The organism is Pseudomonas sp. 1 R 17 (genome assembly GCF_900067035.1).
In the GTDB taxonomy this organism is placed as follows: Bacteria; Pseudomonadota; Gammaproteobacteria; order Pseudomonadales; family Pseudomonadaceae; genus Aquipseudomonas; species Aquipseudomonas marginalis.
This window is the reverse complement of sequence record NZ_FKLB01000021.1, coordinates 56793-169921: the sequence shown is the minus strand read 5'-3', so window position 1 is coordinate 169921 and position 113129 is coordinate 56793. Positions and strand designations below refer to the sequence as shown.

Sequence of the window (113129 nt, the reverse complement as noted above, 5' to 3'; positions counted from 1 at the left end):
TCGGCGTGGCCAGGGACAACGCGCAGGGGCAGGTGGCCACCAGCATTGCCAGCACGATCCAGAACGCCCGCGATGAATCCAGCTCCCACCACAACAGGCCGATCACCGCCGCGGCAATCAGCGAACACAACAGGAACCACTGCGCGGCGCGGTCGGCGATCTGCGCCAGGCGCGGCTTCTCGGCCTGGGCCCGCTCCAGCAGGCGTACGATGGCGGACAGGCGGGTCTCGTGGCCCAGGGCGCGGACTTCGACGGTCAACGCGCCTTCGACGTTCAGCGTGCCGGCGGTGACGGCATCACCGGTTTGGCGCGGCAGCGGCAGGTACTCACCGGTGAGCAGCGATTCATCGATGCTGGAGCGGCCGTCGAGGATCACCCCATCTGCCGGCAGAACCGCGCCCGGATGCACCAGCACGCGGTCGCCCAGCGCCAGTTCGCTCAAGAGAGTGCGTTCGCTCTGGCCGTCACCTTTGAGGCGCAGGCATGAGGCGGGCAGCAGGTTGACCAACTGCGCGGTGGCGGCGGCCGTGCGCTCCCGGGCACGGCGCTCCAGGTAGCGACCGGCCAGCAGGAACAGCGCAAACATGCCCACCGCATCGAAATACAACTCGCCCACGCCGGTGATTGCGGTCCAGATCCCGGCCAGGTAAGCCCCGCCAATGGCCAGGGACACCGACACGTCCATGGTCAGGTGACGCGTACGCACGTCGCGCATGGCGCCCTTGAAGAACGGCGCACAGCTGTAGAACACGATGGGGGTGGTCAGAAACATTGCCACCCAGCGCAGGATCACATGCAGCTCGGGGCTCAGGTCGATATTGAATTCCGGCCAGGTGGCCATGGTCGCCATCATCGCCTGGAACCACAGCAGTCCGGCGACCCCCAGCTGGCGCAGGGCCAGGCGGTTTTCGCTGGCCAGTTGCTCGGCCGCGCGGTCGGCTTGATACGGGTGGGCGGCGTAGCCGATATGGCGCAGTTCACTGAGCACCTGGCTCAACGGCAATTGCCCGTCGGCCCAGCGCACCTGCAGGCGATGGTTGGACAGGTTCAGCCGCGCCTCGACCACGGCGGGCAGGCTGCGTAGGTGTTTTTCGATCAACCAGCCACAGGCGGCGCAACTGATGCCTTCCATCAGCAGGGTGGTTTCGGCGAGGTCGCCTTCGTGGTGCACGAAGGGTTTTTGCACGTCGGCGCGGTCATACAGCGCCAGTTCATCCACCAGTTGCACCGGCAGCGTCTCGGGGTTGGCCGAGGCTTCGCTGCGGTGCTGGTAATAGCTTTCCAGCCCACCGGCCACAATCGCTTCGGCCACGGCCTGGCAGCCGGGGCAGCACAGCTCGCGGCGCTCGCCGAGGATCACGGCGGTGAACCGACTGCCGGACGGGACGGGCAGGGCGCAGTGGTAGCAGGGGGTTGGGCTGGTCATGGGCGCTGCTATTTTTTCAGGTCTTCAGCACCCTGCAACGGTTCATCACCCAGCAGCAAGTCCTTGTCGTGGCTGACTTCTTCTTCCTCGAACAGGCGCCAGGTCCTGTCGCCTTCCACGCCCAGCAATTCCACGAAGCGGCGGCCTTCGACCTTGTCGGTGACCTGGCCGATGTAGCGGCCCGGTTCGCTGTCGCTGCGGGTCAGGTTGATCTTGCGATCCTTCTCCGGCTGGGTCGGGGAGATCAGGTTCAGTTCCAGGGTGTTCGGGTTGCTGTAGCCGGTAAGTTGCAGCTCGACTTCGCCGGTCAGCTCATCCAGGTGCAGCTTGGCGCGCAGTTGCAGGGTCTGGGCCAACCGTTCGCGGTCCAGGGAGCGGTTGATGCCTTTGCCGGCCTCGTAGTAGTTGTCGTTGACCAGGTTGTCCGGGTTGTTCACCGCGATGGTCACCATGGACAAGGTCAAGGTCACCGAGCAGGCCAGGATCCCAATGATGATCCAGGGCCAGAGGTGCTTGTACCAGGGGCTTGCGGCAGTGGCTACGGGCATTGTTCAGTTCTCTCGTTATCGAACTTGTGGGCCGATGAATCGGCTCTTGGCTTCAACGTGGACGCTGGCGTCATCGGCATCGGTGAGGATGAATTTCACCTCGTTGGTACTTGACGGCAGTTGCTCCGGTGCACTCGACAGCTCCACCGGCATGCTGACGATATCGCCCGCCGCCACTCTGATTTCACGTCGGCCTTGCAGCTTGAGGTCCGGCAGGCCGGCGGCGTCGAGCACGTAGGTGTGATCGCGCTGGTCCTTGTTCATGATCTTCAGGCTGTAGACGTTTTCGATGCGGCCTTCGGCGTTTTCGCGGTACAGCACGCGGTCCTTGCTCACGTCGAAGCCCACCAGCGAACGCATGAAGAACGCCCCGGCCAACAGGCTGATCATCGCCAGCAACACCAGGGCATAACCGATCAGGCGTGGGCGCAACTTGTGGGTTTTCTGCCCCGACAGGTTGTGCTCGGTGGTGTAGCTGATCAGGCCGCGCGGGTATTCCATCTTGTCCATGATGGTGTCGCAGGCGTCGATACAGGCGGCGCAACCGATGCACTCGATTTGCAGGCCGTCGCGGATGTCGATACCGGTGGGGCATACCTGGACGCACATTGTACAGTCGATGCAGTCACCCAGGCCCTGGGCCTTGTAGTCGGTGCCTTTTTTACGCGGGCCACGCACTTCGCCACGGCGTGGATCGTAGGAAACGATCAGGGTGTCCTTGTCGAACATCACGCTCTGGAAGCGTGCATACGGGCACATGTAGATGCACACCTGCTCGCGCAGCCAGCCGGCGTTGCCATAGGTGGCGAGGGTGAAGAAGCCGACCCAGAAATACGACCAGCCGTCGGCCTGGCCGGTGAAGAAGTCGAACACCAGCTCGCGGATCGGCGAGAAGTAGCCGACAAAGGTCATGCCGGTGACAAAGCCGATCAACAACCACAGGGTATGCTTGCTGAATTTGCGCAGGAACTTGTTGGCCCCCATGGGCGCCTTGTCCAGCTTGATGCGCTGGTTGCGATCGCCTTCGGTGACCTTTTCGCACCACATGAAGATCCATGTCCACACGCTTTGCGGGCAGGTATACCCACACCACACGCGGCCGGCGTACACCGTGATGAAGAACAGGCCAAACGCCGCGACGATCAGGATGCCCGACAGCAGGATGAAGTCCTGGGGCCAGAAGGTCGCGCCGAAAATAAAGAACTTACGTTCCGGCAGGTTCCACCACACCGCCTGGTGGCCACCCCAATTCAGCCACACCGTGCCGAAGTAGAGCAGGAACAGGCCGGCACCGCCGAGCATGCGCAGGTTGCGGAACAGGCCAGTGAAGGCGCGGGTGTAGATTTTTTCGCGCGAGGCGTACAGGTCGACAGTCTTGGTGTCAGCACTGCTGGCGTTTTTGGCAGGCGGGGTAACGTCATGTACCGGTATCTGGTTGCTCATCATTGCATCCCACGGCGGTGGAGATTTGCCTCGGCCAGTACGTGCCAACCGGGGTCAAATTAAGGGTCTTGCAGTGGCGTAATGATACGCCCCCGATGGTGCTCAAAGGGTGCGACCTTTGGTCGCGTTGGGGGAAATCAATTGATGGTGTACGTGACCTGGATCAATTGACTTGGGAAGTATGGACGGTTTTCGTGGGGGAGGCGGTCATTCGTCCCAAGGATTGATCAGTGGAACGCCACTGGATTTGAAGTCGCTGACGTTGCGCGTGACAACCGTGAGCCCATGCACCAGCGCGGTCGCGGCAATCAATGCGTCACTTTCATTGGCGCGGTCCGGCACATGCAAGTGTGCGCAACGCAACGCGACTGCCGCATCGACGGGCAGGATTCTGGCATCAAAGGCCGGCATCACATGACGCTTGAGCCAGGTTCGCAACACTTTCCCCTGAGCCGGGTCGCGCCGCTCAATGCGCAAGACCCCGGTTTCCAATTCTTTCAGGGTGATTGCCGAAATAAACATACGCGGTGCGCTGACACTTTTGGCCCAGGCGACCACGTTTGCATCAGCCTGGGGTTTACGCAGTTCAGAGATTACGTTGGTGTCGAGTAGATACATCAAGAGAGGTCCACGGGTCGATGAGTGACCACGGCACGTTCGGTTTCAAAGTCGATATCGGCCGCTTCCGGCATCACCAGCAGGTCAACGATGTTGGCATTGAGACCTGTCAGCTTCTGGTAGTCCTCAATGCTTAGCAGTACATGGGCAGGCTTGCCGCGATCGGTGATAAAAACCGGGCCTTGGCGAGCGGCTTTTTTGGCACCGCTTGTGTCTTGATTGAATTCGCGACTGGAAATGGTGGTGAAAGTCATGGTGCGCCTCCCCTGGAGCGGGTTGAATGTAGTTACGTTACTACTTGGCCTTGGCGAGCCACAAGCTTAAAGCTACAAGCGGTCAACGTGCTTTTCCCATGGGGGTGTCGATGCGATCTATAAAAAAGCCCCGCCTGATCACTCAGGCGGGGCTTTTGTGTGTCGGTGAGCTTTACTGCTCGTCAGCCTTCTTATCCCCATGGGACAAGCTGTAGACATACGCCGCAAGCAAGTGCACCTTGTCGTTGCCTTGCAGTTGCTCCTGCGCAGGCATCTGGCCCTGGCGGCCCCAACGGATGGTCTGCTGCAGTTGGGCGAAGCTCGAACCGTAGATGAATGCACCCGGGTGGGTCAGGTCCGGCGCGCCCATGGCGGGGGTGCCCTTGCCGGCGGGGCCGTGGCAGGCCACGCAGTTGGCGGCGAAGAGTTTCTCGCCGTTGGCCACATCGGCTTTCACGCCTTCCGGCAGCTTGCGGCCGTCGAGGTTGGTGACGACGAACGCGGCAACGTCGCTGACGCCTTGCTCCTTGAGGATGTCCAGCCAGGCCGGCATGACGGCATGACGGCCCTTCATGATGGTTTCCTTGATGGTGGCCGGTTCGCCACCCCAGCGCCAATCGGCGTCGGTCAGGTTGGGGAAGCCATAGGCGCCCTTGGCGTCGGAGCCGTGGCATACCGAGCAGTTGGAGGCGAACAGGCGACCGCCCATCTTCAAGGCTTGCGGGTCCTTGGCGACATCTTCAATCGGCATCGACGCGAATTTGGCGAAGATCGGCCCGAACTTGGCGTCCGACCTGGCCATTTCCTTTTCCCATTCGTGCACGCCGGTCCAGCCAGTCTGGCCGTTGGCGAACGGGGTTTGCTTGTCGTTGTCGAGGTAGTTGTAGCCCGGCAGCAGGCCTTTCCAATTGCCCAGGCCGGGGTAGAGCACCAGGTAGCCAAGGGCGAAGATGATGGTGCCGACGAACAGCATGAACCACCACTTGGGCAGCGGGTTGTCATACTCCTCGATGCCGTCGAACGAGTGGCCGACGGTCTCGTCGGTCTGCTCGGCGCGCTGGCCCTTGCGGGTCGACAGCAACAGCCAGGTCAAGGCGAAGATGGTACCCAGGCTGAGGACAGTGACGTACAGACTCCAGAACGTAGTCATTCTTTGTTACTCCTAGAAGCTTGCTCGACGTGCTTGATGGCTTCGGGATCATCCGCAAAGGGCAACATGGTCGCGTCGTCAAACTCCGACTTGCGCCGGGGACTGAACACCCACAGCGCCAGGCCGATAAAGGCCACCATCACCACAACGGTGCCCAGGCCTCGAATCATCCCGATATCCATGAAGAATCACCGTTTGCTTTTGATGATGGTGCCCAGGCCTTGCAGGTAGGCCACCAATGCGTCCATTTCGGTCTTGCCCTTCACGGCTGCGGCTGCACCGGCGATGTCTTCGTCGGTGTAGGGCACGCCCAGGGTGCGCAGGACTTCCATCTTCTTCGCGGTGTCCTTGCCGTCGAGCTTGTTTTCCACGAGGAACGGATACGCCGGCATTTTCGACTCAGGCACCACGTTGCGCGGGTTGTACAAGTGCGCACGTTGCCAGTCATCGGAGTAACGCCCGCCGACACGGGCCAGGTCCGGGCCGGTGCGCTTGGAACCCCACAGGAACGGGTGGTCCCACACGCTTTCACCGGCCACCGAGTAGTGGCCGTAGCGTTCGGTTTCGGCGCGGAACGGGCGAATCATCTGCGAGTGGCAGCCGACACAGCCGTTGGCGATGTAGACGTCGCGGCCTTCCAGTTCAAGGGCGGTGCGCGGCTTCATGCCTTCGACCGGCTTGTTGGTCACGTCCTGGAAAAACAGCGGAACGATCTGGGTCAGGCCACCGATGCTCACGGCGATGACCATGAAGAAGGCCAGCAGGCCGATATTCTTCTCGACGACTTCATGCTTCATCAGTGGGCTCCCACAACGGCGATCTTGGCGGCGGCTTCGGCTTCTGCCGGGTCCGAGGCACGCACGGTGCGCCAGACGTTGTAGGCCATTAACAGCATGCCGCTGGCAAAGAACGCACCCCCGAGGGCGCGGACGATGAAACCAGGGTGGCTGGCTTGCAGCGCTTCGACGAAGGAGTAGGTGAGGGTGCCGTCATCGTTGATCGCACGCCACATCAGGCCCTGGGTGATGCCGTTGACCCACATCGAGGCGATGTAGAGCACGGTGCCGATGGTGGCCAGCCAGAAGTGCGCGTTGATCAGCCCGACACTGTGCATCTGCACACGGCCGAACAGCTTGGGGATCATGTGGTACAGGGCGCCGATGGAGATCATCGCTACCCAGCCGAGGGCACCGGCGTGTACGTGGCCGATGGTCCAGTCGGTGTAGTGGGAGAGCGAGTTGACGGTCTTGATCGCCATCATCGGCCCTTCGAAAGTCGACATGCCGTAGAACGCCAGGGACACCACCAAAAAGCGCAGGATCGGGTCGGTGCGCAGCTTATGCCAGGCGCCCGACAGGGTCATCATGCCGTTGATCATGCCGCCCCAGCTCGGGGCCAGCAGGATGATCGACATCGCCATGCCCAGGGACTGGGCCCAGTCCGGCAATGCGGTGTAGTGCAGGTGGTGCGGGCCGGCCCAGATGTACAGGGTGATCAGCGCCCAGAAGTGCACGATGGACAGGCGATACGAGTAAATAGGCCGTTCGGCCTGTTTGGGCACGAAGTAGTACATCATCCCCAGGAAACCGGTGGTGAGGAAGAAACCTACGGCGTTGTGGCCGTACCACCATTGGATCATCGCATCCGTCGCCCCGGCGTAGGCCGAGTAGGACTTGAACAGGCTGACCGGCAACGAGGCGTGGTTGACGATATGCAGCATCGCCGTCACCAGGATGAAGGCCCCGTAGAACCAGTTGCCCACATAGATGTGCTTGGTCTTGCGCTTGACGATGGTGCCGAAGAACACCACTGCGTAGGTCACCCAGACGATGGCCAGCAGAATCGCGATCGGCCATTCCAGCTCGGCGTATTCCTTGGTGGTGGTGTAGCCCAGCGGCAGGGTGACGATGGCGCCGACGATCACCGCTTGCCAACCCCAGAAGGTGAAGGCCGCGAGGCTGTCGGAGATGAGTCGCGTCTGGCAGGTTCGCTGCACGACATAGTAGGAGGTGGCAAACAATGCACATCCGCCGAAGGCGAAAATCACCAGGTTGGTGTGCAGCGGGCGCAGGCGGCCGAAGGTTGTCCATGGCAGACCGAAATTCAATTCCGGCCACACCAGTTGCGAGGCGATGAACACCCCGAGCCCCATGCCAAGGATCCCCCAGACCACCGTCATGATGGCGAACTGGCGGACTACCTTATAGTTATAAGCAGTCGGACTGATTGCTGTGCTCATTCTAAGGTTCCACGGTTTAGGTTTTTTTATAGGTAAAATTCGGCCGCAAGTATGTAGAAAGCAAGGGGCCATTGCAACGCAAGGCTGACCTGTGTCAATGCGTTCCACGCCAGATTCTGCGCCCTTTCCATGTTTGGCGTAAGGATAAAATCCGAAATCGAAAGCTGATCGAGTGGACAGGAAATTTCGGGGGTCGCAACGACTGTCGTCGCGTACGCCAGGATCGGTCCGCTGTGCAAGCAAGCGTAGACCCGAATGGCAGGAGGGGAAAGGTGTGCTTTGGAAGGGTGCGACACTTGGTCGCGTAGCGCGGTAGAGCTGCCGCCCCAGATTGGGGCGGCAGTCAGGTGTTACTGGGCTTGGCTTTCTGGCGTTGCGCCATCAGCGTTATGGGACAGGCTGTAAACGTAGGCGGCGAGCAGATGCACTTTGTCATTGCCCTGCAGCACTTCCTGCGCTGGCATCTGGCCTTGGCGGCCGTGGCGAATCGTCTGCTGCAACTGCGCAAGGCTGGTGCCGTAGATGTAACCGGCGGGCAGGGTCAGGTTCGGCGCGCCCATGGCTTCCATGCCGTGGCCTTGCGGACCGTGGCAGGCCACGCAGGTGGTGTTGAACGCGGCCTGGCCAGCGGCCAGGTCGGCGGTGCTGTCCGCCGGCAATGGCAGCTTGGCCAGGTCGTGGCGCACATAGGCGGCGACGTTTTTTACGCCGTCGTCGCCGAGCATGTCACCCCAGGCCGGCATCGCCGCGTGGCGACCGTTCATGATGGTGGTCTTGATCGCTTCGGCCGAACCGCCCCAACGCCAGATGTTGTCAGCCAGGTTGGGAAAGCCGAATGCGCCCTTGGCATCCGAGCCGTGGCACACCGCGCAGTTGGAGGCGAACAGGCGACCGCCCATTTTCAGCGCTTGCGGGTCTTTGGCGACTTGTTCCACGGGCATGGCCGAGAATTTGGCGAAGATCGGTCCGAACTTGGTGTCGGCCTTGGCCATCTCCTTGTCCCACTCCTTGGCCGAGGTCCAACCGTCTTCATAGCCCGGCAACACGCCTTTCCAGTTGCCCAGGCCCGGGTAGAGAATCAGGTAGCCGACCGCAAACACCAGGGTGCCGGCGAACAGCATGAACCACCACTGGGGCAGGGGGTTGTCGTATTCCTCGATGCCGTCGAAGGCATGGCCCATGGTCTGGTCGACGCTGCCCTTGGTCTCGCCCTTGCGGGTGGCGAACAACAGCCAGGTCAGGCCGATCAGGCTGCCAATGGTCAGTACGCAGATCCATGTACTCCAGAAGGTAGTCATGGCCGGTTGCTCCTTGTTGCAGGCTCTTGGTGAGCGTCGGATGGCGAAGGTTCATCGGCGAAGGGCAGCAGGCGCGCTTCCTCGAATTCCGAATTGCGCCGGTTGTTGAATACCCACAGCGACAGGCCGATAAAGGCGATGGCGACCACCAGCGTGCCGAGGCCGCGGATGGTGCCCGCATCGAATTCAAATCCCATGGCTCACCTCTTGCTCTTGATGGCAGTGCCGAGTACTTGCAGGTACGAAACCAGCGCGTCCATTTCGGTCTTGCCCTTGAGGCTGGCCACGGCGCCACTGATGTCGTCGTCGGTGTACGGCACGCCGAGGGTGCGCATTACTTTCAACTTGGTCTCGGTGTGGCTGCTGTCGACCGCAGCCGTGACCAACCACGGGTAGGCCGGCATCTTCGACTCAGGCACGACGTTGCGAGGGTTGTACAAGTGCGCGCGGTGCCAGTCGTCCGAGTAGCGTGCGCCGACGCGGGCCAGGTCTGGCCCGGTACGCTTGGAGCCCCACAGGAACGGGTGGTCCCACACGCTTTCACCGGCCACCGAGTAGTGGCCGTAGCGCTCGGTCTCGGCGCGGAACGGGCGGATCATCTGCGAGTGGCACTGTACGCAGCCTTCGCGGATGTAGATGTCGCGGCCTTCCAGTTGCAGCGCGGTGTAGGGCTTCATGCCTTCCACCGGCTTGTTGGTCACGTCCTGGAAGAACAGCGGGACGATCTGGGTCAGGCCGCCGATGCTCACGGCGAGCACCATGAGCAGCATCAGCAGGCCGACGTTCTTTTCAATCGTTTCGTGTTTCATCACTGACTCCTCAGGCCATCTGCGCGGCAGGGGCGGCTTCGACAGGTTGTGCCGAGCGCACGGTGCGCCATGTGTTGTAAGCCATCAGGAACATGCCGCTGAGGAATACCGCACCGCCCACCAGCCGCACGATGAAGCCTGGGTGGCTGGCCACCAGGGTTTCGACGAAGGAGTAGGTCAAGGTGCCGTCTTCGTTGATCGCACGCCACATCAGGCCCTGGGCGATGCCGTTGACCCACATCGAGGCGATGTAGAGCACGGTGCCGATGGTGGCCAGCCAGAAGTGCGCGTTGATCAGGCCGAGGCTGTACATCTGCTCGCGACCGAAGACTTTCGGGATCATGTGGTACAGGGCGCCGATGGAGATCATCGCTACCCAGCCGAGGGCGCCGGCGTGTACGTGGCCGATGGTCCAGTCGGTGTAGTGGGACAGCGAGTTGACGGTCTTGATCGCCATCATCGGCCCTTCGAAGGTCGACATGCCGTAGAACGCCAGGGACACCACCAAAAAGCGCAGGATCGGGTCGCTGCGCAACTTATGCCAGGCGCCTGACAGGGTCATCATACCGTTGATCATGCCGCCCCAGCTCGGCGCCAGCAGTACCAGCGACATCACCATGCCCAGGGACTGTGCCCAGTCCGGCAGCGCGGTGTAGTGCAGGTGGTGAGGACCGGCCCAGATGTACAGGGTGATCAGCGCCCAGAAGTGCACGATGGACAGGCGATAGGAATACACCGGACGCTCGGCCTGTTTCGGCACGAAGTAGTACATCATCCCGAGGAAACCGGCGGTGAGGAAAAAGCCTACCGCGTTATGCCCGTACCACCACTGCACCATGGCATCCGTCGCACCGCCATACAGCGAGTAGGACTTGGTCAGGCTGACCGGGATTTCCAGGTTGTTGACGATATGCAGGATCGCCACGGTGATGATGAACGCGCCGAAGAACCAGTTACCGACGTAGATATGCTTGGTGTTGCGCTTCATCACCGTGCCGAAGAACACGATGGCGTAGGCCACCCAGACAATGGTGATCAGGATGTCGATCGGCCATTCCAGTTCGGCGTATTCCTTGGAGCTGGTGTAGCCCAGCGGCAAGCTGATCGCGGCCAGGAGGATGACAAGTTGCCAGCCCCAGAAGCAGAACGCGGCGATTTTCGGCGCGAACAGCTGGGTTTGGCAGGTACGCTGCACCGAGTAGAAGGAGCTGGCGAACAGCGCACAGCCACCGAACGCGAAGATCACGGCATTGGTGTGCAGTGGGCGCAGGCGGCCGAAGCTGGTCCAGGGCAAGTCGAAGTTGAGCGCGGGCCAAACCAATTGGGCGGCGAGAAAAACCCCGAGCCCCATGCCGACGATGCCCCACACCACCGTCATAATGGCGAATTGGCGGACCACCTTGTAGTTATAGGCGGTACTTAAAGTAGTGTTCATGGTTCCCCATCCACGGTTCAACCCAAGCAAATGCGGCACTTGGGCTGGAGTTATAGGCAGACTGAATAGCGAGGCAAGCATGGGCAAAGAGCACAAGGCCAGTATTGACGGGGATCAATGGGCGCAGTGTGTGCGGGAACATGGCTGGCTGTGGGATGCCGCGCCGGGCGTAGCTTCCGGTGATTGCGTGACGTTGATCCTGGCCCATGGCGCCGGCGCACCGATGGACTCATCCTTCATGAACGACATGGCTGCACGCCTTGCCGGACATGGCGTCAACGTGTTGCGCTTCGAGTTTCCCTACATGGCCCAGCGCCGACTGGACGGCGGCAAACGCCCGCCCAACCCGGCGCCAAGACTGCTGGAAGCCTGGCGCGGGGTGTATGCCGAGGTGCGACGTCATGTCGCTGGGAAACTGGTCATTGGCGGCAAGTCGATGGGCGGGCGGATGGCCAGTCTTTTGGCCGATGAATTGGGCGTCGATGGGCTGGTGTGCCTGGGTTATCCGTTTTATGCGGTGGGCAAGCCGGAGAAACCACGTGTAGCGCATTTGGCCGGATTGAAGACGCCGACGTTGATTGTGCAGGGCGAGCGCGATGCACTGGGCAATCGGGCGGCGGTGGAAGGGTATGACTTGTCGCCGAGCATCGAAGTGATGTGGCTGGTGGCGGGGGATCATGATTTGAAGCCGTTGAAGGCTTCGGGGTTTGCGCATGAGCAGCATTTGGAGGCTGCGGCCGTGCAGGTGGCTGAGTTTCTCAGCGCCTGTTAGGGCCAATCGGGAGCAAGCCCCCTCCCACATTCGACCGCATTCCAAGGGATGTACGCGGTTAACTGTGGGAGGGGGCTTGCTCCCGATATCGGTCTACCGGTTGAAACGCTCGACCAACGAATACTGGGTATTCGCCGTATGCGTCAGCTCTTCACTCAACTGCGCCGAGTTCAACGCCTGCTCCGAGGTCTGATCTGCCAACAGCGCAATGGTGCTGATATTGCGGCTGATCTCTTCGGCCACCGAGCTTTGCTCTTCGGTGGCGGCCGCGATCTGGGTGGTCATGTCGGTGATATGCGCCACCGCTTCACTGATGCCCACCAATGCCTGGTCCGCCTCCATTACCCGCGCCACGCCCTCTTCGGCCTGGCGATGCCCGGTGTCCATGGTTTGCACGGCAGCGGCAGCAGTTTGCTGCAGCTTGGCGATCAGGGCATGGATCTGCCCGGTCGACTCAGCCGTGCGCTGCGCCAGTTGGCGCACTTCATCGGCGACCACCGCAAACCCACGGCCCATCTCACCGGCTCGCGCCGCTTCAATGGCGGCGTTGAGCGCCAGCAGGTTGGTCTGGTCGGCAATGCCTTTGATCACGTCGACTACGCCGCCGATCTCGTCGCTGTCCTTGGCCAGTTGGGTGACGGTCACGCCGGTCTCGCCCACGGCCACCGACAGACGCTGAATCGCCTCGCGGGTTTCCCCGGCAATATCGCGACCGCGACCGGTCAGGCGATTGGCTTCCTGGGTCGCATCGGCCGTGCGCTGCACATGGCTGGCCACTTCCTGGGTGGTCGCCGCCATCTGGTTGACCGCCGTGGCCACCTGCTCGGTTTCCACGCGCTGGCGTTCCAGGCCGCTGGAGCTGTTATGCGCCAGGGTATTGGACTGCGCCGCCTGGTCGTTGAGGTGCTCGGCAGTGTCCTGCAAGCGCGTCAGGCAGGTCTTCAGGCGTGCCTCCTGGCTGAGAATGGACATCTCCAGGCGCGCCTGGGCACCACGGCTGTCGGTGTACATCTGCGCGATCAACGGGTCGGAGGTGGTCTGCTCGGCCAGGCGCAGCAGGCGCTTGAGGCCGCGCTGTTGCCAGCTCAGGCCCAGCAGCCCCAATGGCACCGACAAACCCGCCGCCAGGGCAAAGCCCCAGTGGGAGTTGAGCGACGCACCGATCATGAAGCTCAACTGGCTGATCAGGATAAACGGCAGCCAGTCCTGCAACACCGGCAGCCACTTGTCCCGCTGGGGGACGGCCGACTTGCCCTGGTTGATGCGTTGGTAGAGCGCTTCGGCACGGCGGATCTGCTCGGCGGTGGGCTTGATGCGCACCGATTCGTAGCCGACCACCTGGTTGCCTTCGAAGACCGGCGTCACATAGGCGTTGACCCAGTAGTGATCGCCCGTCCTGCAGCGGTTCTTAACGATGCCCATCCATGGCAAGCCTTGTTTGAGCGTGGTCCACATATGCCCGAACACGGCCGCTGGCACGTCCGGGTGACGGACCAGGTTGTGCGGGGCGCGCACCAGTTCGTCGCGAGAGAACCCACTGATTTCGACAAACGCGTCGTTGCAGTAGGTGATCACGCCTTTGGCATCTGTGGTGGAGATCAACCGTTGCTGAGCGGGGAAGGTACGTTCGCGCTGGGTAACGGGCTGGTTATTACGCATGATTGTTCAATCCGCAAGGCTTTCATTGGGTATCGGCGGTAACGGGGGTTTATTTAACTTATTTTTGCAACAATCGGCTTGGCAGTTTCCAGGGTCACGGCTCTTCGGGTGTTGTGGTATCGAGAATGTCCAGAGCCATGCGTTGCTGGATCCTGCTGCGGGAATACTCCCGTAGAAATGCCGCTCGGTCGGTGCTACCCAGATCAAGACGGGCGAGTGCGGCAACGGCAGCGTCCGGGTTTGCGGGGGCAAACACGCAAGCATTGGGAATATGGTTAAGAGTGAACGCTTTTGAATAGCCTTCCAGCCCCGCCAGGATTGGCTTTCCAGTGGCTGCATATTCAAACAGCTTGGAAGGGATGACCTTCAAGAATGCCTTAAAGCTATTAAGGTGCAAAAAAAGCACATCCGCTTGCTGATAGTAGTGAATCAGTCTATGGCGAGGCATGGGAGGAATAAGCTCGACATTCCTTACGTTTCTTTTGATCAGCGCCTCGCTCAGTTTTTTCATCGTGCTGCCATCGCCAATGACGTAGAAACAGGCCCTGTCTGCCAGCCGTTCGGCCAGGGGGGGCAGGATTTTTTCCAGGCCTTGGCCGGCGCCGACATTGCCAGCGTAGACGATCTTCAGCAGGCGTGTCGGGTCGTCAGGCGGTTCGGTATGGAAGGGGGTTTCAAGAAACAGATCATCCACACCGTTGGTGTAGGTTGAGAAGGTCTTGTGTGGATAACGAGGCGCGAAGTAACTCAGGAAGCCGGGGGATACCAGGTTGACCCGCGTCGCATACCCAAGGGTGATTTTTTCCAGGCGGGAAAACAGCCGTGCCAGGAGCTTGCCGACAATACCGGGGAAAAGCTCGGGCAGGACGTCGACAAAGATATCGCGAATATCCAGATAGAGAGGCGCGTGTTTTTTGCGCGCGATGGCGGCGCCCAGTGCGGCCGTCATCAGCCGCGAAGAGGTGGCCACGATCACGTCATACGGCTTACCCTTCACGGCCTGAAGGACGCCGCAGGCATAGTGGGCAAACCCCCAGGCCTGGCCCCATGCGCTGAATCTGTGCGCGGGGAGGCCGATGCGGGTGACGGACAGCTTCGGCTGATGCGCGGTGTGGGCAGGGGCAGCCTCATAGGACGGGTAGCGGTTTGGCTGGGTGGTCAGCACGTCGATCTCTATCTCACCGTTACCGTGGGTGAGCAAGGCCTTGACCAACGCCTCGACGCGAAATGCCGACAGATCGGGCGGAAAGTAATAGCTCAATATGAGAATGCGCTTGGTCATGCGCGCACCTCGGTTTTACGCCGCAGTACACGCTCGTACAGCGCCACCAGCGTGCTTTCCTGCCGCTCCCAATTTAAATGCAAGGCGGCATTTTTCGCGTTTTGCGCCAGTGCCTGACGCAATAACGGCTCATCGATCAGGCGCTGCAGTGCGGTGCGCAGTGATTGCTCCGAGCCTGCCGGTACCAAAAGTCCTACGGAGTAGGCCCGGACAATCTTGCGAATCTCCGGAAAGTCCGTGGCCACCACGGGCAGCCCGGCGATGACATATTCAAATAATTTGTTCGAGTCGGTGGTGAAGTGGTTCAGGCAGGTATTTTCGATCGGCTGCACACCGATATCGGCTGATGCGGTGTAGCTGGGCAAATCCGCCAGTGCAACGGTCGGGATAAAGTGCACTCGGTCTGTCAGGCCAAGTTCCGTGCGCAATGCCATCAAGGCAGGGGTAAGCCTGCCGCTCCCGATCAATACAAGGTAAGCGCCTTGCAACGACGCCGCCACGCGTAGCAAGCGTTCCAGCCCGCGCCCCTGTTGAAGGCCGCCCTGATAGACAACGATGGGCCAGGGGTGTTGCAAGCCCAACTCAAGACGAATCCTCTGGCCGGGCGAGGAGGCGCTCAGACAGGGGCGGTTTTGCAGTACCAGCGGGCGGGCGATTCCATAGGCCCTGGCAAAAAACCTGGCCCGGCTTTGCGTGGTGGTAATGATGCCTTCGGCCCTGGGCATCAAGGTTTTTTCGATACAACCTACCCAGCTGCGAAAGCGCGCATACCCCTCGCGGCTGGTGCTGATTTCGTGGGCGTCATACACCAGCCTGGCGCCGCTGAGCCGGGCCGCCAGCCAGGCGGTGGGCAGGGTATTGACGTCGTGGGCATGCACCACCGCAGCGCGATGCAGGGCGATGCGTAGCAGCAGCCCTGCATGTACCCAAAGCCGCGAAAGAATGCGTCGCAGGGGCATCGATTGTTCGGCTGCGAACGGGCCTGGCGATGGGTGCGATCCGGCGTTGGCCGCACGCCAGCGCACGCTGCGCGCTACGCGTACCACACGGATGCCTTCGGCCAGCACCTCCTTGCGATGCGTCACGCCGGGCGCATGCAGGGCGAACACGGTGACTTGATAACCGGCTGCCTGGAGTGTCCGGGCTTGCTTCAATACGCGGGCGTCGTTGCGAAACTCATTCCAGACGATCATGGCGATGCGGGGCACGGGAGATTCCTGTTGATGTGGACGGGGTTCAGCGAGTCGGGTGGAGGGCGAGAAACATCCGATTGATGCTCGGGGCGTGGGTGTTCAGGTAAAGAATGTCCTGGGTCAGGACCTTCAGTCTGCTGAGGCTTTGACGTATCAGGATCAGCGCTATCAGCGCGATGTACAGGTGGGGAGGCGTCAGGCAGAGAAAGTCGACAATGATGAAGGCGAATGCCGCCAGAAAGCCCATTGAGTAAAACGCATCGGCCACCGTGAGTGGGTGACGGGAGAGTACCGCGTGCACACGTTGGCTACGGTTGTTCAAGCCAATCAGCACAGCTGCAGCGAGCACGGAATAAGTCAGGCCGATCGCCAGGAGAGACGGGTAGAGGTAGAGCAACACGCAGAAGACGATCAGGGTAAACATGGCGTCCGATAAACCCCGCGCAAACCTGGAAAATGTCCTGGCTGCCAGGGCCAATTGGGTTTTTAGCCGCGCAGGTTCGGCACCGCCGTCTATCAGGGCGCGTGCCCCCGCCCTTGAGTAACGGGAGGCCATGAACCCGGCGCCCAGGTAAAAAGCGTAAAGGATCACCGTCAACAGACCGAGCCCGATGATCAGGGCGGTTTGATCGAGGCCTTTCAACGGGGGTGGCAAATAGGCGGGGACCGTCTCTGAACCGAGCAGGATGACAATCTTGATCGGCAGGAAGTACGTCGTTATCAACAACACTTGTGCGCAGAAATGTGCGGCATGGGCCATCAACACCGCACGTGGAGCGATGCTCATGAGGTTCTGGCCCAGGCGTACGCACCAGAGAAGTGCCGACAGGATACGGTATTGCAATGCCTTAACGTCTCGGCTCACCGTGGGGTTCCCGTATCAGGCTTAGTTCGGACGCGGAGATCAAATGCATAGCGCTTTGCGCAAGCACGCGTTGCCTGGCGTTGAATGATTTCGCCCTGAATATTTCCGGGTTGAAAAACAGTGTTTCTATTCCTTCGGCGAGCCCGGTGAAACTCTCGGGGGCCGATAGAAAACCGCAGTCGTCGTCAACAAACTCAGGGATGGCCCCGACCCGATTAGTCAAAGGGACCAGGCCCGAAGCCATGGCTTCGTCACGCGATACCCCTTGTGTGTCCATGCGGCTGGGGCACAGAAACACGCCATAGTGTTTGTGCAGGTCGGCGATCTCGGATTGTTTCAAATAGCGTTTTTCGAGGGTGACGTTCGGGTACTGACGCAGCGGTGCGAGGGTTTCTTCAAACAAAGGTCCGTCACCGACCATCAGGAACTCAAGTTCGTTGAACCATGGCTTGGTCGCCAGCATTTGAATGGTTTTGACGCTCAGGTCGTTGGCGTAGGTGCGTGACACATAGGGGCGGATCGAGAGGATTTTCTTGCGCTGCTCAGGCGGTTTTTCCTGATAGGCAAACAGCCGCGTATTGATGGGGTTGTGGATCACTCGGTATTGACCCCTCGGCAACCTGAACCCCAGGTCTTCCATGACGTCTTCGGCAAACTGTCGGGAGACGAATACCAGTTGCAGATTGGGCGGCATGGGTTGCAAAAGGCTGAGCCAGAACCCCATGCGTCGTTCACTGTCGAGCTTGGCCAGTTGCAACAGTGTTTCGTCGCCATAGTTGTAAGCCCGGCGCCACCAGGGTTGGATCTCCGCGCCGTGTACCCAGGCAATCACCCGGAGGCGGGGCAAGTAGGGGCGCACTATTTCCCACATCTGCGGATCCAGGAAGTGCACCAGCAGTGTCGTGTACTGTCCGCTGTCCAGCATGCTTGCCAGGGCGCTGCCCGGGCCGGTCACCACGTCGACATTTTCAAATTCGTGATAACTGATCGACTCGTCGGGGCGCAGACGAAAGACATCTACCGGCAGGCCCTGTTCCTGATAGGCCATGACACGGGTATGAATAAAGCCATTACGGTACAGGTCGTCATAGGCCGGGTAGTGGTTGGTCAGCAGCAGGTGCGCGGCCTTGGCGAGGAGGTGGAAGGGTTGGATTTCCCGGTGTCCTTGAACCAGTGCCTTGATCGTCGTGCTGCCGCTGCCGTGGGCCCGCAGGCCCAGGCGCAGGTACGCTGTCTCGGGCGGTATATCCCAGGCCTGATTGCGATTGGCCTGCTGCATGACATGGCTGATCCGTTGTTTCTGCGCATCCAGATACAGCACGACCAGTTGCAGGTTCAGGCCCGGCGTGGCATCGAGCAGCAATCTCAAGGTGTCGTCGGCCTGTTTCAGGTGGGCAACGTTCAACTCGTGCCTGGCGTAGTGATATTCATGTTTTCCGTCCGCGAGGGAGGAGTCGATATGCCAGGTGCCGCCTTCGACCTGCGCGCGCAGATACTTGCTGCGCAGCGGGCCGAACAGTTCTGACAGGTCCCGGCCGTTGCTCAGCGGGCCAGTAGTATCTGCACTCAATGGCGGGATCGTTTCACTGCTGCGCTGGAGATGCTGGAGGCTGATTCCGCTGTTCAGCTCGAGGTCATCCACCACCGCAACGACGTGCTGTCGATCAGTGCCCGCGGCGTTTTCGCAGTAGTTGAACGCATCGATCGCGAGGGATCGAGGGTGGGTGTAGGTGAGCGCCGGGAGGCTTTCCAGCCAGGCTCGGGCGGGCTGTTGTGCCAGCACTTCTGTCTTGATCAAGGCCCGACGTGCCGCTATCCCGGTGGCACAGCGGTATTCCTGGCCTGGGTTGATCAGGCGTATATCCCGTTCGTCCGCGGCATGGTGCGCCATCTTGCCGATCACCCGGGCCTTGCTGTAACGCGTGGCCAAGGCCAGGTCGAGCAAGTAGTGAGGGCCGTAGTAGTCCACGGCAAGCATGGCGCCGAACCAGTCGGCGCCGCCTGCCAGCTCGCCGAGGGTGAGTTTGTCCAGCTGTTTGCGCTCAATCAGTTGCAAGCGCGGGTCAACGGTGGCGGGCTGCCTTGCCGGCGCGTCGCTTACCGCGACATACAGCTTGACGCGGGGGTAGCGCTGACGCCGCAGATGCTCAATGAGGGCCTGCAATTGAGCCTCGTCGGCCGCGTCAGCGACCAGGCAAATCGTCGGCAGTGGCAGGTCATGCACGCGATGGGTCACCTTGTTCATCACATACATCAAACGGTGGGCATAGGTGTGTTCCAGCATCACCTTTCGCAGCCCTGCCAACCGCAGCCTGGCGTGTCCAGCGGGCGTGCCGAGGCGACGCAAGACCTCCTGGCCGTTGTCGCTGCAGATGACCAGGTCGCCCATCAGCACACGCAGGCCGCGAGAAAAATTGCTGACGGTCAGGGTGTTGGAACCCAGCAATTCAAAGGCACGACGGGCGAACATGGATTGCGACTGTTTGACCGAATTGAGATTGATCGCATACCGGTAGCCCTTGTAAGCCAGGTCTATCTGCGTCGCGTCAAGCGTACCGGCAATGTAGCCCCGATATCGGGCCGGAAACTGATAGTTGGCTTCTGGCTGGCCGAAGTTGCGATCGTAGATTTCCAGCGGACGAAAGCCCGGCAGGGCATTGACGAAGTGTTCCAGGTCCCGCGCCCGTTCGGGGTATCGGCAGTAGTAGGCACCGGCGAAACAGAACGCATCCTTGCGCTCATACAACTCGATCGGGTTGTGCATCGCCGGTTGGCAGGCAAAGGGCAGCAGGTAGACACGCTCATGCCCCAGCGCGCTTTTATAGCGATGAATACAGTCGATATCCGTGGTGAACACCAGGTCGAACTGTGTGGCGGTACCCAGGAACGTCTCGAAGTGCACCGGGTCTTCCTTGTTCCAGAACACCGTTGGCACCTTGTGTTCCCGGCACCACTGCAAGACCTGGCGCAGCTCTGTGCTGTTCTGGGCGATCTTGTTATGCCAGCGGCCATCCTGGCCGCGCCATGCGGATTCGATAAACAGCAGGTCGGGTTGGAACGATTGCAGTTCGGCCAGGCTCTGGTCCGGTGTCAGTTGCAACAGCTCGCATTCATACCGGTAGGCCTCATGGGTAAAGGTGTCCATCACACAGGCCATTCTGAAGGGCTTGGCCGTGTCGTGGGGGGCGAGCAACAGCTGGCTGCGCACATGCTCTGCATCCGCCAGCGGAGTGGGGGCCGGCGTTACAAGGAAAACGGCGGTGCCAGGCAGCGCCGGTGGGATCGCATCATCGCCAGGGGGGGCCGTAGGTGCGTTGCCTTTGCGACGTGCGCGGGCTTGTTGATACAGCTTGAACAAGGCGCCAGGCAAAAGCAGGCATTCACGTAGCGAGCCCACCCCCATACGCAGTTGATACCCCAACTGATAGGTGGTGCTGGCCCGCGTCTTGATCAAGCGATTTTCCAGCAGGTGGCACCTGGCGTTTGTGCGCTGCAGATTGGCGGTCAGGACCTCTATTTGCGCTTGCTGCCGGGTATTGCACTCGGTTGAGTACGCCAGTTCGTTCTTGAGTTGCTGAATGCGCTCAGTCGCTTCACGGTATTTCTGATTGACCTGTTCCCGCTGTTGGCGACCGCCGGCTACCTGGCCTAGCAGGTTACGCTCGACGGACTCGAACGCCGCTTCCAGTTGACGTAGATGCTCGACACCCAGCGAACAGCCCTCGGGTTCTGTTTTGATGGCGACCATTCCCACCCACTTGCCCAGCATTTCGACCTGGATGACCTGCAGGTACGCACTCAACAGCCGAAAGGGTTCCAGCAGGTAGAACGTGTGCTTGTGGTCAAGGAAGTCATTCACCCCGAACGGCACGGTGATGATCAGCCGGCCACGCGGCTTGAGCATCGATGCGGCTTTTTCGACGAAGGTTGCCGGGTGGATGAGGTGCTCAAGCACTTCACTGATCACGATGCTGTCAGGTTCCAAGCCCTGGGTGTCCAGCGACATAAAGTCTGCATTCAAGTAGCGGACGTTGCGCTGCACGTGATCGGGTTCGGCCCTCAGGTAATCTTTGGCCTGCTCGAACGCCCTGGGGTCGTTATCCACGCCCGTGACCCTGTGGCCTTCACGGGCCAGCAACACGGGGATAATGCCCTGGGAGCAGCCTATGTCGAGTATTGTCCTGCCGGTGACCTGTGCGCAGATCCAATGGATCCGCGCACGGGTTTCCTGCATGAAGTGTTCGCCCAGCTTGCCGTAATAGGCTTCCATGACACGATCATGGGTATCGGCGAGTGGCGGTGGATTATTCATCGTCAGTTCGCCAGTACGCCGGCAGCATCAATCACCACGCCGTTGCTATGTCGCGCTGACATGGATCTGAACTCGCGATGCCCGACCAGCAACACATGGATATGGGCGCTGTCCCAGGCACAGGCCACGTCGGTCAGGGAATGGCCAGTCAGGTCGTCGGGCAGTGCATCGATATTGGGCTCGACCAGCAGCAGCGTTATCCCCAGTTCGTTGGCCAACTGGCGGGCAATGCCAAGTGCCGGGCTTTCGCGCAGGTCGTCGATGTCTGCCTTGAACGCCAGGCCATAGCAGGCAATTCGCACGTTGTGCGCGCACAGCCCGGGGTGCTTGAACAAAAGGTTGGCCACCGCCACCTTGACTTGCTGGATGACCCACTGGGGTTTGCTGTCGTTGACCAGGCGTGCGGTGCGGATCAACAGCGCCAGGTCCGGTGTTTTACTGACGATGAACCACGGGTCCACCGCTATACAGTGCCCACCGACGCCAGGCCCGGGCTGCAGGATATTCACACGCGGATGATGGTTGGCCAGGCGGATCAGCTCCCATGGGTCGATCTTCAACTGTGCGCAGATCATCGAGAGTTCGTTGGCGAAGGCGATATTGACGTCGCGGAAACTGTTTTCGGTCAGCTTGCACATTTCCGCGGTGCGTGTGTCAGTGACAATGCACTGGCCTTCGACAAACTGCTGGTAAAGCCGTACTGCTGCGGCTGAGCAGGCATCGGTCATGCCCCCGATGATGCGGTCATTGCTGACCAATTCCCTCAAGACATGCCCTGGCAGTACCCGTTCGGGGCAGTGGGCGATGCGGATGTCACTGGCTTGCTGATGGGTGGTGGGAAAGGTCAGGTCCGGACGCACACTGGCCAGCCATTTCACCATCAGTTCGGTGGTACCGACCGGAGAAGTCGACTCCAGGATCACGAGGTCGTGCTTTTTCAGCACCGGGGCGATGGCACGGCAGGCTGCTTCTATATAGCTCAGGTCTGGCTCGCGGTTTTCCAGGAATGGGGTGGGCACGGCGATCAGGAAGGCATCCGCCGGCTCCGGCCGGGTTGTCGCCCGCAGGTAGCCGTGGCTGACCGCCGAGCGGACCAACCGGTCCAGATCGGGCTCTATGATATGCACTTGGCCGAGATTGATGAGGTCCACGATATGCGGGTTTATATCGACGCCAATGACTGTTCGTTGCGGCGAGGCAAACAGCGCGGCGGTGGGCAAGCCGATATAACCCAGGCCGAGGACGCAGAGTGTCGGCATGCTCATGCCGCTGCCTCGTTTTTTCGCCAGGTTGCGATCAGAACTTCGCGAATGCGTGTGCACGCTCTGCCGTCACCGTAGGGGTTGTGGGCATTACTCATCTCCCGATAAGCCGCTTCATCGCTGAGCAACTCCCTGAGGTGGTGAGTAATGCTTGCGATCTCCGTGCCCACCAGCCGCGCCGTCCCGGCATCGACTGCCTCGGGGCGTTCAGTCGTGTCACGCATCACCAGCACCGGCTTGCCCAGTGCAGGTGCTTCCTCCTGGATGCCGCCCGAATCCGTGAGGATCAGGTACGCCCGGGTCATCAGGTAGACAAACGGCAGGTAATCCAGCGGCTCGATCAGATGTACATTGCTGATGCTCGCCAGTCGCCGTCGCACGGGTTCCTGCACATTGGGATTCAGGTGCACGGCGTAGACAAAGGTCACCGCCGGGAAATGCGCGGCGGTTTCAGCCAGGGCCTGGCAGATACGTTCAAGACCCTCGCCAAAATTTTCCCGGCGATGGCCTGTCACCAGGACCATCCGCTGGTCTTGGGGCAGAAAGGCAAATTGCCGGTCAAGGCGGCTACGCAGGGGTGATGTCGGGGCGTGGAGTTTCTCTACAACACTGAGCAGTGCATCGATCACCGTATTGCCCGTGACATGAATGCATTCGGCGGCCACCCCCTCATTGATCAGGTTCTGCCGCGAGGTTTGGGTGGGGGCGAAATGCATCGACGCGAGGCTGCCCGTCAGGCGTCGGTTGCCCTCCTCGGGCCAGGGGGAATAAAGGTTGTGGGTACGCAGCCCGGCTTCGATATGGGCAACGGGGATCTGTTGGTAATAGGCCGCCAGACTGGCTGCAAAAGTGGTCGCCGTATCCCCGTGGACGAGGATCACATCGGGTTTGAAGTCTTCCAGGACAGCTTGCAGCCCCTGGATGATTGCCGTCGTCACATCCGTCAGGTTCTGATCCGGCTTCATGATGTTCAAGTCGTAGTCGGGTACCAGTCCAAACAGCTCAAGCACTTGGTCCAGCATCTCCCGGTGCTGCGCCGTGACACACACTCTCGAGTGGAAACGGTCGTCATTTGCGAGATTGATCACCATCGGCGCCATTTTGATGGCTTCCGGGCGGGTGCCGAAGATAGACAGTGTCTTGAGAGGCATGGGGATGGCTTCTTGTATAGCGGGTGAATAAACGCTGGGCCTGAAACGCGGGTGCACAGCTGCCTTCAACGCAGTGCCAGGCGTGTCAGCGCGTGGGGACCGGGTTGTACGGAGTGGGTCGGTAACGAAGGGGGATTCTGCCCAAAGGGCGCGGAGCCGACTACTGACCGTTCGGCTGGTTACGAGGTGTTACCAATGTCGTAAAAGTACCCGCGCCGCGCCGAAGGCAGCCTCAGCCTGCCAGCATTGGATAGGTAAACAACCCGAAGTGAAGCAGATTCAAGCCAAAGTGCGTGGCAATCGCCGCACCCAGCCCGCCAAACCGATACGCCAGGCCATAACCGACCCCGGCGATGCCCGCCAGCAGCGCCCATTGCCACCCTGCACCCACGTGCACCAGGCCGAACAGCAGCGATGCCAGCAGCAGCGCGAGGTTTTCGCCGTAGGGCAACTGTTTGAAGCGTCGGCTCAAGCCGCCTTGAATGTAGCCACGGAACAGGGCTTCTTCCACCAGGGTCACCAGCAACAGGTTGTTGAGTACCCACAGCCAGGCCTGGTCCGGCCATTTCGGCGCCCAACTGATCACGCCCAGCAAGGCTGCGCCACCCAGCGCGACGATGGCGGTAAGGGTCAGTACCAACGCGGTGACGCAGATCGACAGGCGCAACGAACGCCGCGCCACAATCCACGGGCAGGCCAGCAGCAACCAGAAACCAATCAGCGGCTTGTCCTGGTTCAGGTACATCGAGAACGGCACGGCATCAGGCGTAAATCGCTGCGGGTCAATGCCGCGACCGTTATAGAACCCCGGCAGCCAGTGCATCGCCAGGCCTAGCGCCAACACGACAAACAGCCCGTGACCCAGGTAACGCGCCCACGGCGTGCGCTGCTGGCGTACGGCATAGCCGGCGATCAACAGCAAGGCGACGGACACCAGCGCCAGTACGCCCAGTTGCCCGTAGGCCAAGGCCAGCGCATAGCCGATGGAAAGAAGTGCCAGGTACAGCCAGGGCAATGGGAGCATGGGGGAATCCTTGGAAAATACCGGTCGGCATTATAGCGACGGCCCGCGCCCCGAAACGTGAAAACGCCTCCCCGCAAAAGGGCTTGGGCAAGTGATTGCAAAACATGTCATCGGCTGGTTATAGTCCTCGCGTCCTTATCCCTTCAAAAAGATCAGCACATGCCAGCTTCCCTGCGCATAGCGGTAGTCGATTCAGCGGTCAACGCTGTGCGCGTGCCGTGCGCGAACAAGCAGCCTGCGCAGATCAGTCACTACCCCCCACCTGTCAGTAGCACGCCGGTGTACGCAGTCGTATCACCGCCGGGTGTTGGCATTTCGGGCTGATCGGCACGTTGCTGTGCCCGCTCTGCCTGCCTGAAAAAAAACTACTGAATTTCAGCCTCTGCGGTTGAATCGGCTTTTTTGCCTGATTACAGGTGGTAACCATGTCCGTTCTTTCGAAACACTCCGTGGCCGCGGCGGCCTCGACGAGCCTGTTTGTCCTGCTGTGGAGCAGCGGGGCCATCTTCTCCAAGCTGGGCCTGGCCCATGCTTCGCCCTTCGCCTTCCTGCTGATCCGTTTTGCCATCGCCCTGGCGGGGCTGGTGATCCTGGTGCCGGTCCTGCGGTTGAAACTGCCGCGTCCCGGCAAGCCCCTGTTGTACGCGGTGGCAACCGGGTTGGTATTGCTGGGGGCCTATCAGATTTTCTATCTGCTGGCCCTGGACCTCAGCGTCACCCCAGGCGTCATGGCGACCATCATGGGGGTGCAGCCGATCCTCACCGTGGTGCTGATGGAGCGCCAGCGATCCTGGCGCCGGATGTTCGGCCTGAGTCTGGGCCTGGCCGGGCTGATCATGGTGGTCTACCAAGGCATCGGGCTGGCGGGCATGTCCCTGGCCGGGATGCTGTTCGGGCTGCTGGCCCTGGCAAGCATGACCTTCGGCTCGATCATGCAAAAGCGCATCACCGACAACCCCCTTGGCACCCTGCCGGTGCAGTACCTGGCGGGGCTGCTGTTGTGTTCGGTGTTTGTGCCGTTCCAGCCGTTCCACGTTGAACACAACGCCGGCTTTTACCTGCCGGTGCTGTGGATGGGCCTGGTAGTGTCGTTGCTGGCAACGCTGTTGCTGTACCGCCTGATCGCCCGGGGCAACCTGGTGAATGTCACCAGCCTGTTCTACCTGGTGCCGGCGGTGACGGCGGTGATGGATTACCTGATCTTCGGCAATCGGCTCGCGATGCTGAGCCTGTTGGGGATGGGCTTGATCATCATTGGGCTGGTCTTCGTGTTCCGCAAAAACTGATGCCCCCCGTAGGTGCCGGCCAGCCGGCGCCTACGGTTTTCGAGGCCGCAATACCAGCCACAACGCCCCGGCAATCAACACGCCGCCATATAAATGCGCCATCGATAAGGGCTCGTCGAGCAACAACGCCCCCCACAACACGCCGAACGGCGGGATCAGGAAGGTGGTGGTCATCGACCTCACCGGCCCAATCGCGGTGAGCAGCCGGAAGTACAACACGTACGCAAACGCCGTACACACCAGCCCCAACCCCAGCAGCGACGACCAGACCTGCCACCCACCCCAGCTCGCAGGCGGATGGCTGATCGCGCTGTAGGCAAATAACGGCAGCAGAAACAGCGTCGCGCCCAGCATGCTGCCCAGGGCCGCGAGACGACTGTCCAGCCCGCCACGCTGGTCCAGCCAGCGCCTGGCGAGGAACCCGGCAAAGCCATAACAGGTGGTAGCCAACAGGCAAGCCAGTGCGCCCATCAATAATTCCAGGTCAAACGCCACCGGTCCCGCACGGGTCAGCACGCCTACACCGAACAGACCCAGGCACACCCCGGCGATTTTCGACGGGGTGAGGCGTTCGCTGAAAAACAGCCCGCCAATCAACACCCCCATCAACGGCGTGGTGGCATTGAAGATCGCCGAGTAACCCGCCGGCAGCACCTGGGCGGCCACCGAATACATGGTCGCCGGGATCCCCGAGTTGATCACCCCCAGCAACAGGACCGTCTTGAACTTGCCCTGGAAATCCCAGTTCACCCGCGCCATCGCCAGGATCACCAATAGCCCGGCGGCGGCAATCGATACGCGGAAAAATGCGGTCGGCAGCGTGCCGATTTCCGGCGCGATGATGCGCATGAACAGAAAACTCGCGCCCCAGATGGCGGCGAGCCCCAGCAGGTAAAGGGTGTCAACGGGCCTCACGGAACACTCCTACATCAATAAGGCCGCGAGTGTTGCACGCCGCCTTCATTGATTACAGGACAAACCGCGTCACCAGCCCATTCAGGTCCACCGCCAGCCGCGACAGTTCCTGGCTGGCGGCCGAGGTCTGGGTGGCGCCGGCGGCGGTCTGGGTGGACAGGTCGCGGATGTTCACCAGGCTGCGGTCCACATCGCGCGCTACCAGCGCCTGTTGCTCGGCGGCGCTGGCGATCACCAGGTTGCGCTGGCTGATCTGCGAGATGGCGGCGGTGATTTTTTCCAGGGCACTGCCGGCGCTGTTGGCCCGTTGCAAGGTCTGGCCGGCATGCTCGGCGCTGCTGTTCAGCGCCTCGACGGTGGCCTGGGTGCCTTGCTGGATACCGGTGATCATCTGCTCGATTTCTTCGGTGGAGTCCTGGGTGCGCTGTGCCAGCGAACGCACCTCGTCGGCGACGACCGCGAACCCACGCCCGGCTTCACCGGCACGCGCCGCTTCAATCGCGGCGTTGAGCGCCAGCAGGTTGGTTTGCCCGGCAATGCCGCGAATCACTTCCAGCACCTTGCTGATGTCCTGCGCTTGCAGCGCCAGGCCTTCGGCCTTGTTCGAGGCGCCGAGCACTTCGTCCACCAGGTTCTGGATCGAGCTGATGGTTTCGCTGATCTGGTAGTGGCCGTGCTTGCTGTCTTCATCGGAAGCCTGGGACGCCTCGGCGCTGGACACCGCATTACCCGCGACCTCGTCCACTGCCGTGCTCATCTCGGTCACGGCGGTGGCAGCCTGCTCGATTTCATCGTTCTGCGCCTGCAGGCCGCGCGTGCTTTGTTCCATCACCGCGCTCATTTCTTCGGCGGCGGAAGCCAGTTGCTGCGCCGATTCGCTGATGCCTCGGATGGTGGTCTGCAGCTGCGCTTGCATGGTCGCCAGGGCGCTCAGCAATTGCGCGGGTTCGTCATGGCCGTGCACCACGATCGGCTGGCTCAAGTCGCCGGCGGCGATGGTGCGCGCCACGTTCAGGGCCTGGCCGATCGGCGCGGTGATGCTGCGGGTCAGCAGCCAGGCCAGCAGCAAGGTGGCGATCAGTGCGACTGCGATAATCAGGCCGACAATCCACTGTGCGCTCGAATACATCTGTGCGGCCGAATCGGCCGCCGCTTCCACGCCGTTCTGGTTAAAGACGATCAGGTTTTCCAGGCTCTGGCTCAGGATCGTGCCCTGGGGGGCGAGGCGGCTGACGAGCAGGTCGAGGGCGTCTTGCTGTTGATCCTTGTCCACCAACGCAACCATCTGCCCGACGATGGCCAGGTATGTCGCGACATTGGCCTTGAGGGTTTTCAGCAGTTCGCGCTCTTCGTCATTGCTCAGCAAGGTTTCATGGCGCTCGAGCAGGGCTTGCAGTTCGCTGCTGGTGCGGGTGATCAGGCCTCTGCTGGTCTCACGCACGCGAGACTCGTCGGTGCTCACCAGGCGCAGGGACTCCAGGCGGACAGTGGCCACCAAGGCTGCGCTGTCATGGATATTCTCGATGCTCGGCATCCAGGTTTGTTCAATGACCAGCGCGCTTTCCCGCAGCTTGGCCATCTGGCCCAGGCCAAACATTCCCACAATCACCAGCAAGCTGGCCAAAACCCCAAAACTCAGACTGGCACGCAGACCGATCCTCATATTCCTCAATGACATCTCAATGCTCCTTGGGCGATTAGAACCTGCTCCCGGGTCGGTCTTCGGACCTTGTTAGGGTGGGAGAGGGCGCGCTATATATCAAAGTGCCATCAAGGTAGTAATCGGGGTTTCCCTTAGTTGGATCCAAAGCCCTATGGAGGACCCGCGGCCGTTCTGGTTGGCGGTTTTTCGGCTTCTACCTGCCAGGCCACGGCGCTCAAGGCCTGTGGATCAAACGCGGATCGACTGTGAGGTGCGTTTATTGACCGTTCGGTCGAATTAAAAAATTGAAAATAAATGTACGAAATGAACGGAGCTGTACAAGTCAGTGCAAAAAATGACCCTTCTCCTGCCTGCGTACACTGGCTAAGCTCAGGGCATCCCAGATGCCCGCTCGAGGTTTCCCGCATGTCGCCATCCACGCCTGCCCTCGCTATCGCCCGCACTATCCTCGAAGGCTTCGACGATTACCGCGAGCACTTTCGCCAGATCACCGATGGCGCCCGCGAGCGTTTCGAAAAGGCCCAGTGGCAACAGGGGCAGGCGGCATCGGCGGCGCGGATCAACCTGTACGAAGACAAGGTCGGTGAAGTGAGCGCGCGCCTGCGCGCGAACTTCGAGGGCAGCGCATTGCTCGACATTGACCTGTGGCCGCTGGTGAAAAGCGCCTATATCGGCCTGATCGACCTGCGTTTTGACGATGAGCTGTCCGAGACCTGGTACAACTCGATCTTCTGCGGCCTGTTCAGCCATGACCTGATCAGCGACGGCTGCATGTTCATCCACACCACGCGGCCGAGCCTGCGCCGGGCACGGGCGGCACAAACCCATACCTACGCGCCCGCCGGCCAGATTCCCGAGATACTCGCGCAGATTTTTGCCGACTATCGTTTCAGCGAGCCCTACGCCGACCTGGCAACCGACCTGGGTCGCCTCGAAACCCAACTGCGGGAAAACCTGCCGGACTGGGTGTGCAAGGACCCGGACCTCAAGGTCGAGCTGTTTTCCTCGGTGCTCTACCGCAACAAAGGCGCCTACCTCGTCGGGCGCATCTACACCCGCGACGAACAATGGCCCCTGGTGATTCCGCTGCTGCACCGCGAAGGCCAGGGCATCCAGATCGATGCGCTGATCACCGACGAGGCCGAGGTGTCGATCATCTTTTCGTTCACCCGTTCCTACTTCATGGTCGACGTGCCGGTGCCGGCGGAATTTATCGGCTTTCTCAAACGCATCCTGCCGGGCAAGCACATTGCCGAGCTGTACACCTCGATTGGTTTCTACAAACACGGCAAGTCGGAGTTCTACCGCGCGCTGATCAACCACCTGGCCACCACCGACGATCAATTCATCATGGCCCCCGGCGTGCGTGGCATGGTCATGAGCGTGTTCACCCTGCCGGGCTTCAATACCGTGTTCAAGATCATCAAGGACCGTTTTTCACCGTCGAAAAACGTCAACCGCGCCACGGTGATCGAGAAGTACCGCCTGGTCAAAAGCGTCGATCGCGTCGGGCGCATGGCCGATACCCAGGAGTTTGCCGACTTCCGCTTTCCCCTGGGCAAGTTCGAGCCCGAGTGCCTGGCTGAACTGCTGGACGTCGCTGCCGGCACCGTCGAAGTGGAAGGCGATACGGTACTGATCCGCCACTGCTGGACCGAACGGCGCATGACCCCGCTCAACCTCTACCTGGAAAACGCCAACCCCGCCCAGGTGCGCGAAGCCCTGGAAGACTACGGCCTGGCGATCAAGCAACTGGCGGCAGCGAACATCTTCCCCGGCGACATGCTGCTGAAGAACTTCGGCGTCACCCGTCACGGTCGCGTGGTGTTCTACGACTACGACGAAATCTGCTTTCTCACCGAAGCCAACTTCCGCCACATCCCCGCGCCGCGCACGCCCGAGGATGAAATGGCCTCGGAGCCCTGGTACTCCATCGGCCCGCTGGACGTGTTCCCGGAAGAATTCCCGCCGTTCCTGTTCGCCGACGCCGGCCAGCGCAAGCTGTTCGATGAACTGCATGGCGAGCTGTATAACGCTGATTATTGGAAAGGCCTGCAGGATGCGATTCGTGCAGGCAAAGTGATCGATGTCTTCCCTTATAAAAGAAAAGAGCAGCCATAAGCTCAAAGCGGCAAGTAAAAGCAGATCCGCCCTGACTTGCCGCTTGAAGCTTGCCGCTCGCAGCTGCTTTTCTGCGACAATCCGCACCCTGCATAAATAGACGACCTTTGCGTACCCGATGACTGACCAAGCGCCCGCTATCGACCAACTGCTGAAAAACCTCGACCACGCCATGCTCGCCGACCGTCACCGCTTGCGGCGGCAACTGCTTGAGCTGCGCAAGAAGCCCGACGAGGAGAAGCTGGCGCAGTGGGTCACGCGCATGCAGGCGTCCTGCGCCCAGGTCACGGCGCGGCGCGCCAGCCTGCCGGTGATTCGTTACGACGACAGTTTGCCGATCGCGGCCAAGCGCGATGAGATCAAGGACGCGCTGCAAAAGAATCAGGTGCTGATCATTGCCGGCGAAACCGGCTCGGGCAAGACCACCCAGTTGCCGAAGATCTGCCTGGAGATCGGCCGCGGCCAATATGGCCTGATCGGCCATACCCAACCACGCCGGATCGCTGCGCGCAGCGTCGCCAGCCGCGTCGCCGAAGAGTTGGCCACGCCGCTGGGCGCGTTGGTCGGCTATCAGGTGCGCTTCGAAGACCAAAGCGACGCCAACACCCTGATCAAGCTGATGACCGACGGTATCCTGCTGGCGGAAACCCAGAACGACCGTTACCTGGAACGCTACGACACGATCATCGTCGACGAAGCCCACGAACGCAGCCTGAACATCGACTTCCTGCTGGGTTACCTGAAAACCCTGCTGCCGCGTCGTCCGGACCTGAAAGTTATCATCACTTCGGCGACCATCGACCTGGAGCGTTTTTCCAAGCACTTCGACGACGCACCGATTGTCGAGGTCTCGGGCCGCACCTTCCCGGTGGACACCTGGTACCGCCCGCTGACCCTGGAACAGGACGAGGAGGGCAACCGTGTCGAAGACGACCTGACCGTCGATCAGGCGATCCTCGCCACCCTCGACGAAATCGCCGCCTATGAGCGCAGCGAACGCCGCAGCCCTGGTGACGTGCTGGTATTTTTGCCCGGCGAGCGCGAGATTCGCGATGCAGCCGAGATGCTGCGCAAGGCCCAGCTCAAGCACACCGAGATCCTGCCGTTGTACGCACGCCTGTCGCCGGCCGAACAGCAGCGCATTTTCCAGTCCCACCCAGGGCGCCGAGTGGTGCTGGCGACCAACGTCGCGGAAACCTCGCTGACGGTGCCGGGCATTCGTTATGTGATCGACAGCGGCACCGCACGCATCAGCCGCTACAGCTACCGCGCCAAGGTGCAACGCCTGCCGATCGAGGCGATTTCCCAGGCCAGTGCCAACCAGCGTAAAGGCCGTTGCGGCCGGGTGGAGCCGGGGATTTGCATTCGCTTGTACAGCGAAGAGGATTTTATCGGCCGTCCGGAATTTACCGATCCCGAGATCCTGCGCACCAACCTCGCCGCCGTCATCCTGCAAATGCTGCATTTGCGCCTCGGCGAAATCACCGACTTCCCGTTTATCGAACCGCCGGATGGCAAGGCCATCAGCGATGGTTTCAACCTGTTGCAGGAACTCTCGGCGGTCGATCGCAACAGCCAGCTCACGCCATTGGGCCGTCAGTTGGCGCGCCTGCCTGTGGACCCGCGCATGGGCCGCATGCTGCTTGAAGCCGCCAAGCTCGGCAGCTTGCAGGAAGTGCTGATCGTGGCCAGCGCCATGTCGATCCAGGACCCGCGCGAGCGCCCACCGGAGCGCCAGCAGGCCGCCGACCAGGCCCACGCACAGTGGAAGGACCCGGACTCGGATTTCGCCGGCTTGGTCAACCTGTGGCGCGGCTTTGAAGAACAGCGCCAGGAACTGACGGCCAGCCCGCTGCGCAACTGGTGCCGCAAGAACTTCCTCAACTACCTGCGCCTGCGCGAGTGGCGCGACTCCCATCGCCAGTTGAGCCTGATCTGCCGCGACATGCAGTTGACCATCAACAAAGAACCGGCGGACTTCCCCAAGCTGCACAAGGCGGTGCTGTCCGGCCTGCTCAGCCAGATCGGCCAGAAGACCGAGGACGGCGATTATCTCGGCGCCCGTCAGCGACGCTTCTGGATTCACCCGTCCTCGGGTATCGGCAAGAAACGCCCGCAATGGCTGATGACCGCCGAACTGGTGGAAACCACCAAGCTGTATGCGCGCATGGTGGCGAAGATCGATGCCGACTGGATCGAACCGCTGGCCGGGCACTTGATCAAGAAAAACCACTTCGAACCCCACTGGGAGAAGAAGCGCGGCCAGGTGGTGGCGTTCGAGCAGATCACCCTGTTCGGGCTGATCGTGGTCGGGCGTCGGCCGGTGCATTACGGGCCGATTGACCCGGTGGTGTCGCGGGAGTTGTTTATTCGCGAAGGCTTGGTGCGTGGCGAGATCCAGTCCCGCGCCAAATGCCTGACGGCCAACCAGCAACTGCTGGAGCAGCTCGACGAACTGGAAGCCAAGGCGCGCCGCCGCGATATCCTGGCCGACGAAGAGACCTTGTACGCGTTCTATGACGCACGGCTGCCGGCGGAGATCCACCAGACCGCCACCTTTGACAGCTGGTACAAGGTCAACAGCCAGAAAGACCCGCAGTTGCTGATCATGCGCGAGGAAGACGTGCTGGCCCGCGAAGCCAGTGAAGTCACTGCCGCCCATTACCCGGACACCCTGCACCTGGGCGATCTGGAACTGGCCCTGAGTTACCACTTCGAACCCAACCACCCCCGCGACGGCGTGACCCTGCGCGTACCGGCACCGCTGCTGCCGGCCTTGCCGCCGGAGCGCCTGGAGTGGCTGGTGCCGGGGCTGATCGAAGCCAAGTGCATCGCCCTGGTGCGCAACCTGCCCAAGGCCCTGCGCAAGAACTTCGTGCCGGTGCCGGATTTCGTCAAGGCGGCGCTGCAGCGCATCGAGTTTGGCCAGGGTTCGCTGCCCCAGGCATTGGGGCGCGAATTGCTGCGCATGACCGGGGCGCGGGTCAGCGATGAGGCCTGGGCCGAAGCGGCGCAGCAGGTGGAAAACCATCTGAAGATGAACCTGGAAGTGGTCGACGGTCAAGGCAAGTTCCTTGGCGAGGGCCGCGACCTGGCCGAGTTGACCGCGCGTTTTGTCGAAGCCAGCCAGGCCGCGCTGGCCGTGCCGCACACCGCGAAAAGCCAGCAGCCGGTGGAGGCCAAGGTGTTCGCGGCGGTGGCCGAGAAAACCCAGCAGAAGATCGCCGGGCTGTCGATGACGGTCTATCCGGCGCTGGTGGAAGAAAACGGCACCGTGAAAGAGGGCCGTTTTTCCACCGCCGCCGAGGCTGAGTTCCAGCACCGCCGTGCGTTGCAACGCCTGTTGATGCAGCAATTGGCGGAACCGGCCAAATTCCTGCGCGGCAAATTGCCCGGCCTCACTGAACTGGGCCTGATGTACCGCGAACTGGGGCGTATCGACGCCCTGGTGGAAGACATCCTGCTGGCCAGCCTCGACACCTGTGTGCTGGAAGGCGAAGCCAGCCTGCCCCGTGACGGTGCCGGTTTGGCGGCGCTGGCTGAACGCAAGCGTGGCAGTTGGACCGAACACGCCGAACGCCTGGCGCGCCTGACCCTGGACGTGCTGAAGCTCTGGCATGGCCTGCAAAAGCGCTTCAAGGGCAAGATCGACCTGGCCCAGGCCGTGGCCCTGAACGACATCAAGCAGCAATTGAGCAACCTGGTGTATCCCGGCTTTGTGCGCGAAACCCCGGCGCAGTGGTTCAAGGAATTGCCGCGTTTTCTCAAGGCCATCGAATTGCGCCTGGAGAAACTGCCTGGCCAGGTGCAAAAGGATCGTGTGTGGAGCAGCGAACTGGGCGGCCTGTGGGCGCAGTACCAGAACCGCTTGAACAAGCACACCCAGGAAGGCAAGCGCGACCCGCAACTGGAGCTGTATCGCTGGTGGTTGGAGGAATACCGGGTGTCGTTGTTTGCCCAGCAGTTGGGGACCAAGGTGCCGATTTCCGACAAGCGCTTGAGCAAGCAGTGGAGCCTGGTCGAGGCCTGATCCCTTTCTCGGTTATCCAGACCAGAGAGGTCCAAATGTGGGAGGGGGCAATCTCCCACATTGAAACTTGATCGCGCTTTGATCAGGGTGTTTATCCGGCATATGGCGCCAAACCCCAGGGTTTGTGGCAAACTTCGCCGCTATAAATGCCGGGATCGTCGCAAAAGTCTGCGGCGCGAAGGAATAAAGCGATGCCAGTTTGATGTCCGCTGGGCGGAATAGAACTACTTACGGTTTGGTACGTCGGTACCAATATCATCTGCCTGACAGATTTAGAGGAACGATCGTGCATAACGTCGTCATCAGCGGCACTGGCCTGTACACCCCGGCCAACAGCATCTCCAACGAAGAGCTGGTGCAGTCTTTCAATACCTATGTGCAACAGTTCAACAGCGACAACGCCGCTGCCATCGAGCGCGGTGAAGTCCAGGCGCTGACGGAGTCGAGCGCTGCGTTCATCGAAAAAGCCTCGGGCATCAAGAGCCGCTTCGTGATGGACAAGGAGGGCATTCTTGACCCGCAGCGCATGGCGCCGCGCCTGCCCGAGCGCAGCAATGACGAGTGGTCGGTGCTTTGCCAGATGGCCATCGGTGCCGCCGAGCAGGCCCTGCAGCGCGCCGGCAAGACTGCCGCCGACATCGATGGTGTGATCGTCGCCTGTTCCAACCTGCAACGTGCCTACCCGGCCATCGCCATCGAAGTCCAGGAAGCCCTTGGCATCGCAGGCTTCGGTTTCGACATGAACGTGGCGTGTTCCTCGGCGACCTTCGGTATCCAGAACGCCGCCAACAGCATCCAGCTGGGCCAGGCCCGGGCGATCCTGATGGTCAACCCGGAAGTCTGCACCGGCCACTTGAACTTCCGCGATCGCGACAGCCACTTTATCTTCGGCGACGCCGCCACGGCCGTCGTCCTCGAGCGCGCCGACCTGGCGACCTCCGCGCATCAGTTCGACGTGGTGAGCACCAAGCTGCTGACCAAGTTCTCCAATAACATCCGCAACAACTTCGGTTTCCTCAACCGCGCGGCGGAAGAGGGCATCGGTGCGCCCGACAAGCTGTTCGTGCAGGAAGGCCGCAAAGTCTTCCGCGACGTGTGCCCGATGGTCGCCGAACTGATCGGCGTGCACCTGGCCGAGAACCAGTTGAACGTGGCCGATGTGAAGCGCTTCTGGCTGCACCAGGCCAACCTGAGCATGAACCACCTGATTGTGAAGAAACTGCTGGGCCGCGAAGCCACGGTGGAAGAAGCACCGGTGATCCTCGATACTTACGCCAACACCAGCTCGGCGGGTTCGGTGATTGCATTCCACACCTACCAGGACGATCTGCCCAAGGGCGCCGTCGCGGTACTCAGTTCGTTTGGCGCAGGCTATTCGATCGGTAGCGTGATCCTGCGCAAGCGTTAAGACAATCGAGGTCTTGAATGGCAGCAGCGGACGACGCGCACCTGCTTGAACGACTGCTCAAGGGCGAGCAACGGGCCTACAAGGAATTGGTCACCACGTACCAAAGCGCAATGCGGGCGGTGGCGTATGCCATCGCCGGCCAGCGGCATGCCGACGAAGTGGTGCAGGACGCCTGGCTGTCGGTGGTGCGCAACCTGGCCAAATTCGAAGGGCGTTCCAGCCTCAAGACCTGGCTGCTGACCATCACTGCCAACGCCGCCAAGGGGCGCTATAAGCAGAATCGTCGGGAAGTGCTGCTCGACGATTTGCCTTCGCCCCACGGCACCATCGGCGATGATCGATTCTCCCCCGATGATGGCCACTGGGCCGTCGCCCCGTATGCCTGGCACCAGGACACCCCGGAAGCCTTGCTGACCGAGGATGAGCTGCGCAAGTGCCTGGAGCACACGTTGCTGAGTTTGTCCGAACTGCAAAGCAGCGTGCTGGTGCTGCGTGAACGCCAGGGCCTGGAACTGGAGGAGATCTGTAATCTTCTGACGCTCTCACTCTCCAATGTCCGCGTGCTGTTGCATCGAGCACGGCTTAAAGTCTTCGCCACGGTGGAGCATTTTGAGGAAACGGGCGAATGTTGACCTGTAAAGAACAAGTGGCACGTTCCAGTGACTATCTCGATGGGCAATTGACCTTTCGCGAACGTCTGCTGGTGCGTCATCACTTGATGTTCTGCCCCAACTGCCGACGGTTTATCCGCCAGATGCGCCTGCTGCAGGCGACGTTGCGGATGCTGCCGCAGGAACCGGTGAAGGATGTGGATGCCTTGGCGCAGCGGCTGGCTGCCGAGCGGCTCAAGGATCAGAAAGGCGGGGAATAAGCAGGCTCGCGTGGGGCGATCGGACGGATGATGGGGACCGATCCACCCACGCAAGTCTGGTACAGCCACCTCGGGCCGTCCTGGCCCGAGGTCTTGAACACTTATCTTTAGAACTTGGCTTCTGCATCCAGCTGGAAGGTGTTGGCTTTGGCGCTACCGTCAACCAGCGTGCGGCTGTAGGTGTCGGTCTTGGTCAGGAAGTAGGTCGCGCCGACGGCGAAGTTCTTGTCGATGTCATAGCCGACTTTGAACTTGTGACCACGGGAACCGGTGAAGCCGCCGCCGAAGTCCGAATCGGTGAAGGCCCCCACCACGGCGTTTTTCTGCACGTCACGATAGTTGTAGTCCAGGTTGAAACCGAACACCTTGGACTTGGCACCCAGCAACCAGGCCGTGTCCGCATCGTCGATTGCGTCGTTGTTTTTCACGTACTGACCGTAGAACGACAGAGGCACCGCCAGGCCGCCGATATCGACTTGACCGAAGCCTTCATACAGGCGGAACTCGCCGTTGGGGGTGTTACCGTTGGTGGCCAGCACGTTCGGGGTGCTGGTGCCTGAGGCACGGCTGTCTTCATCGTTCTGGTAGGCGTAGACGCTGCCGCCCAGGGTCATTTTCAGGTTGTCGGTCACCGAGAAGCGGGTCCCCAACTGGCCGGTGGTCAGGCGCAGGTCATGGCGGTACTGCACGCCGTCACCGTCCACGTTGTCCTTGAGGTTGTAGTTACCCAGGCTGCCGAACAGCTCGGCGCTGCCGCCCAGTGGGTACTTGTAGGTGAGTGCCAGGCCTTCCGGGTTGATGTCGCTATCCCAGATCACATCGCCCATGTTGACCCAGGGCTGCAGCATTTTGCCGCCAATGATGTGCAGGTTTTTGATCTGGTCGGGGTGGTAGTCGATATAGCCGAGGTCCAGCCAGATCGATTTTTTATCGAAGTAGCCGTCCAGGTCCTGGTTGGTGGAGCGCGCATCGCTGCCGCCGCCGGTGGCGATACGAATACCGGTGTCCACCTGCGGGTTGATTTCGGTGTAGGCGCCGAGGCGTGCGCGGATCCGTTCGCGGTCCTTGTCACGACCGGTGACGCCGGCGCGGGTAACGCCATTTTCGCCTTCGACCTTGATGGTCTCGTGGCGCATGCGCACATCACCCTTGAACTGAGTCTTGGCGGCCCAGGCCAGTTTCTGGTCGAAGCTGCTCAGCTCGTTGGTTTTCTTCGCGGTGGCCGCGATCTGTTCGTTGGTCTCTTGTTGAGCTTGCCGTGCGATCTGCTGTTCTTTCTGGTCTTTGGCCAACTCGTTTTGCAGTTCGGTGTACTGCGAAGCGGTGATTTGGCCGTTGGCCTTGAGCATGTCGAGCAATTTAGCGTCGACTGCAGCGCTGGCCGGAACGCTCAGGGCCAGTAACAGGCCCCCGCACAGGGCCGCTGCAGTTTTAGTGGAAGCAAGACGCATATCAATCTCCGAAAGTGAGGAGGGATGGCAAACCATCCAGGACACAACCGACCGATGACGGACGGAAAAGTAACCACCTGATAGAACCAGGCGCTCTAAAAACAGGCGTCAGTATCACGATCGTTTATGACGGCGCAGTGGCGAAGTGATGTCATGTAGATGACAAATTATTTAAGAATGGAACTATTGATTTAGAGCCTTGTCGGGCGATTCGGGGGTGTGCCCGGACCTGCGATAAGCGATACTCGCGAGGTTTTCATGCCATGACGTAGTGAGGATGCCAATGCCGCTGCAACGCCTGGACAGCCTGTCCGAAATCGCCCCGCAGGCCTGGGACGCACTGGTGCCGGACGCCCAGCCTTTTGTGCGGCACGCCTTCCTCAGCGCGCTGGAAGACAGTGCCAGCCTGGGCCCTCAAGCGGGCTGGCAACCGGAGCATTTGTTACATTGGGAAGGCGACCGACTGGTGGCGGCATTGCCCAGTTATCGCAAATGGCATTCCTACGGCGAGTACGTGTTCGACCATGGTTGGGCCGATGCCTGCGAGCGTGCGGGCATTGATTACTACCCCAAGCTGCTGACGGCCGTACCATTCAGCCCGGTCAGCGGCCCCCGCTTGTTGGCGGCCAGCGTCGACGATGGTTTCGAACTGCTGAAGAGCCTGCCGGGCTACCTGGAAATCGAAGGGCTCTCCAGTGCCCATATCAACTTCACCGACGGCTTGGCCGATGAGGCGTTAGCCCAACAACCGGGTTGGTTGCAGCGCCTGGGTTGTCAGTTTCACTGGCAGAATCGCGGCTACCGTGACTTCCAGGATTTCCTCGACGCCCTCAGTTCCCGCAAACGCAAACAGATGCGCAAGGAGCGCGAACAAGTGGCGGGGCAGGGCATCGACTTCGAATGGTTGCAAGGCCACGAGCTGAACGAGGCGCAGTGGGATTTTGTCTACGCCTGCTACGCCAATACCTACGCAGTACGCCGCCAGGCACCGTACTTGACCCGCGCGTTTTTCAGCCTGCTGGCCGAGCGCATGCCCGAGGCGATCCGTGTGGTGCTGGCCAGGCAAGGCACGCGACCGGTGGCCATGGCCTTCAGCCTGATCGGTGGCGACAGCTTCTACGGCCGCTACTGGGGTTGCCTGGCGGAGTTTGACCGGCTGCATTTTGAAACCTGCTTCTACCAGGGCATGGACTACGCCATCGCTCATGGCCTGCAACGCTTCGACGCCGGCGCCCAGGGCGAGCACAAATTGATTCGCGGGTTCGAGCCGGTGATCACCCGGTCGTGGCACTACCTGCGCCACCCCGGGTTGAAGAATGCCGTGGAGGATTTCCTCGAGCGCGAGCGGGTGGGGATTGTGGCGTATGCCGAAGAGGCGAGGGCGGCGCTGCCTTACCGGCAGGGCTGAACCATTGGTCTGGCAATGCTGGCAGGACGTAATGGAGTCGATATCCTGTATGTACAAAAGTACATACAGGATGTGCCATGCATTTTGAGTGGGATGAGTCCAAGCACGGCATCGATTTCAACGACGTTCCGGATATCTTTCGGCATCCAATGCTGGCCTTGCGCGATGATCGAGCGGATTATGGCGAAGAGCGTTGGATCAGTATTGGCTGGATCAAATTGTTAATGGGTGTGGTCGTATACACCGAGCGGCATGGTGATGTGATCCGTATCATTTCCGCCCGAAAAGCAACCAAGAAGGAGGCCAAATATTATGACGCAAACATCGAAAACTGATTGGGAGCGCCTGGCCAAGATGAATGATGAAGAAGTTGATACCAGCGATATTCCTGAGTTGGACGCGGAATTTTTCCGACGTGCAGAATTACGCGTTCCAATAAAGCAAGCCGTTACTATTCGACTGGACGCCGACGTTTTGGAGTGGTTTAAAGGTCAGGGTACGGGCTACCAGACGCGCATCAATCAATTGTTGCGCCAATATATGCAGGCTCATCAGGGTTGAGTATCTGCCCATTGAAATCAGCCCTGCTCTACCGGCAGGGCTGACCCTTTGTCTCAGCCCGGCTCCTCCTTGCCCAGCCATCGATAGACCACACCGCCCACCACCGCACCGAGGATCGGCGCGAGCCAGAACATCCACAACTGCTGGATCGCCCACCCGCCCACGATCAATGCCGGGCCGGTACTGCGGGCCGGGTTGACCGAGGTGTTGGTCACGGGGATGGAGATCAGGTGGATCAAGGTGAGGGCCAGGCCAATGGCGATGGGCGCGAGGCCCTTCGGGGCACGGTGGTCGGTGGCGCCGAGGATGATCAGCACGAACATGGCTGTCATCACCAGCTCGCAGACAAACCCCGCTGCCATTGAATAGCCGCCCGGCGAATGCTCGCCATAGCCGTTGGAGGCCAGCCCACCGGCCAGTTCAAAGCCCGGCCTGCCGCTGGCGATGAAGTACAACAATGCGGCGGCGACCACCCCGCCGACGACTTGGGCCACGATATACGCCGGTAACTCCCTGGCCGGAAACCTCCCGCCCACTACCAGCCCCACCGATACCGCCGGGTTGAGGTGACAACCGCTGATATGCCCGATGGCCACCGCCATGGTCAGCACCGTGAGCCCGAACGCCAGGGCCACGCCCAGCAATCCGATCCCGACTGCGGGAAACGCGGCGGCCAACACCGCACTCCCGCAACCACCCAACACCAGCCAAAACGTTCCCAACCCCTCTGTGACTGAACGCTTGAACAAAGACATGCAGCACGTCCTTGATAGATCGCTCTACCCAATCAGTAAATCAGTGATGCTCCCTGCAGATTTACTTCAGCGCCCGTCTGGGCACTGCACTGAGTACAGCACGGTTTTTACACAAATCCAGGCCACCAAATGTGAGAGGGGGCTTGCTGCCGATAGCGGAGTGTCAGTCGCAAAATGTGGTGACTGACCCACCGATATCGGGAGCAAGCCCCCTCCCACATTTGCTTCAGTCGATGCCGACAAACCCTCCGGTCTGGTGCTGCCACAAGCGTGCATACAAACCGCCATGGGCCAGCAGTTCGGCATGGCTGCCCGTCTCGGCAATCTGGCCTTTCTCCAGCACCACCAGGCGGTCCATCCGCGCGATGGTCGACAACCGGTGCGCAATCGCAATCACCGTCTTGCCTTGCATCAGGGTCTCCAGGCTTTCCTGGATCGCCGCCTCCACTTCCGAGTCCAGCGCCGAGGTGGCTTCGTCCATGATCAGGATCGGCGCATCCTTGAGCAGTACACGGGCGATAGCGATACGTTGACGCTGCCCACCGGAGAGTTTCACCCCGCGTTCGCCGACGTGGGCATCCAGCCCGGTACGGCCTTCCGAGTCCGACAGCAGCGGGATGAACTCGTCGGCACGCGCCTTATGCACGGCGGCCCAGAGTTGTTCGTCGGTGGCGTCCGGCTTGCCGTACAGCAGGTTGTCGCGGATCGAGCGGTGCAGCAGCGAGGTGTCCTGGGTGATCATGCCGATCTGTTCGCGCAGGGTTTCCTGGGCCACTTCGGCGATGTCCTGGCCGTCGATCAGGATCCGCCCGCCTTGCAGGTCGTAGAGGCGCAGCAGCAGGTTGACCAGGGTCGACTTGCCCGCGCCGGACGGGCCGATCAGGCCGATCTTTTCACCGGCCTGGATGTTCAGGTTCAAGCCGCCAATGATCCCGCTCTGCTTGCCGTAGTGGAAATCCACCTGCTCGAAGCGTACTTCGCCATGGGGCACTGTCAGGCGCGGGGCGTTGTTGCGGTCGACCACGGCCAGGGGTTGGGCAATAGTCTTGAGGCCGTCCTGCACGATGCCGATATTTTCGAAAATGCCGTTGACCACCCACATGATCCAGCCGGACATGTTGACGATACGAATCACCAGGCCGGTAGCCAGGGCAATCGCGCCCACCGAGATCAGCGACTGGGTCCACAACCACAGGGCCAGGCCGGTGGTGGTGACGATCAGCAGGCCGTTGAGGACGGTGATGACCGCATCCATGCTGGTGAGCACGCGTGCCGCCAGCTGGGTTTTTTCGGTTTGCTCAATGATCGCTTCCTTGGCGTATTCCTGCTCATTCTGGGTATGGGCGAACAGCTTCAAGGTGGTGATGTTGGTGTAGCCGTCGACGATGCGCCCCATGAGTTTGGAACGGGCTTCGGAAGAAATCACCGAACGCTCTTTCACCCGCGGTACGAAGTAACGCAATGCCAGGCAGTAACAAATGATCCAGGTGATCAACGGAATCATCAGTCGCCAGTCGGCCTCGGCAAACAGCACCAGGGAGGTGATGGCGTAGATCGACACGTGCCAGATGGCTTCCGCTGTTGCCACCGCAGAGTCACGCAAGGAGTTGCCGGTTTGCATGATGCGCTGGGCAATGCGCCCGGCGAAATCGTTCTGGAAGAAATTCAGGCTCTGCTTGAGCACATAGCTGTGGTTCTGCCAGCGGATCAGGCTGGTCATGCCGGGGTTGATGGTCTGGTGCACCAGCAAGTCGTGCAGGCCATTGAAAATCGGGCGCAGCAGCAGGGCGACCACGGCCATCCAGATCAGCTCGGTGCTGTGGATCTGGAAGAAGTCGGCGGGCGGTGTGCCCTGGGCCAGGTCGATGATACGGCTCAGGTAGCTGAACAGCGCGACTTCGATCAGCGCACCGACCAGGCCCACCACCAGCAGTGCGGCAAAACAGGGCCACACCTGGCGCAGGTAGTAGAGGTAGAAGGGCAGGACTTTGTCGGGAGGGGCGGCGCTGGGAGCGTCGCGGAAAATATCGATCAGTTGTTCAAAACGACGATAGAGCATTAGGGTTGACGCCCGCCTGGCGGGCTCTCCTTTCAAATGCGCGCGCGGCCTTGTGGGCCGTGCGCGGAGTTTCCTGCAGACTTCAGTCGATGCGCTTGGCCGACTTGATCAGGACAGGATCGATTGGCACGTTCTGCATGCCTTGCTTGGTGGTGGTCTGGGAGTTGACGATGATATCGACCACATCCATGCCCTTGACCACTTTGGCGAACACCGCATAACCGGCATCGCGACCCGGGTCGAGGAAGGCGTTGTCAGCCACGTTGATGAAGAACTGGCTGGTGGCCGAATCCGGGTTCGAGGTGCGGGCCATCGACAGCGTGCCACGCACGTTATGCAGGCCATTGCTGGCTTCGTTCTTGATCGGCGCTTCGGTCGGCTTTTGCGACATCTGCTGGGTGAACCCGCCACCCTGGACCATGAAGCCCGGGATCACGCGGTGGAAGATCGTGTTGGTGTAGAAGCCTTTGTCGACATAGGCGAGGAAATTCTTGGTACTGATCGGCGCCTTGACCGGGTCCAGTTCGATTTCAATGTCGCCGTTGGTGGTGGAGATCAATACGTGTGGCGCCTTGGAAGGCTCGGCGGCCATCAGGTTGGCAGCGAACAGAACGGAACCGGCAAAAAAGGCGATTTTTTTCAGCATGGGTCAGTGATCCTGGGTAGTGGTTTCGACTGTCTCTAGAAAATCGAGCAGGGTGGTATTAAAGACTTCGGGTTGGTCCAAGGGCGTGGCATGGCGGGAATCCTCGATCACCACCAGTCGCGCATCGGGCAGCAGTTTTACATAGTTTTCTTTCTGGGCCACGGGGGTGTAGTCGTGGTCGGCGCTGATGACCAGGGTTGGACAGGTAATCCTCGAAAGTCGTTCCTGTACGCCCCAGCCCACAATCGCATCGAAGCTGGCGAGATAAGCACGTTTGTCGTTTTTTGCCCAGCGTTCGGCCATCTTGCGGCGCAGGTCGGCCTGTGCCGGTTTTGGGAACAGCCGGTCGCCGAGTGCCTTGCCGATGGTGGCGAGGCTGAGCACACGGGCGAGCGTCCAGCGCCTGGCCCACCACCAGTACTCCTGGGCACTGCGTACCTTGACCTGTGGCGCGCTGTTGACGATGCATAGGCTCTTGACCCGGCCGGGTTCGTCCACCGCCAGCTGGAACGCGATCATGCCGCCCATGGACAAACCCACCACATGGGCGGGCGGCAGATCCAGGTGCTCGATCAGGGCGACCAGGTCGTAGGTGAACCCTTCGATGCTATAGCGCTCCCGAGGCTTGTCGGAGCGCCCATGACCGCGCACATCCACCACAATCAGGCGGTAGTGGCGGGCCAGCGCTGGCACCTGCAGTTCCCAATCCTGGCTGCTGGAGCCCAGGCCGTGGATCAGGATCAGCGGCGTGCCGTGGCCGTATTCCTCATAGTGCAGGCTGCAGCCTTCATGGTCGAACCAGGCCATGCATGAACTCCGTTTCAGGCTTGCTGGGGGGCGGCGAAAGGCGCGTCCAGGGGGGCGGTGTCAAAGGTGCGCAGCAGCTCCACGAGGATCTGCGTCGCCGGCCCCAAGGGTTTGTCCTTGTTTGAATACAGGTAGAACGTGGGGTGGCGGCTGCCGCCCTGTTCCAAGGGTAGCTGCTTGAGCACGCCTTCGGCGAGTTCACGCTCGATCATGTGCCGTGGCAGCCAGGCAAAACCCAGGCCGCTGCCGACAAACGCGGCGGCGGTGGCCAGGCTGCCGACGGTCCAGCGTTGTTCGGCGCCGAGCCAGCCTACATCCCGGGGTTGCTGGCGGCCGGAGTCGCGGATCACCACCTGCATCTGGCTTTCCAGGTCCTGGAAGCTCAGTTCGCGGTTCATGCGGTGCAAGGCGTGCTCGGGGTGGGCCACGGCGACGAACTCCACGTCGCTCATTTCGGTGCCCAGGTAGCCGGGGATGCTGAAGCCGCAAATCGCCAGGTCGGCCACGCCTTCCATCAACAGCTCTTCGACGCCGGACAGCACCTCTTCACGCAAACGCACCCGGCAACCACGGCTCTGCGGCATGAACGCGGTGAGTGCGCGTACCAGGCGCGCGTTGGGGTAGGCCGCATCGACGACCAGCCGCACTTCGGCTTCCCAGCCCTGTTCCATATGGTGGGCGAGGTCTTCCAGCTGGCTGGCGTTTTTCACCAGTTGCCGGGAGCGGCGCAGCAGCACTTCACCGGCGTCGGTGAGTACCGCCTTGCGCCCGTCGATGCGCAGCAGCGGCACGCCGAGTTGGTCTTGCATACGGGCCACGGTGTAGCTCACCGAGGACTGCGAACGGTGCAGCGCTTCCGCTGCCTGGGCGAAGCCGCCGTGGTCGACGACGGCTTGCAGCGTGCGCCATTGATCGAGGGTAACGCGGGGCGCTTTCAAGATGTGTTCCTCTTGTCCTAAGCTGGCGGTCCCTATTGGAGACTGCCGAATGAGAAAATTCTGTTGTGTGTTGCTGACGCTGCTGCCGATGAGCGCGTTTGCCTACCCCATCGACGTGACGAAAAAGATCGACGGCGTGAGCATCGATTACACCGCCTCCGACGTGGACGGCGATATCAGCTCGATCCAGCTGAATAACTACGGCACCCAGGACGCCGTGTGTTCGGTAACGTTCACCAACGGCCCGGAATCGCCGCGTCGTCGCACGGTTACGGTGCCGGCGGGGAAAAGCACCAACACCACGGTCAAGTTCAACCGCGCCATTATCAAGATGCGTATCGCGTTGGCCTGCGCGCCGAAATAACACAGCAGCGGAGCATGCCCATCGGGATACTCCGCTTATAAACAAATTTATAGATGGGTTATAGCAGTTTTTTGCGCTTTTTTATCGAATTGGCTCTGTCTAATCTCCACTCCATCGACTTACAGCAATTACAGATGGAGCCTACGAAGCCATGTCCAATGTTCTGATCATCGAAAGCAGCGCCCGCCAGCAGGATTCGATCTCCCGCCAACTGACCCAGCAGTTCATCAGCCAATGGCAGGCCGCCCACCCGATGGACCGGATCACGGTACGTGACGTGGCGCTCAACCCGGTTCCGCACCTGGACGCCAACCTGCTCGGCGGCTGGATGAAACCGGCGGATCAGCGCAACGGTAACGAACAGGCTTCCCTCGACCGCTCCAACGAGTTGACCGACGAACTGCTGGCCGCCGACGTGCTGGTGATGGCCGCACCGATGTACAACTTCGCCATCCCCAGCACCCTCAAGGCCTGGCTGGATCACGTGTTGCGGGCGGGTGTGACCTTCAAGTACACCCCCACCGGGCCGCAAGGTTTGTTGACCGGCAAGCGTGCCATTGTGTTGACCGCGCGGGGTGGCATCCACACCGGCGCCAGTTCCGATCACCAGGAACCGTACCTGCGCCAGGTCATGGCCTTTATCGGCATCCACGATGTCACTTTCATTCACGCCGAAGGGGTGAACCTGAGCGGGGACTTCCAGGAAAAGGGCATCAACCACGCCAAGGCCCAGCTGGTACAGCTCGTGGCATGAGGTGGTTGATCCTTTAATCGTCAGATAATCGCGCGGTGTTTATATCGCTCCACGCCAACCCTTCAAGTACGCGTACGAACCTCCCTTTGCACTTGTTGCTCCTGAGTGCTCCTGCCCGACTGCCGCTTTAGCGAGGTCGGGTTTTTTTTGCCCCGAGTTTCTTCAATCGCCGAAAACCTTTAATGTCCCGCCCATTCGATGCGAGGCGCACATGGGCTATCTACTGGTTGTCACCCTGATTCAGGCATTTTCCTTCAGCTTGATCGGCGAATACCTCGCCGGTCACGTCGACAGCTACTTCGCGGTGCTGGTGCGTGTCGTGCTGGCCGGGCTGGTCTTTATCCCGCTGACCCGCTGGCGCTCGGTCGAACCTGCCTTTATGCGCGGCCTGCTGGTGATCGGCGCGCTGCAGTTTGGCGTGACCTATGTGTGCCTGTACCTGAGCTTTCGTGTGCTCACGGTGCCGGAGGTGCTGCTGTTCACCATTCTCACGCCGTTACACGTGACCCTGATCGAGGATGCGCTCAACCGGCGCTTCAACCCGTGGGCACTGGTTGCTGCCCTGGTGGCAGTGGCGGGGGCGGCGGTGATTCGCTTCGACCAGATCACCCCGCACTTCCTGATGGGCTTCCTGCTGCTGCAACTGGCTAACTTCACCTACGCCGCCGGGCAAGTGATGTACAAGCACCTGGTGGCACGCTACCCGAGTGACCTGCCGCACTACCGGCGTTTCGGTTATTTCTACCTCGGTGCGTTGCTGGTGGTGTTGCCGGCGTTCCTGTTGTTCGGCAAGGCCGATTTCCTGCCGCAAGCGCCGCTGCAATGGGGTGTCTTGCTGTTCCTCGGGCTGGTCAGCACTGCCCTTGGCATTTATTGGTGGAACAAAGGCGCCTGCCTGGTGCATGGCGGAACCCTGGCGGTGATGAACAACCTGCATGTGCCGGTAGGATTGTTGCTGAACCTGCTGATCTGGAACCAGCACGAGCCGCTGGGTCGCCTGGCCTTGGGTGGCCTGGTGATCCTGGGGGCGGTGTGGATAAGTCGATTGGGCGTAAAGCCCGCGCCTGGCGTACAGTCTGCGACGTGATCGGTCGAAGGCAAGCGTGAGCGGCAATGAAAGTCTGCTATCGAAAAGAACGGTGTGGGGGCGGCAGAGTGGACAAGATTGATGAACTGATCATTGCAGCCTTGAAGGATGACTCCCGAGTCAGCCTGGCGCAATTGGCGCGGCAAGTTCATAAGTCTCGAACCGCAGTGGAGTCGCGTGTTCAAAAGCTGATTGAGAAAGGCATCATCCTGGGCTTCACCATCAACGTCGCCGAGGGCGATGAGACCCTGCAAGCGGCGTTCTTGATGCTGACGCTCAATGGCAGCAACTGCCATCTGGTGTTTCCGAAGATCCAGCAGTTCAGCCAGGTAGTGCATGCCTATTCACTGTTTGGCGACGTGGACATGATGCTCGACGTTCGGTACAGGAGCTTTGAAGAGCTGATGGTCTTCAAGGACAGCCTGCTGAAGATCGAGCATGTGAAGGAAGTGGTGGTCAACCCGGTGCTGAAGGCCTGGCGCTAGGCGCCGGCCAGCCCTTCATGTGCTGGCTTCAGGCGTGGTCGCGCACGGTTTCAAGAAAATGATGGCTCAGGTTCGGCATTTTCTGGCGCAGGGTGTCCACGAGTTCTTCGATGACCGCCTGGTTGAACTGGAACGATGTGTCGTCGTGCCCCAGGATCACCACCAACAACCTCGACGAGTCTTTTGTCAGCCGGAAGTCATGGGCATCGGCATCCACCTTGCCGATGCTCGCCAACGGCACATCACCGCAGGTATAGACGATATCGCCGACGGGAATCGTGATGGCCTTCTTGGCGAACAGGGGGCGTAGCACCCTCGGCTTTTCCGACCGCATCACGTAGATGTCATCCTTCTGATGATAGGTGTGCACGCCGATGCTGACCCCATGTCGGATCGCGACCGCGTTATAGGCGTCGACGATGTTGTTGATGGGGTACACGCCTTTGGCGATGAAGCGGCGCAGCAGCTTTTCGTTGGCACTCACGGTATTTTCGTAGCCGAGTTTCTTGAGCTGTTTGGCAAACCCTTCGTACACGACGTTCGAGTCCAGCTCGTTAAGGCGCGAGGCCACGTGGTTCAGGTTACTTTGCAGTACCCCGACGAAGCTCTGGTCATCCGACACGGTGATGTCTTCGATCACGGCGGCGCACGCATTATTGATGCCCAGCTCACAGGCTGACTTTCTGATGATCAAACGACTTTTCATAACCTTAGCCCCACAGTTTTTTTCGCAGGTTGGCGGTACTGGTGTCCAGTTGCTGCGCCGAAGGGCTTTGCAGCCAGAACAGCCCTGGACAGGTGGCGAAGTCGATCGTGACCGGCGTGGTATCGCCGGCGCCGATGAAATAACGGTGCCCGCAATAGGCCTCGTCCGCCTGCGCGCTTTGTATGGCCTGGGGTGAGGGAGGAGCGAAGGCATGGCGTTCATCGGAACAGAAGAAACCGATCCGGCCATGGCTGATCTGGCTGACCGCATCGGCCTGGGGGCGTGGGTGGCCGAGGTAGCTGTCGATCGACAGTGACAGCAAGTCGGGGTGATACACCTGCTGGAACAGCAGGGGCGCGATGCCGCCGTGCAAGCGACCGCCGGCCTCGATCATCACCGGCCCGGCCTCAGACCAGATGATTTCCATATGAATCGGCCCGACCCGCACGCCCAGGGCCGCTGCCGCCTGGCGCGCGTAGTCGGTCAGCGGTTGCAGTTCTTCAGCCCGCGGGTCGAGGGTGTCGAGGCTTTCGTAGACAAACATGCTGCCGTTCTTCTGGATCTTGGTGTACTTGCAGACGCTGGCAACGACGTAGGTGCCGTCAAAGGCGACCATATCCACCACGTACTCCGGTCCCGCTATGAACGACTGCACGATAAAACCGAGGTTGACTTCGCCCAGGTCGTTTTTCTGCTGCCAGGCCGCGTTTTTCAAGGCGGTCTCCACTTCGCGCTTGCCTTGGGCAAACACCACGCCTTCGGTGGCGGCCGAGTTCAGCGGCTTGACCACATAGGTGGCCGCCTCGTCGAGTTTGGCCAGCACTTCGCCGATGCGGCTCGGTGAGCTCAGCAAGTGCGAATCGATGTGGGCCAACTGGTATTTTTTCAGCGCCTGCTGCATGGAGAACTTGTTGCGTCGCAGGTCGCTGGTGATACGGCTATTGCCCGGGATGTCGAGCAGCTCCGTCAGGTAGTCCGTGAGGTAGATCGCGGTTTCGCAACCGGCGATCACGGCGCTCGGTGACAAGGCTTCCAGGGTAATCAACAGGCTCTCTTCCCAGGCATACACCTCATGGAAGTTCTCTGTGATCAGGTCGTTGGTGAAGTGTTCAGGCAAGGCGCGTGTGGAGATCACGGCGATGCACCGTATGCCCTGTGCGTTGAGCAAGGGCGCGTAGAGTTTGCCCGTGGAGAACGGGTCAACGATCAGTACGGTTTTCACGTCGTGCATTCCTTATTCCGTGGTGGCGGTGGGCGCGGCGGCCGGGGTCAGGTTCCACGCCAGTACGGCGGTGGCCAACAGGCCGGCGGAGACGATCATCAACAGGCGGGCGCCTTCGAGTCCGAGAAATCCCGAGGTGGTGAAGAACGTCAGGATCATCGGTGCCGAGCCACTGACCAGCAGGTAGTAGAGCGAACTCTTGGCCGCGATCACATCGGCTACCCGGGCGTTGGGCGCCGACTCGATCAGGGTTTTACGCAGCTGGATCCGCAGGCTGTTGATGCAAAAACCCAGCAGGAAGGCCGCAGCCATCATCACGTAGAGGTTCTGGAAGTAGACGATTGCCACGTCCGCCAGTATCACCAGCGAGATGGCTCCGTAGCTGTTGAGCTTGATGCGCGGCAATACCGCGGCGCTGAAGGCGCCCAGGCCGGCCAGGCCACTGGCGACGCCAAACAGGGTGGCATTCCACTCATTGAGCTTTTGAAAAACGATGGGCACCAGGCTGTTGAACGCGCCGATATGGAAGCCGATCATGCTCAACACGATGATCAGAATGTAGAGGTTGCGCGGCAGCTCCAGCGGTGGTGCATTGGAGGCCCCAGTGGCCTGTTCGGCGGTATGTTCGTTGGGGTTGTCGGCCACCAGGAGAATGGCCGCGAGCGAGAGGATCGCCGCCAGGCTGATGATCTGCAGCGTCTGGTTGACCGAGAACACATCCACGATCAACCCTCCCAGCAGCGCACCGCCGAAAGCACCGATCTGGATGGAGGTTTGCATCAACCGCGCGCAGGTATCGCTGTCGGTGAGGCCGGCCAGCACCAGCTTGGTATTTTTCGATTCCAGGGTGCTGATGGTGAAGTAGTCGGTGACGCCCACCACGAACGCGATGGCCAGGAAGCCGATCGGCAGCAAGGCGGCCTGGGTAAACGACAGCCCCAGTACTGCGGCGAAGGCCGCCAGGCGAATGTACAGCAGTCGTTTCAGGCTGAGCTCAATGGTAAAGAACTTGCCGATGTACTGTTCGCACAAATAGGGCACCACGGTCGCCACGCACAAGGTGGCGCCGACCAGGAATGTTGAACCGGTGGTCTCCAGGCCGAACCAGACCATCGCGATGACAATCGCCATGTCGAGGCCGGTGAACAGGGTCACGATTGAATAGAACGCGGTCAATGTCGATTTAGTATTCATGGGCTTCATCAGTTGTAGCGGGAGATTTTAAGCAGCGGCACACAGCGCTCGGTGTCGCCGACGACGGTGCTGATCTGGTTTCTGACGCGCACCGTGGGCAGTGCTTTTTTTTCCAGGTTGCAGACCTTGTAGGCGTTGTCGTGCCAGGGACAGATCACGCTTTGGCCGTCGCCTGTCACTTCGCCCATGTGCAGCGGGCCGCCACGATGGGGGCATGCGGTGGGCAGCAATTGCGTCGAATACGCATGACGCTTGAGAAAGTAGGTTCTTTCCCCCACGGCCACATAGTTGGCGTGGGTGATATTCAGGCTGATGGCTTTCATTGGGTTGCCTACTCAGATGGCGGTGACGGTGTACGTGCAGGACGGGCTGGTGATGCGGGTGCCGTGCAGCATTCCCTTGGGAATTACCACGCCTTCGCCGGCCTTGAGGCGCACCGTCAGTTCGGGGCTGGCGACGAACTCCAGCTCGCCTGATTCGACCCAGAACAGTTCGTCATTCGGGTGGGTATGCAGCACCGACAGCTCGTGTTCGGTCTCGGTAATCCTCAGGTCCACCGGTTTGTGGCCCTGGAGCGCCGCTGCCTGTGCGCGATGCTCATCGAACGCGTCATGCCAGTTGATATGGGCATACAACTCTTCGTCGGCGATGTCCTGAAGCAGCCTGAACTCTTCAAAGCCGCGAATAAGGTCGGGGATGATCTGGGGGCCGAACTGCTTGATCATGGGAATGATCAGGCGCTGGAGGGCCATTCTTCCGTGGTGCACATCGATGTGGGCATGCTCATCGAAATAGCCCGTGGAGACGCTGCCGTTGAAGATGGTCTTGATCGCGCGTGACTGGTGCTTGGTGGTCAGCGCCAATGTAGCTTCGGTGTAGTACATGGCGCCGATATAGCGGAAAAGCTCGCCATGGTTGGCCGATACGTAGTGGAAGTAGTTGGTGAGCGACAGCGACGCCGGCGTATAGAACTGCCAGTAGTGGTGCACGTGATGGGACATGCCCATGTCCTGGAGCATGTCTTCAAAAATGGTGCTGTGCTTCTTTTTGTCGACGCCGTAGCCATACTCGTCGATCAGGATCTTGAACAATTCGCTGGTGTACGCACCGCTGTTGCCCAGTACGTTGCGGGCCATGGCCGATGCTTCACTGAGGAAGTCTCCCGCACATTGCGTCATGAAAAACCTGGCGGCTCGCTCGGGATGGCGGCTGGTGGTCAGCACTTCATGGAGTTTGGACTCGGATCGGGCGACGTCATCCAATACTTTATCGGTGTGGGCGATAAAAGAGTCCAGGCACCAAGGGCCATTGATATGTACTTCTTCCTTGAGCCAGTTGTACAAGTAGTGTTCCAGCAACGGGCGGATCTTTTTGCCACTGGCTGCGTGCTGCGGATCATAGAAACGCTTGAACGCCTTGAAGTCCAGTTCCAATGGCGGCTTGGGCAAGAAGACCAGGTCTTGTTCGTAGATATTCAATAACAACCGCTGTGCCAATAGATGCTGGCTGTTTGAAAGCTGGTCGCTGGTCAGGCAGGTGGTGATGATTGAATCGGTTACGTCCTGCGGCCGCGAAGGGCGCTGGTAGGGGTTTTGGGTATAAAAATCGTGGGGTTGAGCAAAGGCGCCAGCACCACAATAGTGGGTCAATGCTTCGGCATTCGAACTTAATACAAAGTCTGCTGCATTATCGGAAAGCTGAGTTGTCCATAACATGAGGGGGGCCTTTTGCTGGCGTTGTTTGATGGCCAGATGCTAAGGCGTGGATTTTTTTTAAAACAGATTAGAAATAGTGCGCGCAAGTAGTGAAATTCACTAAAGGCGTAGGAGAAATTTTCTTTATGGGGTGGGCCCGTTGAATAATCGGCAGCAGCGGCTATACATAGACGCTGGCTTTTATCGGTCGTGTTTAGATGAATACGGTTGCGCCCATCGTCCTATATAGCGACGAGGCGCTTGCCAGCCCCTCGTCGATATCGTTGTCACTACGCCGGGGTTTCCAAGGTTCGGGCAGTGCCTGCCAGGGCCAGTATCCCGGTGCGCAAGTCGGTGCCGCTGGGTTGCTGGTACAGGTTCAATCCGAACTCCGGCAACACGGCCAGCAGGTAGTCGAAAATATCCCCCTGGATCCGCTCGTAATCGGCCCACACGGTGGTGCGGGTAAAGCAGTAGATCTCCAGCGGCACGCCCTCGGCGGTGGTTTGCATCTGGCGCACCATGCAGGTCATGTTCGGCTGGATGTCCGGATGGCTTTTGAGGTAGGCCAGGGCATACGCGCGGAAGGTGCCGAGGTTGGTCATGCGCCGGCGGTTCGCCGACAGTTGCGCGCTGTGGCCCTGGGCTTCGTTCCAGGCCTTGAGTTCGGCCTGCTTGCGCCCGATGTAGTCGGTGAGCAGGTGCACCTGGGTCATGCGCACTTCTTCATCGTCACGCAAAAAGCGCACGCCGCTGGCATCAATAAACAGGCTGCGCTTGATGCGTCGCCCACCCGAGGCCTGCATGCCGCGCCAGTTCTTGAACGATTCCGACATCAGGCGCCAGGTCGGGATGGAGACGATGGTCTTGTCGAAGTTCTGCACCTTGACCGTGTGCAGGGTGATGTCCACCACATCGCCATCGGCGCCGACCTGGGGCATTTCGATCCAGTCGCCGACGCGCAGCATGTCGTTGCTGGTCAATTGCACGCTGGCGACGAATGACAACAGCGTGTCCTTGTAGACCAACAGGATCACCGCCGACATCGCACCCAGGCCCGACAGCAGCAACAGTGGCGAACGGTCAATCAGGGTCGCGACGATGATGATCGCGCCAAACACGTACAGCACCATCTTCGCCAACTGCACGTAGCCCTTGATCGAGCGGGTACGCGCGTGTTCGGTGCGCGCATAGATGTCCAGCAGGGCGTTGAGCAGGGCGCTCATGGCCAGCATCAGGAACAGGATGGTCAGGGCCAGGGCCACATTGCCGATAAACAGGATGGCGGTCTTGCTCAGGTCCGGCACCAGGTACAGGCCGAACTGGATCACCAGCGACGGCGTCATCTGCGCCAGGCGGTGGAAGACTTTGTTGTGCCGCAGGTCGTTGAGCCAGTGCAGCGCCGGTTGCCGGCCAAGCAATTTGACGGCGTGGAGGATGAGGTAACGCGCCACACGTCCGAGCAGCAGGGCCACCACCAGCAACACCAGGAAACCGAGGCTGGCATGCAGCAGCGGGTGTTCGTCGAGGGTGCCCCAGAGGTCTTGGACGTTGAGCCAGAGCTGTTTGATATCCATGGATGAAACCGATTCTTCTGTAAGACAAGACGGCGCGATTAGAGCATTTAAGTGCAACAAAGTTGATGCCGTGGACAAATGCTCTGACAAAAAAGCAACTGATTAGCGCCGTTCGCGTAAAGACACTCGGTTTGGACGCCCGAAACCGGTACCCTATGCAGCTGATTTTTTGTATTTCTTCGAGGTAGCACCCGTGTTTTCCCAATTCGCCCTGCACGAACGCCTGCTCAAAGCCGTGGCCGAGCTTAAATTTGTCGAGCCTACGCCTGTGCAGGCAGCGGCCATCCCGCTCGCGCTCGAAGGGCGTGACCTGCGGGTGACGGCTCAAACCGGGAGTGGCAAGACCGCCGCTTTCGTGCTGCCGATTCTTAACCGCCTGATCGGCCCGGCCAAGGTCCGCGTCAGCATCAAGACTCTGATCCTGCTGCCGACCCGCGAGCTGGCCCAGCAGACCTTGAAGGAAGTCGAGCGCTTTTCGCAGTTCACCTTCATCAAGTCCGGCCTGATCACCGGTGGCGAAGACTTCAAGGTCCAGGCCGCCATGCTGCGCAAGGTGCCGGACATCCTGATCGGCACGCCTGGGCGCATGATCGAGCAACTCAATGCCGGCAACCTTGACCTCAAGGAAGTCGAGGTGCTGGTGCTCGACGAAGCCGACCGCATGCTCGACATGGGCTTTGCCGACGACGTGCAACGCCTGGTGGCTGAATGCGTGAACCGCCAGCAGACCATGCTGTTCTCCGCTACCACCGGTGGTTCGACCCTGCGCGAGATGGTCGCCAAGGTCCTGAACAACCCTGAGCACCTGCAGGTCAACAACGTCAGCGACCTGAACGCCACCACGCGCCAGCAGATCGTCACCGCTGACCACAACGTGCACAAGGAACAGATCCTCAACTGGTTGCTGGCCAACGAGACCTATCAGAAGGCCATCGTGTTCACCAACACCCGCGCTGCCGCCGACCGCATCTACGGCCGCCTGGTAGCCCAGGACTACAAGGCGTTCGTGCTGCACGGCGAGAAAGACCAAAAGGACCGCAAACTGGCGATCGACCGTCTCAAGGCCGGCGGCGTGAAGATCCTGGTCGCCACCGACGTCGCCGCGCGCGGCCTGGACGTGGACGGCCTGGACATGGTCATCAACTTCGACATGCCCCGCAGCGGCGACGAATACGTGCACCGTATCGGCCGTACCGGGCGTGCGGGCAACGATGGCCTGGCGATCTCGCTGATCTGCCACGGCGACTGGAACCTGATGTCAAGCATCGAGCGCTACCTCAAGCAGTCGTTCGAGCGCCGCACCATCAAGGAAGTCAAAGGCACCTACACCGGGCCGAAGAAGGTCAAGGCATCGGGCAAGGCCGTTGGCGTGAAGAAGAAAAAGACCGACGCCAAGGGCGAGAAGAAAAAGGCCGGTGCCAAGTCGCCGACCAAGCGCAAGATCGCCAACCGGCCGAAGACCGACAACCTGTCGCTGGTCAGCAAGGATGGCATGGCGCCGCTCAAGCGTCGCAAGCCAGAAGCACCCGCTGCCGAGTAAGGCGTGAGGGATGTGAAAAAACCGGACGTTGTCCGGTTTTTTTATGGCCTCAGTTTTTCGCTTTGGCCGCCGCTTCTTTCAATTCCTTGAGGCGGGCGTCGATCAACTGGCACTTGTCGGGAAACTCCGCGCTTTCAGTATCCAGGTCCATCTTCTGCAGCTCGTCGTTCATCTCCTTGGCCTTGGTCGGGTTCTGCTCAGTGAGTTTGGCCACTTCCTGGGCCAGTTGCTCGCGTTTGGCCGTGGCCTCTTCCGGGGTGCAGGCCCAGGCGGGCAGGGCGGTGAGCAACGTGGCGGCGATGGCCAGGTTCATCAGGGTTTTCATGGTCGGACCTCCTTGGCGGTGATGCTCAGTTGAGGGGGCGAACGTCTGGAAAGTTCAGAGAAATGACGCCCGTCGGTTGGTATGAACGGCCACAGCCCCATAGGGTCACTCCTACAGACGGGCTACTTTCCTTAGGCCTGCAGGAGGAATCAGGATGACGACTTACAACTGGGATCTGATCGAACGTCTGCTGCATGAAGTGCAGAACGGCGAGGGCAGTTTTGCCCCGCGCAAATACGCCGAGCAGGAAGCGGCCGAGAAGGCCACGGCGGGCGAGTCCACCGGTAACCTGGATGCGCTGAAAAAGACCGCCGCGGACTATGAAGCGCTGTTGTTCAAGCGTGGGTTTATCGAGTCGCGGCCTGAGGAAGAAGGCGGTAACGGAGAGAATTTCATTCTGACCGCCCTGGGCGCGCAGCTGTTGGCGCTGATCGACAGCTCCATCCCGGGCAATGATCATCCGCGCCAGGTGCTGGATGAGCAGGCCGATGCGTTGGACCCGGCGACCTTTGCAGAAGTGGCCTCCAAAGCGCAGATCGCCTGACCCCTCCATGCCCCGGCACCCAGGCGGTGCCGGGCACGCCGAAACTGTCGGATCGGTAATCTGCCGCTAAGGTTGCTGACAGCCGGCGCCCCCTAATCTGCTGCCATTCAACTGACGGACTTGAATCGGCATGCACTCTACTACCTCCAGACGAACCTTCGTCAAAGGCTTGGCCGCCGGCGGCCTGCTCGGCGGGCTCGGGCTATGGCGCACGCCGGTATGGGCGCTGACAAGTGCGGGCGAGCCCACCGTGCTGGCGGGCAGCGAATTCGCTCTGTTTATCGACCAGACGCCGGTCAACCTCACGGGTCAACAGCGCACCGCGTTGACCATCAATGGCAGCCTGCCCGGCCCGTTGCTGCGCTGGCGTGAGGGCGACACCGTGACCCTGCGCGTGCACAACCGCCTCAGCGAGCCGACGTCGATCCACTGGCACGGCATCGTGTTGCCGTCGACCATGGACGGCGTGCCCGGCCTGAGTTTCAAGGGCATCGAGCCGGGTGGCGTGTTTGTCTATCAGTTCAAGGTCAGACAGCACGGCACTTACTGGTACCACAGCCATTCCGGGTTCCAGGAGCAGCAGGGGGTGTACGGCCCGCTGGTCATCGAGCCGTTGGAGCCCGAGCCCTTCACCTGCCAGCGCGACTACGTGGTGATGCTCTCGGACTGGACCGACGAAGATCCCGTCGCCCTGATGAAGACCCTCAAGAAGCAGTCCGATTACTACAACCGGCATAAGCCCACCGCGGGCGATTTCGTACGGGATGTGGGCAAGCAGGGCTGGTCGGCCACCGTCAGCGACCGGCTGATGTGGGCGCAGATGAAGATGAACCCTACCGACCTTGCGGACGTCAGCGGCCAGACCTACACCTACCTGCTCAACGGCCAGCCCCCCGGCCTCAACTGGACCGGGGTATTTGAGGCCGGGGAGAAAATTCGCCTGCGCTTTATCAACGGTTCGGCGATGACCTATTTCGATGTGCGCATCCCGGGGCTGAAGATGACCGTAATCGCCGCCGATGGCCAGCCGGTCAAGCCGGTCAGCGTCGATGAGTTCCGCATTGCGGTCGCCGAAACCTTCGATGTGCTGGTGGAGCCCACGGCAACGGCCTACACGCTGTTTGCCCAGTCCATGGACCGCACGGGTTATGCCCGTGGCACGCTTGCCCGCCAGGCGGGGGCGACGGCGCCCGTACCGGCGCTTGAGCCGCGCCCGTGGATAACCATGGACGACATGGGCATGGGTGGGATGGATCACGGCGCCATGGCGGACATGCCGGATATGGCCGGCATGGATCACAGTGCGATGGGCGCGATGTCGATGCAGAGCCACCCGGCCAGCGAGCAGAACAACCCTTTGGTGGACATGCAGGCGATGAGCCCGGTGCCCAAGCTCGACGACCCGGGGATCGGCCTGCGCAACAACGGTCGGCGAGTGCTGACCTATGCCGACCTGCACAGCACCTTCGACGATCCCGATGGCCGCGATCCCACGCGCACCCTTGAATTGCACCTCACCGGGCATATGGAGAAGTTCGCCTGGTCATTCAATGGTGTGAAGTTCTCCGATGCCGAGCCCTTGCAACTGACCTATGGCGAGCGCGTCCGGCTGGTGCTGGTCAACGACACGATGATGAGCCACCCGATTCACCTGCACGGCCTGTGGAGCGACCTTGAGGATGAAAACGGCCAGTTCCAGGTCCGCAAGCACACCATCGACATGCCGCCGGGCTCGCGCCGCAGTTACCGCGTGACCGCCGATGCCCTGGGGCGTTGGGCCTATCACTGTCACCTGCTGTACCACATGGAAATGGGCATGTTCCGTGAAGTGCGCGTGCATGAATGAGGAAGCGAGCATGAACCGTCGGGTTTTATCTGTGTGTATCGCGCTGGCCGGGTGGGCATTCGGCTCGCCGGCGCAGGCCGAGGAGTTTCAAGGCATGAGCCCGGCGGTTCCGGCGCTGAGCGAAAGCCGTACGCCGATCCCGCTGCTCACCGACGCTGATCGCGCCGCCGTGTACAACGCGCCGGGCGGGCATGTGGTGCATGACAGCGGCATCAACTCGATGCTGCTGGTCAACCAGCTGGAATGGCAAGGCGGCGGTGGCGGTGGTGCGCTGAACTGGGACATCAAGGGCTGGCTCGGTGGTGACATCGACCGCCTGTGGCTGCGCAGCGAAGGCGAGCGCAGCGCCGGTCGCACCGACAGCGCCGAAGCCCAGGCGTTGTGGGGGCACGCCATCAGCCCTTGGTGGGACCTGGTTGGCGGCGTGCGCCAGGACTTCAAGCCCGCAGATAGCCAGACCTGGGCGGCGTTCGGCCTGCAGGGCATGGCGCTCTACGACTTCGAGGCCGAGGCGACGCTGTTTGTGGGTGAGTCGGGCCACACCGCGGCACGTCTGGAAGGGGACTACGACATCCTGCTGACCAACCGCCTGATCCTTCAGCCGACGGCCGAACTCAATTTTTATGCGCAGAACGATCCGCAGCGCCGGGTGGGCGCAGGCCTGTCGGAAAGCGAGCTGGGCCTGCGCTTGCGCTACGAGGTGCGCCGGGAGTTGGCGCCTTACGTGGGGGTGAGTTGGAACCGCAGCTATGGGCGGACGGCGCAGTACGCTCGCGACGAAGGCGAAGACATCAGCCAGCTGCGCTGGGTGGTCGGTGTGCGCCTTTGGTTTTAACCGGTTTCTTATTCCTATAACTCGCCGCCTTGAGCGGCCTGGAGCCTTGCATGTCGATGTTGAAAACCGCGTTAACAGGGGGGGCGCTGTGGGTCGGATTGATGATCAGCCTGCCGGCCTCGGCCCATCCGAAACTGTTGTCCTCCCTCCCTCCAGCCGGGGCCCAAGGTGCCGCGCCGGCCGTCATTGAACTGCGCTTTTCGGAGAACCTGCTGACGCAGTTTTCCGGGGCCAGGCTGACCATGACCGATATGCCCGGCATGCCCAATTCGCCGATGCCCATCAAGGCCAGTGTCGCGGCGAGCACCGACCCCAGGGTGATGCTGATCAAGCCGGCCTCTGCACTGGCTACCGGCACCTACCGGGTCGATTGGCGCGCAGTGTCATCCGACACGCACCCGATTACCGGTAACGTGGTGTTCAGCGTCCAGCCATGAGCGAATTGACCCAAGTCACACTGCGCTTTGCGCTCTATCTTGACCTGATGCTGTTGTTTGGCCTGGGGCTCTTTGGTCTCTACGGGCTCAAGGCGCCGGAGCGCGTGCTGCTGAATTTGAAGGGCCTGCTGCGGCTGACGGCTGGCGTCGGGATAGTGCTGTCGATGGCGTCGCTGTTGACGCTGACCCAGGCCATGAGTGGCGCAACGGATTGGCAGACGCTGTGGCCGCATCTGCACATGATGCTCTGGCAGACCGACCTGGGCTTGACGTGGTGGCTACGGATGGCGGCGCTGGTGGTGGCTGCGCTTGGCACTCGCCTGCCATTGGCCACGTTGTCGGGCGCCGCCGCGTTGGTGACGCTGGCGTGGACCGGGCACGGCGTGATGCATGAAGGCACGCTGGGTGTGTGGCACATCCTCAGCGACGGCGCGCATCTGTTGGCGGCCGGCGGCTGGGTCGGGGCGTTGGCGGCGTTCGGGTTGTTGTCGAGGCGCACGTCTTTGCACGATGCTTATCACGTTCGGGTGCTGGCAAGGGCGCTGAAGGGGTTCGAGCATGTGGGAGCGGGATTTGTCGCGGTGCTGATCGGCACCGGTGTGGTCAACTATCTGCTGGTGGTCGGGCTGAATCTGGAGGGCCTTACCGGCGGTGTCTACGCGATCCTGTTGTGCCTGAAGCTAGGACTGTTTGGCTTGATGCTGGGGCTGGCGGCGCTCAATCGTTTCCACCTGACGCCGCTTCTGCAACGGTCCGTGGCGACCGGTGATTATGTCGCTGCCATGGCTGCGCTACGGCGCAGCATGGTGCTGGAGATGGGGGCAGGGGCGCTGGTCCTCGCGCTGGTGGCCTGGTTGGGCACCCTGGCGCCCAATTAGGACTGCGCGCTTTTCAGGCATTTGAGCGCCTGGAAGTCACTGCGGACCTTGTCGATTTTCTGGGTGAGTTTCAGCCGTTGCGGCACGCTGCTGTCGGCCATGACGTCGATGATCAGGCTGCGCGCGGCGGCTTCGGTCTGGGCATACGCCGCGCGATACTCCGGTGTCCACAGGCTTTCGCGGTCCACCAGCAGTTGCTGGATTTTCTGCGGGAAATCGGCGCTGTGGCGTTGCTGCACGGCGTCGATGAATTGTGCCTGCCAGTGGGCACGGTTGCCGATCCACTGCTCGTTCTGCTCGCCCAGGCTGATGGACCAGGCCATGACCCGGTTCTTCTGGCTATCGCTCAGTGGCCCCATCCACGCATCCAGACGCTTGTTCATACGCTCGGCGCGGTCCTGGATCTGCTTGGCCAGCGGCGGCTTGAGGTATTCGTCCTGGCGTTTGCGCAGGTCCTTGGCCAGGGCATCGTTCATGTCGTTGACCTGCTGGTCATCCAACCCTTGTAACAATTCAATCGCCGACGGGGTGATTTCCCGTGCCACCTCGGCAATCGCCTGCTTGGCCTCAACCGTGCGGGTTTGCAGCGCTGCATCGGTGACCTGGTTGCTCTCGACCATTGCTTGCAGGCGGTCGAGCCAGTCGAGGTAACCCGGCAATTGTGTGGTGCAGTGCCAGGCCAGGTGGTCCTTGAGCTTGTCGTTGAACCAGCTCTTCTGCCCGGCGTTCATGTCCAGGTAGTCGTTGAGGGTCCAGGGGATGATCACGTCCAGGTTGCGGTAGGCCAGGCCCACACGGTTGCAGCCGGCTAGCACCAGGCTCAGGGTCAGGAATACCACCAGCAGTTTGAGCCGATGCAACATGGGCGTGTCCTTGCGCAGAGGGGAGTTAATGCATGTGAACCCGCGGCGCACGCGACAGTTCAGCCCATCAATAAAACGACCGCACCGCCTTCAGGGTCAACAGGCCATCGCATTGCGAATTGTGTCCGGAGTAGGCCGAACAATCGCCACCGCTGAGGCTGGAGTCGCTGTAGATCAGGTCCAGGTCGATGCCTTTCCAGGCGCGGGAGAACTGTACCGACCAGTCGCTGAAGCTGCTGATGGTGCCGCCCTCTACCGAAGCCGGCGTGCCCAGCTGATGGGTGGTGTATTTCATGCTGACGCCGATGCCGAAGGGCTGGGTACCGCCGAGGTCGGCGAACAGCGTGCTGTCCTGGCGGTCCGGGTCGTTGCTGAAGGAAGCGCCGAAACGATTGCCGAGTAGATTCAGACCGCCGTAGAACTCCTGGCTGTCGAGGGGGCTGAGCTTGGGGTAGCTGTAGTGGATCAGGCCGACTTCATAGCCCAGGGTCTGGTCGAAAGGGTGCTTGAACCCCATGTACGAATCGACTTCGAGAGTGCTGGCCGAGGACAGGCCCATGTTCGGCGAAAACTGGCCGAAGTACAGGCCGCTGTCATGGCTCAGGTCCAGCCCGCCATGGAACGAGTCACTGCCCGGCGAGGTCGGCTTGACCAGGCCCTGGGCCATGCTGCGGCTGGGGGTGGTGCCCAATTTCAGGTCGAAGTCGCCCAGTTCACGCTGGAAAATCTGCGCTTCGGCGAGAGGGCTGGCCGCCAGAATACTGGCCACGAAAATGCAGCGTTTAAGCATGCTTCACTCCATGAAAAGCGAGGAGCAGTAACGGAAAAATAGGGCAGATGCCCGTGCTAGACGTGTGCAAGCATACCGGCGAATGTCAGGAGGTGAGGCCCGTTCGTCGATTTGCACGTTTTGAAGGTGACGCGAGAGGGTATTTCGGGCTCTAGTCCTAGCGCCTTGAAGGCAAGACGCTTAGGGACCAGATGTGCTGCGCGGTATTACTTTTTACCCAGGCTGATCTGCTTGGACGGGCCGAAAGTCTGGCCGCTCACGCCCTTGGCAATTTGCTGGATTTCGCCACCGGACTTGAGGAAAGCAGCAATCTGGCTGTTGATCGATTCGCTGGTTTCAACGGCGGGAGCTGGCTTTGCTTTGCTGTTGGATGCTTTTACACGCATGGCGGCCACTAACCTGTAGAAAATTAACTTGGCCAGGCATCGTACAGGAAATACTTGACAATTGCTTGGTAAATATCCCCCGGGAATAAGAGCGGCAGCTGAAAACAGCCAAAGTTTATTTTTGATATTAGCCCCTAACTTACTGTTTTAACTCGAAACCACGGGCTGAGCCGGCACCGGCGGCGTGGCAAAATTCAGCCGAATGATCGGACGAGCGGGGCGGTGCCACTGGAACGCCGGGCAAACCCGCGATTTTTCAGGCGCACGCGCGTGGCAAGCGCAACTCGGGTAGAATGCCGCCCACGCAATGAGGGTATTGGAAATGGCTTTAGTCGGGCGCTACAACAGCTTGCAAGTGGTTAAACACACTAACTTTGGTTTGTACCTCGATGGTGCGCAAGATGGCGAAATCCTCTTGCCTAATCGGTATATCCCCAAAGATATTCCCAGTGAAGATGAAGACTGGCTTAACGTTTTCATTTATCTGGACAGCGATGACAAACTTATCGCCACTACCGAAAAACCGAAAGTTCAAGTCGGCGAATTTGCCAGTTTGAAAGTCGTGGAAGTCAACAGTATTGGCGTGTTCCTCGACTGGGGCTTGCCAAAGGATCTGTTGCTGCCGTATTCGGAAGAGAAACGTCAGATGACCGCCGGTGAATACTGCGTGGTACATGTCTACCTCGACAAACACACCAAGCGTATTACCGCGACCGCGCGCCTCGACCGCTACCTGGACAAGACGCCGGCCAACTACGTCGTGGGCCAGGAAGTCGACCTGCTGGTCGCCGAAGCCACCGACATGGGCTTCAAGGCGATCATCAACAACAAGCACTGGGGCCTGATCCACAAGAACGAAGTGTTCAAGTTTCTGCGCCCGGGCAAGGAAGAGAAAGGCTTTATCAAAGAGATCCGCGCCGATGGCAACATCAGCCTGAGCCTGCAACCGGTCGGCCAGGAAGCGGCGTCCAGCCTCAACTCGAAGATCCTCGCCAAGTTGCGTGAAAACAACGGCAGTTTGCCGGTCAGCGACAAGAGCGACCCGGCGGTGATCAGCAACTTGTTTGGCGTGAGCAAGGGCAACTTCAAGAAGGCCATTGGTGCGCTCTACAAGCAGGGCCAGATCGTGATTCACGCGGATCGCATTGAACTAAGCTGAGTGCGGTTTGCTCTTCTGTAGGAGCGAGCTTGCTCGCGAAAAAGGTCCATCCGACACCGTGATGCGCCTGGAATATTTTCGCGAGCAAACTCGCTCCTACAGAGGCTGCATCAATGTCCAAGAAGTCTGTCTTCGCCTACCTCGGCACCTTGCTTGCCTTCCTGATCCTCGACGGCCTCTGGCTTGGCGTCCTCATGGGCCCGACCTACAAATCCCTGCTGGGTCCGCTGATGCTCGATCAGCCTCGCCTGTTGCCCGCAGTGCTGTTCTATCTCCTATATGTCCTCGGTTGCGTGGTGTTCGTGGTCTTGCCCAGTGCCAGCTGGCAACGCGCGGCCCGACTGGGTGCGTTGCTGGGCGTGGTGGCCTACGGCACCTATGACCTGAGCAACTGGGCCACGCTGCAAGGCTGGTCCGGCGGGTTGGCGGTGATGGACATGGCCTGGGGCACCTTCCTCACGTCGGCTTGCTGCACGGTCGGGTACTTGTGTGCACATCGGGTGCACCGGTGATTGTGTACAGGATTAATCTGCACCGTTGCTGAGCGCAGTCCCCGTTACTAAAGCTCTGTGTAGCCCTTTGGAACGCGGTTTTAGAGGGATTGTGTGCTATTGGCACGTATTCTGCTGACTGTCTCGTATACAAACCATGCCGCCTCCCGTATGCACCCCGTGACGGAAGCGCAGGCCGGTATGACGAGGAGCCCGCGATGACCGAACAATTGCCCAAAGGCTACAGCCCCCGCCTGTACAACCAGGACCTGGGGCCGCTGCCGCAAAAGTGGACCTGGTACAACATCTTTGCCTTCTGGATGAGTGACGTGCACAGCGTGGGTGGCTATGTGTTCGCCGCCAGTCTGTTTGCGCTGGGGCTGGCCAGTTGGCAGGTATTGATTGCCTTGCTGGCAGGCATTTGCATTGTGCAATTGATTGCCAACCTGGTGGCCAAGCCCAGCCAGCAGGCCGCCGTGCCCTATCCCGTGATCTGCCGGCTGGCGTTTGGCGTGTTCGGCGCGAACATTCCCGCCGTGATTCGCGGCTTGATTGCGGTGGCTTGGTACGGGATTCAGACCTACCTGGCGTCGAGTGCCCTGATCATTGTGGTATTGCGCTTTTTCCCACAGATGGCGGTGTTTGCAGAGCCGCATTTTGCCGGCCTGTCTTACCTGGGCTGGTTTGGTTTCCTCAGTTTATGGGTGTTGCAGGCGGCCGTGTTCTGGGCCGGCATGGAGTCCATCCGCCGCTTTATCGATTGGGCGGGGCCGGTGGTCTATGCGGTGATGTTTGCCCTGGCCGGCTGGATCGTCTGGAAGGCAGGGTGGGCGAATATCAGCTTTACCCTGGCGGAAAAATCCCTGTCGGGCTGGCAGGCGTTCGGCCAAGTGATCGTGGCGACGGCACTGGTGGTGTCGTACTTTTCCGGGCCGACCCTGAATTTCGGTGATTTCAGCCGTTATTGCCGCAGCATGCAGGACGTGCGGCGCGGCAACTTCTGGGGCTTGCCGGTGAACTTCCTGGCGTTTTCCCTGGTGACCGTGGTGATCGTCTCGGGCACCTTGCCGGTGTTTGGCGAAATGCTCCATGACCCGATCGCTACCGTCTCGCGCATTGATAACAGCATGGCGGTGCTGCTGGGCGCTTTTGCATTTGTGACTGCCACCATCGGCATCAACATCGTTGCCAACTTCGTGTCCCCGGCGTTCGACTTCGCTAACGTCGCACCGAGCAAAATCAGCTGGCGCGCCGGTGGCATGATCGCCGCAGTGGCGTCGATCTTCATCACCCCGTGGAACCTGTTCAATAACCCGCTGATGATCCACTACACCCTGGATATTCTCGCCGCCTTTATCGGCCCGCTGTTCGGGATTCTGCTGGTGGACTTCTACCTGATCAAAAAGCAGAAGATCGACGTGGACGCGCTGTTCGATGACAGCCCGAGCGGGCGCTATTACTTCGACGGCGGTGTGAACTGGACGGCGGTCAAGGCCCTGGTGCCTGCGACACTGGTGGGTGTTGCGATTACCTTCACGCCGGCGTTGCAGGGCATGGCTAACTTTGCCTGGTTCACCGGCTGCTTCCTGGGTGGGCTGTTTTTCCTGGTGTTGGCGCGGCGTGAGCAGGTTCGTGCGCCGGCACCGTTGGTCGCCGGCTGACCAACACCCCTCCCGCCACTGACAGGCCTGCACCGGCAATCACCAGCGCCGGTTGCAGGCCACCGCTCAGGTGACTGCTCACCGACGCCAGCAACGGCCCACTCAATTGGCCGATGGCAAAGCTGGCGGTCAGCAGCCCGGTGCTGCGCTGATAGCCGTGGGGCGCAACGTCCCGCAGGCGCGCCATCACCAACTGCATGCAGGCCAGGAACGGCCCGCCGCACAGCAACACCCCCAGCGCCAGGCCCCAACCGTTGCCCAGCAGGCAGGCGAATACCCCGGCCGCCTGCAGCCACAACGTGGTCATCAGCCAGCGGCGGGTGGTGTCCGGGTCCTTGGGACGCAGGCTTGCGACCACTACCCCAATCGCCGCGGCCAAACCAAAGCAGGGCCAGAACAGATCAGCCTGCCAGGCGCCCTTGAATTGCGCGCTGGCCATCTGTGACAGGAAGGTCGCCGGAATGATGTAGCCCAGGCCGAACAACACGTAGATCGAGCACAGGTGAGTAATGCTGCCGTTGCTGGCCGTGTCGGCGTGGCTTGCAACAGGCGCAGTGACGGCGGACGGCTGTGGCAGGAAGGGCAAGATTGCCAGCAGCATCACCAGCGCCACTACGCCGTAGATCAGCCACAAGGTTGCAGAGCTTTGGCCCAACAGGTTGGAGCCCAGCGCCAGCAACCCGGTCAATACAATCCCCAGCCCCGGCCCGGCGAACACCAGGGCGCCGAGGCGTGCACGCCCGGCGGCAATCGCCAGCGGCTGGCTCAGGCTGGTGATCATCACCAATGCCCAGGCACTTGCAACGCCGGTACCGAAGCGCAACAGCATGTGTGGCCAGAAACCCTGGGCCCAGTACGACGCCAGGGTCAGCAGCACGCACAACCAGAGCCCGCCATACAGGCGACCCCGCACATGGTGATGGCTGCGCGCAAAAATCGAATCCACCGCGCCCACGAAGTAGCCCAGGTAATTGGCCGCTGCGATCAGTCCGGCGCCGGTCAGGTCGATCTGGCCTTCACTGAGCAAGTGGGGCATTTGCGGGGTAAGGGCGAAGCGGCCAATGCCCATGGCCATCATCAGGGCGATAAAGCTGGCGAGTAAGCGGGTGAGGGGTGACATGGTCGGGTGTCCTGCGGGTAAGCGAATACCGTCAGGCTAGAGCGGATTGACTTTCTGTAAAAATGAATAATAGTGAGTAACTTGTTCAGTTTTGGAGAAAGCCATGGAGTTCAGTCAATTGCGCATCTTCCAGGCCGTGGCGGAAGAGGGCTCCATCACCCGCGCTGCCGAGCGCCTGCATCGAGTGCCGTCGAACTTGTCGACCCGGCTCAAGCAGATGGAAGAACAGCTTGGCGTGGAATTGTTCGTGCGCGAGCGCCAGCGCTTGCAGCTTTCTCCGGCGGGCAAGGTGTTGCTGGACTACAGCACTCGTCTGCTGGCGCTGCATGATGAAGCCCATGGCGCCGTGCAAGGCGGGCAACCGGCCGGCAATTTTGTACTGGGCAGCATGTACAGCACGGCAGCAGTGCATTTGCCGAAGCTGCTGGCGTGCTATCACAAGGCGTATCCGATGGTGAACCTCCAGGTGCTGTCGGCGCCCAGCGGTGAACTGCTCGAAGGGTTGATCACCGGTCGCCTGGACGCCGCATTTGTGGACGGGCCCATCACGATTGCCTCCCTGGACGGTGTGGCCCTGTGCGAAGAACGCCTGGTGCTGATATGCGAAGCCGACCACCCACCGGTGCGCGGGCCACAGGATGTTGCTGGCCGTTCGGTGTTCACTTTTCGCCGCAGTTGCGCCTACCGCGCGCGCCTGGAAACCTGGTTTTCCCACGAGCACGTCGCCATGGGGCGGGCGATTGAGATCGAGTCTTACCAAGGCATGCTCGCCTGTGTCATCGCCGGTTCAGGGGTGGCGCTGATGTCCGAATCCATGCTCGACAGCCTGCCAGGTAAGGACAGCGTGTCCGTTCATCCGCTGACAGGGCAATTTGCCACTGCGACGACCTGGCTGATGTGGCGAAAGGGTATGCTCGGCGCTAACCTCAACGCATGGATCGACCTGCAGCAAGAGGGCAGGGCCGAGGTCCTGCAAGACGCACGTGCGATTGCTTGAGCGATCCGTCAGGATTTGCATCAATTCAGTAACAGTTCGTTGTGGTTTCATTCAAGCAATACGTAGGACTTAGGGCTACTATCAATGTAGGAAAAGGCGACAGAACTTGCGCCGACCAGCATTTCCCTCAAAGGGGGCAAACCATGAAAGAGAAAATCCAGAACTGGCTCCACGACCTTGGCGTTGCATTGGGCTTGATCGAGCCACCCCTGCAACCGGTGCCGATTCGTACCGATGACGAGCAGCGTCGTCCTCGCCGCAGATAATCTCTGGCTGAAGCAGGATTAAAGGTGGGGGCGAGTAAGCCCGCTCCCACCGTTTATTTTGCGCCAGGCAAAACCAGCGGGCGTGACATCCCACGTCGCAGCGTCCATGCAGAACTTTTAACGCCAGCCATGCTCTTCGCCGCCCAAGTCACCCTTGCCTCGGGCCTGCGCGATAGCACCCTCACGCCCTAACACTCACTCGCCTCAGTGTCTGAACAATCGTTCGGATGCGAGCGTCTGCTTTCAGGAACTGCCTGTCATCCCTCGGTAACCTAGGCAAGTAGTCCGAATCCATGCAGGTCAGTCAGGCCTCTGACCTTCACGTGTCGGAATCAGGCTACTTGTTCATCAGAAGTGGCTGGCTTATTCAATTCAAACCATGAGCGTAGGTTGAGCTCCTCAACGGCCTTCCAATAACGCCCCACCTTTATTGAAGGGCTCTCTGCGAGGCATCAGTCCGTCAGAAGTGTTGGAGACACAGCTATGAGGCTCTCTTCCATTCCGCCAGTCGCCGCGTCACTCATCGCCATAACCGGAAATATCCTGCATCTCGCACCGGTGTCGAGAGTCTGGAAGGCTCACGCACCCAGCAACGTGGTGTTCTTTCCCCCGACATTGACCAAACACGATCTGCTCATACAGATCGGTCTCCTGAGTCCATCGGCGATCATTGTCGGGGACCAGGCGATCGATGCAGACGTCATCGCTCAATGGCGCATATCCCACCCGTTTGGCGACCTCCATTTGATCCGCAGAGGTACGAGCCTGGATAAGGTGCGACTGGACCTTTGCGGCTCCAACGACATCCGCGTAGTCAATACGCCGGGGGTCAACGCGCCACATGTCGCCGCCTATATGGCGCGCTGGCTGACACTGGCCGATGGCTCCCTGCCGCGCGACATCTGTGTGCTGGGATACGGCAACGTGGGCAGGGAGCTGGTCAAGTTGTTGCTTGATCGAGATCCGGAGGTTCGGATCAAGGTATTGGATCGACATGGTCAGAGGCCGGACACTCTCGGCAGAGCCTATTCCGACAGCCGAGTGTCCTTTGGCGTGGACTGGTTCGAGGTGCTGGAGGGGGCTCGTGCCGTCGCTATCTGTTTATCCCTGAATGATGAGTCCACCCATCGCATTGATCGGGCCCTTATTCAGTGCCTGCACAGACAGGCTCGTCTGGTCTGCGTCGCCAAGCCGGATGTCTTCAGCGATGACGCTTTGCGGGCCCTGGCAACGGCTGAAGCTATCCAGCTTGTATTGGACTACGGGCCTGGGACACTGGATGCATTTCGGGTGCGCGCGCAGGCACTCGGCTGCAGTGTCTCCAAGTGGCGCAAACCGGCGACCCTGACAACCCAGGCGGCAATGACTGAAGCCTGCCATGGCGACCTTGACTATGCCGTCTCGATTCAACTGAGCCTGACCGCCTTGCGCTGCCTGGTCCGGCGCAAACTTGCCCACTCATTGATGATCCCCGCGCAACAGGCAGATGCCGGCGCGCCGCGCGTATCGATCATCGGTCGAGGCATCAACGGCCTGCTCCAAGCCGTGATGTTCCGCCTGGCCAATTATCAGGTCTCGGTCTACGGAGGACATCAGCAGAGCGATGGCGCCAGTCATAAGCAGGTGAACATGCGCCACCTTTCAGCCACGGAGACGACTGCAAAGCCGCTGGACAACGCTTATCTGACGCCTGGAAACCAGTACCTGGCCGTGGAGTGCAACCGTGCAGGCATTGAGCTGTTTGAAAAGTTTCTGGCCGACAATCCATCAATTGACGCATCGGGCGACGATCTGGGCATTGCGCATTTGATGGATGAGATAGAGGCGCTTTTGCGGCGCGCTGGGGTTTGGTTCCTGCCCCAGCATCTGAGTCCGGCCCGCATTGCTGAACTGAGCAGAGAACAGTTCGTCGTCACGGCCATGGAAGGAGAGGAGCCTGATGGACTGTCGATAGTTTATTGCTCCGCCTACAACCGCATTGCCGCCGGCGGGACGTATGCCGGGGGCACCACCCAGGGATTGGTGTGGGCCTCCTTGGTCGAGGAAATCATCCAGACTAAGGCGCCAGCAGTTTCCACAATGTACTCATGATAAAAAACGGGCGCGACATCCGACGTCGCGCCCGCTGAAGAAACCGCTCTAAATCCCGCTCTATCTCAAACCGCGCTGGCCGCGACCCCCTCGGGCCGGCGTGACAACACACTCACCAGCACAAAACTCACCAGCGCCACTGCCAGGCTGTAGTAGATCGGCGTGTTCGCATCCAGGCCATCCTTGAACATGAACACCAGCGCCGTTACAAAACCCAGGCTCATGGACGTGATTGCCCCCGACGTGGTCGCGCGCTTCCAGAAGATCGCGCCGATCAGCGGGATCAGCATGCCACCCACCAGCAGGTTGTAGGCCAGGGTCAGGGCGCTGATCACGTCATTGACCACCAGTGCGATGCCCAGCACGACGATACCGGTCAGCATCGTGAACAGGCGGTTGATTGCCAGGCTCGATTGTCTGCCGCCGCGCAGGCGTGGCAGCAGGTCTTCGGTCAATACGGTGGAGGCGGCGAGCAAGCCGGCGCTGGCGGTGGACATCATCGCCGCCAGTGCCGCCGCGATCACCAGGCCGCGGATGCCGTCCGGCAGCGAGACTTTGACGATGGCCGCGAACGCGTTGTTGACGTTGTCCAGGTCCGGAATCAGTACATGGGCCGCCATGCCGATCAGCGCACAGGCGAGGCCGTAAAGGATGCAGTAGAAGCCGGCGAAAGTGCCTGCGTACTTGGCGACCTTTTCGTCGCGGGCGGTGAACACCCGCTGCCAGATGTCCTGGCCGATCAGGATGCCGAAGAAGTAGATCATGAAGTAGGTGATGATCGTGTCCCAGCCGATCGCGGTGAAGCTGAAGCTCGATGCCGGCAGCTTGGCCACCAGCTCATCCCAACCGCCGACGCGGTACAGGCAGATCGGCAGCAGGATAAACATCAGGCCGACGGTCTTGATTACGAACTGCACGATGTCGGTGAGGGTCAGCGACCACATGCCGCCGATGGTCGAGTAGACCACCACCACACCACCGCCCAGCAACACCGAAATCCAGAACGGCAGGCCGAACAGCACTTGCAGCACCGTGCCGATGGCCAGGATCGAGGTCACGCCGATCATCAGCGCATAGGCCAGCATGATCACCGCACTCGCCTGGCGGGCCATGGGGTTGTAGCGTTTTTCCAGCACCTGGGTGACGGTGAAGATTTTCAGCTTGAGCAGCGGCTTGGCCAGGAACAGGTTCAGCGCGATGATCCCCATGCCCAACGCCGCACACAGCCAGAAGCCGGAGATGCCATGCACATAACCCAGGCGCACGGTACCGACGGTGGATGCACCGCCCAGTACCGTGGCGGCCATGGTGCCCATGTACAGCGACGGGCCCAGGTTGCGACCGGCCACCAGGTAGTCTTCGTGGGTCCTGGCGTGGCGCATGCCGTAATAGCCGAGCACGAGCATGCCGGCGGCGTAGATGAGTACGACGAATAAATCCAAAGCCATGACGGCGGGTCTCCGATTATTGTTTTAGGTAACAGGCGAACTTGTTGTGGGAGCGGAGCCTGCTCCCGCAGGGCTGCGAAGCGGACCCTTGGGGCCATACACCGAAGCCGGCTCCGGAAACACACGCAACAACGTCAGGTACACCACCGACGCCAACCCCAGCGTCACCGGCAGGCTGATATCGATGCCATCGGCCAGGTTGCCCAGCGGCCCGACAAACTGCCCCGGCAAGTTGACGAAGCACAGGCCCACCAGCGCACTCGGAATCCAGGCCCCCAGCCCGCGCCAGTTCCAGCCATGGCTGAACCAGTAGCGGCCGCCGGTTTCACCCCGGGTAAACACCTGCAGGTCATCGGGGCAGTAGAAGCCGCGACGCACGATCAGGCCGATGATCATCATCACCATCCATGGCGTGGTGCAGGTGATGATCAGCACCGCGAAGGTCGACACGCTCTGCACCAGGTTGGCGGCGAAACGTCCGATAAAGATGAAGGCAATCGACATCACCCCGATCAGCAGCGTGGCCTTGACCCGCGACAGCAGGCGCGGGAACACGCTGGACATGTCCAGTCCGGTGCCATACAGCGAGGTGGTGCCGGTGGACATGCCGCCAATCACCGCGATCAGGCACACCGGCAGGAAGAACCAGGTCGGTGCCACCGCCAGCAGACCGCCGACGTAGTTGTTGGCCGCGATGTAGTCCGGCGCCTTGATCGCCACGATGGTGGCGGTGGTCAGGCCGAACAGGAACGGGATCAAGGTGGCGATCTGTGCCAGGACTACCGCCAGCATGATGCGCATTTTCGGCGTCTCACGCGGGATATAGCGTGACCAGTCACCCAGGAACGCCCCGAAGGAAATCGGGTTGCTCATGGCCACCAGCGCCGCGCCGATAAAGGCCGCCCAGAAGCCGGTCTGGCCCAGGGCTACGGTGCCGGCGAAGTGGCTGTCGAAGGTCGGCGCGAACGCGAAGATGCCCAACAGAAACAGCAGGCTTGCCGCCCAGACCGCAATGCGGTTGACCCACAGCATGAAGCGAAAGCCGTAGATGCACACCGTCAGGACAAGCATGGCGAATACGCCGTAGGCCAGGCCCAGGGTCAGGTCGGTTTCCGGCAGGCCGATCAGCCGTTTCGCACCGCCGACCAGCGCATCGCCTGAACTCCACACCGACAGTGAGAAGAAGGCAATCGCCGTCAGCAATGACAGAAACGAGCCGACAATCCGCCCGTGCACGCCGAAGTGCGCACCGGAAGACACTGCGTTGTTGGTGCCATTGATCGGCCCGAACAGGCCCATCGGCGCCAGGATCAACGCACCCACCAGCACACCCAGCACAATCGCCCAGACGCCGGCCTGGAACGACAGGCCGAACAACACCGGAAAGGAACCGAGCACGGCGGTGGCAAAGGTATTGGCGCCGCCAAAGATCAGGCGGAACAGATCCTTGGGGGTGGCGGTACGTTCGTTGTCCGGGATCTGTTCGACCCCGTTGGTTTCTATTGTGCGAATACTTTTATCGTTGTTTTTATTATTCATGATCAGCTCCGATCACATTGGCTAAGGGGACGGCAGCCCTTCCGGCATAGCGGACAAATGTTCGTGACAGGCCAGCCACGGGCCTTCTTGTTGTTCTGTGCGAGATCCTTGGCGTTTGAAGACAATGGTCTCGCGTTCCTGGCTAAAGAATTGCTCCCCGTTCATGCGCAGCTCGGTGGCCACGTTATGGATAAATATCGCCACGTCACCCTGCAGGCTGACCACGGCGTTACTTGAGGTGCAGGACAGCACCTCAAATCCTTCATCCCGGCGCCAGCTGTCCCACAACGCCTGGTAGGCATCGCGACTGAGCAGCGGTTGGGGGAGGGTGTAGAACACAAAGCTGGCATCGGCCGTGAACGCGCCGAAGTAGGCGGCGCGGTCGTTACGCGCAAAGGCCGACACCAGGTCGGCGGCGGCTTTCAATACCTGCGGCACGCTCATCAGCGGTGCGCCACGCCAGGCAGTACGCAGAGCATCTCGTACAGCAGGTTGGCGCCCAGCAGCGAGGTGTTGCCGGTGGTGTCGTAGGGCGGCGAAACTTCTACCAGATCGCAACCAATCAGGTCGAGGCCCTGGCAGCCACGGATGATTTCGATCGCCTGGATGGTGGTCAGCCCGCCGATTTCCGGGGTGCCGGTGCCGGGCGCCCAGGCCGGGTCGATGCCGTCGATGTCGAAGCTCAGGTACACCGGGCCGCCGCCGACTTTTTCCCGCACCTCGGCCATCAGTGGCGCGAGGGAGTGGTGCCAGCATTCTTCGGCCTGCACTACGCGAAAGCCCTGTTTGCGGCTCCAGTTGAAGTCTTCGGCGGTATAGCCCTGGGCGCGCAGGCCGATCTGCACCACGCGGTCGCAATCGAGCAGGCCTTCTTCCACGGCGCGGCGGAAGGTGGTGCCGTGGGCGATTTTCTCGCCGAACATATGGTCGTTGACGTCGGCGTGGGCATCGATGTGCACCAGCCCGACCTTGCCGTGTTTCTTGTGGATCGCCCGCAGGATCGGCAGGGTGATGGTGTGGTCGCCGCCCAACGTCATCGGGATCACGTTGTGCTCGAGAATCTCATCGTAGGCCTCTTCGATGATGCGCACGGCGTCCAGCAGATTGAAGGTGTTGATCGCCACGTCGCCAATATCCGCCACTGACAGCGAGTCGAACGGCGCGGCACCGGTGGCCATGTTGTAAGGGCGGATCATCACCGACTCGGCGCGGATTTCACGCGGCCCGAAGCGGGTACCGGCGCGCAGCGAGGTGCCGATGTCCAGGGGCACGCCGATAAAGGCCGCATCCAGGCCCTTGGCCGATTGCAGGTGGGGAAGACGCATCATGGTGGCGATGCCGGCGAAGCGCGGCATTTCGTTGCCGCCCAGTGGTTGGTGGAAAATCTTGTCCACGGGATTGCCTCATCGTTGTTGTGTTTATCAGGGGCCGATTCTGCGAAAAGCGCAGGAAGGGAAGAATCGGCAGGGGCAAATACTTAGTTCAGGTTTTTCTAAACTAATGCGGGCAGGTAGACTGCCCACATCTACACCCGGAGCCGACCATGGCCAGCGCCTTGCCCGACCTGAAACTCCTGCGCATCTTCGTCAGCGTCGTGCGCCACCAGGGGTTCGCCAATGCCCAGCACGAACTCAACCTGTCCACCTCGGCCATCAGCACCTACATGAGCCAGTTGGAAAGTGCGTTGGGCCTGGTGCTGTGCCATCGCGGGCGGGGTGGGTTCAGCCTGACCAGCAAGGGCGAGCTGTTTCACCAGGAAACCTTGCGCCTGCTCGGCGAACTGGAAGGCTTCGAGCAATACGCCGCCGCGCTCAAGGGCGAGCTGCGCGGGACGCTCAAGCTCGGCGTGCTCGACTCTACAGTGAGCGACAAGGCCTTGCCGTTCGCCGAGGTTATCGGCGCCTACAGCCTGGAGCACCCGGCGGTGCACCTGAATCTATCGGTGATGAGCCCCTACGAACTGCAACTCGGCGTGCAGGACAACCGCCTGGACCTGGCCATCGGTGCCTTCTCCAACCGCATGAGCGGGCTGATCTACATGCCGCTGTACCGCGAGCAGCACTGGTTGTATTGCAGCACCCGCCATCCGTTGTTCAGCGAACGACGCATCCCCGAGCAGGTGATCACCCAGCAGCGCATGGTCGGGCGCGGCTACTGGAGCCAGGCCGAACTGGCGCGCCACGGCTTCAAACACAGCGCCGCCACGGTGGAAAGTATGGAAGCGCAGTTGATCCTGGTGCTCTCCGGTGCCTACATCGGCTACCTGCCCGAGCACTACGCCCAGGCCTGGGCCGACAAGGGCGACCTGCGCGTATTGCTGCCGGCGACCTTCGGCTACCAGGCGCCGTTCTCGATGATCATGCGCCGGGGTCGCAGCCGCGAACCGCTGATCCAGACCTTCCGCGATCTACTCAAAGCCCAGCTCAACCAGGCCTGAACAACCATGTCCCGACCCCACTGTTCCCGCTGCCTCAGGCCCGCCGCCCATTGCCTGTGCGCGCTGATTCCCAGCCTCGACAGCCGCACACGTGTGCTTTTTTTGCAGCACCCGAGCGAAGTCAACCATGCGCTCAATACCGCGCGGCTGGCGGCGTTGGGATTGAACAATGCGCAGTTGGTAGTGGGCGAGGTCTTTGATGATCTGCCGACCCTGTTGAACCCGCCCGGCTATCAGGCGCGGCTGTTGTTTCCGGCTGACGATGCCCAGCCGCTGCAAGCCTATGCTCCCGGCGATCAGCCGTTATTGTTAGTGGTGCCCGACGGCACCTGGCGCAAGGCGCGCAAACTGCTGCACCTCAATCCTTTGCTGGCGGCGCTGCCTCGGGTGACGCTGGTCGAGGGCGCCGTGTCCCGCTATCGACTGCGCAAGGCGCCGGGGCCAGGGGCGTTGTCGACGGTGGAGGCGATTGTGCAGGCGTTGCAGGTGCTGGAGGCGCCGGTGTCGTTCGAGCCGTTGCTCAAGCCGTTTGATGCATTGATCGAAGGGCAGATTGCGGCGATGGGGGAGGAGGTCTTTCGGAGAAATCATGGCGATGGGCATTTGCGCTAGGCGGGATATCGAGGCGCGGCCATCGGGGGAAAGCCCCCTCCCACATTCGACCGAGTTCCAGCATGAGAATGCGGTCCAGTGTGGGAGGGGGCTTGCTCCCGATGGGGCCCTCAAGCTCACCCTCTTTTCCGCTTATTCCTTTAAGCCATAAGCACCACACTTTGCGTGATATGGCCCGCCGACCTTTCCCGGTATGATGTTCGCCCCCGCAGTCTGGATTGCGAATACGCCATGACCTTGCAGTACCCTACAATCGCCGATTGCGTCGGCAACACGCCCCTGGTCCGCTTGCAACGCATGGCGGGTGAAACCAGCAATACCCTGTTGCTCAAGCTCGAAGGCAACAACCCGGCCGGCTCGGTAAAAGACCGCCCGGCGCTGTCGATGATCACCCGCGCGGAACTGCGCGGGCAGATCAAGCCCGGCGACACCCTGATCGAAGCCACCTCGGGTAATACCGGGATCGCCCTGGCCATGGCCGCCGCGATCAAGGGCTACAAGATGGTGCTGATCATGCCCGACAACGGCAGCGCCGAGCGCAAGGCGGCGATGACCGCCTATGGCGCCGAGTTGGTGCTGGTCACCCAGGAAGAAGGCATGGAAGGCGCCCGCGACCTCGCCGAGCGCATGGCCGCCGAAGGCCGTGGCCAGGTGCTGGACCAGTTCGCCAATGGGGACAACCCCGAAGCGCACTACACCACCACCGGTCCGGAAATCTGGCGCCAGACCCAGGGCACCATCACCCATTTCGTCAGTTCCATGGGCACCACCGGCACCATCATGGGCAACTCGCGCTACCTCAAGGAGCAGAACCCGGCGATCCAGATCGTCGGCCTGCAACCAATGGAAGGTGCGGCGATCCCAGGCATTCGTCGCTGGCCCGAAGAGTATTTGCCGAAGATCTACAACGCGACGCGCGTGGACCGCATCATCGACATGGCCCAGCGTGAAGCCGAAGACACCACCCGCCGCCTGGCGCGTGAAGAAGGCATCTTCTGCGGCGTGTCGTCCGGCGGCGCCGTGGCGGGTATGTTGCGCTTGTCCAAGGAAGTGGAAAACGCGGTGATCGTCGCGATCATCTGTGACCGAGGCGACCGTTACCTGTCGACCGGCATTTTCGACGAACCCAACTGATGGCCAAGCACGAGAGAGGCCTGCGCTTCCAACCGACGGGCGGCAGCCGGGCCCCACAGATTCCCGTGGGCAAGAAGCAACGCCTGACCATCGAGCGCCTGGCCAACGACGGCCGCGGCATCGTGTTCTTTGAAGGCCGCACCTGGTTTGTCAACGGTGCGCTGGCCGGCGAAGAGGTTGAAGCGCGAGTGTTGGGCACCCACGGCAAGGTGGTCGAGGCCCGCACCGAGCGTGTGTTCACGGCCAGCGAACTGCGCCGTCCGGCACCGTGCGCGCACTTCGGTCGCTGTGGCGGTTGCAGCGTGCAGCACTTGCCCCATGCCGAACAACTTGCCCTGAAACAGCGCATGCTCGCCGAGCAACTGTCCCGCGTGGCCGGTGTCGAACCGCAGGAGTGGGCCGCTCCATTGAGTGGGCCGGAATTCGCTTACCGGCGCCGCGCCCGGGTGGCGGTGCGTTGGGATGCCAAGGCGAAGAAGCTCGAGGTGGGTTTCCGCGCCGTGGCCAGCCAGGACATCGTCGCCATCGATGATTGCCCGGTGCTGGTACAGGCCTTGCAACCGATCATGCAGCGCCTGCCGAACATGCTGCGCCGCCTGAGCAAACCTCAGGCCCTGGGGCATGTGGAGTTGTTCAGTGGTTCGTCCGTCGCCGTGTTGCTGCGGCATATGGCGCCGTTGTCGGGGGCGGACCTGCTGATCCTGAAAGAATTCTGCAGCTTCCATGACGCCCAGCTGTGGCTGCATGGTGAAGGTCAGCCGGAACCGATTGAGCCCGATCAGTCACTAGGGTTTCGATTGGACCCATGGGACTTGGAGTTGGCGTACCGACCGGGGGATTTTGTCCAGGTCAACGCCGGGGTCAACGAGGCGATGGTTGCCCAGGCCCTGGACTGGCTGGCGCCGCAACCTGCTGAGCGGGTGCTGGACCTGTTCTGCGGCCTGGGCAACTTTGCCCTGCCGCTGGCGAAACAGGTGTGCGAAGTGGTGGCGGTGGAAGGTGTGCAGACCATGGTGGACCGGGCTGCACGGAACGCCATCAGCAACAATTTGCATAATGCGCAGTTTTTTCAGGCCGATTTGTCCCAGCCTTTGAATGACGTGGAATGGGCCAAACAGGGCTTTTCTGCGGTACTCTTGGACCCACCCCGCGATGGTGCCCTGGAGGTTGTGCGCAAGCTCGCCACCCTGGGGGCCAGGCGCCTGGTGTATGTGTCCTGCAACCCGGCGACGCTGGCGCGGGACACGGTTGAGCTGGTCAAGCAAGGCTACCGGCTAAAACGTGCCGGGATCCTCGACATGTTTCCGCAGACAGCGCATGTCGAGGCCATGGCGTTATTTGAAGCGGGCTAGGATGCCCGTTTAATCCGACTGGCCTGCGTTCTCCAAGGCCTATGATCTGCCGCGGAGCTCGCAGTAAAAAGGTCGGCGATGATTTTGGCGCATCCAAGGTGCGTCATAGGGAAGGTAAGCAAGATGGTACAGGTGAGAGCACACCAGCCGATCAACACCGACGGCAGTATCAATCTCGAGGCATGGCTGGATCATGCCATCAGTGTCGACCCGGCACTGGACCGTGAAGCCTTGAAAGCAGCCTGCGAGTTCGCTCGTGAGTCTGAGCAACAAGACAATGCAGCGAAGAACCTGTGGGCCGAAGGCACTTCCAGCTTTCGCACCGGGTTGGAAATCGCCGAGATCCTTGCCGATCTCAAGCTGGACCAGGACTCGCTGATCGCCGCCGTGCTCTATCGCGGCGTGCGCGAAGGGCACATCCAGTTGCCGACCGTCAGCCAGCGTTTTGGCGCGGTGGTGGCCAAGCTGATCGACGGCGTGCTGCGCATGGCCGCCATCAGCGCCAGCCTCAGCCCGCGCCAGTCCATGGTGCTGGGCACCCAGGGTCAGGTGGAAAACCTGCGCAAGATGCTGGTGGCGATGGTCGACGACGTGCGTGTCGCCCTGATCAAGCTGGCCGAACGCACCTGCGCAATCCGTGCGGTGAAGACCGCGGACGACGAAAAGCGCAACCGCGTTGCCCGCGAAGTCTTCGACATCTACGCGCCCCTGGCCCACCGCCTGGGTATCGGCCATATCAAGTGGGAGCTGGAGGACTTGTCCTTCCGCTACCTCGAACCTGATCAATACAAACAGATCGCCACGCTGCTGCACGAGCGGCGGCTCGACCGTGAGCGCTTTATCAGCGACGTGATGGGCCAGTTGCGCGCCGAGCTGCAGGCCACCGGGGTCGATGCCGACATCAGCGGCCGCGCCAAACACATCTACTCGATCTGGCGCAAAATGCAGCGCAAGGGCCTGGCCTTCAGCCAGATCTACGATGTGCGTGCGGTGCGCGTGCTGGTGCCGGAAATGCGCGACTGCTACACCGCGCTGGGTATCGTCCATACGCTGTGGCGGCACATTCCCAAGGAGTTCGACGACTACATCGCCAACCCCAAGGAAAATGGCTATCGCTCGCTGCACACCGCGGTGATCGGCCCCGAGGGCAAGGTGCTGGAAGTGCAGATCCGCACCCACGCCATGCACGAAGAGGCAGAACTGGGCGTGTGCGCGCACTGGCGCTACAAGGGCACCGACGTCAAGGCCGGGTCCAACCAGTACGAGGAGAAAATCTCCTGGCTGCGCCAAGTGCTGGAATGGCACGAAGAACTCGGCGACATCGGCGGCCTGGCCGAACAGTTGCGCGTGGATATCGAGCCGGACCGGGTCTACATCTTCACCCCCGACGGCCATGCCATCGACTTGCCCAAGGGCGCCACGCCGTTGGACTTCGCCTACCGCGTGCACACCGAGATCGGCCATAACTGCCGAGGTGCCAAGATCAACGGGCGCATCGTACCGCTCAACTACAGCCTGCAAACCGGCGAGCAGGTCGAGATCATCACCAGCAAACACGGCACGCCGAGCCGCGACTGGCTGAACCCGAACCTGGGCTACATCACCACATCGCGGGCGCGGGCGAAGATCGTCCATTGGTTCAAGCTGCAGGCGCGCGACCAGAACGTCGCCGCCGGCAAGACCCTGCTCGAACGCGAGCTGGGCCGCCTGGGCCTGCCCCAGGTGGACTTCGACAAGCTGGCCGAAAAGGCCAACATGAAGATCGCCGAAGACATGTTCGCCGCCCTCGGTGCCGGCGACCTGCGCCTGGCGCAACTGGTCAACCTGGCCCAGCAACTGGTCGAGCCGGAGCGCGGCAACGAACAACTGGAGCTGATCCCACGCAAGGCCACCGGCTACAAGCCCGGCAAGCGCGGCGATATCCAGATCCAGGGCGTCGGCAACCTGCTGACGCAAATCGCCGGCTGCTGCCAGCCGTTGCCGGGGGATGCCATCGTCGGCTACATCACCCAAGGCCGTGGCGTAAGCATTCACCGCCAGGACTGCGCCTCGGTGCTGCAACTGGGCGGGCGCGAGCCGGAGCGGATTATCCAGGTCAGCTGGGGTCCGGTGCCGGTGCTCACCTACCCGGTGGACATCATCATCCGTGCCTACGACCGTTCCGGCCTGCTGCGCGACGTCTCGCAAGTGCTGCTCAATGAGCGCATCAACGTGCTGGCGGTCAACACCCGCTCGAATAAAGAGGACAACACCGCGTTGATGTCCCTGACCATCGAGATTCCGGGGTTGGACGCGCTGGGGCGACTGCTGGGGCGGATTTCCCAGTTGCCGAACATCATTGAGACGCGGCGCAACCGTACCCCATGATTCGCAGAATGAATGCAGGCTAAATGTGGGAGGGGGCTTGCTCCCACACTGATCGGACACAGAAAGATGTATTCACTTGAAGACCTGCTGCACCTGATGAACCGCCTGCGGGACCCGCAATACGGGTGCCCGTGGGACATCAAGCAAACCTACGCGACCATTGTCCCGCACACTCTGGAAGAGGCCTACGAAGTGGCCGACGCCATCGAACGCGGCGACTTTGATCATCTGCAGGGTGAGTTGGGCGACCTGTTGTTCCAAGTGGTGTATTACAGCCAGCTGGCGCGGGAAGAGGGGCGTTTCGAATTTGCCGGGGTGATCGACAGCATCACCCGCAAACTGATTCGCCGCCATCCCCATGTGTTCCCGACCGGCGATCTGTATGCGCCGCTGGATATTCCTCAACTGAGTGAAGAACAGGTCAAGGAACGTTGGGAGCAGATCAAGGCCGAGGAGCGTGCGGAAAAATCCGACGCGCCGGAGCAGCTGTCCCTGCTGGACGATGTGCCCAGCGCCTTGCCGTCCCTGTCCCGGGCCGCCAAATTGCAGAAGCGCGCCAGCCAGGTCGGCTTCGACTGGCCATCGGCGTTGCCGGTGGTGGATAACGTGCGCGAAGAGCTGGACGAAGTGCTCGAAGCCATGGCCGACAACGACCCGGAGGCCATCGCCGATGAAGTCGGTGACCTGCTGTTCGCGGCGGTCAACCTGGCCCGTCACCTCAAGGTCGACCCGGAAACCGCGCTGCGTGGCGCCAATGCCAAGTTCGAGCGACGCTTCCGATTTATCGAACAGGCATTGCGCGACACCCACCAACCCATAGAAGATTGCACCCTCGAAGAGTTGGACGCCCTGTGGGGCGAAGCCAAACGTCAGGAAAAGAACGTGTCCAGCTGCGGTTGAGCAGTTGCCTAAGTGAGTAAGCACCATGAGCCTTTCCCTTCGCGACCAGTTGCTCAAAGCAGGTCTGGTCAACCAAAAGCAGGCCAAGCAGGTCGGCAAAGAGAAACAGAAGCAGCAGCGCCTGGTCCACAAGGGCCAGATCGAGGCCGATGACACCCAGGCGCGCCTGGCCGCCGAAGCGCAGGCCGAGAAGGTCAAGCGTGACCAGGAGCTGAACCGCCAGCAACAGGAAAAAGCCGAGGCCAAGGCCCGTACGGCCCAGGTCAAGCAACTGATCGAGACCTCGCGCCTGCCTAAGCTCACGACCGAGGACTACTACAACTTCGTGGATGACAAGAAGGTCAAGCGCCTGTCGGTCAACACGTTGATGCGCAACAAGCTGAGCAACGGCTCCCTGGCCATCGTGCATCACGGTGGCGGCTACGAGGTGATCCCCCGTGAAGCCGCGCTGAAGATCCAGGAGCGCGCCCCGGAACGTATCGTGCAGCTCAATATCCTCACCGAAAGCCAGGTGCCGGATGAGGATGATCCGTACGCGGCCTACCAGATCCCGGATGATTTGATGTGGTAAGGCTGTAGCTACGAATTGTGGTGAGCAGGCTTGCCCTGCGTTGGGCTGCGAAGCAGCCCCAGAACACACAAACCCCGCTCAAAAGGCGGGGTTTGTGTTTTATAGGCCCCCCAGCTGCGTGGGGCTGGGGGGCCTACAGGATTTTGAAGTTTCAGGAGCTTTGCGCCTGGCGTTTCATCTCAAGGGCTTCGAGCTCGTTTTTATAATTATGAGCGTCGCTCTCGTTGTGAAACATGCCGACCAGCAGGTCTTGTTGGTGGACATCCCAGATGTGAATCCCATGGCCCAGCGCTTCGTGGGACATATGTTCGTCGTCGCGTTCAGTTACTTTTACAGTCATCTGCTTGCTCCAATTTCTGGTGGGTATGCGGCAAGTCGTCGCAGGTCTTTTTATACGGTTTGTTAGCTTGCTAAGTAAACCGCTTTAGAGGTTTATGACAGAAGTTTCATGTTGGGCTCCCGATGACGGCAGACACTTGAACCCAAAACCCCCAGACGAAAAAAAGCCCCGCATTCAGCGAGGCTCTTCTCAGCTCATCAATCCAATCAGCTGCCCTTGATGGCTTTGCCGTCAACGGTACCGTCTTGCAACATGATGTTGTATTCCTTGCCGTCGGTTTCCACCTGACGCAGGGCTACCAGGATGCCACCCAGGTCCTTGGCGAACCACATCTGGGTGATGCGCTTGCTTTGAGTCGGGTCGCGTACGCGCTCGACCTTGATCGCGTCAATGCTGCCGACCTTGGTCTGGACCTTTTCCGGGCCGATCACACGGAAGTCGTAGGTGTCGACGTCGGTGCCTTCAACCACGTTGTAGCTCATGCTTTTCTTGCCGGCTGCCACGTCGCGCTGCAAGGCCAACTGGTAGGTCGACTTGTCGAGCATGCCGCTTTGCAGGGGCACATTGACCGGGTCTTTGTTTTCAAAACCCGTGACTTTCTTGGTCGACGGGTCGAAGTCCAGGTTGATCTTCTTGGTCTTGCCCAGGCCGCCGCGTTCGAAGGCGTAGCTCTTCGGTTGCAGGGTGTCCTTGTCGAACAGGATCACACTGGTTTCGGTCAGGCTGGCGATCATCATGGAAGCCTTGAAGTTCAAGGTCCAGGTGCCGTCACCGTTCTTGGTCAGGCTGCGTTCTGCCGAACCACTCATGGGCAACTGTTTCCAGTCGGCGGTGTAGCTGGCGGAGAACGGGTGTAGATCTGCCGCTTGCACGGCAGGCAAGGCGAACAGCGCAAAAGCGAAGAGCAAGGCGCGACGCATAAAATCTCCTAGGTTCGAATCAAGTGGCCGCTGGCCGCAAGTAACTGACCGTCCAATAATGCACCCTGGTCACCAAGAATCAACCGCCCCTCGGCAAACCAGCGCACAGCCAGCGGGTAAATCCTGTGTTCCTGGGTATGAACCCGTTGCGCAAGGGTCTGCGCCGAGTCGTCAGACTCTACCGGAACCACTGCCTGTACGACCAGAGGCCCGCCATCGAGTTCCTCGGTGACGAAGTGCACGCTGCAGCCATGCTCGCTGTCACCGGCATCCAGGGCGCGTTGGTGCGTGTGCATGCCTTTGTACTTGGGCAGCAGGGAAGGGTGGATATTCAGCAGGCGCCCTTCGTAGTGCCGCACGAAGCCAGGGCTGAGAATGCGCATGAAACCGGCCAGTACCACGAGTTGGGGGTTGAAGGCGTCGATCAGTTCGACCAAGGCGCTGTCGAAGGCCTCGCGGCCTTCGAAAGCCTTGTGATCCAGCGAGCGGGTTTCGATACCCGCGTCCCTGGCGCGTTGCAGGCCGTAGGCGTCGCTGCGGTTGGAGATCACCGCAGCGATGCGCACCGGGCTGTCGCCGGTGCGCGTGCTGTCGATCAGGGCCTGCAAGTTACTGCCGGTGCCGGAAAGCAGCACCACGACATCACAGGTCCGAGGCATCAGTGAGCCTTGAGGTTCTTCAGTTCAACCTGAGCCGCGCCTTCGGCAGCGGTGGCGATCTGGCCGATGACCCAAGGCTGCTCGCCGGCTTCACGCAATACGTTCAGCGCGGTTTCAACGTGTTCCTGCGCCACGCAGATCACCATGCCCACGCCGCAGTTCAGCACGCGGTGCATTTCGGTTTCATTGACGTTGCCTTTTTCCTGCAGCCAGTCGAATACCGCAGGACGCTGCCAGCTGGCCACGTCGACGATCGCCTGGGCGCCTTTTGGCAGTACGCGCGGGATGTTGTCCAGCAGGCCGCCGCCGGTGATGTGGGCCATGGCCTTGACCGCGCCGGTGTCCTTGATCAGCTTGAGCAGTGGCTTGACGTAGATGCGGGTCGGGGCCATCAGCAGGTCGGTCAGCGGCTTGCCGTCGAGCTGGATGTTCTCGATGTCGGCACCGGACACTTCGATGATCTTGCGGATCAGCGAGTAGCCGTTGGAGTGCGGGCCGGAGGATGGCAGGGCGAGCAGGGCGTCGCCGGCAGCCACTTTGGAGCCGTCGATGATCTCGGCTTTTTCCACCACGCCGACGCAGAAGCCGGCCAGGTCGTAGTCTTCGCCTTCGTACATGCCTGGCATTTCAGCGGTTTCGCCGCCGACCAGGGAGCAACCCGACAGTTCGCAGCCGGCGCCGATGCCGGTCACCACCTGGGTGGCGGTCTCGACGTTCAGCTTGCCGGTGGCATAGTAGTCGAGGAAGAACAACGGCTCGGCACCGCATACCACCAGGTCGTTGACGCACATGGCCACCAGGTCGATGCCGATGCTGTCGTGCTTGTTCAGGTTCAGTGCCAGGCGCAGTTTGGTGCCCACACCGTCGGTACCGGAAACCAATACAGGCTGCTTGTAGCCGGCCGGGATCTCGCAGAGGGCGCCAAAACCGCCCAGGCCGCCCATGACTTCGGGGCGCGCAGTGCGCTTGGCAACGCTCTTGATGCGTTCGACCAATGCTTCACCGGCGTCGATGTCTACACCGGCGTCCTTGTAGCTCAGGGAGGGTTGCTTGCTCATGATCCAGGCCTTTAGGGGGGATTCAGGGGTAACGACCGAGCGGGCGGGCACTTTTGGTAAAAGGCCCAGCCGTTGACGGTCTGCGAAGGCGCGCGATTTTATCAGGCTTGAGGGGCAGCGGCCATCCTCGGGCCGACGGGCAGGGCAGATAGATTTAAAAAAGCAGGTTAAAAAAATGCTGATCGGGTCTGTTCAGGCACGTATTAAGGTATAGCCTTTAAACCGCTGTCGTTAATGACATGGCGAAAACTTACCAGGACCCCGTGAATGTTTTAGTTGTCGCTGTGGTCACAGCCTGGCTATACCGATTTCACGCGGTCTGTTCCAGCCGCTAAATTTGTCGTTCGGGAATCTTCCATGCGTCTGTGTAATGTCTTTTTTGTAGGCTGCTTGTCGTTGATCAGCCTGGCGAGTCATGCCGAAACCCTCAATGGCCTGTACCAGGTACTCGAACCCGTCAGCAGCCAATCGCCGCAAGAGCGCGACCAGGCGACCCAGCGCGCGGTGGAGACCCTGGTGATCCGCCTCACCGGCGACGCCAAGGCTGCGCAAGGCCCGGGCCTGGCGGCGATTCGCAAGGATCCGCAGCAAATCATCACTCAATACGGTTACGACGCCGGCCCGCCCGAGAGCCTGCAAGTGGACTTCGACCCGGTGAGCACTGATCGCGCCTTGCGTGACGCCGGCCTGTCGATCTGGGGCAGCAATCGGCCATCAATCCTCGGCTGGTGGCTGAACGACTCCACCGAAGGCAGCAGCCTGGTCGGCGATGGCCAGGCCGCTGCCCAGGCGCTGCGCCGTGCGGCACAGCACCGCGGCTTGCCATTGCGCCTGCCCCTGGGGGACCTGGATGAGCAGGTGGTCGCCACCGCGCCGAATCTTGAAAACGCCGATGCCACGCCGTTGCGCGCCGCGTCCGAGCGCTACGGTGCCGACGCCTTGCTGGCCGTGCATGCACGCCAGGAAGGCAATCAATGGCAGGCCAAATGGCGCCTGTGGCTGGGTGACAAGAGCGAGCAGGGCGCCGCGCAAGGCGCCGACACGGGCGCGCTGGCCGATGCAGTCATGCTGGCGGTCAGCCAAAAACTGGCGCCGCGCTTTGCGGTCAAGCCCGGTGTGAGTACCGAGCAACTGCTGGAAGTGCAGGGCATGAACCTGGAGCGGTACGCGGCCCTGGGGCATCTGCTTGAGCCGTTTGGCGGTCAGCCGCAATGGGTGGATGGCAATCGTATTGTGTATCGGGTCAACGGCAGCGCCGATCAGTTGCGTACCCAGTTGAGCCTGGCCAAGTTGCAGGAAGTGCCTGCCGGTGAGGCCCCGGCGCAGCAGCCTGCGGTCGATGGCACACAACCGGCAGCGGCACCTGCGCCCCAGGCGCAACTGCATTTTCGTTGGTAAAAGTTCTTCCTATATAGATAGAAGCAAATAATGGAGTGGTTTATGGCGGATACGCGTCGTTGGGTGTGGCTTGGCGGGATCGTCCTGCTGTGCGTTTTTGTGTTCCTGCTGCATTCGATCCTGACGCCGTTCCTGGTTGCGTTGCTGCTCGCCTATCTGTTCGATCCTGTGGTGGATCGCCTGGAAAAAGCCGGTCTGTCGCGGACCTTGGGCGTGGTTGCGGTGTTTGCGTTGTTCACATTGATCATCACCGCGCTGGTGCTGGTGCTGGTGCCGATGCTGGCCAAGCAACTGTTTCGTCTCTATGAGCTGGCGCCGCAGATGCTCGACTGGCTGCAGCACACGGCGATGCCGTGGGCCCAGGCCAAGTTGGGCCTGTCGGATGGCTTCTGGAAGTTCGACAAGGTCAAGGCGGCGATCAGCGAGCACATGGGCCAGACCACCGATATTGTGGGGGTGATCCTCAGCCAGGCGACCGCCTCCAGCCTGGCGCTGATCGGCTGGTTGACCAACCTGGTGCTGATCCCGGTGGTGGCGTTCTACCTGCTGCGCGATTGGGACATCATGATGGCCAAGATCCGCGGCCTGCTGCCCCGCAACCGTGAAGAGCGCATCGTGGCCCTGGCCGGCGAGTGCCATGAGGTGCTTGGCGCCTTTGTGCGTGGGCAGTTGCTGGTGATGCTGGCACTGGGGATCATCTACGCGGCGGGCTTGATGGCCATCGGCCTGGAGCTGGGCCTGTTGATCGGCCTGATCGCCGGCCTCGCCGCTATCGTGCCGTATATGGGCTTTGTGATCGGTATCGGTGCGGCGTTGGTGGCTGGCCTGTTCCAGTTTGGCGGCGACCTGTACCCGATGCTGGGGATTGTCGCGGTGTTCATGGTCGGCCAGGCCTTGGAAGGCATGGTGCTCACGCCGTTGCTGGTGGGGGACCGGATTGGCCTGCACCCGGTGGCAGTGATCTTTGCGATCCTGGCGGGCGGCGAGCTGTTCGGTTTTACCGGCATTCTGCTGGCACTGCCGGTGGCGGCGGTGATCATGGTGCTGGTGCGTCATGTGCACGATCTGTACAAGGATTCCGACGCCTATACGGGGGTCGAAGACCCCGACCTGTAACCGCTGCGTCATAAACCCGGCTTCGGCCGGGTTTGTTGTTTATGGGGCTATGGCGTCAAACAATCCGCTTAAAACCGGCAAGTTAACGCAAACCTTTGATTTTGCTTGTGGTCTGCTGCATTGTGCGCCCGGCGTCACGGGTATAAACTTTGCAAACTTTACACAGAGGCCACTAACGGTTCGATGGGAGCCGTTCAGTCAGCATGAAACCGATTCAGCTGCCCTTAGGTGTGCGTCTGCGTGATGACGCTACCTTTATCAATTACTACCCAGGCGCCAATGCCGCTGCACTCGGCTATGTCGAGCGGCTCTGCGAAGCCGACGCCGGGTGGACCGAAAGCCTGATCTATCTGTGGGGTAAACACGGCGTAGGGCGTACCCACCTGTTGCAGGCCGCTTGCCTGCGTTTCGAGCAGATGGGCGAGCCGGCGGTTTACCTGCCCCTGGCCGAGTTGATGGATCGCGGCATCGGGATCTTCGACAACCTTGAGCAATACGAACTGGTGTGCCTGGACGATCTGCAGGCAGTGGCCGGCAAGGCGGATTGGGAAGAGGCGCTGTTCCATCTGTTCAACCGCCTGCGTGACAGCGGCCGGCGCTTGTTGATTGCGGCCTCCACCTCGCCACGGGAGTTGCCGGTGAAGCTGGCCGACCTCAAGTCGCGCCTGACCCTGGCGCTGATCTTTCAGATGCGCCCACTCTCCGACGAAGACAAACTGCGTGCCCTGCAATTGCGTGCATCCCGTCGCGGCCTGCACCTCACCGATGAAGTCGGGCACTTTATCCTCACCCGTGGCACCCGCAGCATGAGCGCGTTGTTCGATTTGCTCGAGCAGCTCGATCAGGCCTCCTTGCAGGCTCAACGAAAATTGACGATCCCTTTTCTCAAGGAAACATTGGGCTGGTAACTGGTTGAATCTACGGGGTTCGGCAATTTCCAGGCGCCAGAAATCCTGCGTTTAAGCCACGTTGGCTACGCATGTGAACCGATAAATGGAATTACGGCTTAGATGTCATAGTCCAATCGCGAAGTCACATAGATCACGATTGAATTTGCAAATCGATGTGATAGAAGGCATAGTCTCGACTTCTTTACATACCAGCCACGGTCGTGCCCATGCTAAATCGCTTCGCACCCCTCGTGCCCCTCGCACTCGTTACCCTGTTGTTTGGTTGCGCCTCCCACCCTCAACAGGTGGTTGAGCAGCAAAAACCTCAACAACAGTCCCAGGCAAAATTCGTTGCTGCACAGTCTGCTTCTGTCTATGAAGAAGAGGTGGCAACCGAAAAGGAACTGGCCGATTTTTCCGGCAACAAGCCTTACCAGCTTCCAGTCCTGGCCGACAGCATCCTCGAACGCGGCATGTCCCTGATCGGTACCCGTTACCGTTTCGGCGGTACCTCTGAAGCCGGTTTCGACTGCAGCGGTTTCATCGGCTACCTGTTTCGTGAAGAAGCTGGCATGAACCTGCCACGCTCCACTCGCGAAATGATCAACGTGAAAGCACCGTTGGTCGCGCGCAACAACCTCAAGCCCGGTGATCTGCTTTTCTTCAGTACTGCAGGTCGTGGTCGCGTAAGCCATGCCGGTATCTACCTGGGCGATAACCAGTTTATCCACTCCAGCAGCCGTCGCAGTGGCGGTGTTCGAGTCGACAGCCTGGGTGACAGCTACTGGAGCAAAACCTTCATCGAAGCCAAGCGCGCACTCGCCATGGCCCCGACTACGGTTACCGCCAGTAAGTAAACTTAAAGTGATACTTGAAGTTTGACGTGTAAGCGCTAGAATCCCTGGACATTGTTGTAATCCGTTCGCGCGAGCTTTGCTTGCGCGTTCTGGTTTTCAGCGTTCGGCAGCGATAGCCGCATCCAGACCAGGATTGTTCTGCACATGTCGACCTCAGCCCGCCTGCTCCTTATTCTCTGCGCCGCGCTTATCAGCGCCTGCGCCAGCCGGCCGCCACCCGCTCCCGTTGCGGTCAAGCCCAAGCCGGTATTCAACTATTCCACCCAGAATTTCTCGCCTGCGGCCGAAGACGTACTCTTTCGTGCACTGGGTCTGGTCGGCACGCCTTACCGTTGGGGCGGCAACACGCCGGACTCGGGTTTCGATTGCAGTGGCCTGATCGGCTTCGTCTTCCGCGACGCCGCCGGCATCTCCCTGCCGCGCACCACTCGCGAACTGATCGTGATGCGCGCCCAGGATGTCAGCGAGCAGAACCTGCAGACCGGCGACCTGCTGTTCTTCGCCACCGGTGGCGGCTCCCAGGTCAGCCACGCCGGGATTTACGTGGGCGAAGGTCGCTTTGTGCATGCGCCGCAGACCGGCGGTACGGTCAAGCTGGACACCTTGTCCAAGGCGTATTGGCAGAATGCCTATCTGAGCGCCAAGCGTGTGTTGCCAGCAAACCTGGCACGTAATCCCTGAAATCAGCGATAAGCTTCAAGTCGTAAGCTGCAAGAGGGTGCAATGCCACCTTGCAGCTCCACGCTTGAAGCTTGCGGCTTCGCTACCTAGTGGCCGACACCCGCCACACCTTATTCCCCACATCATCCGCCACCAGCAAATCCCCTTGCTGATCGATCACCACGCCCACCGGCCGGCCCATGGCGTTCTCATCTTTATCGAGAAACCCGGTCAGCACGTCCACTGGCTGCCCTTTAGGCTGGCCTGCCTCGAACGGCACGAAGATCACCTTGTAGCCACTGTGGGGCTTGCGGTTCCATGAGCCATGCTGGCCGATGAACGCGCCGTTGCTGAACGGCGCCGGGAGTTTGCTGCCCTCGGCGAACGTCAGTCCCAAAGACGCGGTGTGCGGCCCTACCGCATAGTCCGGCACGATTGCCTTGGCCACCAGGTCCAGGTTCTGCGGCGTGACGCGTACATCCACATGCTGGCCGTAATAGCTGAAGGGCCAGCCATAGAACCCGCCATCCTTGACCGAGGTGATGTAGTCGGGCACCAGGTCGCTGCCGATCTCGTCGCGCTCGTTTACCGCTGTCCATAGCTTGCCGCTCTGGGGTTCCCAGGCCATGCCGTTAGGGTTACGCAGGCCGGAAGCGAAGATGCGCTGCTGGCCGCTGGCGCGATCCACTTCCCAGATAGCCGCCCGGCCCTGTTCCGCCTCAAGACCGTTCTCACCGACGTTGCTGTTGGAGCCGACGCTCACGTACAGCTTGCTGCCGTCCTTGCTGGCGATCACGTTCTTGGTCCAGTGGTGATTCAGGGGCCCGCCCGGCAGGTCGACCACCTTGGTGCCAGGTGCCTTGATCGCGGTTTCGCCCGCTTGATAGGGAAAACGCAGCAGCTTGTCCGAATCGGCCACGTACAGGTCATTGCCGACCAGTGTCATACCGAAGGGCGAGTTGAGGTTTTCCAGGAACACCGTACGGGTCTCGGCAACCCCATCGTGATCGGCGTCGCGCAGCAGGGTAATACGATTGGGGCTCGGCACCCCGGCACCGGCGCGGCCCATGACCTTCTCCATGACCCAGCCGCGAATGCCCTTGGAGTCATCCGGCTTGGGCGGCGCATTGGTTTCTGCCACCAGCACATCGCCGTTGGGTAGCACATACAGCCAGCGCGGGTGGTCCAGGCCTTCGGCGAACGCCGCCACTTGGGTGCCGGCCGCCGCCGTTGGCTTCACGCCCTCCGGCCAGCCGATAGCCGGGGCAATGTTCACCGTGGGAATCAGGGTTTTGTTCGGCTCGGGTAGCTGCGGCGACGGCCCGGTGCCGTCGGACACCTGCAGGGTGGAGCTTTCACCGCAGGCCGCGAGGGTGCCGGCGAGCATGATGAGTAGGGCGAGTCTGGTTTTATGCATGGTGTTCTCCTTGATACCTGTAAGGGTAGAGGAGGGCGCTGGTGCGATGGTTCAAGTGCAAGGCCAGCTTTAATTGACGCTCCACCCCCAACCCACTAACCTTCGCGGCTTGTTTCAGGTGCTCTGTGACCCATGGGTCGACCGAGTGAAACAGGGAAGCCGGTGAGCGAGCGCACTTGTACACAGTGCTGCCGCGATTCCGGCGCTGCCCCCGCAACGGTAAATGAGTCAAGACGGTGCCTTTTGCCACTGTATCGCCCGCGATATGGGAAGGCGCGCCGTCGGCGTGTTCGCTCTGTCGATGAGCCAGCGCACCACTCATGAGCCCGGAGACCGGCCTGGATCATCCAACAGCATCACGGTGGGCGATGCTTGGCTGTCTGTTTTTTCCTGCCTGCCGTTTTTGTCCAGCCCCAACGGAGAGCTGCCATGACCGATACCCCCGACCGCGACGAACGCCACCTGGCGCGCATGCTGCGCAAAAAAGCCGTGATCGACGAGCGCATCGCCAATTCCCCCAATGAGTGCGGCTTGCTGCTGGTGCTGACCGGCAACGGCAAAGGCAAGAGCAGCTCGGCATTCGGCATGCTCGCGCGCGCCATGGGCCACGGCATGCAGTGCGGTGTGGTGCAGTTCATCAAGGGGCGCAACAGCACCGGTGAGGAGTTGTTCTTCCGTCGCTTCCCCGAGCAAGTGCGTTTCCACGTGATGGGCGAAGGCTTCACCTGGGAGACCCAGGACCGCCAGCGCGATATCGCTGCCGCCGAAGCCGCCTGGGCCGTGTCTCGCGAACTGCTGCAAGACCCGCGCATCGGCCTGGTGGTGCTGGATGAGCTGAACATCGCCCTCAAGCATGGTTATCTCGACTTGGACCAGGTCCTCAGCGACCTGCAAGCGCGTCCGCCGATGCAGCACGTGGTCGTCACCGGCCGTGGCGCCAAGCCTGAATTGATCGAAATGGGCGATACCGTCACCGAAATGGGCATGCTCAAGCACGCGTTCCAGGCCGGGATCAAGGCACAGAAGGGCGTCGAACTTTGAATCAGCCCCGTCACTGCCCGGCCGTCCTGATCGCTGCACCGGCGTCCGGCCAGGGCAAAACCACCGTCACCGCCGCGCTGGCCCGTTTGCACCGCAACCTGGGGCGCAGGGTACGCGTGTTCAAATGCGGCCCGGATTTCCTGGACCCGATGATCCACGAGCGCGCCAGCGGTGCGCCGGTGTATCAATTGGACATGTGGATGGTGGGCGAGCAGGAAAGTCGCCGCCTGCTGTGGGAAGCGGCGGGTGAGGCCGACCTGATCCTGATCGAAGGCGTGATGGGCCTGTTCGATGGCACACCGTCCAGCGCCGACCTGGCGCGGCATTTCGGCGTGCCGGTGCTCGGTGTGATCGACGGCACCGCCATGGCCCAGACGTTTGGCGCCCTGGCCCTGGGCCTGGCGCGCTATCAGCCGGACCTGCCGTTTGCCGGGGTGCTGGCCAACCGCGTCGGCACCCTGCGCCATGCGCAGTTGCTGGAAGGCAGCCTCACCGAAGGCTTGCGCTGGTATGGCGCCCTGTCCCGCGAAACCGGGATCGAACTGCCCAGCCGCCATTTGGGCCTGGTGCAGGCCAGCGAGCTGAATGACCTCGACGTGCGCCTGGACGCCGCCGCCCAGGCCCTGGGCAGCAGCTGCGAAGTCGCATTGCCGCCACCGGTGACCTTCGCCGCGCCGGAAGTGATCATGGCCGAACCATTGCTGGCCGGTGTGCGCATTGCGGTGGCCCGTGACGAAGCCTTCGCCTTCACCTATGGCGCCAGCCTCGACCTGCTGCGGGCGATGGGGGCCGAGTTGCACTTCTTCTCGCCGATCCATGATCGCCAGCTGCCCGAGGCTGACAGCCTGTATTTGCCCGGCGGTTACCCGGAATTGCACCACCAGGCGCTGTCGCAAAACACGCCGATGCTTGACGCCATTCGTAACCATCATGCCGCCGGCAAACCCTTGCTCGCCGAGTGTGGCGGCATGCTCTACCTGCTGGATTCGCTCACCGATGTCGACGGCACCCGCGCCGAACTGGTCGGCCTGCTGCAAGGCGATGCGGTGATGCAAAAGAAACTCGCGGCCCTGGCCCTGCAAAGTGTCGAACTGCCGGAAGGCGTGCTGCGCGGGCACACGTACCACCATTCCCTGACCAGCACCGAGTGCCAGCCGATTGCCCGTGGCCTGAGCCCGAACGGTGGGCGCGGTGCCGAAGCGGTGTTCCGGCACGGGCGGATGACGGCCTCTTACGTGCACTTCTATTTCCCGTCGAATCCGACGGCGGTAGCCGCGTTGTTTGCCCCGGACCGAGCTGAAACCCCATCCACTGTGGGAGGGGGCTTGCCCCCGATAGGGCCATGACCGACAACGCTTTCCCCCAGGCCGACCGCGACGCCGTCTACCGCGCCATCGCCGAACGCCGCGACATGCGCCACTTCAGCGGCGGCAGTGTCGCGCCCGAATTGCTGCATCGCCTGCTCCAGGCCGCGCACCAGGCGCCCAGTGTCGGCCTGATGCAGCCCTGGCGGTTTATCCGCATCAGCGACCGCGCGTTGCGCAGCCGGATTCAACAGTTGGTGGAAGAAGAACGCGTGCGCACCGCCGAGGCGTTGGGCGAGCGCTCCGATGCGTTCATGAAGCTCAAGGTCGAAGGCATTCACGACTGCGCCGAAGTGCTGGTGGCGGCGTTGATGGATGATCGCGAGCGCCACATCTTCGGGCGGCGCACCTTGCCGGAGATGGACCTGGCGTCGCTGTCCTGTGCGATCCAGAACCTGTGGCTGGCCGCGCGGGTCGAGGGGTTGGGCATGGGCTGGGTCTCGCTGTTCGAACCCCAGGCCCTGGCCGACCTGCTGGGCCTGCCGCCCGGTGCGAAACCCCTGGCGGTCTTGTGCCTGGGGCCGGTGACGGAGTTTTACCCGGCACCGATGTTGCAGCTCGAAGGCTGGACCGAGCCTCGGCCGTTGAGTGACATGGTGTATGAAAATGCGTGGGGAGTGAGTCAATGAGTGTGGCCTTGCTGTGTGTCGCAGCAGTGGCGCTGGATGCGCTGCTGGGCGAGCCCAGGCGCTGGCATCCGCTGGTGGCGTTCGGCAATTTTGCCGGGCGCATCGAGCAGCGTTTCAACAGCGGTGGCCGGGGCTGGCGCAGCCATGGCGTGACCGCGTGGGTTATCGCCGTGGTGCCATTGACCCTGCTGGCCACCGCGTTGTCGTGGGCGCCGTATATCGGCTGGGTCCTGGAGATCCTCGCGTTGTACTGCGCCCTCGGCATGCGCAGCCTCGGCGAGCATGTGATCCCGGTGGCCCAGGCCCTGCGCAGCGATGACCTCGACGCGGCCCGCACACGGGTGAGCTACCTGGTCAGCCGCCAGACCAGTGAACTGGATCGGACCGAAGTCGCCCGTGCCGCCACCGAATCGGTGCTGGAAAACGGCAGCGATGCGGTGTTTGCCGCGTTGTTCTGGTTTGTCGTCGCCGGCGTACCGGGCGTGGTGCTCTACCGCCTGAGCAATACGCTCGACGCGATGTGGGGCTATCGCAACGAACGCTTCGAGCGTTTCGGTTGGGCCGCGGCCAAGATCGACGATGTACTCAACTATGTGCCTGCACGCCTGGTGGCCTTGACCTACGCCGTGCTGGGCAAAACCCGCCTGGCCCTCAAATGCTGGCGCACCCAGGGGCCGACCTGGGACAGCCCCAATGCCGGGCCGGTGATGGCATCCGGCGCTGGCGCGTTGGGCGTTGAGCTGGGTGGCGCCGCGATTTACCACGGCGAGGTGCACCAGCGTCCGCCACTGGGCGAAGGCCCGGCGGCGGATGCCGACTCTATCGACCGCGGCTGGCAACTGGTGCAGCGCGGCGTATGGTTGTGGTTGCTGATTCTCTGCGTGGGGGGGCAATTTTATGCTTGAGCACGGTGGCCGGCTGCGCAAGGCAGCGATTCAGTACGGGATTGCCGAGGCCGATTGGCTGGACCTGTCTAGCGGCCTCGCACCCTGGCCATGGCCGATCCCGGAGATTCCGCTGCGGGCCTGGGCGCGCTTGCCGGAATCGGACGACGGCCTGGAACAGGCGGCCAGCGAGTATTACGGCGCCGCGCATCTGCTGCCGGTGCCCGGCTCCCAGGCGGCGATTCAGTTGCTGCCGCGCCTGCGCCGTGCCGGCAAGGTCGGCGTGCTGTCGCCGTGCTACGCCGAACATGCCGAGGCCTGGCGGCGTGCCGGCTACGTGGTGCGTGAAGTGCAGGAGCAGGAAGTCGACTTCTTCCTCGACGTCCTCGACGTGCTGGTGGTGGTCAATCCCAATAACCCCACCGGACTGAGCCTGGCTCCGCAACGCCTGCTGGACTGGCACACAAGGCTGGCCCAGCGCGGCGGCTGGCTGGTGGTGGACGAAGCGTTCATGGATGTCACCCCGCAGTTGAGCCTGGCGAGCCAGGCCCATCAGGTCGGCCTGATTGTGCTGCGTTCGTTCGGCAAGTTTTTCGGCCTGGCCGGGGTGCGCCTGGGCTTTGTGCTGGCCGAGCGCAGGCTGCTCAAGTTGCTGGCCGAACAGGTTGGGCCCTGGGCTGTCAGCGGGCCGACGCGGGTACTGGGCCAAGTGTGCCTGCGCGATACTGCCGGTCATGCACGGCAGCGGGCACGCTGCATCGAGGCCGGCCAGCGTTTGTTTGAACTGCTCGAGCGTCGTGGCTTTCAACCCCAGGGCGGCTGCGCGTTGTTCCAATGGTTGATCACCCCGCACGCCGAGCGCATGCACGAATTCATGGCCCAGCGCGGCATCTTGCTGCGCCTGTTTGTGCACAACAGCAGCGTGCGGTTTGGCCTGCCCGACACCGAGGCCGATTGGTCGCGTCTCGACGAAGCGCTGGCTGCCTACAAGGACGCCTCATGAGTACGCTGATGGTGCAAGGCACCACCTCCGATGCCGGCAAAAGTACCCTGGTGACCGCGTTGTGCCGTTGGCTGGTACGCCAGGGCATTGCCGTGGTGCCGTTCAAACCGCAGAACATGGCGCTCAACAGTGCGGTGACGGCCGAGGGCGGCGAGATCGGTCGTGCCCAGGCGGTGCAGGCCCAGGCGGCCAACCTGGCGCCCCATACCGACATGAACCCGGTGCTGCTCAAGCCCAACAGCGACACCGGCTCCCAGGTGATCATCCATGGCCGCGCCGTGACCAGCATGAACGCGGTGGCCTATCACGACTACAAAGCCATCGCGATGCAGGCGGTGCTGGCTTCCCACGCGCGGTTGAGCGAAGCCTACCCGGTGGTGATGGTGGAAGGCGCAGGCTCCCCGGCGGAGATCAACCTGCGCGCCAACGACATTGCCAATATGGGCTTCGCCGAGGCCGTCGACTGCCCGGTGCTGCTGATTGCCGACATCAATCGCGGCGGGGTGTTCGCCCATCTGGTCGGCACCCTGGAATTGCTCTCTCCCAGCGAACAGGCGCGGGTCAAGGGCTTCATCATCAACCGCTTTCGCGGCGACATCGCACTGCTGCAACCCGGCCTGGATTGGTTGCAGGCACGCACCGGCAAACCGGTGGTGGGCGTATTGCCCTACGTGATGGACCTGCACCTGGAAGCCGAGGACGGTATCGACCAACGCCAGATCGACAAGGCGGCGCAGGTGCTCAAGGTGGTGGTGCCGGTGTTGCCGCGCATCAGCAACCATACGGATTTCGATCCGCTGCGCCTGCATCCTCAGGTGGACTTGCAGTTCATCGGGCCGGGCCAGCCGATTCCGGCCGCCGACCTGGTCATCCTGCCGGGCTCGAAAAGCGTGCGCAGCGACCTCGCGTACCTGCGTGCCCATGGCTGGGACACCGCCGTGGCGCGGCACTTGCGCTACGGCGGCAAGGTGCTGGGGATTTGCGGCGGGCTGCAGATGTTGGGCGAGCAGGTGCATGACCCGTTGGGCTTGGAAGGGGGGGCGGGTTCCAGTGAGGGGCTGGGGTTGTTGGCGTTCAGCACGACCTTGGAAGAAGAGAAGCAATTGCGCAATGTGCGTGGGCGGTTGGTGCTGGAGGATGCTGAGGTCAGTGGGTATGAGATTCATGCAGGGGTGACGTCGGGCGATGCGCTGTCTCATGCCGCCGTGGTGCTGGACGACGGGCGTAGTGATGGGGCTTTGAGTGCTGACGGGCAGATCCTTGGTACGTATCTGCATGGTTTGTTCGAGACGCCGGCGGCTTGCAGTGCCTTGTTGCGTTGGGCTGGGTTGGAGGATGTGCAGGAAGTGGATTATCACGCTTTGCGCGAGCGGGACATTGAGCGGTTGGCGGATTTGGTGGAGAACCATTTGGACACCGATTTGTTGCGTAGTCTGTGTGGGGTTTAAGGGTGTACACACGGTTCAAATGTGGGAGGGGACTTTCGGTGTACATATCCATTCCTGCGGTAACGGCCACTTATGGTTCCGCTCTTACAGCGGCTCACTTTTGGAAAGGCCGGAAGCCGGCCCAGCCAAAAGTAAGCAAAAGGCCTTCGCCCCACCACTCGGCACCTCGCTTGGGCTCGGTGTGCCCGAACGCAGGCTTGAATCCGTGGGCCGCCGCAATGGGCCATCCCTGGCCCAGTGCGGCTAACCCGGCGTCCTGCCGGGTTACCCACGGATTCAAGCCTGCGTTCGGCCAGCGTGGTTTACGGGGCGACTTCAGATCAAAAGCAGGATCAAAAACGACTCGCTTCGCATCGTGGAGTGGTGGGTGGGGAGGGGGGGTCTCATGCTTCAACTGATTTTAGGTGGCGCCCGCTCCGGCAAAAGCCGCCTCGCTGAAAAACTCGCCGGCGACAGCGCTTTGCCCGTGATCTATATCGCCACCAGCCAACCGCTTGACGGCGAGATGAATGCCCGCGTTGCCTTGCATCGCGAGCGTCGCCCTGATCACTGGGGTTTGATCGAAGAACCTGTCGAGCTGGCGCGTGTGCTACGCGAAAACGCTGCGCCCGGTCGTTGCCTGTTGGTGGATTGCCTGACCCTGTGGCTGACCAATCTGCTGATGCTCGAAGACGCGCAGCGCCTGGCGTTCGAGCGCGATCAATTGCTGGAAAGCCTGGCCGTGCTGCCGGGTGAAATTATTTTTGTCAGCAACGAGACCGGTCTGGGTGTCGTGCCGCTGGGCGAATTGACTCGCCGCTATGTGGATGAAGCCGGTTGGCTGCATCAAGCCTTGGCCGAGCGCTGTCAGCGTGTTGTCCTGACGGTTGCCGGCCTGCCCCTGACGTTGAAAGGTACTGCGTTATGACTGACACCTGGTGGCTCAACCCTTGTAAGGCCATTGACGCCTCGGCGTACGAACAAGCCCTGGCGCGCCAGCAGCAATTGACCAAGCCGGCCGGTTCCCTGGGCCAGCTGGAAGCGCTGGCGGTGCAATTGGCCGGCTTGCAGGGCCAGGTCAAACCGTCGGTGGACCGGCTGTGGATTGCCATCTTTGCCGGTGACCATGGTGTGGTTGCCGAGGGTGTATCGGCATTTCCCCAGGAAGTGACCGGGCAGATGCTGCATAACTTTGTCACCGGTGGCGCGGCCATCAGTGTATTGGCGCGGCAACTGGATGCGCAGTTGGAAGTGGTCGACCTCGGTACGGTGACCCCTTCGCTGAGCCTGCATGGCGTGCGTCACCTGAATATCGGCGCGGGCACCGCCAATTTCGTCAAGGGCCCGGCAATGACCGGTGCCCAGGGCCGATTGGCATTGCAGGCGGGTCGCGACAGTGTGCTGCGCGCCCGTGAAAGCGGTGCGCAGTTGTTTGTTGGCGGCGAGATGGGCATTGGCAACACCACCGCCGCCAGTGCGCTGGCCTGCGCCTTGCTCGATTGCCAGGTGACCGAGCTGACAGGCCCGGGCACCGGATTGAATGCCCAAGGCGTCAGTCACAAGGTGGCGGTGATCGAACGCGCGCTGGCCGTGCATGCCGCGCAGCGTGGGGATGCGCTGCACACCCTGTGCAATCTCGGTGGCTTTGAAATCGCTGCCCTGGTGGGGGCTTACCTGGCCTGCGCCCAGGAAGGCATCGTGGTGCTGGTGGATGGGTTTATCTGCACCGTCGCGGCACTGGTCGCCACGCGCTTGAACCCGGCGTGCCGCGAATGGCTGCTGTTCGGCCACCGCGGCGCCGAGCCTGGCCATCGCCATGTCTTGCAGAGCCTCGATGCACAACCGTTGCTGGAACTCGGCCTGCGCCTGGGCGAGGGCAGTGGCGCGGCGTTGGCGGTGCCATTGCTGCGCCTGGCCTGTGCGCTGCACGGGCAGATGGCGACGTTTGCCGAAGCGGCCGTGGCAGACCGTCCGGCATGACCTTGCACCTGGACCTGTTGCGCCATGGCGAAACCGAACTGGGGGGTGGCCTGCGCGGCAGCCTGGACGATGCATTGACCGCCAAGGGCTGGGAACAGATGCGCGCCGCTGTGGTGGCACAGGGGCCCTGGGATCGGCTGATCAGCTCGCCGCTGCAACGCTGCGCGCGGTTCGCGGATGAACTGGGCGCGCGGCTGAATGTGCCGGTGAGTCTGGAAAAGGACCTGCAGGAACTGCACTTCGGTGCCTGGGAAGGGCAAAGTGCGGCAGCGCTGATGGAGACCGACGCCGAAGGCCTGGGCCGGTTTTGGGCCGATCCCTATAGCTTCACGCCGCCCCAGGGCGAACCGGTCAGCGCGTTTTCCCTGCGGGTTTTGGGCGCCGTCCTGCGCCTGCATAAGGCGTATGCCGGTGAGCGTGTGCTGTTGATCAGCCACGGCGGGGTGATGCGTTTGCTGTTGGCCCACGCTCGGGGGCTGCCCCGTGAGCAGTTGCTGAATGTCGAAGTCGCTCATGGTGGGTTGTTCAACCTGCAGGTCGGCGCCGATGGCGTGTTGAAGGAAGGAATCTGAGCATGCTGCCGTTCTGGATCGCCGTGCAGTTCCTGAGCAGTTTGCCGATTCGCCTGCCGGGTATGCCGCAACCGCAGGAACTGGGGCGCTCGTTGCTGTTTTATCCTGTAGTCGGGTTGCTGTTCGGCGTGCTGCTGTGGGGGCTCAATACGCTGTTGATCGGATCACCGCTGTTGTTGCACGCCGCGCTGCTGCTGACGGCCTGGGTGTTGCTCAGTGGCGGCTTGCACCTCGACGGCCTGGCGGACAGCGCCGATGCCTGGCTGGGTGGCTTCGGCGACCGCGAGCGCACCCTCAGCATCATGAAAGACCCGCGCAGCGGACCGATTGCGGTGGTCACCCTGGGCCTGGTGTTGCTGCTCAAGTTCACCGCGCTGGTGGCTTTGATCGAACAGCGCAACGGTGTGGCGTTGATTCTCGCGCCGTTGATCGGCCGTGCGTCGATGCTGGGGTTGTTTCTCACCACCCGTTATGTGCGAGCGGGTGGGTTGGGCCAGGCGTTGTCGGATCATCTACCGCGCGTCGTCGGGCAACAGGTGCTGATCCTCAGTGGCCTGGCCTGCATCCTGATCGGTGGTTTCAGCGGTGGGGTTGCCGTGCTGCTCGCGGCCGTGTGTTTTATCGGCCTGCGCCAACTGATGGTCAATCGCCTCGGCGGCACCACCGGCGATACCGCTGGCGCGCTGCTGGAGCTGCTGGAAGTGGCTGTTCTGGTCGGTTTGGCGTTGTAACACTTTCTTGCATTTCCTTAATCGCGGGTATATACACGTTCCATGCTTGCCTCCCAATGTTTATGCACCAACCTGCGACGTGCCGCCCGTGGCGTCAGCAGGCACTACGACGGCGCCCTCGACGGCTTCGGGATCAACGTCGCCCAGTATTCCTTGCTGTGCAACCTGCAGCGCCTCGATCAACCGAGCATTTCCAGCCTGGCCGACGCCATGGGCCTGGATCGCAGCACCTTGGGGCGCAACCTGCGGGTGTTGGAAGGTGAGGGCCTGGTGCGGATGGTAGAGGGCGATGACCTGCGCAACCGCCTGGTGCTGTTGACCGCCGCCGGTGAAGAGCGCCTGGCGGCAGCGTTACCCGCCTGGGAGGCGGCGCAACAGAAATTGGTCGATCAACTCGGCGCGGAAAAACGCGAAACCCTGTTGGCCTTGCTGGATGAACTCGCCTGAACGCGGGTTTGTTCGAATACAAGCGGGTATATACCCGCGAACGGAGAATAAGAAATGACGTCGATGTGGCGCACCAGTGGTTGGATCCTTGTAGGGAGTGCGCTGATCCTGGCGTTGTCCTTGGGCGTGCGGCACGGGTTCGGCCTGTTCCTGGCGCCGATGAGCAGCGAATTCGGCTGGGGCCGTGAGACCTTTGCCTTTGCCATCGCCTTGCAGAACCTGATCTGGGGCCTGGCGCAGCCCTTTACCGGTGCCCTGGCCGACCGGTTCGGCGCCACCAGGGCGGTGTTTGTCGGCGGGGTGTTGTACGCCGCAGGCCTGGTGTTGATGGGCCTGTCGGATTCGGCGTGGTCGTTGTCCTTGAGTGCCGGCCTGCTGATCGGTATCGGTCTGTCGGGTACATCGTTCTCGGTGATTCTGGGCGTGGTCGGCCGCGCCGTGGCGCCGGAAAAGCGCAGCATGGCCATGGGCATTGCCAGTGCCGCCGGTTCGTTTGGCCAGTTCGCCATGGTGCCGGGCACCTTGGGCTTGATCAGTTGGCTGGGCTGGTCGGCCGCGTTGCTGGCGCTGGGCCTGATGGTGGCGCTGATCCTGCCGCTGGTGAGCATGCTCAAGGATCGCCCGCTGCCGGTCATGGCCGGCCAGCAGACCCTGGGTGAAGCCTTGAAGGAAGCCTGCTCCCACTCCGGGTTCTGGCTGCTGGCCTTCGGCTTTTTCGTCTGCGGTTTCCAGGTGGTGTTTATTGGTGTGCACCTGCCGGCCTACCTGGTGGACCAGCACTTGCCGGCCACGGTCGGCACCACGGTGTTGGCGTTGATTGGGTTGTTCAATATCTTCGGCACCTATACCGCCGGCTGGCTTGGCGGGCGCATGTCCAAGCCGCGCCTGTTGACCGGGTTGTACCTGCTGCGCGCGGTGGTGATCATCCTGTTCCTGTGGGCACCGGTGACCGAAGTCACGGCCTACCTGTTCGGCATGGCCATGGGCTTTTTGTGGCTGTCCACGGTACCGCTGACCAACGGCACGGTCGCCACGTTGTTCGGAGTGCGAAACCTGTCCATGCTCGGTGGGATCGTGTTCCTTTTCCACCAGCTCGGCTCGTTCCTTGGTGGTTGGTTGGGCGGGGTGGTCTATGATCGAACCGGTAACTACGATTTGATCTGGCAAGTGGCGATCCTGTTGAGCGTGCTCGCCGCAGCCCTGAATTGGCCGGTACGTGAGCGGCCGGTGGCGCGATTGCAGGCGCAGATGGAGACGGCATGAGTTCGACCTGGTATTGGTTTGGCGGGGCAATCGCGGCCGCACTGTTGCTGGCCCTGGCCTGGTGGGGCTGGCAGCGCGGTGGCCTGGCGTTGATGCAACTGGGTATGTCGATCTGTTAAGTTCGGTGCCTGAACTCTTTAAAGGACGTTTCGACATGCAGATGCGCTGGCTGGCTGTACCTGTGCTGATGGCTGCTTTTGGCGGCGTGGCGTTGGCTGCCGATTGCCCGCCGTTGCTGGAGGGTCAATTGCCCAAGTTGCGCGCCAAGGAATCCATCGACCTGTGCCAACGTTTTGCCGGCAAGCCCCTGGTGATCGTCAACACGGCGAGCTTTTGCGGGTTCGCGCCGCAATTCAAAGGCCTCGAAGCGCTGTATCAGCGCTACAAGGATGAAGGGTTGGAGGTGATCGGCGTGCCATCCGATGACTTCAAGCAGGAAGCCAAGACCGGCGAAGAAACCGCCAAGGTCTGCTACGTGAACTACGGCGTGACCTTCACCATGACCGAGCCGCAGAAGGTCAAGGGGCCGGACGCGGTGCACCTGTTCAAGGTATTGGCGCAGCAGAGCAATGCGCCGAAGTGGAATTTCTACAAGTACGTGGTGGACCGCCAGGGCAAGGTGATTGCCGATTTCTCCAGCCTCACCAAGCCGGACAGCCCCGACCTGATCAAGGCGGTGGAGCAGGCGATAGCGTCCAAACCCTGATTATCGGGCACTGAAAAGCCCCGCCTCCCTTGCAGGAGAGCGGGGCTTTTTTACACCCGTGCGGATCAGAAGGTGTAGGTCATGCCCAGGCCGAAACCGTTGGCACTGTTTTCGTACTTGGCGCGGTAACTGGCTGTCGACGGGGCGTTAGCCGTCTGGTTGATCTTGACGTCTTCTTCTTTCAGGTACGAATACGCCAGGTCGACGGTCATGTTATCCATGACTTTGTAGCCCAGGCCCACGCTGAAGATCGTACGGTCGCCCGTCGGGATGCGCGGCGAACGATCGGTGTTGTTGGCCGGGGATTGGTCGAAGGTCAGGCCGGTACGCAGCACGACTTGCTTGGTCAACTGATACGAGGTACCCACGGCGTAGGCCCAGGTGTCGTGCCAATTTTGTTCTTCAGTGATAGAGCCCAGTTGGCTTGGCGCCAGTAAGCCGCCTGCAGCTGTTACGCCTTCGTTGTTGACGGTGATCTCTTTCAGGCGACTCCAACGCGTCCAGGTTGCACCGCCGTAGAGTTTCCAGGCGTCGGTCAGGTCTTGGGTGACCGACAGGTCGTAGGACTCTGGGGTGTCGATTTTCAACGAAGCGTCGTAACGGTTGTTACGCAGGAACGGTTGAGTGGCCGCTGGGCCGCTGACCGTGGTGTGGCCTTCCAGCTTGTACTTGACCTTCGAGTGGTAGGTCAGGCCCACGCGAGTGGTGTCGGTGGCCTGGACCAATACGCCGACGTTGAAACCCAGGGCGGTATCGTCACCCTTGATTTTGACGTTGGTGTCGGAGGCAAGCGGGCTGAGGGTCTTGTCCGACTCAAGCACACCGGAAATCCGGTTGATGGTCGGGCCAAAGCCGATGGATACACGATCATTGAACGCATAGCTGACAGTTGGCTGGAAGGTCATGACCTTCACTTCGCTCTTGCTGCCGAAGCCGCGACCCTGGAAGCCGTTTTCATAGTCGGTCACCAGGCCGAACGGTGCGTATACACCGAAGCCGATAGCCCACTGATCGTTGAGTTTGTTGGTGTAGAAACCGAATGGCACCGCGGTGAACGGAACCATGTCGCCTTTGTTGGAACCGCGAGAGTTGCCACCGGTATTGCTGATATCGGTCGACGCATCAATGGCAGCGACACCACCGGTGATTTGTTGGCCATTCAGACGGGACATACCGGCCGGGTTACCGTAGACAGTGCTTGCATCATCGGCAGAAGAAGAGCGACCTGCGAAACCCGTACCCATCCCGCTGACGCTCTGTTCGTTCAGTGCGAAACCGCTTGCGAACAGTTGGGAGGATGCCATGGCAACGGCGAGGCTAAGTGTGGTCTTGAGCATTACTTTTTTCATTATTAGAACTCCGTGGTGATCACCGCAGCGGAAAGTATCAATAAAATTAACATCGCGCTATAGGCTGTAATGCAGGAGATAGAGCGGTTTTGTAGGACAATCCGACCAAAATTCGGCTTTTTTGCCGAATCTTGCAAATTGCCCGGTCAGCAGGCCACGTGATTCAAGGGCGAAACACAGGTTTGCCAGGCCTGGGTGAAATCCCGCAGCCTTCCTTGAGGATGAAATATTTCTTTCCAGATACGCGCCATGGCTAAAACATCACCGGGTGGTGGCAGGGCGGGGCTGTGTTGTTCGACCAGGAGCCAGGCGATGGCCGTGGCATAACGCAGGTTTACGGTGAGCTCCAGTTGGGGCGCACTGAGAAAGGCGTGTTGGCTGGCGAGCCCGCGTACCAGGCTGGCACGCTCGGGGTCGAGCGCCAGGTAGTTATCCCACAAGGCGCGATGGCGAGGTTCGGTGATGCTGTACAGGCCATGGCCGCGTCGATCATGCAGGGCAGAACCCAATTCCGACTGGCTGGCGGCGATACCCAGCAGCAGTGACTCAGCCGTTGGGCTCTGCTGGCCGAGGTACGTCAGGGTCGGCCGGATCACATAGCGACACAATTCACTGGCTGCGATACCCATACATGCCTCAATCCGTGAAAAGGGTCGACGAGCCCTGAGAAAGGGGGCTTGGCAGCAGTGGATCGGCTCTCAGGCTCGTCGGAAGCGGATCATGCCGCTTGAGTTGAAGTGTAGTGTCATATTCATGAGGTAAAGGACTGTTTTTAAAACATCTTCTTCAACCAGTTATAACGTTTATATCGATTTGAACTTAGTGCAAATACTCCAGGCAAGAATGACGGGCAATAAAAAACCCTGTGTTTTAAACAGGGTTTTTTGTGTTTCAGCGACTCGGGTCGATCAGGCAACCAGTGCCTGACGGGTACGCTCGATCACGGCCTGCAGCGGTTCAGCGCTGGAGTATTGATCGGGGTACAGGCGTTCGCTGTGACGGGCGATGCCGTGTTCGTTGACCAGGGTGAAGCTGAAGCAGCCTTTGCGAGCGGCCATGATCAGGCAGTTCATTGGGGCAAAAGCGTTGGTGAGGGTGCGAATGGCATCCTGAGTGTGGATAGCGGACATATTATTGGTGTTCCTACAAATGACACGGATAAGAACCGTGCAACGTTAAAACGTTCCAGTAACGTTGATCACCATTGATCGAACGAAGAACCCGACTGGAACAAAGCAGCCAGTTTGAAGCGCTGATTAAGTTAGGCGCGCTTGGGCTGGCAGGTAGGTACTTAGGAGGGCAGGCAACACAACAAGGGCAAAGGTTCTGGGCCCGGGGTGAAGATCCTGATCAATTTGCAGGTTGGTTCGGTCAGAGTATTAAAACTTCGCGGCACCCTTTGCTTGTTCAAAGGCAGTGTCGTCGCAAGTGATACCTGGAAACCATCGAGGTGGTCGATCCCGTGTTGTTCAGGGGAGTTGTTCGACCAGAATTGACTTTCAGCTTGGTACTAACGCTGCGGATAGTAACGGATTGAAACAGGCAATGGAAGCGTGCTAGTCAAAAAACTTCAATCAGCCGCCCAGCAGGCCGCGATACACCAGCACCGTGACGGCGGCGGCCAGGGAACAACCCAACCCATAAGCGGCCAGGGTCAGGCGCAAGGATTGGCCGGTCTCGACCATCTTCATCACATCGCCCATGTCATCGATACGCCCTTCACCCAGCTCGATGCACAGGCTCACGGCGGTGAACGCGGCCGATAGCAGGATGGCGATGGCAAACAACGCCCCATCCGGGGATGGCAGTACGACATTTATCCCTAATGAAATGGCACAGATGGCCAGTAACAACACGGCGAATAACAGCATTCCTTTCATCGGCCCACTCAGCGTTGTGTTGTCCGTCGGGCAGTGTGGCGAGCTGGCAAAGATTTGAAAAGTCCCTGTTTTGCCTCGGCGGTAACATTTTTGAAGGCTATCGCTTCAAAAAAAGCCGGGGATATAACCATCGGATCGGTACTTGTGCACATTAGTTGCGGCGTGTGTAACCTGGCTGTCAATCGCTGGACAGGGCCGCCATTTGCCTGCAATGGAAATTTAAGTCAATGAAAAATCTGGCTTTTTTTTATTGGTGAAAAAATCGTCAGTTTGACTGTGGGCCCCGTTCCATGGGCCTTTGCGCGAGTTAAAGGCTGGTTGTCCACTGAGTTATCCACAGCTTCTGTGGATTGTCCCAAGCGCTTGCTCTAGAACGGGCGTGCCGGGTTTTTTCAGCTTTACCTGTGCGAAAAAAAGAGTAGAGTGGCGCGCCTTCCGTTCTGTCCCACAGTGCTTTATGAAGTTTCGCTTAGTATCACCTTCTGTTACCGATACCTCCCAGACTGTTACCGCACCCAAGCGTTTTTCCTTGAAAGTCGCCCTGTGGTTGCTCGACAGCCCACGCCTGGGCCATAGCACCAACATCAAACACTTCGCCGGGCGCTTGCTCAAGCAGCCGGCCCGTGAGGGCGTAGTGGCTGCGCAAAGCCGTCTGGGCCAATTGATGTGCCCCGAGTGCGGCAACGCCCGCGACCGCCGCATCGGCCACGATCTGCTGCGCCTGGCCGCCCGTGCCGGTGACCGCCGTGCCCAACGGGAACTGGGTCAGGTCGAAGACTGAGCTGTCCTCACGCTCTACGCTTGGTTAACCTTGCTCCTTTTCGGTGATGGCAGAAATGGCTATGGTTTTTGACTGGACCAGTGTTGCCCTGGGCCTGGCTGGCGCCGCAGTGCCTTTATTGGCGGTGTGCTGGCAGATTCAGCGGCGGTTGACCGCGCGGACCACTGGCTGGGAACTGCTCGAAGAGCGCCTGGCCACTGCGCAACTGGCCCAGGAGGGCCTCGCCGCTCAACTGGATGCCAGTCGCGATGAAATCAGCGATCTGAGCCAGGCCAACGCCGCCAAGCAAGCTGACCTGGCTGCAGTGCGCCGCGAGGTCGAGCTGTTGCAGATCGATCGCGACAACGCCCGCGACGCCGCCCACGCCTGGAACCTTGACCGCAGCGCCAAGGAAACCGAATTACGCCGCCTCGACGCACTGTCGGCCGCCTTGCGCGCCGAACTGCGCGAGCAGCAGGAAAGCCATCAGCAGCGCCTCGCCGACCTGCAAGGCTCGCGGGACGAGTTGCGTGCGCAGTTCGCTGAGCTGGCCGGCAAGATCTTCGATGAGCGCGAGCAGCGCTTTGCCGAGACCAGCCAGGAGCGCCTGGGCCAGTTGCTCGACCCCTTGAAGGAACGCATCCAGTCCTTCGAAAAACGCGTGGAAGAGAGCTATCAGAACGAGGCTCGCGAGCGCTTTTCCCTGGCCAAGGAGCTTGAACGCCTGCAGCAGCTGAACCTGCGTCTGTCAGACGAAGCCACCAACCTGACCCGCGCCCTCAAGGGCCAGAAAACCCAGGGCAATTGGGGTGAGTTGATCCTCGAGCGCGTGCTGGAACACGCCGGCCTGGAGAAGGGCCGCGAGTACCAGACCCAGGTCAGCCTCAAGGGGCCGGACGGCGAGCGCTTCCAACCGGATGTGCTGATCATGCTGCCCGGTGACAAGCAGGTGGTGGTGGACTCCAAGGTCAGCCTGACCGCGTACCAGCAGTATGTCGCAGCGGATGATGAGGTGATCGGCCAGGCAGCCTTGAAGCAGCACGTACTGTCGCTGCGCAATCACGTCAAAGGCTTGGCCGGTAAGGATTACAAACGCCTGGAAGGCCTGCACAGCCTGGATTTCGTGTTGTTGTTCGTACCGATCGAAGCCGCTTTTTCCGCGGCCTTGCAGGCCGAACCGAATCTGTTCCAAGAAGCTTTCGACCGGCATATCGTGATCGTCAGCCCAACGACGCTGCTCGCCACCCTGCGGGTGATCGACAGTCTCTGGAAGCAAGAGCGTCAAAGCCAGAACGCCCGCGAAATCGCCGAACGCGCCGGGTGGCTGTACGACAAGTTCGTGCTGTTTATCCAGGATCTGGATGAGGTGGGCAATCGTCTGCAGCAGTTGGATAAGGCTTACAGCGCGGCGCGGAACAAGCTGACAGATGGGCGCGGAAACCTGGTCAGTCGCACCGAGCAATTAAGGTTGCTCGGTGCGCGTGCCAGCAAAAGCCTGCCGGCGGATTTGCTGGAGCGGGCGATGACCGACGCCGACGGCGTCGCGCACCTGCCCGAATAAACACAATCCGAAAGGTGGAAGGGGTGTAGCCCCCTCCCACATGTTGACTGAGTACATCCGGTTTATAGCGGTAAGTGTCGACTCAGCAACGCCCGCAGCGCGGCGGGCTTCACCGGTTTGGCGAGGTAATCCAGCCCCGCCGCATGCACCTCTGCCACCATCTCCGGGCGGCCGTCGGCACTGATGACCACGCCGGGAATCGGCTCCGCCATTTGCGCCCGCAGCCAGCCCATGAGCTCGGTGCCAGTCTCACCGTGGTCGAGGTGGTAATCCACCAGTGCCAGTTGCGGGCGTACGCCTTGCTCCAGCAGCGCCGCACATTGCGCCTGGTCGGTGGCGGTCCACACTTCACAGCCCCAGCGTGTCAGCAGGCTGCGCATACCGATCAGGATGCTCTCTTCGTTATCCACGCAGAGCACTTGCGCGCCGCTTAACGGCAGGCCGTTCTCCTGGGTAGGCTTGGCCTGCGGGCTGGCCTGGTTGCGTGCCAGCGGCACACGCACGCTGAACACGCTGCCCTTGCCGGGCCATGAGCGCACGCTCAGGCGATGGTCCAGCACCCGGCACAGGCCGTCGGCAATCGCCAGGCCCAGGCCCAGGCCTTTCTCGGCGCGGGTCTGGTGGCTGTCCAGGCGTTTGAACTCTTCGAAGATCACCTTCTGTTTATCCAACGGGATGCCAGGGCCTCGGTCCCAGACTTCCAGGCACAGCTCGCCCTTGCGCCGACGTACGCCCAGCAGCACCGGGCCGTCGGCATACCGGAAAGCGTTAGTCAGAAAATTCTGCAAGATCCGTCGCAGCAACTTGATGTCACTGTCGACGCGCAAGCGGCTGCCGCGCAGGCGAAAACGCAGGCCTTGTTCCTGGGCCAGGGCCTTGAATTCCGCGCCGAGGGTGTCGAACAGTTCGTTGAGCACAAAGGGCTGGCGCTGCGGGTTGATCTTGCCGTTTTCCAGGCGCGAGATATCCAGCAGGTCGCTGATCAGGTCTTCGGCCGAACGCAGCGAGCTGTCCAGGTGCTGTACCAGTTGCCGGGCTTCGCTGGACAGGCCGTCGTTCTGGTGGGAAAGGGCAGCGGAGAACAGGCGGGCGGCGTTCAGCGGTTGCATCAGGTCATGGCTGACGGCCGCGAGGAAGCGCGTCTTTGACTGGCTGGCGGACTCGGCAACGCCCTTGGCATCGGTGAGCGCCACATTGAGCTGCGACAGTTCGTGGGTGCGCTCGGTCACCCGTTGCTCGAGGCCTTCGTTGGCCTCGGTGAGTGCCTGCTCGGCCTCGCGGAACGCGGTAATGTCGGTGAAGCTCATGACGAAGCCGCCGCCGGGCATCGGGTTGCCGATCAGCTCGATCACCCGCCCATTCGGGAACAGCCGCTCTGAGGTATGCGCGCGGCCCTGGCGCATCCAATGCAGGCGGCGCGCCACGTGGACCTCGGCTTCCCCCGGCCCGCACAGGCCGCGCTCGGCGTTGTAGCGGATGATGTCGGCAATCGGTCGGCCTACGCTGATCAGCCCGTCCGGGTAATTGAACAACTCCAGGTAACGCCGGTTCCAGGCCACCAGCTTGAGGGACTGGTCCACCACACTGATGCCCTGGGTGATGTTCTCGATAGCGCCCTGCAGCAATGCGCGATTGAATTGCAGCACTTCCGAGGCTTCGTCGGCGATACGTACGACGTCCTCGAGCTGCATTTCCCGCCCCTCGATCGCCGCTTTCACCACGGCCCGAGTCGAGGATGCGCCGAGCACACCGGCCAGCAATCGCTCGGTGTGGGCGATCCAGTCGTTGTCGGCATTCTGGTTGGGGTTAAAGCCTTTGCCCTGGCGATAGGCGAAGCGGATAAAACTCTGCTGGGCCCGTTCTTCGCCGACAAACCGCGCGGCCAGGCTGAGCAGGTCGCTGATCTGTACCGACAGCATCGAGCGGGCATTGGCGCGCTGGCTGATTTCCTGGCCGATAAAGCGCCCGGCTTGCCAGTGTTCCGAGACACGTGTGCGCGACAGCATAGACACCCACACGAACAGCGTGAAGTTACCGGCCAGGGAGAACACGGTGCCCAGGGTCAGTGAGGTAACGGACAAACCGAGCGGGTGCGAATGCATCCACGTCAGCCCCGGGAAAATGGCGAGGGACCAACCCAGGCTTTTCGCGGTAACCGGCAGGACCAAGGTGTAGAACCACAGGAACGTACCCGCCGCCAGCCCCGCAAATACACCGCGTCGGTTGGCTTGCTTCCAATACAGTGCGCCAAGCATGGCCGGGGCCAGTTGAGTCACCGCGGCAAACGCGATCTGGCCGATGGTCGCCAGGCTCGCGGTGGAGCCCAGCAGGCGGTAGCTGACATACGCCAGCAGCAGGATGATCACGATGCTGACCCGGCGCACCGACAGCATCCAGTGGCGGAACACTTCGAACGGCCGCTCGGCGCTGGAACGGCGCAGCAGCCAGGGCAGCAGCATGTCGTTGGAGACCATGGTCGACAAGGCGATGCTCGCCACGATCACCATGCCGGTGGCCGCCGACGCACCGCCGATAAACGCCAGCACGGCGAGGGCCGGGTGGGCTTCGGCCATGGGCAGGCTGATCACGTAGGAGTCCGGCAGCACCGAGCCGGGCAGCATCATCTTGCCGCCCAAGGCGATCGGCACGACAAACAGCGCGGCGAGGATCAGGTAGGCCGGGAACACCCACTTGGCCAGGCGCAGATCCTGGGGGTCGATGTTCTCCACGACCGTCACATGGAACTGCCGAGGCAAGCAGATGATCGCCATCATGGCGACGCCGGTCTGTACCACCATCGACGGCCAGTTGATGGTTTCCTTCCAGTATTCCTCCAGGCGTGGCGCGAGCATCGCCTGGCTGAACAGGTCGCCGAAACCGTCGTAC

At 61.1% G+C, this 113129-nt stretch carries 108 protein-coding genes and 1 riboswitch (2 of these 109 cut by a window edge); of the genes, 54 read left to right on the top strand and 54 right to left on the bottom strand.

What is annotated here, in order from left to right; genetic code table 11:
* The 13 genes from BFP99_RS06140 to ccoN (BFP99_RS06080) all read right to left on the bottom strand — a co-directional run.
* Positions 1-1426, bottom strand: partial view of a heavy metal translocating P-type ATPase gene (locus tag BFP99_RS06140; RefSeq protein ID WP_065946876.1) — the 5' portion only. The gene continues 1025 nt to the left of window position 1, outside the view; only the first 1426 of its 2451 coding nucleotides appear in the window; the start codon lies at positions 1424-1426; its stop codon lies off the left edge, out of view.
* A gap of 8 nt (positions 1427-1434) precedes the next feature.
* Entirely contained in the window at positions 1435-1974 is a 540-nt protein-coding gene (locus tag BFP99_RS06135) for a FixH family protein (protein WP_065924741.1), read from the bottom strand.
* A gap of 15 nt (positions 1975-1989) precedes the next feature.
* Positions 1990-3417 (bottom strand): cytochrome c oxidase accessory protein CcoG, encoded by a 1428-nt coding sequence (ccoG, locus tag BFP99_RS06130; RefSeq protein WP_027603729.1) that lies wholly within the window; start codon positions 3415-3417, stop codon positions 1990-1992.
* Between the two features lie 207 nt (positions 3418-3624).
* Positions 3625-4035: a type II toxin-antitoxin system VapC family toxin gene (locus BFP99_RS06125; protein WP_065924739.1), complete on the bottom strand. Its 411-nt coding sequence runs from the start codon at positions 4033-4035 to the stop codon at positions 3625-3627.
* On the bottom strand, positions 4035-4289 hold the full coding sequence (locus BFP99_RS06120; protein WP_065924738.1) for a type II toxin-antitoxin system Phd/YefM family antitoxin: 255 nt from the start codon (positions 4287-4289) through the stop codon (positions 4035-4037). The genes BFP99_RS06125 and BFP99_RS06120 overlap by 1 nt, the downstream gene beginning before the upstream one ends.
* Positions 4290-4461: 172 nt before the next feature.
* Positions 4462-5439, bottom strand: a complete 978-nt coding sequence (gene ccoP, locus BFP99_RS06115; protein ID WP_065946875.1) for a cytochrome-c oxidase, cbb3-type subunit III — start codon at positions 5437-5439, stop codon at positions 4462-4464.
* Complete coding sequence (locus BFP99_RS06110; RefSeq protein WP_003193169.1) at positions 5436-5621, bottom strand: CcoQ/FixQ family Cbb3-type cytochrome c oxidase assembly chaperone; 186 nt, start codon at positions 5619-5621, stop codon at positions 5436-5438. The genes ccoP (BFP99_RS06115) and BFP99_RS06110 overlap by 4 nt, the downstream gene beginning before the upstream one ends.
* A 6-nt stretch (positions 5622-5627) precedes the next feature.
* Positions 5628-6236: a cytochrome-c oxidase, cbb3-type subunit II gene (gene ccoO, locus BFP99_RS06105; RefSeq protein WP_003193167.1), complete on the bottom strand. Its 609-nt coding sequence runs from the start codon at positions 6234-6236 to the stop codon at positions 5628-5630.
* Positions 6236-7678: a cytochrome-c oxidase, cbb3-type subunit I gene (ccoN, locus tag BFP99_RS06100; protein WP_027603733.1), complete on the bottom strand. Its 1443-nt coding sequence runs from the start codon at positions 7676-7678 to the stop codon at positions 6236-6238. The genes ccoO (BFP99_RS06105) and ccoN (BFP99_RS06100) overlap by 1 nt, the downstream gene beginning before the upstream one ends.
* A 350-nt stretch (positions 7679-8028) precedes the next feature.
* Positions 8029-8976, bottom strand: a complete 948-nt coding sequence (ccoP, locus tag BFP99_RS06095) for a cytochrome-c oxidase, cbb3-type subunit III (protein WP_065924736.1) — start codon at positions 8974-8976, stop codon at positions 8029-8031.
* Positions 8973-9173 carry a cbb3-type cytochrome oxidase subunit 3 gene (locus BFP99_RS06090; RefSeq protein WP_065924735.1) on the bottom strand — a complete coding sequence of 67 codons (201 nt, stop codon included), beginning with the start codon at positions 9171-9173 and terminating at the stop codon, positions 8973-8975. Before BFP99_RS06090 ends, ccoP (BFP99_RS06095) begins: the two co-directional genes overlap by 4 nt.
* Positions 9174-9176: 3 nt before the next feature.
* Complete coding sequence (gene ccoO, locus BFP99_RS06085) at positions 9177-9785, bottom strand: cytochrome-c oxidase, cbb3-type subunit II (RefSeq protein WP_017735321.1); 609 nt, start codon at positions 9783-9785, stop codon at positions 9177-9179.
* A gap of 10 nt (positions 9786-9795) precedes the next feature.
* Positions 9796-11220, bottom strand: a complete 1425-nt coding sequence (ccoN, locus tag BFP99_RS06080) for a cytochrome-c oxidase, cbb3-type subunit I (protein ID WP_065924734.1) — start codon at positions 11218-11220, stop codon at positions 9796-9798.
* 79 nt (positions 11221-11299) lie between these two features.
* On the opposite strand from ccoN (BFP99_RS06080), the gene BFP99_RS06075 reads away from it, so the two are divergent.
* Positions 11300-11992 (top strand): alpha/beta family hydrolase, encoded by a 693-nt coding sequence (locus tag BFP99_RS06075; RefSeq protein WP_065946874.1) that lies wholly within the window; start codon positions 11300-11302, stop codon positions 11990-11992.
* A 93-nt stretch (positions 11993-12085) separates the two neighbouring features.
* On the opposite strand, the gene BFP99_RS06070 is transcribed toward BFP99_RS06075, so the two are convergent.
* The 8 genes from BFP99_RS06070 to BFP99_RS06035 form a co-directional block, all read right to left on the bottom strand.
* Positions 12086-13651, bottom strand: coding sequence for a methyl-accepting chemotaxis protein (locus BFP99_RS06070; RefSeq protein ID WP_065924732.1), 1566 nt, complete (start codon positions 13649-13651; stop codon positions 12086-12088).
* A gap of 94 nt (positions 13652-13745) precedes the next feature.
* The gene (locus BFP99_RS06065) at positions 13746-14933 is read right to left on the bottom strand and encodes a glycosyltransferase family 4 protein (protein WP_065946873.1); all 1188 of its coding nucleotides are present in this window, start codon (positions 14931-14933) and stop codon (positions 13746-13748) included.
* The gene (locus tag BFP99_RS06060; RefSeq protein WP_065924730.1) at positions 14930-16141 is read right to left on the bottom strand and encodes a glycosyltransferase; all 1212 of its coding nucleotides are present in this window, start codon (positions 16139-16141) and stop codon (positions 14930-14932) included. The genes BFP99_RS06065 and BFP99_RS06060 overlap by 4 nt, the downstream gene beginning before the upstream one ends.
* A gap of 28 nt (positions 16142-16169) precedes the next feature.
* Positions 16170-16991 (bottom strand): hypothetical protein, encoded by an 822-nt coding sequence (locus tag BFP99_RS06055; protein WP_065924729.1) that lies wholly within the window; start codon positions 16989-16991, stop codon positions 16170-16172.
* Complete coding sequence (locus tag BFP99_RS06050) at positions 16975-21303, bottom strand: methyltransferase domain-containing protein (protein ID WP_065946872.1); 4329 nt, start codon at positions 21301-21303, stop codon at positions 16975-16977. Before BFP99_RS06050 ends, BFP99_RS06055 begins: the two co-directional genes overlap by 17 nt.
* 2 nt (positions 21304-21305) lie before the next feature.
* The gene (gene wecC / locus BFP99_RS06045) at positions 21306-22568 is read right to left on the bottom strand and encodes a UDP-N-acetyl-D-mannosamine dehydrogenase (RefSeq protein ID WP_065924727.1); all 1263 of its coding nucleotides are present in this window, start codon (positions 22566-22568) and stop codon (positions 21306-21308) included.
* On the bottom strand, positions 22565-23716 hold the full coding sequence (wecB, locus tag BFP99_RS06040; RefSeq protein ID WP_065924726.1) for a non-hydrolyzing UDP-N-acetylglucosamine 2-epimerase: 1152 nt from the start codon (positions 23714-23716) through the stop codon (positions 22565-22567). The genes wecC and wecB overlap by 4 nt, the downstream gene beginning before the upstream one ends.
* Before the next feature lie 232 nt (positions 23717-23948).
* A complete protein-coding gene (locus BFP99_RS06035; protein ID WP_065946871.1) occupies positions 23949-24740 on the bottom strand; it encodes a CPBP family intramembrane glutamic endopeptidase in 792 nt (263 codons plus the stop codon).
* A gap of 425 nt (positions 24741-25165) precedes the next feature.
* Between BFP99_RS06035 and BFP99_RS06030 the strand changes: the two genes are divergently transcribed.
* The gene (locus BFP99_RS06030) at positions 25166-26026 is read left to right on the top strand and encodes a DMT family transporter (RefSeq protein WP_065946870.1); all 861 of its coding nucleotides are present in this window, start codon (positions 25166-25168) and stop codon (positions 26024-26026) included.
* A 30-nt stretch (positions 26027-26056) separates the two neighbouring features.
* On the opposite strand, the gene BFP99_RS06025 is transcribed toward BFP99_RS06030, so the two are convergent.
* Both BFP99_RS06025 and BFP99_RS06020 read right to left on the bottom strand, forming a co-directional pair.
* A complete protein-coding gene (locus BFP99_RS06025; protein WP_065924723.1) occupies positions 26057-26941 on the bottom strand; it encodes a DMT family transporter in 885 nt (294 codons plus the stop codon).
* Positions 26942-26993: 52 nt separating this feature from the next.
* Positions 26994-28604, bottom strand: coding sequence for a methyl-accepting chemotaxis protein (locus BFP99_RS06020; RefSeq protein ID WP_370737639.1), 1611 nt, complete (start codon positions 28602-28604; stop codon positions 26994-26996).
* Positions 28605-29009: 405 nt separating this feature from the next.
* Between BFP99_RS06020 and aceK the strand changes: the two genes are divergently transcribed.
* From aceK to BFP99_RS05995, 5 genes are all read left to right on the top strand, one after another.
* A complete protein-coding gene (aceK, locus tag BFP99_RS06015; protein ID WP_065946868.1) occupies positions 29010-30725 on the top strand; it encodes a bifunctional isocitrate dehydrogenase kinase/phosphatase in 1716 nt (571 codons plus the stop codon).
* 118 nt (positions 30726-30843) lie between these two features.
* Positions 30844-34755 (top strand): ATP-dependent RNA helicase HrpA, encoded by a 3912-nt coding sequence (gene hrpA, locus BFP99_RS06010; protein ID WP_065946867.1) that lies wholly within the window; start codon positions 30844-30846, stop codon positions 34753-34755.
* 286 nt (positions 34756-35041) lie between these two features.
* The gene (locus BFP99_RS06005; protein WP_065946866.1) at positions 35042-36163 is read left to right on the top strand and encodes a beta-ketoacyl-ACP synthase III; all 1122 of its coding nucleotides are present in this window, start codon (positions 35042-35044) and stop codon (positions 36161-36163) included.
* A 17-nt stretch (positions 36164-36180) separates the two neighbouring features.
* Positions 36181-36795, top strand: coding sequence for an RNA polymerase sigma factor (locus tag BFP99_RS06000; protein WP_027603751.1), 615 nt, complete (start codon positions 36181-36183; stop codon positions 36793-36795).
* Positions 36789-37034, top strand: a complete 246-nt coding sequence (locus BFP99_RS05995; RefSeq protein ID WP_027603752.1) for an anti-sigma factor family protein — start codon at positions 36789-36791, stop codon at positions 37032-37034. Before BFP99_RS06000 ends, BFP99_RS05995 begins: the two co-directional genes overlap by 7 nt.
* Positions 37035-37141: 107 nt before the next feature.
* Here BFP99_RS05995 and BFP99_RS05990 read toward each other — a convergent pair whose 3' ends face one another.
* Positions 37142-38485 (bottom strand): putative porin, encoded by a 1344-nt coding sequence (locus BFP99_RS05990; RefSeq protein ID WP_027603753.1) that lies wholly within the window; start codon positions 38483-38485, stop codon positions 37142-37144.
* Positions 38486-38768: 283 nt separating this feature from the next.
* Between BFP99_RS05990 and BFP99_RS05985 the strand changes: the two genes are divergently transcribed.
* The 3 genes from BFP99_RS05985 (at position 38769) to BFP99_RS05975 (ending at position 40454) form a co-directional block, all read left to right on the top strand.
* Complete coding sequence (locus BFP99_RS05985; protein WP_065946865.1) at positions 38769-39893, top strand: GNAT family N-acetyltransferase; 1125 nt, start codon at positions 38769-38771, stop codon at positions 39891-39893.
* A 77-nt stretch (positions 39894-39970) separates the two neighbouring features.
* Positions 39971-40228: a BrnT family toxin gene (locus tag BFP99_RS05980; RefSeq protein WP_065946864.1), complete on the top strand. Its 258-nt coding sequence runs from the start codon at positions 39971-39973 to the stop codon at positions 40226-40228.
* Positions 40206-40454, top strand: a complete 249-nt coding sequence (locus tag BFP99_RS05975; protein WP_065946863.1) for a BrnA antitoxin family protein — start codon at positions 40206-40208, stop codon at positions 40452-40454. The genes BFP99_RS05980 and BFP99_RS05975 overlap by 23 nt, the downstream gene beginning before the upstream one ends.
* Before the next feature lie 53 nt (positions 40455-40507).
* On the opposite strand, the gene aqpZ is transcribed toward BFP99_RS05975, so the two are convergent.
* The 5 genes from aqpZ to BFP99_RS05950 form a co-directional block, all read right to left on the bottom strand.
* The gene (gene aqpZ, locus BFP99_RS05970) at positions 40508-41209 is read right to left on the bottom strand and encodes an aquaporin Z (protein WP_065946862.1); all 702 of its coding nucleotides are present in this window, start codon (positions 41207-41209) and stop codon (positions 40508-40510) included.
* A gap of 226 nt (positions 41210-41435) precedes the next feature.
* Complete coding sequence (locus BFP99_RS05965; RefSeq protein WP_065946861.1) at positions 41436-43268, bottom strand: ABC transporter ATP-binding protein; 1833 nt, start codon at positions 43266-43268, stop codon at positions 41436-41438.
* Between the two features lie 82 nt (positions 43269-43350).
* Entirely contained in the window at positions 43351-43914 is a 564-nt protein-coding gene (locus BFP99_RS05960; protein ID WP_027603757.1) for a peptidylprolyl isomerase, read from the bottom strand.
* A 3-nt stretch (positions 43915-43917) separates the two neighbouring features.
* Positions 43918-44721 (bottom strand): alpha/beta fold hydrolase, encoded by an 804-nt coding sequence (locus BFP99_RS05955; protein ID WP_065924715.1) that lies wholly within the window; start codon positions 44719-44721, stop codon positions 43918-43920.
* A gap of 14 nt (positions 44722-44735) precedes the next feature.
* Positions 44736-45659, bottom strand: a complete 924-nt coding sequence (locus tag BFP99_RS05950) for a LysR family transcriptional regulator (RefSeq protein WP_065946860.1) — start codon at positions 45657-45659, stop codon at positions 44736-44738.
* Positions 45660-45708: 49 nt separating this feature from the next.
* Here BFP99_RS05950 and BFP99_RS05945 point away from each other — a divergent pair, with 49 nt between their 5' ends.
* From BFP99_RS05945 to BFP99_RS05930, 4 genes are all read left to right on the top strand, one after another.
* Positions 45709-46023, top strand: a complete 315-nt coding sequence (locus BFP99_RS05945) for a hypothetical protein (RefSeq protein WP_027603760.1) — start codon at positions 45709-45711, stop codon at positions 46021-46023.
* A gap of 151 nt (positions 46024-46174) precedes the next feature.
* A complete protein-coding gene (locus BFP99_RS05940; protein ID WP_065924713.1) occupies positions 46175-46777 on the top strand; it encodes an FMN-dependent NADH-azoreductase in 603 nt (200 codons plus the stop codon).
* A 211-nt stretch (positions 46778-46988) separates the two neighbouring features.
* A complete protein-coding gene (locus tag BFP99_RS05935) occupies positions 46989-47864 on the top strand; it encodes a carboxylate/amino acid/amine transporter (RefSeq protein ID WP_027603762.1) in 876 nt (291 codons plus the stop codon).
* A gap of 68 nt (positions 47865-47932) precedes the next feature.
* On the top strand, positions 47933-48349 hold the full coding sequence (locus BFP99_RS05930) for an Lrp/AsnC family transcriptional regulator (protein WP_027603763.1): 417 nt from the start codon (positions 47933-47935) through the stop codon (positions 48347-48349).
* Positions 48350-48377: 28 nt separating this feature from the next.
* On the opposite strand, the gene BFP99_RS05925 is transcribed toward BFP99_RS05930, so the two are convergent.
* The 6 genes from BFP99_RS05925 to BFP99_RS05900 form a co-directional block, all read right to left on the bottom strand.
* Entirely contained in the window at positions 48378-49055 is a 678-nt protein-coding gene (locus tag BFP99_RS05925; RefSeq protein WP_027603764.1) for a phenylalanine--tRNA ligase beta subunit-related protein, read from the bottom strand.
* Positions 49056-49059: 4 nt separating this feature from the next.
* The gene (locus BFP99_RS05920) at positions 49060-50286 is read right to left on the bottom strand and encodes an ATP-grasp domain-containing protein (RefSeq protein WP_065946859.1); all 1227 of its coding nucleotides are present in this window, start codon (positions 50284-50286) and stop codon (positions 49060-49062) included.
* 3 nt (positions 50287-50289) lie between these two features.
* On the bottom strand, positions 50290-51471 hold the full coding sequence (locus BFP99_RS05915; RefSeq protein ID WP_065946858.1) for an MFS transporter: 1182 nt from the start codon (positions 51469-51471) through the stop codon (positions 50290-50292).
* 8 nt (positions 51472-51479) lie between these two features.
* On the bottom strand, positions 51480-51794 hold the full coding sequence (locus BFP99_RS05910) for a Rieske 2Fe-2S domain-containing protein (protein ID WP_065924709.1): 315 nt from the start codon (positions 51792-51794) through the stop codon (positions 51480-51482).
* Positions 51795-51806: 12 nt separating this feature from the next.
* A complete protein-coding gene (locus BFP99_RS05905) occupies positions 51807-53186 on the bottom strand; it encodes an iron-containing redox enzyme family protein (RefSeq protein WP_065946857.1) in 1380 nt (459 codons plus the stop codon).
* A gap of 269 nt (positions 53187-53455) precedes the next feature.
* On the bottom strand, positions 53456-54742 hold the full coding sequence (locus BFP99_RS05900; RefSeq protein ID WP_065924707.1) for a mechanosensitive ion channel family protein: 1287 nt from the start codon (positions 54740-54742) through the stop codon (positions 53456-53458).
* Between the two features lie 193 nt (positions 54743-54935).
* Between BFP99_RS05900 and BFP99_RS05895 the strand changes: the two genes are divergently transcribed.
* On the top strand, positions 54936-56282 hold the full coding sequence (locus tag BFP99_RS05895; RefSeq protein ID WP_027603770.1) for a DEAD/DEAH box helicase: 1347 nt from the start codon (positions 54936-54938) through the stop codon (positions 56280-56282).
* Between the two features lie 49 nt (positions 56283-56331).
* Here the strand turns inward: BFP99_RS05895 and BFP99_RS05890 are convergent, their stop codons facing one another.
* On the bottom strand, positions 56332-56607 hold the full coding sequence (locus BFP99_RS05890) for a hypothetical protein (RefSeq protein ID WP_065940618.1): 276 nt from the start codon (positions 56605-56607) through the stop codon (positions 56332-56334).
* Between the two features lie 154 nt (positions 56608-56761).
* Between BFP99_RS05890 and BFP99_RS05885 the strand changes: the two genes are divergently transcribed.
* The 5 genes from BFP99_RS05885 to copD all read left to right on the top strand — a co-directional run bounded on the left by BFP99_RS05885 (position 56762) and on the right by copD (position 61147).
* Positions 56762-57151: a hypothetical protein gene (locus BFP99_RS05885; protein WP_017134854.1), complete on the top strand. Its 390-nt coding sequence runs from the start codon at positions 56762-56764 to the stop codon at positions 57149-57151.
* A 130-nt stretch (positions 57152-57281) separates the two neighbouring features.
* On the top strand, positions 57282-58997 hold the full coding sequence (locus BFP99_RS05880) for a copper resistance system multicopper oxidase (protein WP_065946856.1): 1716 nt from the start codon (positions 57282-57284) through the stop codon (positions 58995-58997).
* 10 nt (positions 58998-59007) lie between these two features.
* The gene (locus BFP99_RS05875) at positions 59008-59832 is read left to right on the top strand and encodes a copper resistance protein B (RefSeq protein ID WP_065946855.1); all 825 of its coding nucleotides are present in this window, start codon (positions 59008-59010) and stop codon (positions 59830-59832) included.
* A gap of 50 nt (positions 59833-59882) precedes the next feature.
* Complete coding sequence (gene copC / locus BFP99_RS05870) at positions 59883-60269, top strand: copper homeostasis periplasmic binding protein CopC (protein ID WP_027603774.1); 387 nt, start codon at positions 59883-59885, stop codon at positions 60267-60269.
* A complete protein-coding gene (gene copD, locus BFP99_RS05865) occupies positions 60266-61147 on the top strand; it encodes a copper homeostasis membrane protein CopD (RefSeq protein ID WP_065946854.1) in 882 nt (293 codons plus the stop codon). The genes copC and copD overlap by 4 nt, the downstream gene beginning before the upstream one ends.
* Here copD and BFP99_RS05860 read toward each other — a convergent pair.
* The 3 genes from BFP99_RS05860 to BFP99_RS05850 all read right to left on the bottom strand — a co-directional run bounded on the left by BFP99_RS05860 (position 61144) and on the right by BFP99_RS05850 (position 63186).
* Positions 61144-62010 (bottom strand): DUF6279 family lipoprotein, encoded by an 867-nt coding sequence (locus BFP99_RS05860; RefSeq protein WP_065924702.1) that lies wholly within the window; start codon positions 62008-62010, stop codon positions 61144-61146. The genes copD and BFP99_RS05860 overlap by 4 nt on opposite strands.
* Positions 62011-62077: 67 nt before the next feature.
* Positions 62078-62800 (bottom strand): TorF family putative porin, encoded by a 723-nt coding sequence (locus tag BFP99_RS05855; RefSeq protein ID WP_027603777.1) that lies wholly within the window; start codon positions 62798-62800, stop codon positions 62078-62080.
* A gap of 206 nt (positions 62801-63006) precedes the next feature.
* Positions 63007-63186 (bottom strand): hypothetical protein, encoded by a 180-nt coding sequence (locus tag BFP99_RS05850; RefSeq protein WP_003193095.1) that lies wholly within the window; start codon positions 63184-63186, stop codon positions 63007-63009.
* Positions 63187-63508: 322 nt separating this feature from the next.
* Between BFP99_RS05850 and BFP99_RS05845 the strand changes: the two genes are divergently transcribed.
* The 3 genes from BFP99_RS05845 (at position 63509) to BFP99_RS05835 (ending at position 66497) form a co-directional block, all read left to right on the top strand.
* Positions 63509-64345, top strand: a complete 837-nt coding sequence (locus BFP99_RS05845) for a CvfB family protein (protein WP_053133042.1) — start codon at positions 63509-63511, stop codon at positions 64343-64345.
* A gap of 113 nt (positions 64346-64458) precedes the next feature.
* A complete protein-coding gene (locus BFP99_RS05840; protein ID WP_065946853.1) occupies positions 64459-64857 on the top strand; it encodes a DUF2177 family protein in 399 nt (132 codons plus the stop codon).
* Between the two features lie 197 nt (positions 64858-65054).
* Positions 65055-66497 carry an NCS1 family nucleobase:cation symporter-1 gene (locus tag BFP99_RS05835; protein ID WP_065924700.1) on the top strand — a complete coding sequence of 481 codons (1443 nt, stop codon included), beginning with the start codon at positions 65055-65057 and terminating at the stop codon, positions 66495-66497.
* Here the strand turns inward: BFP99_RS05835 and BFP99_RS05830 are convergent.
* A complete protein-coding gene (locus BFP99_RS05830; RefSeq protein ID WP_065946852.1) occupies positions 66409-67617 on the bottom strand; it encodes an MFS transporter in 1209 nt (402 codons plus the stop codon). The two genes, BFP99_RS05835 and BFP99_RS05830, sit on opposite strands and share 89 nt — an antisense overlap.
* Before the next feature lie 103 nt (positions 67618-67720).
* Here BFP99_RS05830 and BFP99_RS05825 point away from each other — a divergent pair, with 103 nt between their 5' ends.
* The 3 genes from BFP99_RS05825 to BFP99_RS05820 all read left to right on the top strand — a co-directional run bounded on the left by BFP99_RS05825 (position 67721) and on the right by BFP99_RS05820 (position 70971).
* Positions 67721-68614: a putrescine utilization regulator PtrR gene (locus BFP99_RS05825; RefSeq protein ID WP_065946851.1), complete on the top strand. Its 894-nt coding sequence runs from the start codon at positions 67721-67723 to the stop codon at positions 68612-68614.
* 143 nt (positions 68615-68757) lie between these two features.
* Complete coding sequence (locus BFP99_RS33540) at positions 68758-68880, top strand: PA1414 family protein (protein WP_003193089.1); 123 nt, start codon at positions 68758-68760, stop codon at positions 68878-68880.
* Positions 68881-69363: 483 nt separating this feature from the next.
* The gene (locus tag BFP99_RS05820) at positions 69364-70971 is read left to right on the top strand and encodes an NAD(P)-dependent oxidoreductase (RefSeq protein ID WP_065924697.1); all 1608 of its coding nucleotides are present in this window, start codon (positions 69364-69366) and stop codon (positions 70969-70971) included.
* A gap of 65 nt (positions 70972-71036) precedes the next feature.
* Here the strand turns inward: BFP99_RS05820 and BFP99_RS05815 are convergent, their stop codons facing one another.
* From BFP99_RS05815 to speB, 4 genes are read right to left on the bottom strand one after another with little or no spacing between them, the layout of a single operon-like run.
* Positions 71037-72419 carry a sodium:solute symporter gene (locus BFP99_RS05815; RefSeq protein WP_065946850.1) on the bottom strand — a complete coding sequence of 461 codons (1383 nt, stop codon included), beginning with the start codon at positions 72417-72419 and terminating at the stop codon, positions 71037-71039.
* Between the two features lie 24 nt (positions 72420-72443).
* A complete protein-coding gene (locus tag BFP99_RS05810) occupies positions 72444-73958 on the bottom strand; it encodes a purine-cytosine permease family protein (protein WP_065946849.1) in 1515 nt (504 codons plus the stop codon).
* Positions 73959-73979: 21 nt separating this feature from the next.
* The gene (locus BFP99_RS05805; protein ID WP_065946848.1) at positions 73980-74402 is read right to left on the bottom strand and encodes a YybH family protein; all 423 of its coding nucleotides are present in this window, start codon (positions 74400-74402) and stop codon (positions 73980-73982) included.
* On the bottom strand, positions 74402-75352 hold the full coding sequence (speB, locus tag BFP99_RS05800; RefSeq protein WP_017845302.1) for an agmatinase: 951 nt from the start codon (positions 75350-75352) through the stop codon (positions 74402-74404). Before speB ends, BFP99_RS05805 begins: the two co-directional genes overlap by 1 nt.
* Before the next feature lie 149 nt (positions 75353-75501).
* Here speB and BFP99_RS05795 point away from each other — a divergent pair, with 149 nt between their 5' ends.
* The 7 genes from BFP99_RS05795 (at position 75502) to BFP99_RS05765 (ending at position 83331) form a co-directional block, all read left to right on the top strand.
* Positions 75502-76395: a LysR family transcriptional regulator gene (locus BFP99_RS05795; protein ID WP_065924693.1), complete on the top strand. Its 894-nt coding sequence runs from the start codon at positions 75502-75504 to the stop codon at positions 76393-76395.
* A 6-nt stretch (positions 76396-76401) separates the two neighbouring features.
* On the top strand, positions 76402-77007 hold the full coding sequence (locus BFP99_RS05790; protein ID WP_065924692.1) for a tRNA-uridine aminocarboxypropyltransferase: 606 nt from the start codon (positions 76402-76404) through the stop codon (positions 77005-77007).
* Positions 77008-77238: 231 nt separating this feature from the next.
* A complete protein-coding gene (cysM, locus tag BFP99_RS05785) occupies positions 77239-78141 on the top strand; it encodes a cysteine synthase CysM (RefSeq protein WP_015885254.1) in 903 nt (300 codons plus the stop codon).
* Complete coding sequence (gene rlmD, locus BFP99_RS05780; RefSeq protein WP_065924912.1) at positions 78141-79493, top strand: 23S rRNA (uracil(1939)-C(5))-methyltransferase RlmD; 1353 nt, start codon at positions 78141-78143, stop codon at positions 79491-79493. Before cysM ends, rlmD begins: the two co-directional genes overlap by 1 nt.
* A gap of 123 nt (positions 79494-79616) precedes the next feature.
* The gene (gene relA, locus BFP99_RS05775; RefSeq protein WP_027603791.1) at positions 79617-81860 is read left to right on the top strand and encodes a GTP diphosphokinase; all 2244 of its coding nucleotides are present in this window, start codon (positions 79617-79619) and stop codon (positions 81858-81860) included.
* 66 nt (positions 81861-81926) lie between these two features.
* Positions 81927-82760, top strand: a complete 834-nt coding sequence (gene mazG, locus BFP99_RS05770) for a nucleoside triphosphate pyrophosphohydrolase (RefSeq protein ID WP_065924913.1) — start codon at positions 81927-81929, stop codon at positions 82758-82760.
* 25 nt (positions 82761-82785) lie between these two features.
* Positions 82786-83331 (top strand): DUF2058 domain-containing protein, encoded by a 546-nt coding sequence (locus tag BFP99_RS05765; protein ID WP_010208656.1) that lies wholly within the window; start codon positions 82786-82788, stop codon positions 83329-83331.
* Between the two features lie 151 nt (positions 83332-83482).
* On the opposite strand, the gene BFP99_RS05760 is transcribed toward BFP99_RS05765, so the two are convergent.
* From BFP99_RS05760 to purM, 4 genes are all read right to left on the bottom strand, one after another.
* Complete coding sequence (locus tag BFP99_RS05760) at positions 83483-83671, bottom strand: hypothetical protein (protein ID WP_065924914.1); 189 nt, start codon at positions 83669-83671, stop codon at positions 83483-83485.
* Between the two features lie 206 nt (positions 83672-83877).
* Positions 83878-84591 carry a DUF3108 domain-containing protein gene (locus BFP99_RS05755; RefSeq protein WP_027603794.1) on the bottom strand — a complete coding sequence of 238 codons (714 nt, stop codon included), beginning with the start codon at positions 84589-84591 and terminating at the stop codon, positions 83878-83880.
* An 8-nt stretch (positions 84592-84599) separates the two neighbouring features.
* Complete coding sequence (purN, locus tag BFP99_RS05750; protein ID WP_065924915.1) at positions 84600-85250, bottom strand: phosphoribosylglycinamide formyltransferase; 651 nt, start codon at positions 85248-85250, stop codon at positions 84600-84602.
* On the bottom strand, positions 85250-86308 hold the full coding sequence (gene purM, locus BFP99_RS05745) for a phosphoribosylformylglycinamidine cyclo-ligase (protein ID WP_014719398.1): 1059 nt from the start codon (positions 86306-86308) through the stop codon (positions 85250-85252). Before purM ends, purN begins: the two co-directional genes overlap by 1 nt.
* A 357-nt stretch (positions 86309-86665) precedes the next feature.
* Here purM and BFP99_RS05740 point away from each other — a divergent pair, with 357 nt between their 5' ends.
* The 5 genes from BFP99_RS05740 to BFP99_RS05720 all read left to right on the top strand — a co-directional run bounded on the left by BFP99_RS05740 (position 86666) and on the right by BFP99_RS05720 (position 91250).
* Positions 86666-87706 (top strand): DUF2066 domain-containing protein, encoded by a 1041-nt coding sequence (locus BFP99_RS05740; RefSeq protein ID WP_065946847.1) that lies wholly within the window; start codon positions 86666-86668, stop codon positions 87704-87706.
* Positions 87707-87748: 42 nt separating this feature from the next.
* Positions 87749-88822: an AI-2E family transporter gene (locus tag BFP99_RS05735; RefSeq protein ID WP_065946846.1), complete on the top strand. Its 1074-nt coding sequence runs from the start codon at positions 87749-87751 to the stop codon at positions 88820-88822.
* A gap of 203 nt (positions 88823-89025) precedes the next feature.
* On the top strand, positions 89026-89730 hold the full coding sequence (gene hda, locus BFP99_RS05730) for a DnaA regulatory inactivator Hda (RefSeq protein ID WP_027603798.1): 705 nt from the start codon (positions 89026-89028) through the stop codon (positions 89728-89730).
* A 209-nt stretch (positions 89731-89939) separates the two neighbouring features.
* On the top strand, positions 89940-90569 hold the full coding sequence (locus tag BFP99_RS05725; protein WP_027603799.1) for a C40 family peptidase: 630 nt from the start codon (positions 89940-89942) through the stop codon (positions 90567-90569).
* A 144-nt stretch (positions 90570-90713) separates the two neighbouring features.
* Complete coding sequence (locus BFP99_RS05720) at positions 90714-91250, top strand: C40 family peptidase (RefSeq protein ID WP_027603800.1); 537 nt, start codon at positions 90714-90716, stop codon at positions 91248-91250.
* Between the two features lie 82 nt (positions 91251-91332).
* Here the strand turns inward: BFP99_RS05720 and BFP99_RS05715 are convergent, their stop codons facing one another.
* Positions 91333-92646: a PQQ-dependent sugar dehydrogenase gene (locus BFP99_RS05715; RefSeq protein WP_065924918.1), complete on the bottom strand. Its 1314-nt coding sequence runs from the start codon at positions 92644-92646 to the stop codon at positions 91333-91335.
* Between the two features lie 99 nt (positions 92647-92745).
* A riboswitch (cobalamin riboswitch) is annotated at positions 92746-93003 on the top strand.
* Between the two features lie 72 nt (positions 93004-93075).
* Here BFP99_RS05715 and cobO point away from each other — a divergent pair.
* The 14 genes from cobO to BFP99_RS05650 all read left to right on the top strand — a co-directional run bounded on the left by cobO (position 93076) and on the right by BFP99_RS05650 (position 104693).
* Positions 93076-93687: a cob(I)yrinic acid a,c-diamide adenosyltransferase gene (gene cobO / locus BFP99_RS05710; protein WP_065924919.1), complete on the top strand. Its 612-nt coding sequence runs from the start codon at positions 93076-93078 to the stop codon at positions 93685-93687.
* Complete coding sequence (locus BFP99_RS05705; RefSeq protein ID WP_065946845.1) at positions 93684-95033, top strand: cobyrinate a,c-diamide synthase; 1350 nt, start codon at positions 93684-93686, stop codon at positions 95031-95033. The genes cobO and BFP99_RS05705 overlap by 4 nt, the downstream gene beginning before the upstream one ends.
* Entirely contained in the window at positions 95030-95680 is a 651-nt protein-coding gene (bluB, locus tag BFP99_RS05700; protein WP_065946844.1) for a 5,6-dimethylbenzimidazole synthase, read from the top strand. The genes BFP99_RS05705 and bluB overlap by 4 nt, the downstream gene beginning before the upstream one ends.
* Entirely contained in the window at positions 95677-96585 is a 909-nt protein-coding gene (gene cbiB / locus BFP99_RS05695) for an adenosylcobinamide-phosphate synthase CbiB (protein ID WP_065924922.1), read from the top strand. The genes bluB and cbiB overlap by 4 nt, the downstream gene beginning before the upstream one ends.
* The gene (gene cobD / locus BFP99_RS05690) at positions 96578-97567 is read left to right on the top strand and encodes a threonine-phosphate decarboxylase CobD (protein WP_065924923.1); all 990 of its coding nucleotides are present in this window, start codon (positions 96578-96580) and stop codon (positions 97565-97567) included. Before cbiB ends, cobD begins: the two co-directional genes overlap by 8 nt.
* Entirely contained in the window at positions 97564-99015 is a 1452-nt protein-coding gene (locus BFP99_RS05685) for a cobyric acid synthase (protein ID WP_065946843.1), read from the top strand. Before cobD ends, BFP99_RS05685 begins: the two co-directional genes overlap by 4 nt.
* Before the next feature lie 385 nt (positions 99016-99400).
* Positions 99401-99922, top strand: a complete 522-nt coding sequence (gene cobU, locus BFP99_RS05680; protein WP_065940592.1) for a bifunctional adenosylcobinamide kinase/adenosylcobinamide-phosphate guanylyltransferase — start codon at positions 99401-99403, stop codon at positions 99920-99922.
* On the top strand, positions 99919-100974 hold the full coding sequence (cobT, locus tag BFP99_RS05675; RefSeq protein ID WP_065946842.1) for a nicotinate-nucleotide--dimethylbenzimidazole phosphoribosyltransferase: 1056 nt from the start codon (positions 99919-99921) through the stop codon (positions 100972-100974). Before cobU ends, cobT begins: the two co-directional genes overlap by 4 nt.
* A complete protein-coding gene (gene cobC / locus BFP99_RS05670) occupies positions 100971-101546 on the top strand; it encodes an alpha-ribazole phosphatase family protein (RefSeq protein ID WP_065924927.1) in 576 nt (191 codons plus the stop codon). Before cobT ends, cobC begins: the two co-directional genes overlap by 4 nt.
* Positions 101547-101548: 2 nt before the next feature.
* On the top strand, positions 101549-102277 hold the full coding sequence (locus BFP99_RS05665) for an adenosylcobinamide-GDP ribazoletransferase (protein ID WP_065924928.1): 729 nt from the start codon (positions 101549-101551) through the stop codon (positions 102275-102277).
* 42 nt (positions 102278-102319) lie between these two features.
* Positions 102320-102724 carry a MarR family winged helix-turn-helix transcriptional regulator gene (locus BFP99_RS05660; RefSeq protein ID WP_065946841.1) on the top strand — a complete coding sequence of 135 codons (405 nt, stop codon included), beginning with the start codon at positions 102320-102322 and terminating at the stop codon, positions 102722-102724.
* 63 nt (positions 102725-102787) lie between these two features.
* Positions 102788-103987, top strand: a complete 1200-nt coding sequence (locus BFP99_RS05655; RefSeq protein WP_162494272.1) for an MFS transporter — start codon at positions 102788-102790, stop codon at positions 103985-103987.
* Complete coding sequence (locus tag BFP99_RS33535; protein WP_256097712.1) at positions 103984-104106, top strand: hypothetical protein; 123 nt, start codon at positions 103984-103986, stop codon at positions 104104-104106. Before BFP99_RS05655 ends, BFP99_RS33535 begins: the two co-directional genes overlap by 4 nt.
* Before the next feature lie 35 nt (positions 104107-104141).
* A complete protein-coding gene (locus tag BFP99_RS05650) occupies positions 104142-104693 on the top strand; it encodes a glutathione peroxidase (protein WP_027603814.1) in 552 nt (183 codons plus the stop codon).
* Between the two features lie 65 nt (positions 104694-104758).
* On the opposite strand, the gene BFP99_RS05645 is transcribed toward BFP99_RS05650, so the two are convergent.
* From BFP99_RS05645 to BFP99_RS05630, 4 genes are all read right to left on the bottom strand, one after another.
* Complete coding sequence (locus tag BFP99_RS05645) at positions 104759-106042, bottom strand: OmpP1/FadL family transporter (protein ID WP_065924931.1); 1284 nt, start codon at positions 106040-106042, stop codon at positions 104759-104761.
* 146 nt (positions 106043-106188) lie between these two features.
* Entirely contained in the window at positions 106189-106671 is a 483-nt protein-coding gene (locus tag BFP99_RS05640; protein ID WP_065946840.1) for a hypothetical protein, read from the bottom strand.
* A gap of 279 nt (positions 106672-106950) precedes the next feature.
* The gene (locus tag BFP99_RS05635; RefSeq protein ID WP_010563939.1) at positions 106951-107172 is read right to left on the bottom strand and encodes a hypothetical protein; all 222 of its coding nucleotides are present in this window, start codon (positions 107170-107172) and stop codon (positions 106951-106953) included.
* A 444-nt stretch (positions 107173-107616) separates the two neighbouring features.
* The gene (locus BFP99_RS05630; RefSeq protein ID WP_065924933.1) at positions 107617-107922 is read right to left on the bottom strand and encodes a hypothetical protein; all 306 of its coding nucleotides are present in this window, start codon (positions 107920-107922) and stop codon (positions 107617-107619) included.
* Positions 107923-108379: 457 nt separating this feature from the next.
* Here BFP99_RS05630 and BFP99_RS05625 point away from each other — a divergent pair, with 457 nt between their 5' ends.
* Together BFP99_RS05625 and rmuC are read left to right on the top strand one after the other, a co-directional pair.
* On the top strand, positions 108380-108703 hold the full coding sequence (locus BFP99_RS05625) for a hypothetical protein (protein ID WP_065946839.1): 324 nt from the start codon (positions 108380-108382) through the stop codon (positions 108701-108703).
* Between the two features lie 175 nt (positions 108704-108878).
* On the top strand, positions 108879-110243 hold the full coding sequence (gene rmuC, locus BFP99_RS05620; protein WP_174562748.1) for a DNA recombination protein RmuC: 1365 nt from the start codon (positions 108879-108881) through the stop codon (positions 110241-110243).
* Between the two features lie 62 nt (positions 110244-110305).
* Here the strand turns inward: rmuC and BFP99_RS05615 are convergent, their stop codons facing one another.
* Positions 110306-113129: the 3' portion of a hybrid sensor histidine kinase/response regulator gene (locus BFP99_RS05615; RefSeq protein ID WP_065946838.1), read on the bottom strand. The gene runs 647 nt beyond the window's last position; 2824 of the gene's 3471 nt are visible here — the last part of the coding sequence; its start codon lies off the right edge, out of view; its stop codon occupies positions 110306-110308.

What these genes read in the sequence shown, in the direction of transcription:
- BFP99_RS06135 (WP_065924741.1), bottom strand. Translation starts at nt 1,974, where the DNA reads ATGCCCGTAGCCACTGCCGCAAGCCCCTGGTACAAGCACCTCTGGCCC.
- ccoG (WP_027603729.1), bottom strand. Translation starts at nt 3,417, where the DNA reads ATGAGCAACCAGATACCGGTACATGACGTTACCCCGCCTGCCAAAAAC.
- BFP99_RS06125 (WP_065924739.1), bottom strand. Translation starts at nt 4,035, where the DNA reads ATGTATCTACTCGACACCAACGTAATCTCTGAACTGCGTAAACCCCAG.
- BFP99_RS06120 (WP_065924738.1), bottom strand. Translation starts at nt 4,289, where the DNA reads ATGACTTTCACCACCATTTCCAGTCGCGAATTCAATCAAGACACAAGC.
- ccoP (WP_065946875.1), bottom strand. Translation starts at nt 5,439, where the DNA reads ATGACTACGTTCTGGAGTCTGTACGTCACTGTCCTCAGCCTGGGTACC.
- BFP99_RS06110 (WP_003193169.1), bottom strand. Translation starts at nt 5,621, where the DNA reads ATGGATATCGGGATGATTCGAGGCCTGGGCACCGTTGTGGTGATGGTG.
- ccoO (WP_003193167.1), bottom strand. Translation starts at nt 6,236, where the DNA reads ATGAAGCATGAAGTCGTCGAGAAGAATATCGGCCTGCTGGCCTTCTTC.
- ccoN (WP_027603733.1), bottom strand. Translation starts at nt 7,678, where the DNA reads ATGAGCACAGCAATCAGTCCGACTGCTTATAACTATAAGGTAGTCCGC.
- ccoP (WP_065924736.1), bottom strand. Translation starts at nt 8,976, where the DNA reads ATGACTACCTTCTGGAGTACATGGATCTGCGTACTGACCATTGGCAGC.
- BFP99_RS06090 (WP_065924735.1), bottom strand. Translation starts at nt 9,173, where the DNA reads ATGGGATTTGAATTCGATGCGGGCACCATCCGCGGCCTCGGCACGCTG.
- ccoO (WP_017735321.1), bottom strand. Translation starts at nt 9,785, where the DNA reads ATGAAACACGAAACGATTGAAAAGAACGTCGGCCTGCTGATGCTGCTC.
- ccoN (WP_065924734.1), bottom strand. Translation starts at nt 11,220, where the DNA reads ATGAACACTACTTTAAGTACCGCCTATAACTACAAGGTGGTCCGCCAA.
- BFP99_RS06075 (WP_065946874.1), top strand. Translation starts at nt 11,300, where the DNA reads ATGGGCAAAGAGCACAAGGCCAGTATTGACGGGGATCAATGGGCGCAG.
- BFP99_RS06070 (WP_065924732.1), bottom strand. Translation starts at nt 13,651, where the DNA reads ATGCGTAATAACCAGCCCGTTACCCAGCGCGAACGTACCTTCCCCGCT.
- BFP99_RS06065 (WP_065946873.1), bottom strand. Translation starts at nt 14,933, where the DNA reads ATGACCAAGCGCATTCTCATATTGAGCTATTACTTTCCGCCCGATCTG.
- BFP99_RS06050 (WP_065946872.1), bottom strand. Translation starts at nt 21,303, where the DNA reads ATGAATAATCCACCGCCACTCGCCGATACCCATGATCGTGTCATGGAA.
- wecC (WP_065924727.1), bottom strand. Translation starts at nt 22,568, where the DNA reads ATGAGCATGCCGACACTCTGCGTCCTCGGCCTGGGTTATATCGGCTTG.
- wecB (WP_065924726.1), bottom strand. Translation starts at nt 23,716, where the DNA reads ATGCCTCTCAAGACACTGTCTATCTTCGGCACCCGCCCGGAAGCCATC.
- BFP99_RS06035 (WP_065946871.1), bottom strand. Translation starts at nt 24,740, where the DNA reads ATGCTCCCATTGCCCTGGCTGTACCTGGCACTTCTTTCCATCGGCTAT.
- BFP99_RS06030 (WP_065946870.1), top strand. Translation starts at nt 25,166, where the DNA reads ATGTCCGTTCTTTCGAAACACTCCGTGGCCGCGGCGGCCTCGACGAGC.
- BFP99_RS06020 (WP_370737639.1), bottom strand. Translation starts at nt 28,604, where the DNA reads ATGAGGATCGGTCTGCGTGCCAGTCTGAGTTTTGGGGTTTTGGCCAGC.
- aceK (WP_065946868.1), top strand. Translation starts at nt 29,010, where the DNA reads ATGTCGCCATCCACGCCTGCCCTCGCTATCGCCCGCACTATCCTCGAA.
- hrpA (WP_065946867.1), top strand. Translation starts at nt 30,844, where the DNA reads ATGACTGACCAAGCGCCCGCTATCGACCAACTGCTGAAAAACCTCGAC.
- BFP99_RS06000 (WP_027603751.1), top strand. Translation starts at nt 36,181, where the DNA reads ATGGCAGCAGCGGACGACGCGCACCTGCTTGAACGACTGCTCAAGGGC.
- BFP99_RS05995 (WP_027603752.1), top strand. Translation starts at nt 36,789, where the DNA reads ATGTTGACCTGTAAAGAACAAGTGGCACGTTCCAGTGACTATCTCGAT.
- BFP99_RS05990 (WP_027603753.1), bottom strand. Translation starts at nt 38,485, where the DNA reads ATGCGTCTTGCTTCCACTAAAACTGCAGCGGCCCTGTGCGGGGGCCTG.
- BFP99_RS05985 (WP_065946865.1), top strand. Translation starts at nt 38,769, where the DNA reads ATGCCGCTGCAACGCCTGGACAGCCTGTCCGAAATCGCCCCGCAGGCC.
- BFP99_RS05980 (WP_065946864.1), top strand. Translation starts at nt 39,971, where the DNA reads ATGCATTTTGAGTGGGATGAGTCCAAGCACGGCATCGATTTCAACGAC.
- BFP99_RS05975 (WP_065946863.1), top strand. Translation starts at nt 40,206, where the DNA reads ATGACGCAAACATCGAAAACTGATTGGGAGCGCCTGGCCAAGATGAAT.
- aqpZ (WP_065946862.1), bottom strand. Translation starts at nt 41,209, where the DNA reads ATGTCTTTGTTCAAGCGTTCAGTCACAGAGGGGTTGGGAACGTTTTGG.
- BFP99_RS05965 (WP_065946861.1), bottom strand. Translation starts at nt 43,268, where the DNA reads ATGCTCTATCGTCGTTTTGAACAACTGATCGATATTTTCCGCGACGCT.
- BFP99_RS05960 (WP_027603757.1), bottom strand. Translation starts at nt 43,914, where the DNA reads ATGCTGAAAAAAATCGCCTTTTTTGCCGGTTCCGTTCTGTTCGCTGCC.
- BFP99_RS05955 (WP_065924715.1), bottom strand. Translation starts at nt 44,721, where the DNA reads ATGGCCTGGTTCGACCATGAAGGCTGCAGCCTGCACTATGAGGAATAC.
- BFP99_RS05945 (WP_027603760.1), top strand. Translation starts at nt 45,709, where the DNA reads ATGAGAAAATTCTGTTGTGTGTTGCTGACGCTGCTGCCGATGAGCGCG.
- BFP99_RS05940 (WP_065924713.1), top strand. Translation starts at nt 46,175, where the DNA reads ATGTCCAATGTTCTGATCATCGAAAGCAGCGCCCGCCAGCAGGATTCG.
- BFP99_RS05935 (WP_027603762.1), top strand. Translation starts at nt 46,989, where the DNA reads ATGGGCTATCTACTGGTTGTCACCCTGATTCAGGCATTTTCCTTCAGC.
- BFP99_RS05925 (WP_027603764.1), bottom strand. Translation starts at nt 49,055, where the DNA reads ATGAAAAGTCGTTTGATCATCAGAAAGTCAGCCTGTGAGCTGGGCATC.
- BFP99_RS05920 (WP_065946859.1), bottom strand. Translation starts at nt 50,286, where the DNA reads ATGCACGACGTGAAAACCGTACTGATCGTTGACCCGTTCTCCACGGGC.
- BFP99_RS05915 (WP_065946858.1), bottom strand. Translation starts at nt 51,471, where the DNA reads ATGAATACTAAATCGACATTGACCGCGTTCTATTCAATCGTGACCCTG.
- BFP99_RS05910 (WP_065924709.1), bottom strand. Translation starts at nt 51,794, where the DNA reads ATGAAAGCCATCAGCCTGAATATCACCCACGCCAACTATGTGGCCGTG.
- BFP99_RS05905 (WP_065946857.1), bottom strand. Translation starts at nt 53,186, where the DNA reads ATGTTATGGACAACTCAGCTTTCCGATAATGCAGCAGACTTTGTATTA.
- BFP99_RS05900 (WP_065924707.1), bottom strand. Translation starts at nt 54,742, where the DNA reads ATGGATATCAAACAGCTCTGGCTCAACGTCCAAGACCTCTGGGGCACC.
- BFP99_RS05890 (WP_065940618.1), bottom strand. Translation starts at nt 56,607, where the DNA reads ATGAAAACCCTGATGAACCTGGCCATCGCCGCCACGTTGCTCACCGCC.
- BFP99_RS05885 (WP_017134854.1), top strand. Translation starts at nt 56,762, where the DNA reads ATGACGACTTACAACTGGGATCTGATCGAACGTCTGCTGCATGAAGTG.
- BFP99_RS05880 (WP_065946856.1), top strand. Translation starts at nt 57,282, where the DNA reads ATGCACTCTACTACCTCCAGACGAACCTTCGTCAAAGGCTTGGCCGCC.
- BFP99_RS05875 (WP_065946855.1), top strand. Translation starts at nt 59,008, where the DNA reads ATGAACCGTCGGGTTTTATCTGTGTGTATCGCGCTGGCCGGGTGGGCA.
- copC (WP_027603774.1), top strand. Translation starts at nt 59,883, where the DNA reads ATGTCGATGTTGAAAACCGCGTTAACAGGGGGGGCGCTGTGGGTCGGA.
- copD (WP_065946854.1), top strand. Translation starts at nt 60,266, where the DNA reads ATGAGCGAATTGACCCAAGTCACACTGCGCTTTGCGCTCTATCTTGAC.
- BFP99_RS05860 (WP_065924702.1), bottom strand. Translation starts at nt 62,010, where the DNA reads ATGTTGCATCGGCTCAAACTGCTGGTGGTATTCCTGACCCTGAGCCTG.
- BFP99_RS05855 (WP_027603777.1), bottom strand. Translation starts at nt 62,800, where the DNA reads ATGCTTAAACGCTGCATTTTCGTGGCCAGTATTCTGGCGGCCAGCCCT.
- BFP99_RS05850 (WP_003193095.1), bottom strand. Translation starts at nt 63,186, where the DNA reads ATGCGTGTAAAAGCATCCAACAGCAAAGCAAAGCCAGCTCCCGCCGTT.
- BFP99_RS05845 (WP_053133042.1), top strand. Translation starts at nt 63,509, where the DNA reads ATGGCTTTAGTCGGGCGCTACAACAGCTTGCAAGTGGTTAAACACACT.
- BFP99_RS05840 (WP_065946853.1), top strand. Translation starts at nt 64,459, where the DNA reads ATGTCCAAGAAGTCTGTCTTCGCCTACCTCGGCACCTTGCTTGCCTTC.
- BFP99_RS05835 (WP_065924700.1), top strand. Translation starts at nt 65,055, where the DNA reads ATGACCGAACAATTGCCCAAAGGCTACAGCCCCCGCCTGTACAACCAG.
- BFP99_RS05830 (WP_065946852.1), bottom strand. Translation starts at nt 67,617, where the DNA reads ATGTCACCCCTCACCCGCTTACTCGCCAGCTTTATCGCCCTGATGATG.
- BFP99_RS05825 (WP_065946851.1), top strand. Translation starts at nt 67,721, where the DNA reads ATGGAGTTCAGTCAATTGCGCATCTTCCAGGCCGTGGCGGAAGAGGGC.
- BFP99_RS33540 (WP_003193089.1), top strand. Translation starts at nt 68,758, where the DNA reads ATGAAAGAGAAAATCCAGAACTGGCTCCACGACCTTGGCGTTGCATTG.
- BFP99_RS05820 (WP_065924697.1), top strand. Translation starts at nt 69,364, where the DNA reads ATGAGGCTCTCTTCCATTCCGCCAGTCGCCGCGTCACTCATCGCCATA.
- BFP99_RS05815 (WP_065946850.1), bottom strand. Translation starts at nt 72,419, where the DNA reads ATGGCTTTGGATTTATTCGTCGTACTCATCTACGCCGCCGGCATGCTC.
- BFP99_RS05810 (WP_065946849.1), bottom strand. Translation starts at nt 73,958, where the DNA reads ATGAATAATAAAAACAACGATAAAAGTATTCGCACAATAGAAACCAAC.
- BFP99_RS05805 (WP_065946848.1), bottom strand. Translation starts at nt 74,402, where the DNA reads ATGAGCGTGCCGCAGGTATTGAAAGCCGCCGCCGACCTGGTGTCGGCC.
- BFP99_RS05795 (WP_065924693.1), top strand. Translation starts at nt 75,502, where the DNA reads ATGGCCAGCGCCTTGCCCGACCTGAAACTCCTGCGCATCTTCGTCAGC.
- BFP99_RS05790 (WP_065924692.1), top strand. Translation starts at nt 76,402, where the DNA reads ATGTCCCGACCCCACTGTTCCCGCTGCCTCAGGCCCGCCGCCCATTGC.
- cysM (WP_015885254.1), top strand. Translation starts at nt 77,239, where the DNA reads ATGACCTTGCAGTACCCTACAATCGCCGATTGCGTCGGCAACACGCCC.
- rlmD (WP_065924912.1), top strand. Translation starts at nt 78,141, where the DNA reads ATGGCCAAGCACGAGAGAGGCCTGCGCTTCCAACCGACGGGCGGCAGC.
- relA (WP_027603791.1), top strand. Translation starts at nt 79,617, where the DNA reads ATGGTACAGGTGAGAGCACACCAGCCGATCAACACCGACGGCAGTATC.
- mazG (WP_065924913.1), top strand. Translation starts at nt 81,927, where the DNA reads ATGTATTCACTTGAAGACCTGCTGCACCTGATGAACCGCCTGCGGGAC.
- BFP99_RS05765 (WP_010208656.1), top strand. Translation starts at nt 82,786, where the DNA reads ATGAGCCTTTCCCTTCGCGACCAGTTGCTCAAAGCAGGTCTGGTCAAC.
- BFP99_RS05760 (WP_065924914.1), bottom strand. Translation starts at nt 83,671, where the DNA reads ATGACTGTAAAAGTAACTGAACGCGACGACGAACATATGTCCCACGAA.
- BFP99_RS05755 (WP_027603794.1), bottom strand. Translation starts at nt 84,591, where the DNA reads ATGCGTCGCGCCTTGCTCTTCGCTTTTGCGCTGTTCGCCTTGCCTGCC.
- purN (WP_065924915.1), bottom strand. Translation starts at nt 85,250, where the DNA reads ATGCCTCGGACCTGTGATGTCGTGGTGCTGCTTTCCGGCACCGGCAGT.
- purM (WP_014719398.1), bottom strand. Translation starts at nt 86,308, where the DNA reads ATGAGCAAGCAACCCTCCCTGAGCTACAAGGACGCCGGTGTAGACATC.
- BFP99_RS05740 (WP_065946847.1), top strand. Translation starts at nt 86,666, where the DNA reads ATGCGTCTGTGTAATGTCTTTTTTGTAGGCTGCTTGTCGTTGATCAGC.
- BFP99_RS05735 (WP_065946846.1), top strand. Translation starts at nt 87,749, where the DNA reads ATGGCGGATACGCGTCGTTGGGTGTGGCTTGGCGGGATCGTCCTGCTG.
- hda (WP_027603798.1), top strand. Translation starts at nt 89,026, where the DNA reads ATGAAACCGATTCAGCTGCCCTTAGGTGTGCGTCTGCGTGATGACGCT.
- BFP99_RS05725 (WP_027603799.1), top strand. Translation starts at nt 89,940, where the DNA reads ATGCTAAATCGCTTCGCACCCCTCGTGCCCCTCGCACTCGTTACCCTG.
- BFP99_RS05720 (WP_027603800.1), top strand. Translation starts at nt 90,714, where the DNA reads ATGTCGACCTCAGCCCGCCTGCTCCTTATTCTCTGCGCCGCGCTTATC.
- BFP99_RS05715 (WP_065924918.1), bottom strand. Translation starts at nt 92,646, where the DNA reads ATGCATAAAACCAGACTCGCCCTACTCATCATGCTCGCCGGCACCCTC.
- cobO (WP_065924919.1), top strand. Translation starts at nt 93,076, where the DNA reads ATGACCGATACCCCCGACCGCGACGAACGCCACCTGGCGCGCATGCTG.
- bluB (WP_065946844.1), top strand. Translation starts at nt 95,030, where the DNA reads ATGACCGACAACGCTTTCCCCCAGGCCGACCGCGACGCCGTCTACCGC.
- cbiB (WP_065924922.1), top strand. Translation starts at nt 95,677, where the DNA reads ATGAGTGTGGCCTTGCTGTGTGTCGCAGCAGTGGCGCTGGATGCGCTG.
- cobD (WP_065924923.1), top strand. Translation starts at nt 96,578, where the DNA reads ATGCTTGAGCACGGTGGCCGGCTGCGCAAGGCAGCGATTCAGTACGGG.
- BFP99_RS05685 (WP_065946843.1), top strand. Translation starts at nt 97,564, where the DNA reads ATGAGTACGCTGATGGTGCAAGGCACCACCTCCGATGCCGGCAAAAGT.
- cobU (WP_065940592.1), top strand. Translation starts at nt 99,401, where the DNA reads ATGCTTCAACTGATTTTAGGTGGCGCCCGCTCCGGCAAAAGCCGCCTC.
- cobT (WP_065946842.1), top strand. Translation starts at nt 99,919, where the DNA reads ATGACTGACACCTGGTGGCTCAACCCTTGTAAGGCCATTGACGCCTCG.
- cobC (WP_065924927.1), top strand. Translation starts at nt 100,971, where the DNA reads ATGACCTTGCACCTGGACCTGTTGCGCCATGGCGAAACCGAACTGGGG.
- BFP99_RS05665 (WP_065924928.1), top strand. Translation starts at nt 101,549, where the DNA reads ATGCTGCCGTTCTGGATCGCCGTGCAGTTCCTGAGCAGTTTGCCGATT.
- BFP99_RS05660 (WP_065946841.1), top strand. Translation starts at nt 102,320, where the DNA reads ATGCTTGCCTCCCAATGTTTATGCACCAACCTGCGACGTGCCGCCCGT.
- BFP99_RS05655 (WP_162494272.1), top strand. Translation starts at nt 102,788, where the DNA reads ATGTGGCGCACCAGTGGTTGGATCCTTGTAGGGAGTGCGCTGATCCTG.
- BFP99_RS33535 (WP_256097712.1), top strand. Translation starts at nt 103,984, where the DNA reads ATGAGTTCGACCTGGTATTGGTTTGGCGGGGCAATCGCGGCCGCACTG.
- BFP99_RS05650 (WP_027603814.1), top strand. Translation starts at nt 104,142, where the DNA reads ATGCAGATGCGCTGGCTGGCTGTACCTGTGCTGATGGCTGCTTTTGGC.
- BFP99_RS05645 (WP_065924931.1), bottom strand. Translation starts at nt 106,042, where the DNA reads ATGAAAAAAGTAATGCTCAAGACCACACTTAGCCTCGCCGTTGCCATG.
- BFP99_RS05640 (WP_065946840.1), bottom strand. Translation starts at nt 106,671, where the DNA reads ATGGGTATCGCAGCCAGTGAATTGTGTCGCTATGTGATCCGGCCGACC.
- BFP99_RS05635 (WP_010563939.1), bottom strand. Translation starts at nt 107,172, where the DNA reads ATGTCCGCTATCCACACTCAGGATGCCATTCGCACCCTCACCAACGCT.
- BFP99_RS05630 (WP_065924933.1), bottom strand. Translation starts at nt 107,922, where the DNA reads ATGAAAGGAATGCTGTTATTCGCCGTGTTGTTACTGGCCATCTGTGCC.
- BFP99_RS05625 (WP_065946839.1), top strand. Translation starts at nt 108,380, where the DNA reads ATGAAGTTTCGCTTAGTATCACCTTCTGTTACCGATACCTCCCAGACT.